We start from the raw sequence: 115,343 nt of genomic DNA on the forward strand, positions 1-115,343 counted from the left end.
ACCTACAGCTATATTGGCTGTAATATCGCCATCTAAATTATCTGTGGCTGTTGCACCTTGTTCTGTATAAACATCACCGACATTTAAATCAATTAATGCATTTCCATTTAAGGTAATGACTGGTGCTGTGGTATCTTGTTCATCAGCTATTAAGTTAATATCATCTATTGCAATATCAGCTTGCCATGTACTTCCAACAAATCTGTTAAATCGTAACTGAATACCTCCTCCTGCATATGTGTCTAAATTCAAGTTAACAGTTAACCAAGAATTACCTTGGTTTCCAGACTGATTCCAAATACTAATCCAAGAAGCACCATCATCGTCACTAATTTCTAAGTCAATTGTTCCCATATCTGTCGCTCCAAACATATGATACTGAAAACTAAAATCTGCACCACTAGCACTTGACAAATCAAAACAAGGTGAAGTAATAATAGCTCTCTTATCTGGGAAACCAGTACCGTTACCTGAAGCCTCTACAAAAATATAATCTGAACCTTGAGCTGCTGCTGAAGGCCCTGTATTATTAGATGGTGTAGTTGCTGAATTAACTGACCAATCTAAATCATCACCAGAAAACTGTGTCCAATCTCCAATTGAGCCTTCAAACCCTTGGGCATAAGGAAATGATGCTATGCCTCCTGCGCATCCAGGTGATGGTTCTGCAACATTAACCGTTCTAGTTACTTCAGTAGCCGCATTTCCAGCTAAATCTGTAACATTGTAGGTTACAACATATACTCCAATAACACCCGTATTTACTACATCTCCACCAATAACAATGTTACTAGATATATCTCCATCTGCATTATCAATAGCGGTAGCACCTTCCTCCGTATAGGTGTCACCAATACTCAAATTAGTTGGAGAAGCACCATTTAACGTTATTACTGGTGGTGTTATGTCTGGACCTGCAGCTTCAATTATTATTGTATAATCTTCAACTTCTCCATATTGAAACGTTTGACAAGAAGTAGGAAGCGCATTATATTGCATAGATATACGCATTCTAGTTGAATTTTCAACAGCTGTGGAAGGAATAGTAAAACTACCATTTACGCTAGTTGAATTTGTTGGAGATTGAGTAAAAACCTGTTCTCCTGAATCGTCAAAATCACCATCTCTATTATAATCTATCCAAACTGAATACGCTTCATTATAAACCTGCCCTGTCCAGGTTGGTGTTATCGTAATTGTATATTGAGATTGTTTTTCTAGAGTTGTTGAAATATTTGTGAAATCTGAATAAAACTGAGCTCCAGAAGTGTTGTCGATAGTATTTAATTGAACTCTACTTATAAATTCATCATTAACATTAGTACTAGCTGAAGCACAATAATTAAGTTGAACATCTAAAGTTGTAAAATTAATCGAAGCAGAATATGCTGAATTATTTGTACCACAATTAGATCGAACTTGGGCTTCATAATCGGTTAAGTTAGCCAACCCATTTAATGTGGTTGCTGGAGTTGTTAGTCCATTAACTTCTGTCCAGTTTTGCTCACCAACAACACGGTATCTTACATCATAAGTTGCTGAAGCAATATTGTTCCATGTAAGAGTTGCATCAGTAGCTGTTACGTTGTTACTTGCTAGTCCTGTTGGAACAGAAACCACACATGGTGTTTGTATACTTATAACTTTAAAGTCATCAAAAAGAAACCCATCAAAAGTAGTTGGATAACCATCTGCTCTATTTGTATTATCTGAATCAAAAACGAAACGGAATTGCGCATTTGTAGCTCCAAATAGAAAACTGTTTTCTGTGGCATCAATTAGTATTTCTTCCATTACCCACTTATCCATGGTATCAGAATCATATAAAGATTCCCCTGTAGGTTGATTGTTTTGGTCTGAAGTAGATTTTCCAGTACTTGTATTAGAGCTATTACCACTACTGTACCTGTTAGTAGAAATACTAGACCCAGGTTTTGTATATTTTCCACAAAGAGGTATCCATGTTGAACCATTGGTAGACCCTTCTATTTGGACATAATCAAAATTTCGTTCTAAATCCCACTTAGCAAAAAACTGAACTACAGATGCTGTTGCAGAAGATAAATTTACTGAAGTATTTAGAGTTAAAGTATTAGATTGATTGTTCCCATAGCCTCCAGAAGGCGATTCTGTAATTGCTAGAGTCCCAGAATATGAATCAGAAGTTGTTCCCCATGAACCACCTGATGTAGTCCAGTTAGATAAGTTATCAGTATCCGGATTATCAACAAATAATACTGCTGGATTATATGTCTTTATAATATTTGCTCGATACATTACATAACCATCATCGTTACTCAATGTTATTTGAAATTCAATTTCATCATTTGCTTGAATTCCAGAGTCTAGAGTATAAGCAGCTGACACAGTTCGTTGCTCTAATTTACTCCAACCTGTTTGAGTGGCAGGGGGTGTGATAGATGTAATATTTGATGAAACAGGTGTTACATTAAGAGTGATATCACCTAAAGTTTGCCCTAAATATTCAATAGCAAAATCTAAATTTCCAGAAGTAGCGCTAATATCATTATTATTTAAATCGTGAAATTGTGCAAACTTTCCACTATGGTAAGCATTAACAAAATTCATTCTTACTGCTCTTTGAGCTATTTCAACAATCTTAGTAGCATTTGGCCAAAAACTACCTTCTCCGTCACTTGAAATCCATGAACCATTTTCTGGCGCTAGAGCTAAAATTCCTTGACCAGAACCTGTAGATCCATTAACATCAGCTACTCCTCCAAGCATCCAATCACTCATGTCACCATTTGCTATTGTTAATATATCTGGAGCTTCACCATAAATGTATCTATTAAAACGCGTCATATCATGACAAAATTTATGGTACTCAGCTTCTCTACCTGAAGCAGGTGCATTAGGATACCCATTATAAGCATGAGGAATCAAATTAGAAGTGGCATGATGATTCATAGCCGTTTTAAAATTTCTTGTTGCAGAAAAATCTCTTACAATTTGCGTTTCAGGTTCTGAAAAAGCAGAAGGCCCACGATAGGTGTTATTACTTTGCGTTCCTGAAGAACCTCCATATATTGCATTTGGGCCCCAGAAATAATCGTAATTTCTGTTCAAATCAACACCTCTAAGGTCATTGTTTCCTGTATTATATGGCCCTAAGTTTTTACGCTGTAACCCTCCTCCACTAGGTGCTATTTCTTCATTCCATCTTAATCCATCAGGATTTGCAACTGGAATAAAATACATTTCATGATTATCAACTAAATTTTTAATCCCAGCATCGGTATCATAGTTTTCTAAAATATACCACATGTAGTACATTAAATTCATTAAACTACTAACCTCTCTTGAATGTGTCATACCAGAGTATAAAGACTCAGGTTCATTAGTTTCATCAGCATCAGGGTTGTCAGAAATTCTAACGTAATAAACCGTACTTCCTGACCATGTATTATATTGCCCTCCATTGGTAAATGAATTACCATGAGTTACTTGGTTTGTTGGTGATGCATTAGCCTTAACTGATATTAAATTTGGATATAAAGCTCTCATTTGGTCTAACTCAGCTAAAACTTCACTGTAGGTTAAACAACCACCCATACTTCCTAAATTGAAGTTTGTTGGTACAGCCCAATTTACTTCTGAGCATCCTTCGTATTGAATAAAGTTATCTATACTTTCACTTTTTGTACTTAAAGATTTACTAGCCAGTGTTTGTGATTTTTTAGCTTGCAATTGAGCTCTAGCAATAGGTAATTCAATTTCAGATTTCTTTCTATAGTGCTCTATTAAATCATCTACAAGAACAGAATAAGGAATATTCTGTTTTTTTAACATCGCTAATTCATGCGTTCCTAATTCTAAAATTAGGTTATTATCAGTGAAAACAGCACCACAAGATAAATCAATCCCAGTTTGTTTAACTTTTAAAAGTTGAGTCTTGGTTGGATTATTGATTTTGATTCGTTTTGAAGTCAAGGTTTGAGAAAACCCAAATAATGAGCTTGCTAAAAAAACAAGCATTAATGTAAAATTTTTCATGAGAGTTGGTTGGTATAAAGATTAATAATTAGCTTGAAAATAGATATTTATTTTCAATAAAACCTCTTTTTTTACTGCTGATTTATAGATAGTTATACAATTTATGGTTTTACCTCATTTGAGATGAAGAAATTACCTACATATAGTATAAATCTTACAAATTTTAGAAATTTCAAACCATCTTCTATTTAGTATATTTGAATTATAAATTTTCCTATTAAGATCATGAATCCTATTTTAGAAATTAAAAACCTTAGTATTGCGTTTAATCAAAATGAAGTTATCCATAATATTTCTTATGCTTTAAACAAAAATGAAATATTAGGTATAGTTGGTGAGTCTGGTTCAGGAAAATCTGTTTCTTCTTTAGCCATATTAGGATTACTTCCAAAAAAAATATCAAAAATAACTAATGGTTCAATTATTTACAGGGATGAAAATTTAACCCAACTCTCAAGTCAACCTTTTCAAAAAATTAGAGGTAATAAAATAGCTATGATTTTTCAGGAACCTATGAGTTCTTTAAATCCATCTATGACTTGTGGAAAACAAGTAGAAGAGGTTTTATTACAACACACAAGTTTATCAAAAAAACAAGTAAAAGAAGAAACATTATCGCTTTTTGAAAAAGTGAAACTTCCAGACCCTGAACGCGTCTTTAAAGTATATCCTCATGAAATTTCTGGAGGCCAAAAGCAGCGCGTTATGATAGCTATGGCTATTGCTTGTAAACCTGATGTTTTAATAGCTGATGAACCTACCACTGCTTTGGATGTTACAGTACAAAATGATATAATAAAGTTATTAAAGGCATTACAGGTTGAAACAAAAATGAGTATTATTTTTATTACTCATGATTTGGCTTTAATCTCAGAAATAGCAGATCGGGTTCTAGTAATGTACAAAGGAAATATTGTTGAAGAAGGTCTAGTTAAAAACATTTTTAAATCTCCAAAGCATAGTTATACAAAAGCTCTAATTAATTCAAGACCTTCTTTAGATACTCGTTTAAAAGTTTTACCAACTATTCAAGATTTTTTAAATGATAGTATTTCTACCGAAATTGTTTCAAAAGAACAACGTAAAAAAAACCATGATAAACTTTATAATAAAGCGCCGTTATTAGAAGTACTTAATGTAGAAAAAGAATATATAACTAAATCTGGTTGGTTTACAAAACCGCAACACTTCAAGGCTGTTAATGATGTAAGCTTTAAACTATATGAAGGTGAAACATTAGGTTTAGTTGGTGAGTCTGGTTGTGGCAAATCAACTTTAGGAAATGCTATACTTCAATTAGATAAAGCTACTTCTGGATCAATTTTATATAACGGTATTGATATAACAAAACTCTCCAAAACTGAAACAAGGCGGTTAAGAAAAGATATTCAAATTATATTTCAAGATCCATACTCATCCTTAAACCCAAGAATACCTGTTGGAGAAGCTATTATGGAACCCATGAAGGTTCATAAACTTTATGCTTCTGATATTGAAAGAAAAGAAAAAGTAATTGATATTTTAAAACGCGTTGGTTTATCTGAAGATTATTTTAATAGATATCCTCATGAATTTTCTGGCGGACAACGTCAACGTATTGGTATAGCTAGAACTATAGCTTTAAAGCCTAAATTAATTGTTTGTGATGAATCCGTTTCGGCTTTAGATATTTCTGTTCAAGCGCAAGTCTTAAACCTATTAAACGAGTTGAAAGCAGATTTTGGGTTTACATACATATTTATATCTCACGATTTGGCTGTGGTAAAATATATGTCTGACCAGTTATTAGTAATGAATCAAGGTAAAATTGAAGAATTGGATGATGCCGATATTATTTACGACTCACCAAAAAAGGAATACACAAAAAAACTAATTCATGCTATACCCAAAGGGTTATAGCATGAATATCTTTTTGGTTAGATAAGCTAAGCTTTTTAAAAACTGCAAATTCTCTTTTAAAGTTTCTTTGAATTTGCTTTCATCATTTGTAGGTTGTTCAGGTAGATTTGTTGCAATATTCATTAGTGTTAAGTTTATGGTAGATTTGGGGAAATCTATAATTATTTGGTTTTTTTGGGGACAGCTAATATAACATACATTTTCAAATACATCGTTAAAAAACATAAAAAATCGATAAAATACATTTATATTTAACATTTTGTCGATTTTTCATTCAATAACAATAACTAAAAGAGCATTCTAAATATCCATTTCTGGTATGTCTCCATCAATTATTAATGTGCCTTCAGTGGCATTTTTAATATCATCTACTGAAACTCCAGGTGCTCGTTCTAATAGTTTAAAACCATTATCTGTAACTTCAATAACCGCTAAATTGGTTACTATTCTTTTAACACATCCAACACCAGTCAACGGAAGAGAACATTTTTTTAAAAGTTTTGATTCACCTCGTTTATTTGTATGCATCATAGCTACAATTATATTTTCAGCACTGGCTACTAAATCCATTGCTCCTCCCATTCCTTTTACCATACGCCCTGGAATTTTCCAATTAGCAATATCTCCATTTTCAGCAACTTCCATAGCTCCAAGAATTGTTAAATCAACATGTTGCCCTCTTATCATAGAAAAACTTAAAGCCGAATCAAAAAAACTGGCACCAGGTAATGTAGTTATCGTTTGTTTACCCGCATTAATTACATCCGCATCTTCTTCTCCTTCAAAAGGGAAAGGGCCCATTCCTAAAACACCGTTTTCACTCTGAAATTCAACTTCTATATCATTACGCACATAGTTTGCTACTAACGTTGGAATTCCAATTCCAAGGTTAACATAATAGCCATCTTGGACTTCTTTTGCTATACGTTTTGCTATACCGTTTTTGTCTAACATATATAATCTCTTTTTGTCATTCCCGTGAAAACGGGAATCTTTTTAATTGAAACTTAATATTTAAAATGGATTCCTGCCTTCGCAGGAATGACAAGCATTTTAACTTTTAGGTCTTACCGTTCTCTGCTCTATTCGCTTTTCATAAACTTCACCTTGAAATATTCGTTGCACAAAGATTCCTGGAATATGAATTTGGTTTGGATCCAAATCTCCAAGCGGAACAAGTTCTTCAACCTCTGCAACTGTTATTTTGGCTGCTCCGCACATATTTGGATTAAAATTTCTTGCTGTTCCTTTAAAAACTAAGTTACCAGCTTCATCACCTTTCCATGCTTTTACAAAAGCAAAATGGGCTTTAAACGCATGTTCTAAAACATACATTTTTCCATCAAACTCTCGCGTTTCTTTACCTTCAGCTACTTCAGTACCAAATCCTGCAGGTGTATATATTGCCGGAAAACCAGCTTGTGCCGCTCTACAACGTTCTGCCAAAGTTCCTTGAGGAATCAATTCAACATCTAATTCTCCTGAAAGCATTTGGCGTTCAAACTCATCATTTTCTCCAACATAAGACGACACCATTTTTTTAATTTGCTTTTCTTGAAGTAATAAACCTAAACCAAAATCATCAACTCCAGCATTATTAGAAATACAGGTTAAACCATTTACTCCAAGTTTTACCAACTCTGCAATAGAATTTTCAGGAATTCCACTAAGTCCAAAACCACCAAGCATGAATGTCATGTTATTTGAAACACCTTTTAAAGCATCTTGAACATTAGCAACTTTTTTATTAATCATTATTATTCGTTTTTACATCATAAAATTACGAATAATTGAATGATATGCCTATATTTTTGACAAATAAAAAACCATTCCTTTCAGAATGGCTTTTTATTGAATTTTTGAAATTTAATTAAATATTATCCAAAGTCTAAATCTTCAGGTGTATCTTCATCTGTATCTTCATCAGTAAGTGTAGATTTATGTTTAGAACAATCAACATTAATAGATAAATTCTCTGGTTCTTGAAATTCTTCTTTTGAAATTTCTAAATCTTCATCAGCATAGCAACTGTTCATATATAAACCCCAAATTGGTAATGCCATAACAGCACCTTGACCATAAGTAATACTTTTAAAATGAGCCGCCCTATCTTCTGCACCTACCCAAACACCTGTAACTAAATTAGGTACCATACCCATAAACCAACCATCACTTTGGTTTTGTGTGGTTCCTGTTTTTCCTGCTATAGGATTTGTTAATTCATATGGATAACCTGTAACAACTTCTTTGTACTCTGTTCTATTTCTTTTATATGTATGACGCAAACTAGCCCCAGAACCAGATTGGGTAACACCTTGCATAAGCTGAACAGCTACATAGGCTGTTTCTTCACTTAAAACATCTCTTGTTTCAGGTTTGAATTGGTACAAAATTGTACCGTTTTTATCCTCTATACTAGTTACCATAACTGGTTTTGTATATACTCCTTGGTTAGCAAAAGCTGAATAAGCGCCAACCATTTCGTAAACACTAATATCAGGTGTCCCTAAAGCTATTGATGGTACAGCTAACATTTCTGATTCTACACCTAATTTTTTAGCTAAATCTACAACCGTTTGGGGTCCTACTTTATCAATTAATTGCGCAGTAACAGTATTAACAGAGTTTGCTAAAGCATTTTTTAATGTTCTAGTTCCTCCATAATTTGGAGTAGAATTTTTTGGACACCATTCTTCTGGATTACCATATTTATTAGCTTCAATACAATACGGAACATCTGGGAATTCATCACAAGGCGAATAGTGTAACTGGTCAATAGCTGCAGTATAAACTAATGGCTTAAAAGTAGAACCTATTTGTCGTTTCCCTTGCTTCACCATATCGTACTGGAAATGCCTGTAATTAATACCACCAACCCATGCTTTTACATGACCTGTTTGTGGATTCATAGACATCATTCCCGTTCTTAAAAAAGACTTATAATAACGCATGGAATCAATAGGTTTCATAAGTGTATCAACCTCTGATGCTTTACCATCTTTCCATGTAAAAACAGACATTTTTACTGGTTTATCAAAAGACTTAATAATCTCATCATTAGATTTTTTTAAATCATATTTCATGTGTCTCCAGCGCTCAGATTGTCGCATGCCTCGTTTCATTAAAGCATCAATCTCTTCCTTTTCAAGCTCTAAAAAAGGTGCTGTAGGATTGCGTTTTGGTGTATTTTGATGAAAAAATTCTGCTTGTAACCTTGGCATGTGTTGTTGTACAGCGTTTTCAGCATAGGTTTGCATTCTAGAATCAATAGTAGTATAAATGGTTAATCCATCATTATACAAGTTCCATTTTGAGCCATCTGGTTTAGGATTCTTTTTAATCCAATCTTTCATAAAACCATCTAGATAGCCTCTAAAATAAGTGGCAATACCATCACGATGTGATTGCGGTGTGTATTTTAAATCTAAATCTGTTTTTTGAAGTGAATCTTTTACAGCTTCAGTAATATAACCGTATTTTTCCATTTGAGCTAAAACTACATTTCGTCTATTTTTAACACCTACGGGATTTCGTCTTGGGTTATATAGAGATGAATTTTTAAACATCCCAACTAACATTGCCGACTCTTTTAAGCTTAAATCTTTAGGCTCTTTATCAAAGTAAATACTCGAAGCGCTTCTGATTCCATCACCATTATTTCCAAAATCATAGATATTGAAATATTGCGCCATGATTTCTTCTTTGGTATACTGACGTTCTAAACGTGTAGCAATAACCCATTCTTTGATTTTCTGAGTAAGTCTACTAAATGTACTTTTTGAAGCAACACCAACAAATAATTGTCTTGATAATTGTTGCGAAATAGTACTCGCTCCACCTCTTCCTCCTAAAAAGAAAAAAGCTCTTAAAGTTCCTCGGGCATCAATCCCAGAATGTTCATGATAACGCACATCTTCAGTGGCAACTAAAGCATCAACAAGGTCTTGTGATAATTCATTGTATCCTACTGGTGTTCTGTTATCCTTGAAATAGAATTTACCTAATGTTTTTCCATCTGAAGAAATAATCTCAGTTGCTAAATTAGTTCTTGGGTTTTCTAACTGTGTGTGATCAGGCATATCACCTAAAGCTCCCCAAGATGCTAATAAAAAAATTAAGATTACAGAAAGTATTCCTCCCAAAAACACCATCCAAAACCAACGAATGTATTTTGAATAATCTTGAATTGCTTTTGTTTCTTTTTTTGCTTTTGCCATAGTTTAAGTGTCTTAAGTTATGAGCCTCTTAAGTATTTAAAGTTATGTTGGTTATTTTATAGTTGGGTTTTCTATTCTAAACCCTATATCTGTGATGCCTTCCAACTCAACAACGCCATTTACTTTTCCATTTTCTCTCATAGCGTGTTGAATATTTACGGTATACTCTCCTGTTTCAGAGAAAATAACGTTTTCCTTATACCACAGTTTGTTTTCTTTTATATCCGTGTATCCTTCGCCTAAAAGTTTTCCACTTGGTTCTGCCATTCTATATTCCAAGGTGTCTTTTATTGTTTTACCATGCGGAAAAATCATTTCGACTATTAAGAAAATATTATTGTATTTATAAGCGTTGGTATTTCTTAAATTAACAAATAAATTATAGGCTATAGTTGAATCTGGCGGATTTACTTTAAAATTTACAACAGTATCTTTATGCCATACATTAGGAACCGATTTATAGCGATCAAAAACACTATTTGAATCGCATGAAACCATCATAAAAAAACAAATACCAAAAAATAATAAGATTCTATTTTGCAGCATTTTTAGTGTTTTGCGGTTTTCTTTTGTTGTTTTTTCTTCGTTTATTTTGATTAGGGTTTTTCTTGTTTTCGGGAGTATTTTTATTTCCTCCGTTATTGGCACCAGCCTCTTTATTATTATGATTCCCCTTCTTTCTTCTATTATTTCTACGTTTATTATTACGTTTTGGACTATCAAAGCGTGTTAAACTATCTTGACCCACAACGTTTTCAAATACTTCTTTAGTATCTTCTTCTACAAGATCTGAAGCATATTCTTCAAGGCTAGCTATTTTTTTCTTTTGCTTATTTATTTCAATAATTTCATTGGCTTGCTCTGTAGTAATCTTGTGCCAATTCATCCACTCACCTTCATAAGCATACCACATATGACCTTTAAAAATATCCGTTTTTTGGCAAACAGCAGTTCCCTTTTCAGTGTATAGTTTTGTATCGTTCTTTGGAAAACTTTTTAATGCATCTAAGTACGTATCCAACTCATAGTTTAAGCAACATTTTAGTTTGCCACATTGACCAGCTAATTTTTGCGGATTTAAGGATAATTGTTGATAACGTGCCGCCGATGTACTTACTGAACGAAAATCTGTTAACCATGTAGAACAACATAACTCACGTCCACAAGAACCAATACCTCCAAGTCTTGCCGCTTCTTGACGAAAACCAACTTGTTTCATTTCAATTCTAGTTCTAAACTCACGAGCAAAAACTTTAATAAGTTCTCTAAAATCAACACGTTCTTCAGCAGTGTAATAAAATGTAGCTTTACTGGCATCACCTTGAAATTCAATATCTGAAATCTTCATTTGAAGCTTCAAATCGATTGCAAACTGGCGCGCTTTCACCTTCATTGGCTCTTCTTTATCACGTGCTGTTTGCCAAATATCAATATCTTTCTGACTTGCTTTACGGTAAATTTTTAAAGCTTCTTCAAGATTTTCTGATATGTTTTTACGCTTCATTTGAACACGTACCAATTCCCCCGTAAGGGTAACCATACCTATATCATGACCCGCTTTTGCTTGAGTTGCAACAATATCACCGATACTTAAAGTTAAATTTTCAGTATTATGATAGTATACTTTTCTACCGTTTTTATAACGAACCTCAACCCAATTAAAGGGCTTTTCTCCGTTAGGAAGAGACATATTTGATAACCAATCAAAAACAGTTAGTTTGTTACAACTGTCTGTACCACAGGTACCATTATTTTTGCAGCCTTTTGGGGAGCCGTCTTTAGTCGTGCAACTAGCGCAAGCCATATTTATATATATTGATTCCGATTAGAATTAAATATCTACCGGAAGATGGTTCGTAATTATATTGAATCTCGCTCTAAAATTTCAACATTCTAAAAGCTTGATAATAAGTTTCTAAGAATCTATTTTTAAAAAGGTTCTTTCAAAAAAAGACTTCTCGGACGTAAATATAAGATTATTATAAGAGACTATAAAGTAAAGGGTTTCTTAATTAAACTCAACGTCGTAATTAAGCTAATTGGGTATGATTTTGAGTCATTTTCTTTTCGGTAAATGTTACAAAACCTTTTCCTAAGAACTAACCCTTGCTCACATTTAATAAATTCTTCGATGTAATAGGTATAACCTTCTAAAACATTAATTATGAAATCTAAAATTACTCTTCAATTTATCTTTTCAATATTAACCTTTAGTATTCTAAACGCACAAGCACCAAATTTTATACCAGATGGAGGCGAATTTGTTTTTAACCCAGACAATGTCCCTTGTATAACAGATGAACAAAGAGACGTTGTTTTAAACGAAATCAAAAACAGTATTCAACAATTAAAAGTTGAAAAGAAATTATCTTATAAAGGAAAGCATAATAAATTAATCCATCCACTATTTATTTGGCCTGTAAAAAAGAAAGATGGTTTAGAATACAATGATGTTTGGGGAATTTCAAACTATGTAGACCAAAACTCAGCATTTCCTAATCAAACCTTAGATTATAATTGTGGAAACAGAACTTATGATACAACAAATGGATATAATCATGCAGGAATTGATATTTTTAATTGGCCATTTCAATGGAAAATGATGGATAATGATGATGTTGAAATAATTGCAGCTGCACCTGGGCAAATTCTTGCTAAAGTGGACTCTCGAACTGATAGAAGCTGCTCATTTAATGGAACTAATTGGAATTTTGTTTACATTCAGCATGATGATGGTAGTGTGGCTGTGTATGGACACCTAAAACAAAACTCAGCTACCACAAAAAATGTTGGAGATATGGTGACTGAAGGAGAATACTTAGGAATTGTTGGGAGTTCTGGAAACTCCACTGGTCCTCATTTACATTTTGAAGTATATTCTGAAATTGAATGGAATGGTGTTGGTCAAGATATTTTAGTAGATCCATACGCTGGTACTTGTAATAACATGAATACTGATACATGGTGGCAAAACCAAAAACCTTATAATAATCCAAATATTAATGCTGTACTAACCCATAGTGCGCCTCCAGTTTTTCCAAATTGTCCTACTCAAGAAATAAGTAATGAAAATGATGATTTTGACACTTCAGAATCTATAACTTTTGGTTTATACATGAGAGATCAAATGAATGGGACGAACATCAACCTAAAAGTTATAAGACCTGACAATTCAGTGGTGTATAATTGGAATTTTCCTTTTAATGCTAATTATAATTCATCCTATTGGTACTGGACTTTTTCAAATATCTATAATATGAATGGTGAATGGAAATGGGAAGCAACCTACCAAGGTCAAACGGTTACACATAGCTTTAATATTACAGGTGTTTTAAGTGTTGAAGACCAGTATTTAAAAGACACTTCAATATACCCCAATCCGGCTAATGATATAATTCATATTTCTACAGTAAAGAAAATTGTGAATGCTGAAATTATAAACGTAACAGGAAAAGCCATTCAATCTTTCAATAACCCTAATCAAGGATTGAAAACTATTAATACATCCAATTTGTCAAACGGATTGTACTTTCTAAGATTAGAAGGTGATACTTATGAAAAGAAAACCATAAAGTTTATAAAGCAATAAAAAAATAGGCTCCAAAACGGAGCCTATTTTTATTTCTTAAAGTTCTCGAATATATTCCTTAAATCTTTTTTATAAGGTAAATGGTCTGCACGCCCCTTCTTAAAAATATCATTGCTATTTCCTTGTCCCTTACGCAATGCTTTTTGCTCTTCGTAAGGCAATGCATGGATTTCTTTACAAGACGATGAACAACAATTATCCATCTCCTCCTTACAAGCATCACACTGTATAAAAAGTAAGTGGCAAGCATCATTAGCGCAATTGGTGTGCACATCAAAAGGCGACCCACATTGGTGGCATTGCGCAATCACATCATCACTAATTTTTTCAGCCCTACGCTCATCAAAAACAAAGTTTTTACCTAAAAATTTATTCTCTAAATCTTGATCTTTAACCTGTCTTGTATACTCAATAATACCGCCTTCTAACTGATATACATTTTTAAAGCCCTTATGCTTAAAATACGCACTAGCCTTTTCACAACGTATACCTCCAGTACAATACATTACCAAGTTTTTATCTTCCTTATGGTCTTTTAAATCATCCTCAATAATATCTAACGATTCTCTAAACGTATCCACATCAGGAGTTACAGCATTTTTAAAATGCCCAATCTCACTTTCGTAATGGTTACGCATATCCACCAAAACGGTTTTATCATCCTCAATAAGTGCATTGAATTTTTCAGCATCAACATGCACGCCTTTATTGGTTACATCAAACGTATCATCATTTAAACCATCAGCCACAATTTTATGTCGCACCTTTACTTTTAATTTTAAAAACGACATATTGTCCTGCTCCACAGCAATATTCAATCGGATGTCTTTCAAAAAATTAATAGTATCCAAATGCGTTTTAAATGCATTAAAACGATCTGCAGGTAATGATAATTGCCCATTAATACCCTCATGAGCCACATAAATACGTCCTAAAACGTCCATACTATTCCAAGCAATAAACAATTGGTCTCTAAACTCTTGAGGATTTTCAATTTTAGCGTACTGATAAAAAGAAAGTGTTAATCTGTCCTTTCCGGCCTTCTCAATTAACTCCGCTCTCTCCTTTGCGCTTAAGGTATTGTACAGTTGCATGCTATACTAATTTAAGGTTATAAGAATATTTTAAGCTGCAAATGTACAACATCTAAGCAATATTAAAAATTTGGGCGCTACCCAAAAGGGTCGGGCTATCCGTTCCAAGTCCTCGCTTATGCACTAAGGTGCAAAAGCTGTGGGCTTTCCACTACTATCCCTAGCGCACACAACCGCCAAAGCCATTTCTCAAACCAAAAAACAATGATATATTCCAATAAAAAAGCACCAAAATTTTCATTAAGGTGCTTTAATTGAGTTTAGAGTTAGTCTATTTCAAAAACTCATTGGCAAATTTGATAGCAAACTTTTTCCACTTATACATGTTAGATGCGTCTTAACTAAAAAGGTTGCGTCTAAATAATAAATTTCTACTTTTCTAATTCAATTTTTTATGTTGAAAACTATTATTGTGATATGACAAAAGATGTAGTACTTTAGCGTACAATTTTTCAGAAAAACACAAAGATAATGAGCAGCGATAAAGAAAAAGAAGCAAAATTAAAAGCACTAAAACTAACATTAGACAAACTAGATAAAGCATACGGAAAAGGTACTGTAATGAAAATGAGCGACGCTGCAGTAATAGATGTAGACGCCATCCCATCAGGTTCTTTAGGTTTAGATATTGCCTTAGGCGTTGGAGGTTACCCAAGAGGTAGGGTTGTAGAAATTTATGGTCCAGAGTCATCAGGTAAAACAACCTTAACGTTACACGCTATAGCTGAAGCGCAAAAAGCTGGTGGTATTGCCGCATTTATTGATGCAGAACATGCTTTTGATCGTTTTTATGCCGAAAAATTAGGTGTAGATATTGATAATTTAATCATCTCGCAACCAGATAATGGCGAGCAAGCATTAGAAATTGCAGATAATTTAATTCGTTCTGGCGCTATCGATATCGTCGTAGTCGATTCAGTTGCAGCTTTAACACCAAAAAGTGAAATTGAAGGTGAAATGGGAGACTCAAAAATGGGGCTTCACGCACGTTTAATGTCTCAAGCTTTAAGAAAACTAACAGCTTCAATTAGTAAAACCAATTGTACCGTAATTTTCATTAACCAATTACGTGAAAAAATAGGCGTAATGTTCGGTAACCCAGAAACAACAACTGGTGGTAATGCATTAAAGTTTTACGCTTCAGTACGTTTAGATATTCGTCGTTCAACACAAATAAAAAGTACAGATGGTGCTGTTATGGGTAATAAAACCCGTGTAAAAGTGGTTAAAAACAAAGTTGCACCACCGTTTAGATTAGCCGAATTTGATATCATGTATGGTGAGGGCGTTTCTAAAGTTGGAGAAATTTTAGATTTAGCAGTAGAGCATGAAATTGTTAAGAAAAGCGGCTCATGGTTTAGTTACGATGATACTAAGCTCGGTCAAGGTAGAGATGCTGTAAAATCCCTAATAAAAGATAATCCAGAACTCATGGACGAGCTTGAAGATAAAGTAAGAGCAATAGTTTCAGAACAATAATATAAAATCCCGTTAATTCGGGATTTTTTTATGACCAATAATTCTTTTAAAATTCTTTATTTTTATACGCAACCTTTTTAGTTTATATGCATCTACTAAGTGCAAACATGTATATAACCCTGAATTTATTTTGCTATGAAAAAGTTATTAGTTCTTTGTTTAACGCTTATACTTTGTGCGTCTTGTAGTATTGAAGACGATGGCACTAGTTTTAGTTTTGAAATTTTACCTGTTGAAAGTGTAGATATACCTGACGAATTTGAGTTAGGAGAAACTTATCCGATAACAGTATCGTATTTAAGACCATCTACTTGCCACGCTTTCAAAGAGTTTTATTATTTAAAAGAAAATAATGAACGAACTGTTGCTCCAATTACTTACATTTTTGACAACAACAACTGTGAGACTCTTGAAGAAAACAACTTAGTAGAGTCAACTTTTAATTTTAGAGTTACAAGTAATGGCTCTTATATTTTTAAGTTTTGGCAAGGAGAAGATACCGACGGAGAAACTCAATACTTAACCATTGAAGTACCTGTTGTTGAGTAAAAATTATTAATTATATACCTGTTTGATTTGAGTTTAAAACAACTCATAGAAAATTGTAAAATTGATGATACTAAAGCACAAAGCGAATTATACAAACTCTTTTCGAGTAAACTATTCGCAACATGCTTAAAGTATTCAAGAAACTATGCTGAAGCAGAAGATAATCTGCAAGATGCATTTTTAACAATTTTTAAAAAAATTGAACAATATAAAAACAAAGGTTCTTTTGAAGGTTGGTTAAAGCGTATTACTGTAAACACCGTATTGCAACGCTACCGAAACGAAAAAGTTTTTGATATAATAAATGAAGATACTATTGAAGATGTTGAATTGGAAGTTGATGAAGACACTGTTTCCATTGACTACCTTTTAAAGATTATTCAAGAATTACCAGATAGATACAGATTAGTTTTTAACTTATATGTTCTTGATGGCTATTCACATAAAAACATAGCAGAAATGTTAGATATTAATATAGGAACTTCAAAATCTAATTTAGCTCGAGCTAGACAAATTTTGAAGAAAACTATAGAACAGTATAAAACCAACCAACGCTCTCAATCATTATAAATGAGTGATAAAAAACATATTGATAGACTTTTCCAAGAGGGATTTAAAGATTTCGAGGCAACACCTAGTGATGCTGTTTGGAAAAACATAGAATCTAAACTCACCGAGAAGAAGAAAAAACGTCGCGTCATCCCTATTTGGTGGCGCTATGCTGGTGTTGCAGCTTTATTATTACTACTGCTAACTATTGGAGGTATTGTTTTCAATAATTCAGATGAAGGCTCAACCAAGCAAGTTGTTGACACAGAAACTAAAACCGATTCTGAAAAAACAGATATAAGAAACAACAATCCTTTTAACGAAAATGCTACAGAAACTACTATAGTAACTTCTGATGATGAATCAAATAAAACTTCAACGTCTCAATCTGAATTATTAAAAGATAATTTAAGCCCATCAAAAGAAACATCAGTGGCAAAGACGAGTTCTTCAACAAATAAAAATAAATCTAAGTTAGTTTCTCCTGATAAATTAAATATCAAGCAAAATAATATTACCTCAAATAACAATAGTGCTATTGCTACTAATTCATCTGAAGAAAAAAATAATGTTAAAAATCTTCGAAATCAATTAGAAAAAACTACCGAAGTTGCAAACACTTCTGAAAATGATAATGTTGAAACTAATAAAAAACCTGAATTTGTAAACAAAGAAAAAGCAAAAACAATTTTAACAGATGCTACTGAAAGCAATACAACTATTGCTGAAGCAAACACAGAGTCGGTTAATAAAACAACCAATGAAAACTCAGTTGAAAAAACACAAGAAGTTAATAAACTTAGTATTGAAGAGGCTATAAACAAAAACAATACTATTGCTGAAAATATAACTAAGAAAAATAACAACCCTAAAAGTAAATGGAGTGTTGCGCCAAATATTGCACCTGTTTATTTTAACACATTAAAAGATGGCTCGTCAATAGATCCGCAGTTTAATAACAACTCTAAATCTGGTGATATTAACATGAGTTATGGTATTTCTACAAGCTATGCTTTGAGTAAAAAAATAAGTGTTCGTTCCGGAATTCATAGTGTTAATTTAGGTTATAACACTAATGATGTTGTTGTTTTTCAAACTGTAGGTACTAGTACAAATAGTAGTGCTTTACAAAATATTGATCCAGCTTCTGGTAATGTATCGCTTCTAAGTTCAGAGTCTTTAGATTCTAATGCAGCACCATCTTTTGCTACATCTAATGCATCAATCAATCAAAATTTGAGGTATGTAGAAATTCCTCTAGAGATTAAATATACACTATCTGACAAAAAGTTTGGAGTTAACCTTATTGGAGGTTTCAGTTCTTTCTTTTTAAACACTAGTAAAGTCTTTTATGAAGAGGATAATGGAAATAGGACGATACTCGGAGAAGCAAAAAATATTAATAAACTAAGTTATAGTGCTAATTTTGGATTAGGTTTAAATTATAAAGTTTCTAAAAAATTCGATTTTAATTTAGAACCCATATTTAAATATCAATTTAACACATTTAACAATACTTCTGGTAATTTCTCACCGTTTTTTATCGGTGTTTATACTGGATTCGCTATTAAGTTCTAGGTTTTTGGTTAGATCTGGATATGGGTTTCCATTTAAGCTCGGAAACTTGTATCAAAAGAAAAACTGCTCGTCCCCTCGAGCAGTTTTTTTATTTTAGATTAGATTGAACACAGTAAAACCTTAACCTTTTAAGTATTTTAATCTTTATTATTAAATACTTCAAGCTGTTTCAAAATAACAGCTTTAGAATCATTATTCAATGTTCTTGTATCTTCAGTAACTAACCCTTCAGTAGATATAAATTTATGTATTTTAACACGCATGCTACCTGGGCTTCCACTAAAAAAAGTATAAGAAAATCGTTTTTTATTATCAGCAAATGTTATAGGCACTATAGATATTTGATGGTTTATTGCAAGTCTGAAAGCACCATCTTTAAATTCATCCAACATAATATGCTCTTCTGGCACACCGCCTTCAGGAAAAATACAAATACTAAGTCCAGATTTTAGTCTGCGTTGTGCTCTTAAAAAAACAGCTTGCCTACTTTTTGGCGAACTTCTATCTACTAAAATACAAGTGCGCTTATAAAAAAATCCAAAAAGAGGAATCTTAGCTAATTCTGCTTTTCCAACAAATACAAAAGGATTTTTAACTGTTACCAACATCAACATAATATCTGCCATGGAAGTATGATTAGCAATAAACATGTAGCTTTTACGCTTCTCTGGAGTTTGTTCACGCTCAATTTTATAAACAAAACCCATACCTATTAAAATAAACTTAGCCCATAATCTGGCTATTCTAAAAAAGAAGGGGTACCAAGATTCTTTTAATATAGAAATTAAAAGTATCGGGAAAAGTATAAGAATAGGTAAAGCAACAAGGATGTAAAACCAAATGCGATATAATATCCAAAAAATGTATTTAAAAACAATCATAAAGTCCAAAAATACACAATTGTATTGAGCTATTTTATTAAAACGTTTACCTTTGCTTTTTATGTTTAACAGATGAAAAAGATTCCTGCCTAAGCGGGAAATATTATGGCAAGAATACTTACAGGGATACAAAGCACAGGAACACCACATTTAGGAAACATTTTGGGCGCTATTATGCCAGCAATAAAAATGGCTGAAAAACCAGAAAACGATTCGTATTTATTTATTGCAAACCTGCATACGCTAACACAAATAAAAGATGCTGAATTGTTACGAAGTAACACCTATTCTACGGCTGCCACTTGGTTAGCTTTTGGCTTAGATATTGAAAAAACGGTGTTTTACAGACAAAGTGATATTCCGCAAGTAACAGAGCTTTCTTGGTATTTAAGCTGTTTCTTTCCATACCAACGTTTGACATTAGCGCATAGTTTTAAAGATAAAGCCGATAGACTGGAAGATGTAAATTCAGGGTTGTTTACCTATCCAATGCTTATGGCCGCAGATATTTTGTTGTATGATGCAGAAATAATTCCTGTTGGAAAAGACCAAGAACAACATATTGAAATGACACGAGATGTAGCGTCTCGTTTTCATGCTAAAGTTGGAGAAACTTTTGTTTTACCTAAAGCTGAAGTACAAAAAGACACCAAACTTATTCCTGGTTCAGATGGCCAAAAAATGAGTAAGAGTAGAAATAACATCATCAATATATTTTTGACTGACAAAAAACTACGTAAGCAAATTATGGGTATTCAAACCGATAGCACACCACTTGAAGAACCAAAAGATTGGAGTACTTGTAACTGTTTTGCTATTTATAGTTTATTGGCAAATGATGCTCAAATTGACAACATGAAAGCTAATTACGAAAAAGGTGGGTATGGTTATGGGCATGCTAAACAAGCTTTATTCGAATTGATTTTAGAAATTTTTGTTGAACCAAGAGAGCGTTATAATTATTACATGAATAACCTTGAAGAAATTGATAAAGCTTTAGCTATTGGCGCAGAAAAAGCGAAGTTGGTTGCTGATGATGTTTTAGGAAGGGTTCGTGAAAAGGTTGGATACTAAACAACCTCAAACAACTTCCCAGGCAACGGTCTAATAACCCCTTTCAACTCCATATTCAACAAAGTACCAGATACTTTAAAAATGGGCATGTCACAATTCAAAGCAATACTATCCAATTGTTGTTTTTCGTTTTCTTTTAAGTAATTATAAATTACTTTTTCAGTAGCATCCAACTCAACAAATAATTGTTTTTGTATGGCTGGTTTTTTTTCGTCTTCAAGCTGCCAATTTAATATATAAGGCACATCCAAAGGCGTTGTCATCATGTGTGCTTTTTGATGCTTTATCAAATTATTGCAACCTATACTTTGGGTATCTCCAACACGTCCTGGAACCGCAAATACGTCTCGATTGTATGACCCAGCAATGTCTGCTGTAACTAAACTTCCACCTTTTTCAGCAGATTCTATAACTATAGTGGCTTCACTTAAACCAGCAATAATTCTATTTCGTTTTAAAAAATTTCGCTTATCAAAAACATCTGTACTCCAAAAATCAGAGAAAAACCCACCATTTTTCTCCATATCTAACATATATTTTTTATGAACTTTAGGGTAAATTTGGTTCAGTCCATGTGCTAAACATGCCACCGTTTGCAAATGGTGTTTCATGGCTGCTTTATGTGCTGTAATATCTGTTCCGTAGGCAAATCCAGAAACAATTATAGGATCATAAGGTGCTAACTTTTCAACTAAATTTTCACAAAAAGCAATCCCATTTGTTGTAATTTTGCGAGCGCCAACAATACTGATAATATGCTGTTTCTTTAAATCTATTGCTCCAGTTTGAAACAATAAAATAGGGCTATCAATACAATGCTTCAACTTTTCAGGATACTTATCCTCTTGAAAATAAGACACATCTATCTCATTCTCTTTAATAAACTGTAACTCCTTTTCGGCTTCTTTTAAATGATGGGTTTTAAACAAATCACTTATTGTTACGGTTCCGATACCATCAATTTTTAACAGATTTTCCTTCTTTTCTTTTAAAATCGCTTCTGCAGAACCACAATTACTAATCAATCGTTTTGCTGTAATATCGCCAATATTTGGCACATGTTGCAATGCTAAAGTGAAAAGCAAATCATTTTCTGTCATTCTATCGTATTGATTTTGAAACCGCAATAAAAGAATTTTTACATTGTTAATAAATAGTTATGCACAAATTTTATTGAAAAGCACATTTTTTTAACTTTGTTTTCATGCAACTAGAAACCTACATAAGCGATTTACTCTATAGATACGAGTGTGTTACCATTCCTGAGTTTGGTGCTTTTTTAACACAACGTGTATCTGCAACCATAGATGATGCATCAAATACATTTCATGCGCCAAAAAAAGTAGTATCTTTTAATGAGCAAATTCAACAAAATGATGGTTTATTAGCGCATTACATTGCCGATATAGAAAAAATCCCTTTTGAAATTGCAAATAAAAAAATAGCAAAACGTGTTAAGCTTTTAAAATCTTACTTAACACAAGGTGAAACACTGACGTTCAATAATATTGGCGAAATTGTATTTAATAATGAAGGTAAAATTCTATTCGAACCTACCTATCATTTAAATTACTTGACTGATTCTTTTGGATTATCTCAATTTATATCGCCATCTGTAACTCGCGAGGAACATAAAGAAGTTGTAGAAAGCATCGAAAAAGTAATTCCAATTACGGTAACATCAGAAAAACGAAAATCTAGACCCTATTTAAAATATGTAGCGGTAGCTTTAATTGCTTTAACATTAGGTGGTTTTGGAGCTTCAAAGTTTTATGTAGATCAAATTGAAGAACACAATCAATTAGCTCAAAAACAAGCTACGCAGGAACTAGACACGAAAATTCAGCAAGCTACTTTTAGTTTAAATCCACTTCCTGCAATTACTTTAAATGTTACAAAGCAAACCGGTAATTACCATATCGTTGCAGGTGCGTTTAGAGTTGAAGAAAACTGCGATAAAAAAGTAAAACAACTAAAAGCTGACGGATTTAGTGCAAGAAAAATTGGCGCTAACAAGTACGGTTTGCACCAAGTAGTTTATGCGAGTTACGAAGGCAGGTTAGATGCTTTAAAAGCTTTACGAAACATCAAAAAAACACATAATAGTGATGCTTGGTTACTTGTTAAAAAGCTAGATTAGTTTAACAAATATTTCACTTACCAATTACTGTATTAATACGTAACTTTGCCACATCAAAATGTAAAGATGAAGGCAAAAACTCCCGAACAATCTAAAACAACTATGACAGATATGGTTTTACCCAGTGAAACCAATCCGTTAAACAATCTATTTGGTGGCGAATTATTAGCACGTATGGATCGTGCGGCAAGTATTGCTGCCCGTCGTCATTCTAGACGTATTGTGGTAACCGCTTCCGTAAATCATGTGGCATTTAATAGAGCGGTTCCTCTAGGAAGTGTTGTAACTGTTGAAGCTAAGGTATCCCGCGCATTCAATACCTCTATGGAAATTTATATTGATGTTTGGATGGAAGACAGAGAATCTGGAGCCAGAACCAAGGCCAACGAAGCTATTTACACTTTTGTTGCCGTAGATGAAACTGGTCGCCCTGTAAAAGTCCCTGAAGTAACACCAGAAACATCTTTAGAAGTAGAACGTTTTGATGCAGCCTTAAGAAGAAAACAATTAAGTCTTTTACTAGCTGGAAAAATCAAACCTAGTGAAGCTACCGAATTAAAAGCACTATTTGATTAATTAAACCTTTTTTAAACATCAAAGTCTTATAGTAAACCCAAAATCATATTGCTATGAGAACTTTATTTATTTTATTATCAGTTATCTGTATGATGACTTTATCATCATGCGCTACAAGAGTCGTTACAAAACCAGCTTCTGTAACGGTTGTAAAAACAGCCCCAAAACACCATAAAACAGTTATTGTAAAAGGTAAACGTTACTATTTCTGGAATGGGAAGCATTACAGAAAAACAAGAAGAGGTTACGTATTTGTAAGAGTTTAATTTTTTGGGCGTTACCACAAGGGTCGGGCTTTCGGCAGTCGCTCCCTCTCCCGATAGCTATCGGGATCGGGGAGCTTCAACAAATGCCTCAATCCCTAACGCAAGTAAAGAACTTCAAACGATAATTTTAGTTTGAAATAATAAGATCCTGAAACAAGTTCAGGATGACACTTCGTATCACATTTTATAAATCCAACTAGCAGGATTCTCAGTAGCAGTCCCTTTAGATAAAGTAAACCTCAAAATAGTCTCACCATTTGAAGGATTAGTAAAAACCTCACCAATAGCTTGTTTTGTTTTTACTTTGTCTCCTTTTTTTACGTACACCTGAGACAAGTTTCTGTATACTGTTAAGTAATTTCCATGACGAATCATTACAATAGGGTTAACGTTTTTCATCTTCAAAATTTCACTTACTTCTCCATCAAAAACAGCTCTAGCTTTAGCCCCTTTTTCGGTAGCAATACGCACACCATTGCTTTGTATCTTTAACGATCTATCAATGGGGTGGGGTTGTGTCCCATAACCTAAACGCACAAAGCCTTTTTCAACAGGCCAAGGTAATTTCCCTTTATTTGATATAAAATTAGATGCTAAAACCGCTTCTTCAGCAGTTAAAGCAAACGATTTAGAACTCGTAGTTTTACCGGCCTTTTTATTAGATTTTACAATAGCAGCTTTTATAATTTTATCTATTTCTTTATCAATTCTATTCGCTTCGCGTTGTTTTTGTCTTATTTGAGATGCATATCTAGATAAATTTTTATTAATTGATGCCATTAAAGTTTGATGCTGCTTACGCTCTGCTTCTAAAGATTTTTGAACCACTCTGTTTTCAGCAATCAATTTCTTTTTATCTTCTTGCTGTTTTAATAAGCGTACATTGGTTTCTTGTAACTCAATGGCTTTAGCCTTTATAATCTCACCTTGTTGCTTCTGGTGGTCTGAATATTGCTTTATGTACTGCAAGCGCTTATACGCTTGTTTAAAATCGTCTGAAGACAGCAAAAACATAATACGACTTTGCTGATTTTTACTCTTATAAGACTTTACTATCATTGCAGCATAATCGTCCTTTAATTGCTTTAATTCATCTCTTAAATCTGAAATTTTATTTTGATTAGAACTAATTTCTCGGGTTAACAAATTAGCTTGTTGATTAGTTACTTTTATTAAATTTGAAAGTACATTAATCTTATAATTAAAGTCTTCAATTAAAGACAGTTCAGATTTTGCTTTGGATTTATTTTCATTCCTAAGCTCATTAATCTTTTGGATTTCTCTTCGCAATTCTTGTCGTCGAGATTCCAATTGTTTTTGTTTATCACTTTGTGAAAAACCCAAACTTGAAACAAGTAAAAACCCAAGAATAAAAAATAATTTATATGTCAGTTGCCTTACTTTCATTAAAGCTCTATTTCTTTAAATCCAGATGGTATTTTAAATGGAAATCTTAGCTCTTCATTCAAAGACACATTCTTCATTTCTAATTCAACAATCATTTCCTCACTAGCTTCAACAGCAATCACTTTTATAAGTTCTGGGATAATTTGTTTTTCAACATCTTGATAGGATAAATAATCAATCTGCAAATGTCTATATTCTTTAGGTTGTGATATTTGTTGGGATTTTACTTTAAAATTAGATGGGTTTAATAAAAAGAATATTTCAAATAAATCACGCTGATTTTTTGGCTGAACTATATACGACTCATCATCAACTGAAGCTTTGTAATCACCAGTATTCATCTTATAAATTGTTTCGCCTAATAATAAATTTTGAACCTTTTCAAAATCTAATTCTGTTCCTAATAAATCGCTCAAATATTTATAATCGCCATCAAAATAGGTTTTATCTAACTTATTATAAAAACTCACTTTTTCGGGAGTTACCAAAGCTCTAATAACAGAAAATGTAGCACTTATCCACAAAGCCTCATCCTTTTTAGCACGAAAGCTAACAGTATGTGTTTGCGACTTTCCTTTTTGAGAGTAGGTTATTTTAAGTCTAGATTGTAGTGTTTTAAAATCGGCTGCTTTTTTAGCATTTTCTTTTATCAATTGTCTAGTTGATAAATTGAAATTAGTTTCGCCATTAGGTATTGTTTTTGCAGATTTGCAATTAAACAATAAAATAGCAAATACGCCTAAAATAATTTTCGAATATATACGCATCAATTTGGGGATTGTATTTGTTTTGCCTTATCACTAAACGTTTTTGCTTTGGTAGTATTGTTTAACAAGGTATAGGCTCTACTTAATTGGTTATAAAAATCAGCTTCCATTTTGGTGTCATCAATAATATAATCAAGACCGGTTTCAAGTGATTCTAAAGCCTCTTTAGGTTCATTTAACTCATTTAAAGCAACTCCGTTTATTAAATATAAAACAGGTTGTGATGGAAATAATTCAAGAGCTTCAAAACTCTTTTCTTTTGCTAAATCATACTTTTTTAAATCTAAATAAAGCAGCATCACATTCCGTAAAACCCCAAAATTATTAGGTTCTAATTTTAAAGCAGCCTCAAAATTTTCCAAAGCCTTTACTTTATCATTTTTAGCCAAATAATATTGTCCCAATTCTTCAACCGATTTACTATCGTTTGAATCACTAACCATAGCTGTAGCTTCTACTAAATCAGTTTCATACTCTGGATGTTCTTTAACAAACTTTACAAAATCTGAAAGTACTTTTACCTTTGCTTCAGGCTTAATTTCGGTACTTTTAACCACAATTTTCATAGATTCAATAGCCTTTTCTGCTTCATTATCATCCAAATAAAACTTATACAATGCCAAATGTACAATTTGTGAATTAGGATTAATTTTTAAAAGCTCTTTTGCGGTTTCAAAAGCCTTATCCTTTTCATTATTTTCACTGTATCTAAAAATAAGCGCCAAATAATTCGATTCTTTTTCAGGATTATTTTCAACGCGACTTTCTAAATTCTTTATTTGGTCATTCTTTCGTCCTGTAGCCTCATAAATACGGTTCCTCAAAATGTCTCTACTTACAGAAACTCCAAACTCAGCATCCAAAGTGTCTAAAATCTCCAAAGCATCATCATACTTTTTGGTTTTTACATAAAGTGCTGCTAAATCTTCTTTGTAGTCTGGATGAAATCTAACCAGTTGCTTAACCGTTTTTATGGCTTTATCCGTTTCATTCTGAGACGCATAAAACCCATAAAGCTCGTCTAAAAACCACTCGTTATCAGGGTCTTTATCAACTGCTTTTTTTAAAGCCTCTTCTGCAGATCCAAAATTTTTAAGCTTATTATAACTTTTACCCAATTCAAAATACAAAACAGGCACAGAATTATCAATGTCAATACACTTCTGCAAAGCCTCCGCAGCTCTATCATAATTCTCAATACCTTTTTGTTTTAAAGCTTCGTAGAATAACTCTTGGAATCGATCTTCATTATCTCCTAAATCGTCATCAGGTGTTTTATTAAAATCTACTTGGGCATGGTTTATCTGTGGAATAGCAATTATTCCAAAGAAAAAAAGTATGTAAATTAATCTTTTCATTACATATTGTTTTGGGCGTTACCCACAAGGGGTCGGGCTTTCACTACTCAATCCCTCCTGCGTCGGGGATTTCAAACATGCCGTTCAATCCCTAACGCAACCATCCTCAAACATTAGGCTTGCATCTGGCTTTATTTTATCAGCTTAGAGATTCCTTTTTTCAAAAGGAATTTTATTCTAATACAGAATAATCACCTATACTTATGCTAGTAAACTCACCGTTGTACTTAACGTTATTACCAATCATAGCATTGTCTAAATTAGCATTTTTAATGCTTGTATTCGTCTGAATTAAGCTATTTTTAACTGTAGAGTTTTCAATAACCGTACCATTTCCAACAGAAACAAACGGACCAATAGTTGTGTTTTTCAACACCACATTTTCACCAATAAAACAAGGTTCAATAATGTTGGCATTATCCAATTTAGCCGAAGATGCTACTAATTGCTCCTCGCCATCAGCTTTTAAAAAACCTAACATACGTTGGTTGGTTTCAATAGTTATGGCTTTATTTCCACAGTCCATCCATTCGTCAACCGTTCCTGTTTTAAACACTTTACCATCAGCCATCATACGCTTAATACCATCATTAATTTGGTATTCGCCACCATTCATAATATTTTCATCCAAGATTCCTTGAAGCTTTCCTTTTAAAACCGCTACATCTTTAAAATAGTAAATACCAATCACCGCTTGGTCTGAAACAAATGCTTCTGGTTTTTCAACTAACTCTATTATTTCATCATTGTCATTTAACTTAACCACACCATAAGCTTCAGGGTTCTCAACTTGTTTTGTCCAAATAACGCTATCTGCCGTTGGGTCTAAATCAAATTCAGCTCTAATCAAGGTGTCTGCATAAGCAATTACTGCTGGTCCTGATAAAGATGGTTTTGCACACATAATAGCATGACCAGTTCCAAGCGGTTTATCTTGCCTATAAATTGATGCTTTTGCACCTAAATCAGTAGCCAATTTTTCTAAACTTGAAACCACCTCGTCTCCAAACCACGCTGGATCACCTAAAACAAAAGCAATTTCATCAATGGGTTGTTTTAAAACTTTGGCGATATCTTTTACCAGTCTGTGAACAATTGGTTGTCCTGCAACAGGAATTAATGGTTTTGGTACTGTTAAACTGTGCGGTCTAAGGCGAGATCCTCTGCCTGCCATTGGGACTATTATTTTCATTTTTTTAATTAATCGTTTGTGTGTTTATTCGTTTTGCCACGAATTCACTAATATTTTATAATTCTGATATCAAAAATCGTTAATCGTAATTCATTACTTAGTTCCTGTACTTCCAAAACCTCCTTCACCTCTTTCTGTTGAAGATAATTCATCAACTTGAACCCATTCCGCACGTTCATGTTTTGCAATAACTAATTGAGCTATACGCTCGCCGTTATTTATAGTAAAATCCTCATTTGAAAGATTTACTAAAATCACTCCTATTTCGCCTCTATAATCAGCATCAATAGTTCCAGGAGCATTTAGCACTGTAATGCCTTTTTTAGCGGCTAATCCACTTCTTGGACGTACTTGGGCTTCAATGCCAACTGGAAGCTCTATAAATAGACCAGTACCTACAATACTGCGTTCTAGAGGCTTTAAAACTCTTGATTCTGATATATTAGCACGTAAATCCATTCCTGCCGAAGCTAATGTCTCATAATGCGGTAAATCATGATTGGATTTATTGATTATTTTAATTTCCATGTTATCTTTTTAATAATTCTTTTATCTGTTTTTTTTCAGATATATACACTAAGCTCAAAAATACAATTAACATCGTTATCCCAACAAAATAATTAGCTCTAAACTGATAAAAATAGATTAACGAAAAGGCTATTGAAATTGTTAAATACAATCCAATCTTCTTCAAATTATAAGGTATGGGATAGTATTTCCTTCCAAAATAATACGAGAGCAATACCATACTACCATAAGCAGCCAAAGTTGCAATTGCTGAACCTCTGTAACTTATAATTGGAATTAACCATATATTTAGAACTAAAGTGATAATGGCTCCAACAACGGAAATATAAGCACCAAACTTGGTACGATCTGTTATTTTATACCAAACAGAAAGGTTGTGATAAATACCCAAACAGAAACTCGCAATAAGAATAATAGGCACAATCCACATAGCTTCCCAAAAGGCTTCATCTCGAATTATAATCACTTTAATAAAATCTGAAAACACAACAACTGTTAATAAAATAACGGAGCCAAATACAACAAAATATTCTAAAATTCTAGCATAGTTTTTCTGCGGATTTTTGCTTTTTGCATGACTAAAAAAATAAGGTTCTATCCCTAAACGAAAAGCGGTAGCAAACAACGTCATAAATAACGCCAACTTATAGCATGCTGAAAACATGCCAACTTCATCTTCAGGGTTTTCAGCAGTCGACAAACTACTATCTAGTAAAATACGATTAAAAGTTTCAATAGTTGTATAAGCTAAACCTGCCACTAATACAGGAAGCGCATAACGCAACATTTGTTTCCATAGTATGGTATTGAATACATATTTGATTTTTCCGTAAAACGACAACATTAAAACAAGTGTAATACCACTTGCAAAGAGATTAGCAATAAGCACATAACTGATTTCAAAATCTGGCTTATAAATTGACGCGAATACATCATTTTGTTTTGCCAAATCAGTTAAGAGCAAAAAGAAAAATAAATTAAGCCCTATATTGATTGCGACATTTGTAATTTTTATAATCGCATATTTCATAGGTTTTGCTTTAGCACGTAACCAAGCAAAAGGGATTATGACCAATGCATCTAAAAGTAAAATCCAAAGCACAAAATTAATATGTTTTACTTCTATATCAGTAACTTCAGCAATTTGATTTTTAAAAACAAACGCTAAAATAAATATGGTAAGTGATGTGAAAATGATTGATAATGTCGATGTTCCAACAACTTTATCTTGGTCATCCTCCTTATTAAAAAAACGAAAAAAAGCCGTCTCCATTCCGTATGCCAAAATCACATTAAATATAGCAAACCACGAAAATATAATAGAGACTTTACCGTAAACGCCAACAGCCATTACCTCTGTATAGAGTGGTGTAAGTAAAAAGGTTAGCATTCTGGGTAGTACAGTAGCTAAGCCATAAATAAAGGTTTGTTTGAAAAGTGATTTAAATGCGCTCAAAAGTGCGTTTTTTGATATGCTAAAAATAGGGCTTTTAAAACAAAAAAACCTAACTCGCTAAAGTTAGGTTTATATATTTTGAATGAGACCCCTGTCTTCACAGGAACTTATTAATTATTCAAAGCTTCTGCACCACCAACAATCTCAAGGATTTCATTGGTAATGGCTGCTTGACGCGCTTTGTTATATGTTAATTTAAGTTGATCTCTTAATTCAGTTGCATTATCAGTTGCTTTATGCATTGCCGTCATACGTGCTCCATGTTCAGACGCAAAAGAATCTCTAATACCTTTATATAATTGTGTTTTTAAAGACTTAGGAATCAATTCTTCAACGATTTCTAATTTCGATGGTTCGAAAATATAATCTGCATTAGCATTAGCTTCTCCTTCAACAGGAACGATAGGTAAAAACTGCTCAGTCATTACAATTTGAGTGGCAGCATTTTTGAATTTGTTATATACAATTTCAATTTTATCAAATTCACCAGCAACAAATTTATCCATTAAAAGTTGAGCGATTTCAGCAACATTATCAAAAGTTAAATCATCATAGACTTCACTTTTATTATCGATAACGTTATTAGTCTTTTTAAACGCATCATTGGCTTTTTTACCAATAGTTAAATAAGATACTTCTTGATTTGCATACGTTTCAGAAACTAATCTGTTAACCTCTTTGATGATGTTTGAATTAAAAGCACCTGCTAAACCTCTGTTTGAAGTTATCGGAACAATCAATACTTTTTTCAACTCGCGTTGTTCAGAATATGCACTTCCAGAATCTGCATCAAGTGTAGCACTTAAACTTTGTAAAAGCTCAGTTAACTTATCCGCATAAGGACGCATTGCTGTAATAGCATCTTGAGCCTTCTTTAACTTTGCAGCAGATACCATTTTCATGGCACTGGTAATCTGCATCGTAGAAGATACTGATGATATTCTGTTACGTATTTCTTTTAAGTTAGCCATATTTTAAAATATGAAATAAAGATTCCCTCTTTTACAAAGGAATATTAATTATGCTTAATACTTACCTGATAAATCTTTAGCTACAGTTGTTAATGTATCTGTAACTTCATCAGTTAATTTTCCTGCTTTTAAAGTATCTAAAATACCTCTGTGTTTAGCGTTTAAGAATTCAATGAAATCTCTTTCAAATTCTTTTACTTTATTTACAGGAACGTCTTTTAATAAGTTTTTAGATCCAGCATAAATAATTGCTACCTGATCTTCAACTGTAAACGGATCATTTTGAGCTTGTTTTAAAATCTCAACGTTACGTTTACCTTTTTCAATTACATTTAAAGTAACCGCATCTAAATCTGAACCAAACTTCGCGAAAGCTTCTAACTCACGGAATTGTGCTTGATCTAATTTTAACGTACCTGATACTTTTTTCATTGATTTAATCTGTGCGTTACCACCAACACGAGATACCGAAATACCTACGTTAATTGCTGGACGTACACCAGAGTTAAATAAATCTCCATCTAAGAAAATTTGCCCATCTGTAATCGAAATTACATTCGTTGGAATATATGCAGAAACGTCACCCGCTTGTGTTTCAATAATTGGTAAAGCTGTTAGAGAACCTCCACCTTTCACTAATGGTTTTAGTGAATCTGGTAAATCGTTCATATCCTTAGCAATATCATCATCATTAATAACTTTCGCAGAACGCTCTAATAAACGAGAGTGTAAGTAGAAAACGTCACCTGGGTACGCCTCACGTCCTGGTGGACGACGTAATAATAAAGATACCTCACGGTAAGCTACCGCTTGTTTAGATAAATCATCATAAATGATTAATGCTGGACGACCAGTATCTCTAAAATACTCACCAATTGCAGCACCCGCCATAGGAGCGTATACTTGCATTGGAGCAGGATCAGATGCATTTGCTGCTACAATAGTTGTATAAGCTAATGCGCCTTTTTCTTCTAATACTTTAGCAATGTTTGCTACTGTAGATGCTTTTTGACCTACAGCAACATATATACAATATACAGGCTCGCCTGCATCGTAAAATTCTTTTTGATTTAAGATGGTATCAATACAAACTGTTGTTTTACCGGTTTGACGGTCACCAATAACCAACTCACGTTGTCCACGACCTACAGGAATCATAGCATCAATAGATTTGATACCTGTTTGTAATGGTTCAGTTACTGGCTCACGGAAGATAACACCAGGTGCTTTACGCTCTAGTGGCATTTCGTAAGTTTTTCCAGAAATTGGTCCTTTACCATCAATAGGGTTACCTAAAGTGTCAACCACACGACCAACAATACCTTCACCTACATTGATAGAAGCAATACGTCCTGTACGTTTTACAGTAGATCCTTCTTTTACACCAGATGAACCTCCTAATAATACAATACCAACATTATCTTCTTCAAGGTTAAGTACAATACCTTCTAATCCGCCTTCGAATTCTACTAACTCACCATATTGTGCGTTAGATAATCCGTAAGCACGAACGATACCATCACCTACAGTTAATACAGTTCCTACTTCATCTAATGAAGCGCTTGCTTCAAAACCTGAAAGTTGTTTTTTTAAGATTGCTGATATTTCAGCTGGTTTTACTTCTGCCATCTTAGTTATTTATTTAGACCTTTTAAAGATCTTAGTTTAATGTAAATTCTTGTTTTAATTTATTTAGTTGATTAGCAACACTTGCGTTGTATTGCACATCTCCTATACGTAAAATGAAACCACCTAAAATGCTTTCATCTATTATGTTTTCTACCTCAACATTTTTACCTGTAAGTGCTTTAGCTTTTGCTAAAACTTTCTTCTTTAAATCTGCTGACAACGCTACAGCTGTTGTAACTGTTGCTATTTGGATACCTTTAGACTCATCAAATAACTGATTATATTTTGAAGCCACATGACCTAAAATATCAATTCGATTATTAGCCATTAAAGTATCTATTAAGCTTAAAGTTGTTTTATTAGATTTTTTAAATACCTCTAATAAAACTGCTTTTTTATCTGAAGAAGGAATTACAGGACTTTGAAGCGCATCACTTAACTCTTTGTTGTCCACAACAGTATCAGCTATTAGCTTCATATCTTCATTTACAGTATCTGCTGCATTTTGATCTGATGCTAAACTTAATAATGCTTTCGCGTAACGTATTGCTGCTCTTGCTCCTGCCATTATATCTTATTTTAAAGATTTTTCAGCTAACATAGTTTCAACCAATTGCAATTGCTTGTCTTTGTTAGATAATTCAGTACGTACTACTTTTTCAGCTATTTCTACTGATAAGTTAGCTACTTGAGATTTTAATTCTGCAATAGCAGCTTTCTTTTCAGATTCGATAGATGCTTGAGCTTGAGCTACTAACTTTGAAGCACTTTCGCTAGCTTCAGCTTTTGCATCCTCAATCATTTTGTTTTTCATCTCACGAGCATCTTTTAACATAGCTTCACGCTCTGCTCTAGCTTCTTTTAATAACTTCTCGTTATCTGCTTGAAGGTTTTGCATTTCTAATTTTGCTTTTTCAGCAGAATCTAATGCATTTTTAATACCTTCTTCTCTGTCATTAACTGAATCTAAAATTGGTTTCCAAGCAAATTTTCTTAATAAGAATACCAATGCCAAAAACAACACTGCTTGCCAAAAAAACAATCCTAATGAAAAGTCTTCGAATAATTTTCCCATAATAATTTAAATTTCTAAAAAACTTATGTTTAACTAAAAGAACAGCTATAACCAACCGTTATAGCTGTATCTTGTTTGTATTATACTGCGAATAATGCAGCAAATCCAATACCTTCAATTAAGGCTGCTGCAATAAGCATAGCCGTTTGAATTTTTCCTGTAGCTTCAGGTTGACGAGCGATAGCCTCCATAGCAGAACCACCGATTCTACCAATTCCTATACCTGCTCCAATTACTACTAAACCTGCACCTACGATAGCTGGAATTTCCATAATATATATATTAAATTAATTAAACATTCAATTTATAAAAATCATCAATAAATTAGTGATGATCATCGTGTTCTTCAACTGCCATACCGAAGTATAGTGCTGAAAGTACTGTAAAAATATATGCTTGTAAAGCTGCAACAAGCAACTCTAAAATAGCCAATACAAACGCTAGTAAGAAAGATAAAGAACTCCCTATCCAATTTTGGAATAAAAATATCATTCCTACTATACTCATTAACACCACGTGTCCAGCTGTGATATTAGCGTACAAACGAATCATTAAAGCAAATGGTTTAATGATAGTTCCCAATAACTCAATTGGTGCCAATATAATTTTCATTGGAACTGGTACACCTGGCATCCAAAATATGTGCTTCCAGTAGTTTTTATTTCCTGAAAATGTTGTAATTAAGTATGTTATAAGCGCTAAACATAACGTTACTGCTATGTTATTAGTTACATTCATACCTATAGGTGTTAGACCAAATAAATTAACAATCCATACAAAGAAAAATACAGTTAACAAATAACTCATATATCTCTTATAATGCTTTTCACCAATATTAGGTCGAGCAATTTCGTCACGAACATAAAGTACAATAGGCTCTAAGAAACGTCCCATCCCTTTTGGCATACCATTGTTCTTTGTATATGATTTTGCCATACGGCTAAACATAAAAAACATGATACCAAAAACTAAAATGATTAGAGAAACATTTTTAGTTATAGAAAAATCTAAAGGTTTTTCGTTTGTAGCGTGATGGTGCTCGTCTTCAATAATCTGCTCATTTGGCCCATCAACTTTATAAATTTTTGAATGGTGTACTTTGTAATAATTACCACCAACCTCAGCCACTTCTTCTCCATGATGAAATTTCGATGATGAAAATACTTTTAAACCATTATCCCAAAGTATTACTGGTAAAGGGAAACCTATATGTTTATGCTCTCCTTCATCTGATGTATATGAATACAAACCAAAGTCATAAGAATCCTTTAAATGGTGTTGTATATACTCTTTTACAAACGCTGCTCTATCATTTTTAGGTTCTCCTTGAGTTCCTTCTTCTTTCGCATAAGAAACGAAGGTTATTAAAAGCAGTAATAATGTAATTGGTTTTAAAGATATTTTTCTTCGCATATCACTCTATATAATAGTGGCTTAAAAATCGGTGCAAAGGTATGTTTTTATATCAAAACCCAAAACTATTTTTATTTTTATTTTTTCTATCTTTTTTAGTAAATAAACGTCTGGTACTAATCTAGTTTATTTAACCATTTGCTAAGGCTTACAGATTCTAATATTAAGCCAATAACATAAGGGACAAAAAAAGCTGTAAACTCTAACTTGGTTATAGAGTTATCAAGCTTATAATATGGATAAAAGAGTATAAAAAAAACAGCAAACTTTAAAAAGCTACCTGCTAAAAATAAAAAGCCTAATTGACTTTTATACTTTTCTTTTAAAAGGTACAGAATTCCGAAAATTACAATTACTAAAATAAGATTTACAATGTAAGATAGTACAATTTTGTTTTCGAATAAGGGAAGATCTAAAGCATTTAAAGAGATTAAATGTATCACAAAAACAAGAGCTAAAAGAGATACAGCTTTTGTTGTAAAACTAAAAAAAGGATTATTCATTAATATTTAATTCTATTAACTTGCTTAAGAACCACGTATAATGATACGGCAACTCCTAAAAGTGTTGCAATAATAATGAACAATTTATTTCCATCATTAAATTTAGAATCTAACCATTTACCTAACATAACAAATACGTATATAGTAACACCCATTTGTATTGCTATACCAGACAATATTGCTACATTTTTAAGCGGTTTTCCCTGGTTCTGGTTTTCTTTGTTGTTGGGGTTGTGCGACATTGCCGTTGTTCATTTCTTTTACCGTTCCTTTCATAACACATGTAACATTAAATGTTGCTCCAGGCTCTACAGCTAATTTACCAGCAACTACCTCACCTTCAATATGCGCTGATGATTTTAAAGTTAATGTGCCAGATAAGGCTAATTTACCAGAAAATTTTCCTTCAAAATAAGCATCGGTTCCATTTAATGTACCTTTTATTAATCCAGATTTACCAACAACTACTTTTCCTGAAGTTTTAATATTTCCTTCAATAATACCATCTATTCTTAAATCGCCTTGACTTGTTACGTCGCCAACCATTTTAGTGCCTTGAGCAATAATATTTTGACTTGATGTGCCTTCTGTCATTTGTTTTTCTTTTTTGTTTTCAGAGAACATAATAATTTGGGGTTAAGTTTAATTGTTATCGATATTCAAATAGGCATCCAAATTTTTATGGATTTGAATGATTTGATAATTTGTAGATGATGCTACAAAATAGGGGGCTTTTATTTTCTTTTGATCTTCTTCTGTTAAAAGCTGATCGAATGTTTTTGCTACTTGCTCATTTTTTAATCCATGAACTAGGATAAACTTGGTATTTGGATTATAAACATCAATAGAAGTATCTAACTTATAATACCGTACATTTTTTAAAACCGTATCTAGAGTTTCTTTAAAACTTGCAATGGCTTCTGATTGAGGCTCTTCAAATTTAAAAATAACTTTATAATTATCATTAATACTATCGGATGCTTTTACAAAATCTTTATTTATTAATCTAGGTAGTATATTTGATTCTATATTTTGAGCTTGTTTTCCTTCAGGAGTATTGGCATAAGTAATTGCTAAATAATTAATTGCTTTCTTATACGCTTCATAACCATGTAAGCGCCCTGTAGCTGTAGCCTTTAATAGTTCGAATTTGGGAACCATTGTTTCGCCATCAAACGTTTTTATATAGTCTTCACTTTTTGAAATAACATCTGAATACTCTTGATTTTCATGCTGAATATATAGGGCTTCATACAAGCTTTCAGGACTGTTTTCATCTCTTTTAGTAACTAACTCAGGATTCTTTAAAATTGTTGCATATCTTGATTCTGGATATTTAGCAATAATCTCATCTTTAGCAATAGAAGCTTCATCATTTTCACCCAATAATTCATATATCTTAAACAAGTTATATTTTGAAGGTAGTACTAATCGCTCTTCAGGATTACTATTCAAAAGGTTTTGAAATTTACCTTTTGCTAGTTCATATTCCTTAAACTTCTCTTTATAAATTAATCCTAATTGGTAATAGGCATAATTACGATCTTTGGATATGCTATCTATTTCTTTTTCCGTTGAAGGAATTTTAGAGATATAAAATTGAGGGTCGAAACGTTCTTCTTCTGATGCAGAGGCAGCAATATCTATGGTAGCGTTATTATTTCCACCACTAGAAATGCCCTTACTAGACCATCTCCAGTTATCTTCTAAAGTTCTATCTCCCCAATTTTTTACAAACTCATTTTTACCAAAAGCTACTGTGGTAGGATTGTAAAAATAAAAAGTGTTAGATTGTGATTGAGGTCCAACTCTGTTAGGTTGAGAGCCAATAGTGTTAACCGTTGCTAAACCACTATTACGCTCAGCAGCTTCTTGTTTTTCTTTTTCAGCTTCAGCTTTTGCCTTTAGGTCTTCTACAAAAGATTCAAAATAAGCTAATTTTTCAGCTTCGGGTAAATTCACTAACCTAAGTATACTATCATTTACCTTAGCTACAGATTCGTAATAAATTACATCTTTTAAATTATCTCGTTTGCGTTTTATTATACGATAAGGTTTTGAGTTTATCACCAAATTACTCATTGTACTGTCGTAATATTCTCCAGCTTCAGCATAAACAGAAGCATCAAAGTTCATATCACCTAAAGTTTCAAAGTTTTTAGCTTTAAGTAATTTATCTCTTGAATCTGTTCTTAAAGATTTATTATAATACGCAACAGCCAATGAATCTGAACCATTTTGCAAATGGTAGGTTCCTATTTGATGATAAATTTTATCTAGAAACGGACGATTTTCTCTGTTTTCTTCAAGTTCGGTTAACAGTTCTGTTACTTCTAGTTTGTTTCCGTTTTCAAAATCGAAATTTTTAACTTTCTCTAAATAGGCTGAAATCATATAGATTCTAGGCGTCTTCCTGTTAAGTTCAATAACTTTATCAAAAGCAATATTTGCGCTGTCTTTGTACCCTAACTTATTATATAACTGTCCTTGAATAAAACGATAACGTCCACGTTCATCATTGTTTTTTGTTGCGTTTGATGCAATTTCAAGTTGCGTTATGGCTGTGTCTATAATTTTTTGATTGAGATACGCTTGTGCTAGTATAGAGGTTGCATCAGCTAAATCTTGACCTTCAATATCTTCTTGTTTTAAAAGACGTTTTAAGTTCTCAATAGCTAACTCGTTATTATCTAATCTAATATTTGCTTTTTCACGCCATACTTTGGCTTGATTTATTTTATCACTTGCAGGATATTTATAAAGGATATAATTAAGCGCTTCTAAGGCTGGTACAAAACGCTGATCAAAGTATCTAGCTTTACCAAGAAGTAAATAAGCTTCATCCATTTGAGGATTTTTCTCTTTACCATCAATATTCATACTATGCTTTTGAATGGCCTTTGCAGCTTTCTCTTCTGCCCTAGTAAAATTTTCGTTTTTAGATTGCCCCGGAAGTACAATATCTTCAAAGATTTGCATCCTTTCTATCGGTAATACTTCCCAATAGTTATCAAAATAAGCATCATTAAGGGTTTGTTTTCCTTGCTCTAGAGCATTATAGCCATTATAAAGCGCATTAAACTCTGCAGTTACGGCATGAAAATTTCTGTTTATAAATTTATCTTTTTTTCTTGAACAACTAAATGCTAGAAAAGTTAAGAAGATAAGTAGCAGTATGGCTTTAAAAGGTGTTTTCAAACGCTGGTATTTTTAGTCTAAATAATAACTAAAATCTCTTGTTATTATTATATAGAATCGTAAAAATAAGCATCTTTTTGTATTTACCTAAAAATGCAATGACTTTTAAATAAAAGGATTAGTTGGCAAAATGCGCTTCTAACTCCTTTAAAGTTGCTGCACTTGTAGCTAAATCTTTAACAACTTCGCCTTTCTCTAAAACAACTATACGCTCGCATACATCAGTAACATGCATTAAATCATGACTTGAAATTAAAACCGTAACACCTTGTTTTTCAGCTAACTCTTTAATAATATTTTTAAGTCTTATCTGAGTTGTTGGATCTAGATTAGCAAAAGGCTCATCCAAAATAATGACCTCTGGATTTCCAATAAGTGCTGCTACAATACCTGCTTTCTTTTGGTTTCCCTTACTCAAGTCTCGTAAGTACTTTTTTTGCCCTAGTATTTCGCCATGAAAAAAATCTTCAAATTGCGATACAAGAGAATCAACATCAGCTTTATTTTGTCCTCTTAATTCTCCAATAAAATAGAAGTACTCTTCTGGAGTTAAATAGCCTATTAAAAAGCTTTCGTCTATAAAAGCTGATGTAAAAGGTTTCCAATCTTCACTTTCATTCACTTGTACTCCATGGCTATTAATGTGACCTGTTGTAGGCTGAATTAGATCTAAAAGCAGACTAAAATATGTCGTTTTTCCAGCGCCATTATTCCCAACTAAACCAAAACTTTGTCCTTTAGGTATCTCTAAAGTTTCAATATTTAAAACTTGGTTTCCGCTGTATTTTTTTGATAAATTAGAAGTTGTTATCATGATGTTGTTTTTTAGTTATCCTGATCGAACGCGTCAATCATTTTATATTTTGAATCTAAATATTTCTGAGTTATTGTTTTCATTAATTTTTGATGGAATACAATGCCTATTACACCAAGAATAATTAAAACTAAACATGCTATTTCAAAGCCTATTAAGAAGTAAAATGCTGCGAATAAACCCATTGGTAAAAGCAATAATGGGATACCAATTAACCATTGTACCGCACCAGTACCTTGATAATTAAAAGCTGCTTTTTGGCTCAAATCAATTTTTTTTCTATTAAAAGAGCCTCCAAGTAAAATAACATGGGTATTAACGCCAATGTTATAAATAGCTGCTGCAAAATGGGCTAATAATATTTTCCATCCGAAGAATACATAAGGAATTCCTAAAACAAATAAAATCAACACACTAACAGCCATTAAAGTAAACTTAGACTTTAAGTACTGTTCGTATTTAATATTCTGGCTCATTAGTAGTTTATAATAACCACTGTCCCATGCAGGAATAAACTGTCCGAAGTTAATTAAGAATATTCCTGTTGAAAATACGCCTATGAATACAAAAAACCATTCTAAATTTTGATATATAGGTTGCGGATAGAAAAACAAGCCGTAAAGCAAACCTATAGCGACCATCCAAACAGAAGATTTAGTCCGTTTATTACGCCAAATCAGTTTTAAATCGAGTTGCATAAATGGCGCTATATCTCCAAAATTCTTTGTCCACTCTAAGTTAGAAGCATTAACTTCTTTAATTTTTGTTTTCAATCCGCTGTCTAAAAACAATTTTTGTCTTAATAATTTAAAATTAAAAATGTAGCATACTACTAGAATTAAAATGGGTACTACTACTAATAAGGGATTATTATAAATGGCATTAAAACCATCGCCTACTATTTCATTAAAAGAAATGATATTGAAATGATTTAAAGCGTACAAACCTCCAGCAACAACTATTATAGGTAAAAAAGACAATTCTTTTTCTGATGAAAAACTTTCAATAATAAAGTTGAAGAAATTTATTATTAAAACAACTACAATTAAAGCTAGCATCCAAACTAAAACATTTGTAACCGGATAGTCTTTAACCATTAAGGTTATTCCAAATGGAATGATAGCAAATAAAGGCAGGAAGTTAAAAAATGAAAATGCTGATTTTCCTAGAACATAATTGACAACTTTACGCCTTTTAACAGGTAATGTTAGTAATGGTTTCACACTCATTACAGGCAGTTTTTGAAAGAAAAAACGGAATACTAAATCGCCTAAAATCCAGAAAAAAAGAAAGCTGTTTACTATTAAAAGTGGGTCTCCATCTGGATAAACTTTTTTTAGTACTGGATACAAGCCTAGTCCCATTCCTAAAAACATAGCAATAAAATACAGGCTTAAAAAACCCATAAATATTTTGATACCTAAACTTTTTCCAAAACTAGCTGACCTAAAAAAAGCCTTCCATTCTAAACTTAAAAATCGTTTTATCATTTTTGGTGGTTTTAGTTTTCTTAAAAGTAAGTGTTGCAAAGTTTTAATTTGTTACACTTTTAAAAATATTTTTATTTTTTATCCTTCTCGGAATTTAGGATTTACTAAAGCGCGCATATTTCTAATATAACTTTCTAACTCTGCAAGCTTAGCTACAGTTTCTTTTGTACCATCCTCAGTTAGCCTATAATATTTACGAACTCTATTTCCAACTTTAGAAATCTCAACATGCAACATGCCTTGTGCTTCTAATTTATGAAGCGCAGGATACAAGGCGCCTTCTGTTAACTGAAGTTCGTTTTTTGTGATTTCTTTTACTTTTTGAGTTATTTCATAGCCATACATTTTATCATTCTCGTTTAAAAGCTTTAAAATGATGGTGACTAAACTCCCTTTGTACAAGTTTGTGCTTTTCATCGAGTATCAAATATATACATAATTTTTTTATGCATAATAATTTTATGTATTACTTTTTATCGAAAATAAGACACTTTTTTTTATCGGCTTCACTATTTTTGTTAAAAATTAATCTAGATGTCATCATTCCATAAACTTTCAGTAAAAAATATAAAAAGAGAAACCGAAAAAGCCATTAGCATTGCTTTTAATCTTCCTGAAAACCTTAAAGATATTTTTGCTTTTCAAGCAGGACAGTATATTACTTTAAAAACTGAAATAAATGGTAATGAAATTCGTCGGGATTATTCCCTTTGTGTATCTCCTAAAAGTGGCGAAGTTAAAGTTGCTGTAAAAGAGGTGAAAGATGGTACTTTCTCTGCTTATGCCAATAACACCTTAAAAGCTGGAGATACTATTGAAGTTGCGCCACCTAAAGGTCGCTTTACTTTTGAACCAAACGATTCTAAAACTAAAAACATTGCACTTTTTGCTGCTGGAAGTGGTATAACGCCAGTTTTAAGCATTATTAAGTGTGCTTTAGAAGAAGAAGTGCATAGCAAGGTGATATTAGTCTATGGAAATAAAACAACCAAAGACACCATGTTTTTAAATGAACTTCTGGAACTGCAACATGCCTATAAAGATCGTTTTTCAATTCAATTCGTTTTTAGCCAACAGGATGAAGATGATTCTATTTTTGGTAGAATTGAAAAAAGCACGGTTAATTATGTAATGAAAAACAAACACAAACATATTGAGGTTGATGCCTTTTACCTTTGCGGACCTGAAGCAATGATTCATACTGTTAAAGATGTTTTAACAGAACATGATATTAACGAAAACCGCATACATTTTGAGCTTTTTAAAGCTGCAAAACCATCTGAAGTAAAAGAAGAAGTTGTTGCATCTGGAAATACTAAAATTTCTGTTACAGTGGATGATGAAACTACAACTTTTGATATGTCTCAAAAACAAACGATTCTTGAAGCTGCCTTAGACGAAGATTTGGATGCGCCATATTCTTGTCAAGGAGGTATATGTAGTAGCTGTTTAGCAAAAGTTACTGAAGGGAGTGCTACTATGAGGCAAAATAATATTTTAACAGAAAGTGAAGTTGCTGAAGGTTTAATTTTAACTTGTCAAGCACACCCTACTAGCCCTACAATTGCAATTGATTTTGATGATGTTTAATTGTCATTCCTGAGAAGGCTTTTAAATTATAGATTTAATTTTTTCAACCACAACTTCTGGAGCAACACTACTCGAAGCTTCTTTATAATTTTCTGGATATTTATTACCATAGATTGAAGTTGGTACTAGCGGAAATTTTTCTCTATCTGCAATTAAACCATAATCTTGCGGTTGATTAAAAGGTGTAAAACCAGCAAATGGATGCGTAACACCCCAAATAGTTATCACTTTTACGCCTAACATGGCTGCAATATGAGCATTTCCTGAATCCATTGACAACATCACGTCTAAATTCGAAATAACATCCATCTCTTCATCAAGCGATAATTTCCCTGCTAAATTGATGGTATTATCAAAGCTGTTTTCAAATTCATTTAAAATTTCAGACTCATATTTACCACCTCCAAATAAAATAACCTGATTGTCTTCTGATAGTTTTTCAACAACCTGTTTCATCAAATTTAAAGGATACATTTTTCCTTCGTGAGCTGCAAATGGTGCAATTCCAATACACTTTTTTGAATGATTATTTACTAATTCTTGAAGTTTAGTGCTTAACGCTACCTTTTTAGGAAAACTAGGTTTTGATAAATCAACAGCATAGCCTAAACCCCTAAACACATCTGCATACCTTTGATGCGTTGTTTTAAGTTGCTTAAATATTTGTCCTGACGTTAGTAACCTTTTTTCCTTTCTGCCTTTATCAATTGAAATAAAACGCTTGCATCGAATAAATTTCTTGAGCATTTTACTTCTAAGTACGTTATGCAAATCTGCAATTACATAAAACTTCTTTTTATTAAGCTGTCTTGCTAATTTATAAAGTCCGAAAATACCTTTATGCTCACCTTTAACATCTGCAGGAAACACCTCAACATGTTCTAAATCTCTAAAAAAAGGACTAAAGAAAGCTCGTGTTAAAACCGTTATTTTAAGTTCTGGATGCTGTTTGGTAAGTGCGCGCAAAACAGGAACCGTCATAGCTACATCTCCCATTGCTGAAAGACGTATAACTAAGATGTTTTTTTGTTTTGGCATCTCAATATTTAGGATGATATTCCTGCCTTCACAGGAATTTTATTTTTGAGAACGAAGAACAGGGTTTAATTCATCGTCATTATACATTTTCATTTGCTTGTATACTTTCATGTATTTATCACCATTTTCAATATCACTTAAAAGGGTATCAATTGCTGTAGATAAATCAACACGTTGCTCTAATAAAATATCTAATTTTTTCTGGCAAGTTGCTTTATGTTCCGCAGAAGCGTCATTACGAGTTGCTTCCTCATTCATATGATAGACTTTTAAAGCCAAAATAGATAATCTATCTACGCCCCAAGCAGGACTTTCGGTATTAATTGTAGCGTTATCTTTTACAGAAACATCATTGTATTTTTCAAGGAAATAACTGTCAATGTACTCCACCATATCCGTTCTATCTTGATTGGAAGCATCAATTTGACGTTTTAAAGTTAAAGCTGCAACAGGATCTATTTGCGGGTCGCGAATAATATCTTCATAATGCCATTGTACGGTATCAATCCAGCATTTTCTGTATAACAAATGTTCTAATAAATCACTTTTTGAATATGGGTTTTCAAAAGGCTGATCTACGGTATTAATTATGTGGTATTTTTCAATAACATCTTGAAAAATCTTGTTGGCTTTTTCTGTGAACATATAAATTGGATTATAAAGTACAAAACTACGTAAAATATACAAGAATCTTTAGCATCAGAAAACTTCAAAAATGATTAAAGACAAATTTGTAAATGGGTTTCATTAACTTTACTATTCATAATTTAGTTTTAGGCGTATGGTTATTCATAATTTATCTCTTCAAAATTCTATATTGAACAATTTCTTATCTGAAATAAGAAGTGTTGATCTTCAAAAAGATAGAATGAGATTTAGAAGAAATATTGAACGTATAGGTGAAATATTAGGCTATGAAATGAGTAAGAATTTGAGTTATAACTCTGAATCGATTAAAACCCCTTTAGGGACTTCAAAAATTAATTTACCTGAAAATGATATTGTTCTCTGCTCTATTTTAAGAGCTGGAGTTCCGTTACATAATGGATTACTAAATTATTTTGATACTGCAGAAAACGCCTTTATTTCTGCTTACAGACACCATAAACACAGCCTTGAGAGTTTTGAAATTATTGTAGAGTATTTAGCTTGTCCGAATCTAGAAGGTAAAACACTTATTTTGGCAGACCCCATGTTAGCAACGGGACAATCTATGTTAGCTACTTTTGAAGCTTTAAAACCTTTTGGAACGCCTAAAGAGATTCATTTAGTTAGTGTTATTGGCGCTCAAGATGGTGTTAATTTTGTAGAACAACATTTTGATGTTAATACAAATTTATGGATTGCTGCTATTGATAAAACCCTAAACGATAAAGGCTATATTGTTCCTGGGCTTGGAGATGCTGGTGATTTAGCTTTTGGAAAAAAACTACAACAATAATAAAATAAACGGTAATACAATTATAACGGCTAAAAAGATTTCTTTAAACCACTTTTCTTGAATAATATCAATATAATTGGCGATGATAATAGCCAATGGTGCAAATAAAAATAAAAATTCACTTCCGTTTTTCTGAGGCGCTTGTATCACTATAAAAAAGGCTATAACTGCAGCTAAAATGATGATTTTAAACGATACTCTGAATGCTTTTTTCTTCTTTTTGATATTCTGTAAATAAAATATTGAAGACCATGCACCAAATGATAACAGCACAGTAATGGCAATTAAATATTGAAAAGAATTATAATTGCTAAAATCGTAACTTATTCCTGGTGAGAGATTAAATACTCCAAAAAAACTATCATAAAAAACGATTGAAGCTGCACAGGAAATTACAAAAACAGTTATAACACTCAAGAAAGGAATTATCCAATGCCTTATGTTATTATCTGTATATAAAACCAGAGACAAAATGATTAAAACAAAAAATAAAATAGACCAGAAATAAAATAATGCTGCAATGGCAATCCAAAAAGCAGCATCAAAAAGCTTTTTCTTTGTGTTTTTTGGAGAGCGTAAACTCACTACTCTTCTTAACCCTAGTAACATAAAAAAATTAGATATTAATACGTTTGAGCTACTTGTGGTTTGTGTTATAAACAACAAAAACAGACTAAATAACAAGATTTCATAGTTATTCTTATTGGTTAAGCTGTTCTTATTTACAATAAAATTTAGAAGTAAAATAGATGCAAAAATTAGAAAAAGTAAAACACTTTGTTTTAATATAAAATCAAACGATAAACCTCCATTTACGGTATTTGCCCTAGCTGTAATAAAAGCTAAAAGCGCAATAAAAAAAACAAGCGCAAAATATAATGGTCTAGATTTATTAAAAAAGCTTGTTATCATTAACTGTTTTTGTATTTTTGCTCTGTAAATATACTAACTATAAAATAGTTGGTGATTAATAAACAATTACAAAATGAAAGATTTCTTTTACGCGATTCAAGATTTATTTGTTGACTATATTTTTGCACCTTTTGATTGGTTAAGAAAATTAGAGCTTGAAAGCTGGTTTGGAGCAAACACTATATCTTGGTTATTTATGCTTATTGGATTTGTAGCTATGATTTACTGGATGCTACAGCTTAGAATATTTGATAATAATAATGAAGAAGATAAAAGTATTTCTTCACACTCATTTTTATAAATCGAATCCAATATCTTTACGATAATACATCTTATCAAAGTATAGTTTATCTATACTTTGGTAAGATTTTTTTATGGCCTCTTGATACGTTTTCCCATAAGACGTTATCGCCATTACACGCCCTCCAGAAGTTACAATTTTACCATCTTTTATTTGTGCTCCAGCATGAAACGGTATAGAATCTTTAATAGCATCTACTCCAGTAATTTCTTTTCCTTTTTCATAAGCTTCAGGATAACCCCCTGAAACTGTCATGATTGTTGTAGCTGCACGTTCATCAATTTCAATATTGATTTTATCTAAAGTAACGTTACCCATGGCTTCCAAAATTTCAACAAAATCGTTTTTCAATCTTGGTAAAACCACCTCAGTTTCTGGGTCCCCCATTCTTACATTATATTCAATCACTTTTGGATCATCACCTACTTTAATAAGCCCGATAAATACAAACCCAACATAAGGTAAGTTATCCTTTTTAAAACCGTTTATTGTAGGCTTTACAATACGTTCTTCAATTTTATTTAGAAATTCATCTGTAGCAAAAGGTACTGGAGAAACAGCTCCCATACCTCCTGTATTTAAACCAGTATCACCTTCGCCAATACGCTTATAATCTTTGGCAGTTGGTAATATTTTATAATTTTCACCATCAGTTAATACAAAACAACTTAGTTCTATTCCATCCAAAAACTCTTCAATAACTACTTTGGTACTCGCTTCACCAAATTTAGCATCAACAAGCATGCTTTTCAGTTCTGCTTTAGCATCATTCAAATCATTTAAAATAACAACACCTTTTCCTGCTGCTAAACCATCTGCTTTTAAAACATAAGGTGGGTTTAAAGTTTCTAAAAAGGCATACCCTTTCTCTACAGTACCTTTTGTAAAACTTTCGTAAGCTGCAGTTGGTATATTATGACGGTATAAAAACTCTTTTGCAAACTCTTTACTGCCTTCCAATTCTGCTGCTACTTTTTGCGGACCAATAACCGATACGTGTTTAATAGCCTCATCATTTAAAAAAAAATCATGAACCCCTTGAACTAAAGGGTCTTCAGGACCAACAACAACCATATCAATATGGTTATTTAACACTAATTCTTTTATCGCAGGGAAATCAGTAACGCCAATATTTACATTAGTAGCTACTTCTGCTGTCCCAGAGTTTCCTGGTGCTACAAATAGGTTTTTACATTTTGAACTTTGAGCAATTTTCCAAGCAAAAGTATGTTCTCTTCCTCCAGAACCAAGTATTAAAATATTCATCTATTTTGTTTTAGTTTCCCGTCTTCACGGGAATGACAAATGACTGTTTTTTAATGCTGAGCATTAAAAGCTAGTTTTAAGTTTCCGCAAAAATAAAATTAATGCTTCTAATACACGAATATTTTTTATTTACTTTACAAATTATATCTATTAAAGTGAATTTATTCGATTTTTCATTGAAACTAAATGGTTTTCCTATCAAGGAAGCTACTTATGTATTGAAAACTATACATAATAAAGATGAAAGGGAATATACTTCATATGTAGAAGATAAAAAAAAAGAAATTGTCGATTATCACTTAAAAAACAATTCATTTTATAAATCATTTGCAAAAGATGTCAATATTAATGATTGGGATTCAATTCCAATCATGACTAAAAAAGATTTACAACAACCATTAAATAAACTCCTTTCAAATGGTTTCAATAAAAAAAATGTATATATTGATAAAACCTCTGGCGCATCTGGTAATCCGTTTATTTTTGCAAAAGACAAATTTTGCCATGCATTAACATGGGCAGTTATTAAAAATAGATTTGGCTGGTTTAATATTGATTTTAATTCTTCTAAACAAGCACGTTTTTATGGTATCCCTCTTGATAAAAAAGGTAATTATATAGAAAAAATAAAAGACTTTTTAAGTACAAGAACTAGGTTTGATGTATTTGATTTAAGTGATGATGCCTTTGAAAATTGGATAAACATTTTTAAAACAAAACAACTTGAGTATATGAATGGATATACTAGCTCTATACTTCAATTTGCTAAATATTTAAAGCGCAAAAATATTATTCTAAAAGATATTTGCCCCTCTTTACAAGTGTGCATTGTTACATCTGAAATGCTTTTTGAAGACGATAAAAAACTAATGGGAATTCAATTTGGAGTCCCAATAATTAATGAATATGGGGCTTCTGAATTGGATTTAATCGCATTTGAAAACCCAAACGGGAATTGGTTAATTAATAGCGAAACTTTATTTGTAGAAATTTTAGATGAAAATAATACTATTTTGCCTTACGGCGAAGAGGGACGTATTGTAATTACATCACTTTATAATAAGGCACATCCATTTATTCGATATGATATTGGTGATATTGGCATCCTTTCAAAAGCCAGTACATTAAAAACGCCTATTCTAGAGAAATTAATTGGTCGTACTAATGATATGGCTGTTCTACCAAGTGGAAAAAAAGCGGCAGGATTAACCTTTTATTATATTACCAAAAGCATTATTGAAGATGACGGAAATGTAAAAGAATTTGTGATTGAACAACTTAAAGCAGATTCATTTAAAATTATCTATGTAAGTTCTGAAGTGCTTTCCGAAGAAAAAAAGAACATAATTACTTCTGAAATGGAGAACTACCTTGAAAAAGGATTACAGATTAGCTTTGCAAAACAAGACCAATTAATTCGTTCAAAAAGTGGTAAATTGAAACAATTTACATCCTACTTAAACCAAAATACATGAATATTACTATAGTTGCCGGTGCAAGACCAAATTTTATGAAAATTGCTCCTATTATTGAGGCTATCCTAGAAAAGAATAAGGAGGGGTTCAATATCAATTATAGATTGGTGCATACAGGACAACACTATGATAAAAACCTGAGTGGTACTTTTTTTGAAGAACTAAACATCCCGCTTCCAGATGCTAATTTGGATGTAAAAAGCGGTACCCAAGCAGAACAAACTGCTGCTATAATGATTGGATTTGAAAACGAATTAAAGCAAAACCCTTCCGATTTAGTAATGGTAGTAGGCGATGTTACCTCAACAATGGCGTGTACGATAGTTGCTAAAAAAGCACATATTAAAGTTGCTCATGTGGAAGCTGGAATTCGCTCTGGGGATATGCGCATGCCCGAAGAAATTAATAGAATTGTTACGGATAGTTTAACTGACTATTTTTTTACAACAACCTCTCTGGCAAATGCCAATTTAATTAAACTAGGTGTATCAAAATCTAAGCTTTTTTTTGTTGGAAACGTGATGATTGACACCTTGCTTAAAAATACAAATAGGTTGCAAAAACCAGCGCTTTGGGATGATTTAAACTTATCTGAAAAACAATATATGGTGATGACGCTTCATAGACCAAGTAATGTAGATGAAGAGCTGCAATTAAAAACGTTGATTACTCAAATTGTTAGTCTAGGAAAAGATTATCCAGTTATTTTTCCAGTTCATCCTAGAACTAAAAAGCTATTAAACAGTTTAAATTTAGAATTTAAAAATCTTCATTATGTAACTCCTTTAGGATATTTAAAGTTTAATTATTTGGTGAAATACGCTAAAGCAGTAATTACAGATTCTGGAGGTATAACAGAAGAAACCACCGTCATGAATGTTCCTTGCATTACTTTAAGAGAGAATACCGAACGCCCTGAAACTTGTGATATAGGAACAAATATTTTAGTAGGTAGTGATTCTGAAAAAATTAAAAACGCTTTTAAAATTTTACTTACGGATAATTGGAAACAAGGAGAAGTTCCTGAATTATGGGATGGAAATGCTGCAAAACGAATTGTTAATCATTTAACATCTATTTAGGTTAAAATGAAAGAGGTTCTAATAATCACTAATTACTTCCCGCCTGAAACTGGTGCTGCCTCAAATCGTATATTTCATTTAGCCGAAGGGCTCCAAAAGCATAATTTTAAGGTTTCTGTTTTAACACCTTTACCTAATTATCCAAAAGGAAAAGTGTTTGAGGAATATAGAGGTGTTTTTAAGCACACTTCTCTAGAAAGTAATATAACTATTAACCGGTTATGGATTTATGCTAGTAATTCTAAGAATAAGCTGCTACGTCTTATTGCCATGTTGTCATACAGTTTCAGTTTGATTTGGTTTTTTACTTGGAATAAGATTCCAAAAACGGTTATTATACAATCGCCACCATTATTAGTTGCTTTTACATCTGTGTTTTTTCTTCGATCGAAAAAAAGAAAAATTATTCTAAACGTTAGCGATTTATGGCCACTTGCAGGATTAGAATTAGGTGCTTTTAAAAAGAATTTTAGTTATAAGCTTCTCCAAAAAATAGAGCTGTTTAATTATAAATATGCTGATTTAGTTTTGGGACAAAGTGAAGAAATATTAGCGCATGTAAAATCTCTTTCCCCTGAAAAAGAAACATTTTTGTATCGTAATTATCCAGATTTTGAAGTTAAATCTACTAGACATGAAATAGATTCATCAAAAAAACTAAAGATGGTTTATGCCGGTTTATTGGGAATTGCCCAAGGTATTCTAAAATTATGTGAAAACTTAGATTATACAAGAATCCAATTTCATATTTACGGTTCTGGAGCAGAACAACATGCTATTGAAAACTTAATTAAAAACAAACCAGAATTAGATATTATTTATTATGGTGAAGTAACAAGACAAGCATTACATCAAGTCTTAACAAAATATGATTTCACAATAATCCCCCTTTTAAATAGAATTTACGGTTCAGTCCCTTCTAAAATATTTGAATATGCCCGTTTAGGAATACCAATGTTATATTTTGGTGGCGGCGAGGGAGAGGATGTTATTGAAAAGTATGAATTAGGTTGGGTTGTACAACCTAGTAATTATGAAGATTTAAATAAAGTAATTTCAAAACTTAAGCTTTCTAAGCTAGAGTCTGAAAATAGAAATAAAATTCAAAAAACTGCTATTTATAATTTTGATTTTGAAAGTCAATTTATTAGGCTTATGGATTATCTCTAATAAGCCTTTTCCTCTCCTCTTAAAGCATTTACAATAGTTTGATATATAATTTTTAAATCAAGTAATAAAGACCAATTCTCAATATAGAAAATATCGTATTTAACTCTGTTAATTATATCTTTATCCGTTTCTACTTCTCCACGACAACCTTTTATTTGTGCTAAACCAGTAATTCCAGGTTTAACACGATGCCTAAAAATAAAATTATATTTATCTATTTTTTTTGAATATTCTTCTGTATAGGATAACATATGAGGCCTAGGACCCACAACAGACATGTCCCCTTTTAGAACATTTATAAATTGAGGGAGTTCATCTATACTTGTGCTTCTTAAAAATTTTCCAATATTAGTAACTCTATTATCATTTTGTTTTACATAAGTACCTTTCACCTCTTTTGTAATGGTTAACGATCTGTATTTATAACAATAAAATTCTTTATAGTTTATACCATTTCTTTTATGCCTATAAAACAATGGTCCTTTAGATTCTAACCTTATAAGAACAAACAAAATAATTGAAAGCCAAGAAAGAATAAAAATTAAAATTAATAGTGAAAACAGAATATCAAATGCTCGCTTTATAAATTTATTAATTTCATTATTTAACGAAACTTCTTGGATTGATAATACTGGGAGGTAGTTATAGAAATCAGTATTGAGGCGTTTAGAAAAAAGCCTTGATGTATTTGGAATAAACTTAATGTTACAATGGTTTATGTTTGCATACTTAACAAATTCATTTACTTGTTTTTCAGTTAATTCATCTATTGCACAATAAATTTCATCAATATTATTATCCTTTTCAAGGAAATCAAAACTATCTTTGATAGTTCCGGAAGTCTTTTCTTCTTTTTTATCGCTAAATACTGCTTTTAAATTATACCCTAATTCTTTTTTATTTAAAAATATACTCTTGAGCTCCTCAACACAAGAACCTCCACCTATTATTATAACGTTTCTTAAATTTCCTTTTAAATAAGATCTAACTGTTTTTAAAATATAAAAACTTAAAATTTTAAGCGTTGCTATAGCTAAAAATGAATAAATCAGATATTTTAAAACAATAAAAGCTTGTACATTGATACTCCTAAAAATACCAATAAATGCAAAGACTATAACTCCATAAGCTATGAATTGTTTTGCTAGAAGAGAAACTATATTAATTAATGAAGTATATCTATAAACTTTATAAAATTTTAATAAAAAAGAAGAAGATAGCCAAAGAATAATTGAATATACAGAGTAAAGTAAGTACTTATCATTGAAGAATTTTGTTGAAAAAAAATACAGGTTTTCTTCATTAAAGCTTAATAAATAAACGGCGAATACATTTATAACTAAAAGATCGTAAATTATTAACGCTGGTCTTAAAAGCCATGAATATCTACCACGTATATACCCCATAAGCTGTTTATTTGTTTATATAACTTGAAAAATCTTTATGTTCACTCTTATATAACTCTTCTTCTGTTAAACTTTTAAAATATTCAAAGGTTATTTTCATGCCTTCGAATCTTTCTACTTTAGGTTCCCATCCTAGTAACTTTTTAGCTAGAGTTATATCTGGTTGTCTTTGCATTGGGTCATTTACAGGTAAATCTTTATAAATTAGCTTTTGTTTTGTTCCTGTCAATTTAATAATCTCTTCTGCAAAATCCTTAATCGTTATTTCATTAGGATTCCCAATATTTACAGGTTCTGAATAATCACTAAGTAACAGTCTATATATCCCTTCAATTTGATCATCTACATAACAAAATGAGCGTGTTTGAGAGCCGTCACCAAAAATAGTTAAATCTTCTCCTCTAAGCGCTTGACCCAAAAATGCTGGTATAACCCGACCATCATTTAATCTCATTCTAGGTCCATAAGTATTAAATATACGTACAATACGAGTTTCTATACCATGAAATCGATGATAAGCCATTGTAATAGATTCTTGGAAACGTTTAGCCTCATCATAAACTCCACGAGGGCCTATGGTATTTACATTTCCATAATAGTCTTCTGTTTGTGGATGGACTAAAGGATTACCATAAACTTCAGAAGTAGAAGCAATAAGCATTCGCGCTTTTTTTGCTTTGGCTAAACCTAACAGGTTATGAGTACCTAATGCTCCAACTTTTAAGGTTTGAATTGGTATTTTTAAATAGTCGATAGGGCTTGCTGGTGAAGCAAAATGAAGGATATAATCTAAACCCCCTCTTAGCTCAATAAAGTTTGTTACATCATGTGCTACAAATTCGAAATTCTCTAAGCCTAATAAATGCTCAATGTTTTTTTTATCTCCAGTTATAAAATTATCCATTCCAACAACATAATATCCTTCAGATATAAATCTATCACATAAATGAGAACCTAAAAAGCCGGCTGCACCTGTTATTAAAATCTTTTTCCTTTGCATTAATTTTTACTTAACTAGATAATGAAAATGTTTAGTCTTGTTCAGTTGAACTAGATGGGGGTTTCTTTTTAATTTTTTGTTCAATTTTATTTATTTTTCTTTTAAAACGAATCCTTCTTTTAATATTACTAAAACTATAATTATATCTGTAAAAAAAATAACCTAATAATATAACTGTTATTACTAATACTGTAGCTAACCAAAAATTATATGATGTGCTGCCTAATATGATAAAAAGGTAAACAAATAATAAATTGAATGTTCCAATAATTAAACTCGCCTTTTTATGAGATAATTTAAAATAATCTATTAATATATGGTGCGTGTGATTTCTATCAGCTGAAAAAGGACTCCTTTTGTTTGCTAATCTAATTGTAAAAACTCTAGCTGTATCAAACAAAGGCACTATTAATATACTTATAGCAATTAAAGGAATGTTTTCAATAAGAAAAGGTAAATTATCATAGTCTTCTGGTGATAAGGCTAAAAATTTAAGGGTTAAAATACTTATTATATATCCGACTATAAGAGAACCTGTATCTCCCATAAAAATCTTCTGATCGGTTGTTGAAAAATTAAATTTCAAAAAAGCTATTAAACAACCATTCAGGGTTAAACTTATTAATAAAAAGAAATACTCTTTTGTCATATAGAATATAGTTGCATAAATTATGAGTATAATAATACCAACAATTGCAGCTAATCCGTCAATACCATCAATCAAATTGTATGCATTAATAATTGTGACCATAATAAAGCCTCCAACAATATAATATACATAAAATGGAATTTCATATATACCCATAAACCCGTTAAGAGAATGAATCATGAAACTTTCATTACTGAGTATAAAAAAAACAGAAATTAACTGAGCTGCTAATTTAGTGTAGGGTGATAACACTACTAAATCATCTTTCAGTCCAATTATAAATAGAACTGTTAGCCCAGGCATAATATAAATTGACTCTTCATAACTAGACCAATTTCTTAAAAAAAAAAGAGCTAAAATCAGTGTGTAAAAAAAAGACACTCCACCAAGGGTTGGTGTTTTTTTTACATGAGAACTTCTATTGTTGGGGCTATCCATTAAATTCTTATACTCAACTAAACCAATAATTTTAGGTATTGTTAGAAAAGTTAGAATATATGATCCTGTAAAAAATAAAATAGGATAATAAAGGGACATTATAAATTATTTAGCCGTAAAAGTACAAAGATTGTTCTAGTTTATCACATTAATGGTATACAAAACATTAATTATCTAATGATATAATCTAACATTTTTTTTGCTAAATTTTCTCTATTAAAATCTTTCTTTAAATTTTCAAAATTTGTAGAATTAAAAGATTTAGTTTGTATTTCTTTAAGCTTTTTAATATAGTTTTCTTCATTCTCGGGAATAAAAGCAACACCTACGTTATAGCTTTCAATTAATTTTTTAGCCTCTCCTTCAACTCCTAATAAAATTGGTTTTTCCATGGCGCATAATTCAAAAATTTTTGATGGCAATACGTGTTTAAAAGTCTCAGACTTTTTTAAATTAACCAAAGCAACATCTAAAATTGATATATAGTTGGCTACCTTCTCTTTTTTAACAGATGGCAACATCGTTATATTATTTAATTGCAATCTTTCTTTTAACTTTAACAATTCTTCTTTTTTTGCCCCATCTCCTAAAAACAAAAAATGAATATCATTATTGGTTATCTTTTTAGCACTTCTAAAAATAAAATCTAAACCATGAGCCATTCCGTGAGTTCCAATATAACCAATAATAAATTTATCTTTAAGATTTAAACTATTCAACAAACTATGGTCTTTTGGTGAGGAAAAGAACAAATCACTATTAACACCATTTTTTATAACAGTAATTTCATTTTCTGATAGATTATGCTTTTTAATAAGTGTCTCTTTAAAAGAATCAGTAACAACCACAATTTTATGTGCACTCTTATACATTCTCTTTTCTAAGTATTCAAAAAAACGAATTGCTAATCCAGTTTTCATAGCTCCAACTGCTTTTATAGATTCGGGCCATAGGTCCCTAACTTCCATAATCCAGTGTTTTCGTTTCCAAAAAGACAACCACCTTCCTGAAATTGCAGTAAAAAATTGAGGAGATGTAGCAATAATAATATCCGTTTTTATAAAAAGCCCTGCTATAAATGAAGCAAACATAAAACTTAAATAGTCTAAAATCCTTTTAACAAATCCTTTATTTGCAGAAATATATGTCCATACTCGAATTACTTTTATACCGTCAACAATTTCTTTTTGAATTAATTTATTTTTGTACCCTTTAAATAACTTTCCTTTTGGGAAATTTGGAGCACAAGTAACAACTGTTACATCAACACCCAATTTTACCCAGTGTTTACAGTGCTCATAAGTTCTTGTTGCAGGCGCATTTACTTCTGGTGGAAAATTATCAGTAAGGAAAAGTATTTTCATAAAAAAATTTGAGTTTTCAACATTTTAATAAATTCTATTTCAATCATTTGAGCTTTAGCAGTTTTATTAAATCCTAGAGCATAATCATATTCTAAAATATTGATTTTATTTACATCTTCAGAAAAAGTTATTGAAACTTTATTACCTGAAAGTATTACTGAATTCTTTTTTTTTGATATACTTATGCTTGGATGGAAATGAAGAAAAGCTTTAACTTTATTATTTGTGTTTTTTGAAAGTTTATCTTCAATAATTATTTCTTTGTCTTTAGAAATAAATTTACGGGTGTGTAATATATTTAACTTTTTATAACCATCATGAGTTGCCTCTATTTTCTTACTACTTTCTTTTAAATATACAATTTTTGCTCTTTCAGCTACTCTAAAACCGCTCCAAACTTGTGATTGATTAATATTACCTATTTTAACTGTATTATGTGACTCTGTACTTCGCTGTAACTGTCTTAATTCGTTTTTTTCATAAGTTGATGTTCCAGTATCCACAATCACTGGGGTTCCATTTACGTAAAGCTCAAAATTAAATGTATCCGAATGTACGTGAGCTGGTTGATATGAAACACCTATATGACCGACATCTACAAAAAGTTCGTAATTATCATTACTTATTTTACGATATCCAGAATCTGAAAGTTTTGTTTTAGACCAAGATAACTTTAATAATTTAGCGTAATTAAATAATTCCTTAGATGTTGGTGCTATACCATATGTACTGTCATTTACCATTGGAATATTACCATTTTTGAAGGTTACTTTTTCCAACCAAGATAACATGTTTATAGCTTTTTGCTCTAAAAATAGCTCTAGTTCGTTTGATTTCCAATGATTATGCTTAACTAAATTATAACAATCTAAAACCCTATGAAGTATGGTTTGATGATACATAGGTGATAATTCAAAATGTCCCCCGTCTTTTAATATTTCCTCTTCAAGTTCTTCTTTTAATATTTTTTTTGCGCTTTTATATAATTTTTCATCCTGAAAATAATATGCCCCAAATAAAAGTGAAAAACCATTTTCTAAGTAGTGGTTACCTAAAAAGTGTAATTCTTGATTAAAAAGGAGCCTTTGATAATGATTATATAATGTTTGATTTATTGATTGATTCCGAATATTGTTTTTGGATAAAAATTTAACCCAATTTATACCTCGAAGAGAAATAGTATAAGATTCTTTTCCATCTTTAAGTAAATCTTTATTTGAAATATAATCTTTAATTAAAGAAACACCTTTTTTAATAGTAATACTTTCTTGGTTGAGAAAATCAAAATAGTTTAAGTTAAAAGTCCATAATTTACCGTATTCTGAAAAATTCCAGTCTATTTCATTTTCAAAAGTATGCTCTATATTTAAAAAAAGAAACGTTTTTTTATCAAAAAAAGAATTTTGATAAAGAAACAAATCTTCCCACTTCAATAGTTTAAAATGATTTGGTAAATTCTTGTGATATTTTTTATTAAAAATCTTATCTTTAATTAAGTAATATAACCGATAATAAACCTGTTTAAGCTTAAGATATTTTACAGTATGGATTAATAATATTACTTTATCTCTATCCATTTACCTAACTTTAGAGATTCAATTGCAGCAAAAGAAGCCCTTGTTGTATTAACAATATCATCAAATGGAATTATAGCATTTCCACCTTTTTTCTGTTGCTTTATAAGCTCATCAAACTGATTAAAATGACCTTTATCTTGTTTCGAACCTGCCTTAGAAAACCCTTTAAAACCATAACCTTTTAACTTTCTCCAGTTATCCATAACTAGTGTGCGTTCCTGTGAATAAACCTCTAAACGTTCTTTAGAATAAGCCTTACTTCCGTTTGCAAAATAATTTATTACTGCATTTGTGCCGTTTTCATACTGCAACAAAATACTAGCATTATCCGTATTTTCTTCAGGATTAGTTCCCATAGCATTCATACATACTGCTTTTACTTTACTGCCCGAAAAATAGCTACATAAATCTATATAATGACAAGCTTCTCCAATTATTCTTCCACCTCCAACTTCCATATCATGTACCCAAAACTCGGGTGGAATAAAACCTGCATTCATTGTAGCTACAATATTAATTGGGGAATTTTCATTTCCTAAAAGTTGTTTCATTTTTTTTGCAAGAGGAGCAAAACGTCTATTGAATCCTACAGATATATTTACGCTTCTGGTAGTGTATTCTGAAACTATTTCATCTAATTCAACAGTGTTTAGAGCCAAAGGTTTTTCAACAAAAACACTTTTATCAGCTTTAATAGACTCTAAGACCATGGAAGCGTGCATGTTGTGCTGTGTAGTAATTAAGACCAAATCAACATCTTTATCTTTAAGAATTTCTTTATAATTTGAAGTTGAGTTAGCAATGTTATGACGTTTAGCCATAATTGTAGAGGACAAACCTCCAGAACTAGCTATATATTTCATATCCGCACCTACTTTTTTAAGATTTGGAAGAATAGTTGAACTTGTAAAATTACCAGAACCAATAATGCCAACAATACCTTTTTTTCCTTCAAATGATTTTTCTTCAATTGTTACAGTGGACTTTGGAACTTCAGTTGAATTATATTCAATAATAGAGGCAATAGATTTAGAGGAATTCATATCTCCATAAATCTTTTTGTAATCAACTAAAGAAATCCGTTCAGTAATTAAAGGCTTAACATTTAAAGTTCCTTTTGAAAGTGCAGCTAAGACCGCTTCAAAATTTCTTTTTTCTGTCCATCTCACATATCCAATCGGATAATCGTGACCTTTAGTTTCATACTCCTCATCATATCTTCCAGCACCATAGGAACATGATACTTGAAAGGACAGCTCTTTTTTGAAAAAATCAGCTCTACTTATATTCAGTCCGATAACACCTACCAAAATAATTCTCCCTTTTTTTCTACACATATTAGCAGATTGAGAAATAATTTCGTCACTTTTATTAGAGGCTGTAATAATTACACCATCTACTCCAATGCCATTAGTGTAAGATTCTACAAATTTTACTTGGTCATTGCCTTCTGCTGGGTTTATGGCAATTACTCCTTTTTCTTTTGCTAGTTTTATTTTTTCAGGATCAAAATCAAAACCTATAACATTACAACCATTTGCTAATAATAATTCTGCAGTAACCAAACCTATAAGTCCTAGGCCAACTACAACAATGGTCTCCCCAAAAGTAGGGTTTAATAGTCTTATGCCTTGTAAACCTATGGAACCTATTACTGTAAATGCTGCTTCTTCATCTGTTACATTATCAGGAATTTTAGCGGTTAAGTTTTTAGGTACATTTACATATTCGGCATGATTCCCATTTGATGCAACTCTATCTCCTACATTAAAACCTTCAACACCTTTTCCAACAGCAATAACTTCACCTACATTACAATAACCTAAAGGTAATGGTTGGTTTAGTTTATTAAAAACAGCATTCATTGTTGGTTTTAAACCATCAGTTTTTACCTTATCCAAAACCATTTTTACTTTATCGGGTTGCTGGCGAGCTTTTTGAATAAAGTTTGCTTTACCAAACTCAACCAACATTTTTTCTGTGCCTAATGATACTAGTGATCTAGTGGTTTTGATAAGTACATGTCCTGATTTTACTATAGGGGTTGGTACTTCTTCTAATATGGTTTCTCCGTTCTTTAGGTCTTGTATTATTTGTTTCATTTACCTATTGCAATTTTATAAATAGATTTAAGTTATTTTGTCACACACCCATATTAGATTTTAATCATTAATTATTCTCTCTAATATTTGCCATCGGTTTTCTTTGTAATGGTTTTTAAGAAATTTCTCAATGTCTATTTGTATATCATAAAAATTATCAAAAAAGAATTTTAGTGACTCTTCATATTCTTTAAAGTTTTTATTTGTTCTTATAACTGAATTGGGCGCTTGTATTATGTGTTTTAAATCAGCATACACTAAAGGTATTCCAAAAGACAGCAAATTAAAAGCTCTATTACTTATTGTACAAGCCTGAACACTTTTTAATTCTGAATTATATGGTAAAATTGAACAAAAAACATCACTTAAATCCAGATTTCCCCATGTAACATAAGAAACATACTCAAAATTACTGTATCTTTTTTGTAATAAAGTAATTTTATCTGAATCCTTTTCCCTAATACTTGGACCTATAAATCTAAAATTATAATTTGTTTTTTCAACCAACAATTCTACTGTATCCCAATCCAACCTACCAATAAAGCCAAAATACAAAACAGTATTTCTTTTTGAAATACTGTTTTCAGGAAATATGTATCGCTTTTGACTCCATGGAAATAATATAGCTACATTGTCCATATATCTTTTAATTTTATCAAAAAGAGGATAAGAAACAGTCAAAACATAGTCCGAATTTGTACAAGTTGCTTGAGTTTGATTTCTAATTTGTTTACGCATGCCAAATTTTGATTGCTCCTCAAAATCGTCATTAATAAATGTAATTATCTTTTTGTTTGGAAATAACTCCCTTAAAAAAGTATAGTCATAATTAAAATTCACTATAAAATCTATGTGAAGATTTTTTGATATTTTTTTTAAATATTTTTTAACAACAAAGTTATTGAGTCTTTGGATTATTGGAAAGTATCTTAATTGGTGATGAATAAGTTCTGCATGAGAAAAAAAATTAATCCCTTCTTCAATTCTTCCTTTAATTAAAAAACTTTTGTAATTGTTTTTTTCAATAAAAAAAACATTATATCCATTTTCTTTCAATAAATATGTTATTTGGTGTCTTATTCTTGGAGCCTCATCCCAATTGGTTTTAGTAAGTATAAACGCGTTTTTCATTCACCAAATTTTTGGGTAACTAATTCTTTAAAAGTAATATATAAAAACATCATACATCCTACGCTTAAAAAAAGACTTCCCGAGAAAAAACTACAGATTAAAATTATAGTTAATAAATAATTTTTATTCCTATTGCCTCTTTCAAAGAAATAATTAATTAAAAATAAAAAGTATATAACAACACCTATAAGGCCAAAGAAAAGAAAAATGTCAACAAATTCAAATTCTACTTTATAAATATTATATTCAATACCTCCTATAAGGTAATTAATAAAATTCCACTCATTACTGATATATTGAATTGCTTTCTCAAGTAATATTGACCTAGTAGATGTTACTGCTCCCATCAATCCATATTCATTATAAGCATTACCCCAAAAACTTGAATATTTGATAATATTATTTATGATATTATTTTTTAAAAAAACAGCTATAATAAACGTAAAAAATATTATTGGTCTAAGTATCTTTTTTTGCTTACTGATTATTAACAAATGAAACAAAGCTAAAAGAGCCAAATAAAGAAACATTACTTTCTTACCTAACAATAAAGAAGTAAGTAATATAAAAAATAACTTAATTAAGTTTACCTGCCTTTTTCCTAAGAAATTATAATACAAACTTGATATTAAAAACATATAATAGTAAGAAACTTCTCCGTTTTTAGCAAATATCCCATTGTATCCAAACCTGACAGTAGATGGGTAGGTTTTAAAGATATTTAGATCGAATAAAAAACCTAATAATATGAGAAATCCATTAATAATAAGTACTTTTTCTAAAATATTTACAATTTTAGGAAATGTCTGTGTTTTTAATTCTACAAATTGAAAAACAGCTATAAAAAGAAAAATATATAGGAACCTATTCAAGAAATAAATATTACCTGATGACCATCCTTTAAAAAAGATAGAAAAAGAATTTTCAATCGAAAACTGGTTAATAACAAAAAGGAATAAAAAAGAAATAGGATATAGTAAAATCTTTTGTTTTCTAAAATTAACTACAAAATAGTAAAATAATACTATTTCAAATCCAAGTTTTAAAAAACCATTTACTCTATAAAAGCTACCATCTAAATAAATGTTAGATATTTTAGATAAGAAATCACCTATAAAAAAAAGGGTCATCCAAATAATAACTATTTTGTCTATGTACTTACTCAAATGCCTTTTTTCTGTAGATTTCTTAAATTCCAAATCACATCTATATTTATATGTCTTTTAATATATTACCAAATCTCTTTTAGAGAAGTATGTTTTTAAAAACTTAAGATACGAACCGCAAAGATACTTTATATAATTATAATCAAATTAACATATTCAAATAATTACAGTAATTTAAAACTTTCTATTTTCTGTTTACTAACATAAAAAATACATGTAAAAAACACAAAAAATAATATGCCACCTTGTCTAACAAATAAATCTTCTATTAAGCCTGTTATTGCAATTGAAAGAATAAATAATAAAAAAATTATTGAACTTCTATAACCAACATAACAGATATAAAAAATCATTATGAGAAGAATAAATAAACCTATAAAACCATTAATTATTAATTCATTAAAATAAATATTATGAGTAATTAATCGTTCTCCTTTTATTAGATTATTATCTAATGGTATATTATTTAGTTTGTCTTTTCCTATACCGAAAGGAAGAGCCTCCAATGCAACTTCAATACATCTTTTATAAATATCAATCCTCAACCCTAAGCTTTGTTTAACACTTACAGTTAACCATTCATAAATACCATTAACTCCAACCAATACAGTTAAAATAAGTCCCAAAATATAGTATTTAAATCCTTTTATTTTAACACCTTTAAAAACCGATTTTAAAAGAATAATCACTAAAAAAATAATTAACAATATTGTTGTGCTTTTTCCTCCTATATAAAAACTATTAATCAAAAAGAAAAGTGTCAAAAATAACCCAATTAGTGTGTTTATTTTCTTATATAAAATAGTATTTGTAAATATTAATATAGTAATCAGCAATATATACAATCCAATATAAGTATGATGTATACTATTAGGGGTTTCTCTTGCTAACACATATATTACATAATGATCAGTAAAATCAAAAATAAACGATGGATGCTTTATAGTATAAAAATAATATAAATACCCCCAAACAAATACAATGTATGTTAAAACACCATAAAAAAAAGATTTCAATATATTAGCAAATTGCTTAATAACGAGTTTTTTTTGAATAAGTATTACAATTGGAAGAATGAAGAATGATATTTTTACTTCTCTAAATATTTTTCCCTCAAGATTTAATCTAGTTAAAGCACTAATAAAATCTGTTAAAAAGAATAATAAAAATATTATTATCAAAGGATTTATAACTATTGATTTTAAATTTAAAAAAAAATCTTTTTTAAGTAACAATATTAGATTAATTATAAAAATAATTAATGCCATTACTGAGTATTTCATTGGCAACGGAAGTGGTAATACAAAAGGGAATATAAACAATCCTAAATGTTTACCTTTTTTTATCAAGCACATCATAATCTAAAAATATTAAGATCCCATAAACTCCTGACATAAACCTCATACCATCCAATCCACCAGATTTTAGTGAATGCATAATAAAATAAACACACATTAATTTAATAACCAAAGATTTTTTAGTATAAATTAAAATTGGAAATAAGAAAAGTATTATTGTTAATAGAAACCCAATCAATCCAAGTTCAAACCATGCTTCTAAAAATATATTGTGAGGAAATTCCCTTTGGTCAATTCCGTTATACATAATACCAAAACTGCCAATACCATGTCCAAAAAAGAAACCTTGTGTAGAATTAAATATATTCTCAATTGCAAAATCTAGATAATCAAACCTTGACAAAACAGAAGCATCTTGCTCATAATTTAAAAAAGAAGTGATTCTAGTTAACCCTACTTTAAAAGCATTGCTTAAATATCCTCTAAAAGCATATATAAAAAAAGGGAGGAATAAAGAAACACATCCTATTCTTCTGATGATTTTGACATTAACTTTTATATTTATCATTGAACGGAATTTCCAATAAATAACAAGCAAAATGAGAAAAAGAATCGGTCCCCTGCCACCTAAGGCAATAATCAAAAGAAACAAAGCCAAAGAAAACAAATATTTTTTTTCATAAATGTAATATAATATGCAAAAAGCAAGACCATTGCACAAAAGCAAGTAATTACCAGTAAACTGTTTATAAAATATTCTTGTTTCTGGGTTTAGGGCATACCATGATAAATACCTTTTTGTCAAAAACCAAAATGAGGCTAACACTAGTGGAATTATCATAAATTTAAAAAAAACTTTGGGTTCAAAGTTTTTTATAAAAAAAGGATAACAAAATGATATTAGATTTAAAATAAAGAAAAAAGTTTTTCCATATCCATAATTAATAGACTTAGTATAAAATAAGCTCAAAATCATTAGTATATAAAACCCAAAGTAAGATAAAAGAAATAATGTTTGATTTCCCGAAAATTTTTTAATTAGAGTAGACTTTTTAAACATATTGTAAAAAATATCTATACTAATTAAACTTGACAATAAAAGTGTAATATCTACTGGGAAATCAATATCACTAAACACAAACTTTACTGCTCCACTAATCAAGAGAAATGCAAAAATTATATTCTGATAAATTAAATATGTCCGATTTTTTTCAAGCATTAATAGTTATTATATTGAATTCTTTAAGAAGAACCTTATTATATTAGGCTTATTGATAATACAAAATATGTTACACATTAGTTATTTTGTTTTAAACTTTTAAATTGTAAATAATAATAAAAAGAATATAAAATTGCTTCATGCAGTATATATACTTTAAGTAGTATATATAAATTTGTCTTAAAATATAGAATAGCTAATAGCAATGTTGTAAAAGTAGTTACAAAATAAATGGTTTGCCATAAAGATACTGTTTTCACATTATTCGTAGCATTAAGGATAGATGATGTGGGGCTCACTCCTAATTTGAAAATTAAACTTATCGATAAAATACTTGCCAGTTCTCCAGATATTGACCACTTATCACCGAATACCAGAGAGAAAATAAGCTCACCAAAAAAAAATAGAACACCACCTATAATAACCCCAATAAAAACTAGCATCAATGTTGATTTCAAAAAAAAGCTTTTAGCTTCATTTATTTGCTTTTCATTTATCAAATAAGTAATTCGTTGATAAAAAACATCCCTAAAAGAAATTCCCACCAATCCTAATGGAGCCATTAGGCACATATTAGTAAGACCATAAAACCCTAATTCTGTTTGGGTAAAATAATATCCTATTAAAAAAATCAATGATTGGGTAGACAGTGTGCCAAGAAAATTAGGTAAAATACTATACTTAGGATAGTCACTATATTTTATTGCAACTTCTTTTAAATTTTTTATACTATATGTATCTTTTTTTAATTTAAGCCTTGTCTTTAAATGATAAAGTGAAAAAACGATACCAGAAATTTTACCGATAATCAATCCAACTGGAGTTAAAACTAAGCCTAACAAACCACTAACGGTAGCATAAGTTGTAGCTTGAATAACCTTAGAGGATGCGGTCAACTTAAATCTTTTACCTCTAATAGAGAGGTTAAAAAAAGATTGCCACAACCCAAAAAAACCTACATATAATGGAATCAAAAAAATTATACCATGTGTATTAAGTGTGTTTGGAAAACCATAAAAAATAATTAAACAAACAACAAAAAGCAAAAAGGTGTATAATATTGTTAAAGCAATACTTAAACAAAAAACTTTAAGAGCATCTTTCTCTTTTTTCGGTAAAATAATAGCAACATAATACCTGCCTCCTGTTGCAACAATCAACACTGCCGAATATGCTAAAAAAGTGGAATATAAGGCAAACTCTTTCTCTGAGTAGAGTCTTGACAGCAATGGCATAATCAATAGAGGCAGTATCTGGGCTAAACCAGTGCCAAGCATTTGAGTACTTAGATTACTTAAAAACTCTGATTTAAATAGTTTTAACTTCATTAAATCATTTTCCAAAAGGATGTACTGCTATTGGCTTTTTCGAAAAAGGGTGGTATTCTCCTTTTAAACCAATAGGAGATGCGTTCCTAATATTATGAACAATTTCAATTGATTGCCTAGCATCATCTAGTCCATACCCTTTTCCCGCAAGTATATCTTCATATACTTTTGTGTGCAAATCGGTAAAGCCTCCACTAAACTCTAACTCTTCCCCTTCAATGGTTATTGAACGATATGTTCTTTGTCCTTTATTTTTTATTTCTGAAGGCAAAACATCATAATTTATGGATAAAAACCATCGTACCCTAGCTCTTTCAAATTCTAAATACCCAGATGCACGATCATGGGTATTAACATGAACAATATTTTCTTTAACACCGCCAAAAATCCATGATAACATATCATAAAAATGCACGCCTATATTTGTAGCTATCCCACCAGATTTAGATTTATCACCCTTCCATGAAGTATAATACCAATTCCCTCTTGAGGTTAAATATGTTAAATCAACTTCAAAAACTTTATTTTTTGGCGCATCACTTACTTTCTTTTTTAAATCAATAATACTTTGATGAACCCTTAGTTGTAAAATATTCCAAACTCTTTGTCCTGATTCCTCTTCCATTTTTTGAAGAGCATCAATATTCCATGGGTTTAATACTAAAGGTTTTTCACAAATAGCATCTGCCTCTCTCCTTAATGCCATTCTTATATGAGAATCGTGCAAATAATTAGGTGTACATATACTAACATAGTCTAATTTTTGTTTTTTTTCATATTTTAGTTTTTCTATATGCCTATCAAATCGCTCAGGTTCTACAAAAAAATCAGCATTAGGAAAATAACTATCAATAATACCTACACTATCAAATTTGTCTAGTGCTGCAATAAGATTATTATTTGTGTCTTTAATTGCTTTAAGGTGTCTTGGAGCTATGTATCCTGAAGCTCCAATTAAGGCGAAATTCTTCATGTTATCGTTAAAAATTATTTATTAAAATCGAGTGAAACATCCTTTAATATTACAGGTAAACCTACAAAACGCTTTTGAGTTTCATCATATATATATGCTTCTATTTTATTAAAATCTAGTATTTCAGTTGGAATATAAGCCCATAGAAATTGAGAATTTTCATATTCTTTGATCTTAATATCATAATACCAAGAATCAAAAGAACTATTATTTTTTTTGGAATCTTCCCTCAGGAAATCTTGATAACTATCTGTAGGGAATATATTAATCATCAGTCTTTTTTTTGCAAATCTTTCTTCAGGGACAACATCAGTTAACTGATAGGCTACATAAAACCCCTTTGAACCTTCTTTCATATAAGCTTTAAAATTACTTACAGAAAATTCCCTTCCTAATATTCCATCTGTCTTATGAACATTTACTTTTTTGGAAGAATTTAAATAATTTTCAAATTCATAATCAATACTAACCTTATTCCCAATAAACTTTTTTAATTGTTTATCATAAAGAAATAGTTCTATGTTTTTAAATTCACTAATGTCGGTTCTAAGAGAAAATACAATATATTTTGTATTACTATTGCTATTTTTAATTTTAAAATCTGAAAACCAGGAATCATAGTTTAAATTAGATTTTTTAGAATCCTCTCTCAATAAATTGTTCTGGTTACTAAAAGGAGTAATCCTTAAATTTATTCTATATTTATCTAAATCTATGTCTGAATTAATAGTTTCTATTTGGAAGATGAAAGAAGAAACACCAAGAGAATCTCTAAAATGATTAAATTTATTTATTTGAATATTATCGCCAAAACTAAAGTCTTTAATAATTGAATTAGGTTTATTCACTAAATTTAAAAAAGATTTAATGTCTTTTACCTCTTCAACTTCTTTTATATTATTCTCTATAGTCTCTATTTTTTTTTGCCCCTCATTTTTTTCTTTACAACTTGATATTACCAATAAAAATAGGATGCAAATTAGTATTTTATATTTGTTTAATTTTTTCATTTTATTATAATTTAGATAAATAACTATATCAATGATTTTATTTCATTAACTATATAGTTAATTTCTTCATTTGTTATATATGGATTCATAGGCAAACTCATAATTTCATTAGAAATTTTTTCCGATACTGGGAAAGCTCCTTTTTTATATCCTAAATAACCAAAACATTCTTGTAAGTGAAGTGGTTTAGGGTAATGTACAGCAGTAGGTATTCCTTTCTCTTTAAGCTTTACTTGCAATGTATCACGTTTTTTAATGCGAATAGAATATTGAGCCCATACTGATGTATTTTCTTTTTTTATAAATGGTCTAATTATACTATTTCCAAACTTTTGGTTATAATACATTGCAACATTATGTCTTCTTTTTATATCATTATCATAATACTTTAATTTTTCTAACAGAACCGCTGCTTGCAATGTATCTAAACGCCCTCCTATTCCAACATATTTATGTATATATCTCTCTGTTTGCCCATGAATTCTCATACTCTTTATTTTATCTGCTAAATTTTCATCATCAGTAAATAGTGCCCCTCCGTCCCCAAAGCACCCTAATGGTTTTGCTGGAAAAAAAGAAGTGCAACCTATAGTGGAGAGATTACAACTTTTATTTCCTTTATAAGTAGCTCCAAAACTTTGTGCAGCATCTTCAATAACGGCTAATTTATATTTTTCTGCTAATTCATTAATTTCATCCATATCTGCAATTTGCCCAAAAAGAGAAACTGGCATAATTGCTTTGGTTTTTTTACTAATTTTTTCTTCAATAAGATTAGTGTCTATATTATAAGTTTCTTCATTAATGTCGACAAATACTGGGATAGCCCCTAAAAAAGCAATTGTTTCAGCTGTAGCAATGAAAGTAAAAGGGCTGGTTATAATTTCATCTCCAGGTTTAATATCAATTGCCATCATAGCTAATAACAATGCATCAGTACCTGAAGAACAAGTAATTGCATATTTAGATCCTGTATATTCTTGTAATGCTGCTTCCAATTCATTTATTTCTTGCCCCATAATGAAACGAGAAGAAGATATAACACTATTTATGGAATAATCAATACCTTCTTTATGTTCTAAATAAGCCTTGGTTAAATTAGCAAAATCTATGTTCATTTATTTTATTCTTTCTACGTTATTTAGTTTCAAAATATACTGTTGCTTACTTTCAGGGCAAACAGCTATGTTATCTTTATTAAATTTCAAACGATGGCCAAATTCTCCAACCCATCCTATTTGTTTTGCTGGATTACCAACAACCAACGCATAAGGTTTAATAGGTTTAGTTACTACAGCACCTGCTCCTATCAAAGCATATTCTCCTATATCATTCCCACAAATAATAGTTGCATTTGCGCCTATTGAAGCTCCTTTTTTTACAATAGTCTTTGTGTATTGTCCTCTGCGGTTTACACCACTCCGAGGATTAATAACATTTGTAAAAACCATGGAAGGCCCTAAAAAAACGTCATCTCCACAAATCACACCTGAATATATTGATACATTATTTTGGACTTTTACATTTCTTCCAATTCTCACATCTGGGGAAACAACTACATTCTGACCGATATTACAAGATTCACCAATAATACAATCCGACATAATATGAGAAAAATGCCAGATTTTAGTATTTTTTCCTATCTCACAATCTTTGTCAATTATCGCTGTTTCATGGGCAAAATAATCTTTCTTATTCATTTTGGTCTTCTATTGAAAATATACTTATTTACTAATACCACAAAAATCTAAAACAATTTTTTTGTTTGATATATTCAACTTTTTAAACTCATCATGAGCTACTAAAAACACAATTAAATCTGCTTTCTGAACGGCTTCTTCATAGTTAGTTAGTTTGAATACTTTGTGGGTTTCTATATTAGGTTCAACTATAAAATACTCTTCATTATTAGCATTTTGTAACACTTTTTGGGCTATATATTTTGCTGGTGACTCTCTCAAGTCATCAATATTTGGTTTAAAAGCTAATCCCATTATAGCAATACTTGGTTTTCTTCCATGCTTTAATTCAAATTCTAATTTAGTTGTTTGTACTTTTTCAGCGCACCAAAAAGACTTATAATTATTAATTTCTCTTGCTTTCCCAATTATTTTAGATTCCATAGGATAATCTGCAACTATAAAATATGGGTCAACTGCTATACAATGCCCTCCAACACCACAACCAGGTTGCAATATATTTACTCGAGGGTGTTTGTTTGCTAAATCTATCAAATTCCAAACGTTAATATTTGCTTTATCACATATCAAAGACAATTCATTTGCAAATGCAATTTGAACATCTCTTGAAGAATTTTCAACTAGTTTACACATTTCTGCTGTTCTAGCATTTGTTTTGTGTAAATTACCTTTTATAAACTGACTATAAAAAGCTAATGCTTTTTCGGTTGATTTTTCATCAACACCACCTATAACTCTATCATTATGTACTAATTCATACATAACATTTCCTGGAAGTACTCTTTCTGGGCAATAAGCAATATTTAATTTATCTTTTAATTCTGGCCTTTCAGAATATATAAAGTCCATCATTTTCTCAGTAGTACCTATAGGTGAAGTTGATTCTATTATATATAAATCGTCTTCTTTTAAAAGAGGAAGAATCGCTTTTGTTGCTGCTTCAACAAATGAAATATCAGGTTCATTTCTAGCTTTAAAAGGAGTAGGAACCACAATTAAATAAGTGTCAGCTTCTACAGGATTAATATCTGCTTTCAAGTATCCGTCTTTAACTGCATTTGCAACAGCTACATCCAGCTCTGGTTCTATTATATGTATATTTCCCGCATTTATAGTTTCAACCACTTTAGGGTTAATATCTACTCCGTGAACGTAAGTTTTATTTTGTGCAATTAAAGCTGCTGTTGGTAGGCCAATATAGCCCAGCCCAATCATAACGACACTTGGTTTTTTATCCATATTCTATAAATTTGATATAAATGAAACTATTTTATGACATGCCGTTCCATCACCATAAGGATTATGCAACATACTCATAGATTTATAACTGCTTTCGTTATTTAATAGATTATTTGTTTGCTTCACTATTTTATCAGTATCAGTACCAACCAATAAAACGGTTCCTACATCTACCGCTTCAGGACGCTCTGTAGTATCTCTCATAACTAAAACAGGTTTCCCTAAACTAGGAGCTTCTTCTTGGACTCCACCACTATCTGTTATAATTAAGTGTGATTTATTCATTAACCAAACAAAAGATGGGTATGACAAAGGATGGATTAAATTTATATTACTAATATTCTCTAAAAGTTCATATACTGGTTTTTGAACGTTTGGGTTTAGATGCACAGGGTAAATAATTTGACAATCCTGATTTTCTTGCGCTATTTGTTTTAAAGCTTTACAAATATTTATAAATCCTTGTCCATGATTTTCTCTCCTATGGCCTGTAACTAATATCAACCGTTTTGATAAATCTAGAGAAGTTTTTAGGTTTTCAATTTCTGAGTCTTTAAAAAGAGGGGACTCAACTTTATATGTGCTAAACTTTAAAGCGTCAATTACAGTGTTTCCAGTAATTAATATGTTTTTATCAGACACATTCTCTCTCAATAAATTTTCTTTTGAAGTTGGTGTGGGAGAAAAATGGTAGTCAGATATACTTCCTGTAACACTTCTATTTATCTCTTCTGGAAAAGGAGACCATTTATTAAATGTTCTAAGACCAGCTTCAATATGACACACTTTTGCGCCTGAATAAAATGCAGCTATACTAGTTGCCATTGTAGTTGTTGTATCTCCATGAACATAAACATAGTCTGGATTAAACTCTTCTAAAATAGGTTTTAAATTTGTTATTATATCCGCAGTTAAAGAATATAGGTTTTGATTTGGTTTCATTAAATCCAAATCAAAATCAGGTTTAATTTCAAAAAATTCTAGAACCTGGTCTAACATCTCTCGATGCTGAGCTGTGATGCATACTTTAGTTTCAAATTTATCATGGTTTTTTAAAAACTCTTTAACAAGAGGTGCCATTTTAATGGCTTCAGGTCTTGTTCCGAAAACAATTAAGTTTTTCTTTTTCATTTATTTAGTATTTTCTAAAACACTGAATTTTGGTCGTCTTGCAAAAGTACAATAATTGTTTACTTTAACAAGGTTTATCTTATTAGACAAATTATTGTCTAACAGTATTTGCTTTGTAAAATCATACCAGGTCATTGGTTTTTTACCACAAAAATGATAGATACCAAATGACGGTGTGCTTTTAAGTATTGTATTAATAATATAGTTTGATAAACTAACTGTGTCTGTTGGGCATCCAGTTTGCTCAGTTGTAATAGAAAGTTCTGTTGCTATTTCTGCCTTCTTTAAAACGGTTTTATAAAAATTGTTTCCATATTTTTTACTATATAACCATGATGTTCTAATTATAAAATATTTTTTTAAAATATCCATAATATATTTTTCTCCGAGTAACTTAGATTTTCCATACTCATTTATAGGGTTTGTCGCATCTGTTGTTGTGTAAGGTTTATCTTTTTCACCATCAAATACATAATCAGTAGATATGTGAATTAAAATAATATTATTCTCTCTACAAAGTTTAGCCAAATATTTAACACTATAAGCATTAATATTGAATGCTATTTTTGGTGTTCTTTCAGCTTGTTCTACATTAGTATAAGCCGCGCAATTTATACAGTAATCAAAATTATTGTTATTAAAATAATTTTTAACTTCATTATAATTAGTAATATCTAATTCTGCTTTGGTAACAAAAACAAAATCTAAGTTTAAATTATTTTTAAAGAATAATTCCTCAATTGTTTTACCTAATTGACCCGCTGCTCCAGTAACTAAAATTCTTTTATTCATCAAGTTTAAATAACTTTTTAAATGGTGGTAGCTTTTTATCTTTATCAGAGAGTTTAAGTAAGTTTTCAGGAACGCCCCATTCAATGTCTAATTCATCATCATTAAATATAATACCAGATTCAGATTCTTTATTGTAAAAATTATCACATTTATAGGACAAAATTGTATTATCCTCCAATGCAATAAATCCATGGGCAAAACCTTTTGGAATGTATAGCTGTTTATGTTCAATGTCCTCTAATATAATGGAAAAATATTTTCCAAAAGTAGGTGAGTCTGGTCTTACATCCACGCAAACATCCAATATTTTTCCCTTTACAACCTTTATTAATTTTGATTGAGAAAATTGTCCTTTTTGAAAATGCAAACCCCTTAAAACATGTTTTGAAGATTTTGATTGATTATCTTGAACAAAATTCACTTTAACACCTGTTTCTCTTTCAAACTTTTTTTTATTAAAGCTTTCAAAAAAAAAACCTCTTTCATCTTTAAATAAAGTTGGTGTAATTACAAAGCACCCTTTTAAATATGTTTCTTCAAACTTCATATTCTAAATTAATTTCTGAAGATATTCTCCATATCCACTTTTAAGAAGTGGTTTGGCCAATTTAATTAATTGCTTTTTATTAATAAAACCCATTTTGAAAGCCATTTCTTCTATACATCCTATTTTTGTTCCTTGCCTATCTTCAATTACTTGAACAAACTGAGAAGCTTGCATCAATGATGCAAAAGTACCAGTATCTAACCATGCAGTACCTTTATCTAAAATTTGAACATTAAGAGCCCCTTGATGGAGATATACTTTATTAACATCAGTAATTTCTAACTCTCCTCTAGCACTAGGCTTAATGCTTTTTGCTATATTTATAACAGAATTATCATAAAAATAAATACCTGGTACCGCAAAATTTGATTTAGGCTTAACCGGTTTTTCTTCAATAGATATGGCTTTATTATCCTTGTCAAAATCAACAACACCATAACGCTGAGGATCTTGAACATGATATGCAAAAATAACGCCTCCCTTGGGATTAATATTAGCTTGCAAAGTCTTTTCTAATCCTGAACCATAAAAAATATTATCTCCTAAAATAAGCGCAACACTATCATTTCCTATAAACGTTTCTCCTATAATAAATGCCTCGGCTAATCCATTGGGTTTTTCTTGAACCGCATATTCAAACTTACAACCATAATCACTTCCACTTCCTAAAAGCGCTTTGAATTCTGGTAAATCTTTAGATGTAGAAATAATAAGAACCTCTCTAATTCCAGATGACATTAAAGTTGTTAAAGGGTAAAAAATCATTGGTTTATCATATACAGGCATGAGCTGTTTACTCACTACTTTTGTAAGTGGATATAAACGTGTCCCTGAACCGCCTGCTAGTATAATTCCTTTCATTATTCTTGATATTTTTTAATATACCAATCAATTGTTTTTCTTATTCCTGATTCAAAATTCTCTTTTGAAACCCACTCTAAATCATTTTCTATTTTAGAAGCATCTATGGCATATCTATAATCGTGACCTGGTCTGTCTTTGACAAAAGATATTTGGTCTTTATAAGGTTTCTTTTTAGGTAAAACCTCATCTAATATGCTGCAAATTGTATTTGCAATATATAAATTATTTCTTTCGTTCTTTCCACCAATATTATAGGTTTCCCCTGTTATACCTTTATTAAAAGCTAAATTAATACCTTCGCAATGGTCTTCTACATACAACCAATCTCTAATATTTTCACCATCTCCGTAAATAGGAATAGGTTCGTTACTTAGTGCTTTTCTAATAATAGTAGGAATCAATTTCTCATCATGCTGTTTTGGTCCATAATTATTTGAACAATTAGTGGTTACAACATTTAATCCATAAGTATGAAAATAACTTCTAACAATAAAATCAGATGATGCTTTTGAAGCACTATAAGGGCTGTTAGGCGCATAAGGTGTTTCCTCTGTGAATAAGCCTTCATCACCTAAGGTTCCGTATACCTCATCCGTTGATATATGTAGAAACCTCGAAGCTTTATGCTTAGGTTTGATTTGGTGAGGTAACAACATCCAATGATTTTTAGCAACATCCAATAAATTAAATGTACCTAAAACATTAGTGTTTATAAACTCATTAGGGTTTTTAATGGAATTGTCTACATGTGATTCAGCAGCAAAATGAATCACACCATTAAAATCATATTTAGCAAACAAATTTTCAATTAAATTTCTATCACAAATATCTCCCTTAACAAATACATAATTAGGATTATTATTAATTTCATGTAAATTAGAAAGCTCACCTGCGTAAGTGAGCTTATCTATATTTATAATTTTGATATTCTTATGACGGTTTAAAAAATATGTTATAAAATTAGATCCAATAAAACCATATCCACCTGTTACTAAGATAATCATTGTTTATATTTCATTTTTATACTTATCCAGAAATCTAATAAATTCCCTAATAGATAGAAATGCTACAGCTAGAAAGGCAAACAATATAGAATAAACAACTTTTTTTGTTGTTTTTCTTCCAAAGAACGACACAGATATGTCTAAAATCCCTTCTGATTGTTCTATTGAAATTATATCAATAATATTTGCTTTGTCAGATTTTTGACGACCAATTAAAGCCAATTCTTTTCTTAAGACCAAATTACTATTAAATAATTCAAACTCTTTAGTTTCATTATTATCTTTAGTATTATCAATAGTAACACTGGTTTGAGAACCACTTAATGGCTGTTGATTTAATTTACTTTCTAAAACTCTTTGATATGTCTTTCGTAAAGAATCTGACTCCTTTAAAGATTCTAGTACTGCTCTTTCTCTTATAATAATTTCTAAAGAGTCTTTTTGTTTTTCTAATTTAAAATATGGAATCGACTCTACGTTTTTAATTATCCTTCGTAATACACCGCTAAAGTCTCTATTTGAATTAGCTAAAATTGTGATTTTTTGTTCTTCAAAATCATAATTATTAGAGTTTTCTAAAAATGTTTCAAAATCTGTTTCTAATATAAATACAGAATCTACTTCTTTAATGTAATCATAATAAAGTTTCCTTTGCTGATTTTCACTTAAAACGGTCTCCATGTTAAACCCAGAAATCCCATTAACATCTTTAGAATCAATTCCTAATTTTTTATTTAATGCTAATGAATCTGATGCTAAAATTAAATTATTGTAATAATCAATTGTATTATTAAGTGCTTTTCCAGTATCATAGTTTTGTTTAATAATAATACTTGATTTGAAAATTGGTTTAGAAAGTTTTTCTTTAGTAAACCCTATACAAAAACCAATAATTGCAGCAACTATAATTGTTATAATGTGTGTTTTTGCAAAAAACACACACCAAACAAAAGCCAAAAATAACTTGTACAGAATTTTACCGCAAAACTTAAAGAAGTTATCAAACATTCTGCCAATTAACTTAAACAATTGACCTAAGTCTACCTCTTCAGATTGCTGTGACTGTTGCGAATCTTTACTCATAATTTTTTATTAATTAAATATTTGTTCTAAAATTGTTCTTGTTATTAAATACGTTGGTTTGACTCCTGATGTCCCCAACCCACCCGATGCCAAAGTTGCACCAGTTTTTAATGGATTATCACTAGCATAATAAGCGTATCTTACTTTTACATTAGGCTTAATACTTCCGCGCACCTTTGACGCAGCTTGAATGGCTTTTTGATAATGTGCCCCTTCCATTTCTAAGCCGATGACCTGCCATGTTGAATTGTAAAAGAACTTCAAAATGTCTTTATTTTGTAAAGAAGTACCTAAAACCGTAACCATAGATCCTTCACATATACTAATCCCTTGACCTTCTAAATCTTTTCTTTTCAATTCGTTTTCAAATGGATAATTATCTGCTGTACCTTCAAAAATATGGGCAGAAGGAATCATAATATCTCCTTTACCTCCTTCTAAAATACCTGCTTTACCCATAATGGAAATAGACTCTACATTAAGGTGGTATTCGGTCTTATTTTGCTTGAATGGTTTTAATAACTCATCAATGGTTTCATAAGCCTGTTCACCAAACGCATAATCCATGACCAATATAACAGGTTTTTTTTGTTTTAAACTTGTTTCAGACACTTTAATATCCATTTTGTCAACATCAAGTTTAGATGTGTCAAATATTTGAACGTCAATATTTGTTCCTGATGTATCCTCAATATAAATCATCCCATTTTGCAACGCTTGTTTTGTAACTTTATTGCGTAAGCTTTGGTTTTCTTTTTTACTCAAAGATTGATATACTTCAAATATGTCTCCTTCTTGTTTATTAGGTTTTATTACTTCAAAAGCAAATAGTGTATTCATAACACTATGCATGTTAGCACTTATAATATGAATTGGTCTATCTAACAGGTTGTTTTTATGAAGTTGGTCTTTAATTTCATCTGCCCAAATTTCACCATGAATATGATGTCCAATACGCTCTCTTAAAACAGGGCTAAAAGTCACTGTCCTTTTATTATTATTCACTAATTCTTCAATGGCTAGCTTCCCTAACCAATATATAATATGAAGAAATCTCTCTGGTTGAGAAGGTGTAGCAAACTCTTTATAGATTGAACTTAATTCATTAAATGTCCTTCCTAAAATATTAGCAGCATGGGTAATTGCTACTTCCCGTTCTTTTTGCGTAAGCTCTTTTTTAGATAAAACTGTTTTTTCTATCTTTTTCCAATCTCTTGTTGTTGAACCTTGTTCATTAATTAAAACTCGGTTACTAATTTTATGAGATTCAATAAACAAAAAAGTAAGATGCGTTAGAATATCATAAATTTCAGATCGTCCACGTGTAATCTCAATATTCATTTGTTCATCATCAATTCTGTAACAGTTACGACGACGCTTTTCAGGAATTATAGGTGTAAAATGTGATGTGGAATATCCTTCGTCACTGGTTAAATTAATAAATGTACACTCTTCGATACCTTGCGGTAATCTGTCTATAACATAAATTAATCCTTCTAGTTCTGCTTTTTCGTCACCTACAGACCCATAAATTTCTGGTCTTAACAATAATAGAGATTTTCTTAAAGTTTCACCAGAAACTCCCATTGGTTTATAAAACCCTCTATTAAATAAATGACGCATAGTAATGTACATCCGCTCAATAGCATTCGAGCTTTCTTGAGCACGTGTTCTCTCATGATGTTTTTTACTGCGCATAGTTTTAATTTGGTTGTGCCAAATATACTACTATTTGTATTAATTTTTAAATGGAAAATTATTAATAACTATAGAGTTCAATCCAGTTATTATTTACTGCGATACCAATCATAAAGTTTCTCTATTCCTTCTTCGATCTCAATTTTGTGTTGCCAACCTTTACTATTAATTTTTGACACATTAGTAAGCTTTCTTTGGGTACCATCTGGCATGTCAGAGTTGTAAACTAAATCACCTTCAAAACCAATTATAGTTTTTATTGCTTCTCCAAGCTCTTTTATTGAAATATCCTTACCTGATCCAATATTAATATGTGTGTTTTTAATTTCTTTTTGATCTATTGGATAAGTGTCTTTAAAATCAATATTTTCAAGGATAAAAACACATGCTTCTGCCATATCTTCACTCCATAAAAACTCTCTTCTAGGTGTTCCAGTTCCCCAAATTTCAACACTTGATGCTGTAACACCTATTTGCGATAGATATTGTTTAGCTTTATCTATTTTGTTTAAATTTAAATCTGCTAAAACCTCAACATATTTGTTTTCTGAAAGCAATTTTGCTAAATGAATTTTTCTAATTAAAGCTGGTAATACATGAGATTTTTCCAAATCAAAATTATCATTTGGCCCATATAAATTGGTAGGCATTACAGAAATAAAATTAGTATTATACTGTATATTATAACTCTCACACATTTTTATTCCAGCTATTTTAGCTAAAGCATAAGGCTCGTTAGTGTACTCTAAAGAATCAGTTAATAAATATTCTTCTTTAATAGGTTGAGGCGCGTTTTTGGGGTAAATACACGTGCTTCCTAAAAACAACAACTTTTTTACTTGGTTTAAATATGAATGATGAATGACATTATTTTGAATCATTAAATTTTCATAAATAAAATTTGCACGATATGTATTATTTGCCAAAATTCCCCCAACTTTTGCTGCTGCTAACACAACATATTCGGGGTTTTCTAAATCAAAAAACTGAGAAACTTCTACTTGATTTGTTAAGTCCAGTTCATTATGTGTTCTAGTTACTATGTTAGAGTACCCTTTTTGTTTAAGTGTTTTAAGAATTGCTGAACCAACTAAACCTTTATGGCCAGCTACGTATATTTTAGAAGTTTTATTCAAAATAATTTTTAATGGTATATCCTCCTGCTTTTAAATATTCTTCTTTCTTCATCAACTTTAAATCACTACTCATCATATCATCAACCAAATTTTTTAAATCGTATTTTGGTTCCCATCCTAACTTTTCTTTAGCTTTTGTTGCATCTCCAATCAGCAAATCTACTTCGGTTGGGCGATAATATTTTTCATCAACACAAACTACCTCTTTACCTATCTCCAAGTTATAATTGTTATTATCACATGCTTTGACATAACCCTTTTCACTTACTCCGTTGCCTTTAAATTCTAAAGAAATTCCTATATGAGAAAAACACATTTTAACAAAGTCCCTGACAGATGTTGTTTTACCTGTTGCTATTACCCAATCTTCAGCTTCATCCGCCTGAAGAATCATCCACATCACACGTACATAATCTTTGGCATGCCCCCAATCTCTTTTTGCGTCTAAGTTACCAAGGTAAATTTTTTCTTGAAGCCCTAAAGCAATTTTTGATGTAGCTCTGGTTATTTTTCTAGTTACAAATGTTTCACCTCTTATTGGTGATTCATGATTAAATAGTATTCCATTACATGCAAATAAGTTATATGCTTCTCTGTAATTAACCGTTATCCAATAGGCGTACATTTTTGCTACAGCGTAGGGACTTCGTGGATAAAAAGGTGTCGTTTCAGTTTGAGGAACTTCTTGAACCTTTCCATAAAGTTCTGAAGTTGATGCTTGATAAACTCTTGTTTTATTTGTAAGCCCTAAAAGCCTAACAGCTTCCAGTATCCTTAATGCTCCCATGCCATCAGTATCTGCAGTATACTCAGCCATTTCAAAAGATACATGAACATGACTCATAGCAGCTAAATTATAAATCTCATCAGGTTGTACTTGTTTTATAATTCTAGTTAAATTTGTACTATCAGTTAAGTCGCCATAATGCAAAATAAAATTAACATCTTCTTCATGAGGATCTTGATATAAATGGTCAATTCTATCGGTGTTAAATTGTGAAGCTCTTCTTTTAATGCCATGAACTTCGTATCCTTTATTAAGCAGAAATTCACTTAAATAAGCACCGTCTTGTCCAGTAACTCCAGTAATTAATGCAACTTTTTTAGGCATAATTTTTTAATTTAGTATATAATCATCAATTTAAACAAAAATAGTATAACTGTATTCATCTTCAGTTTTGAAATTCAAACTTATCAACTATCTTCCTATCATTCGATAACCTAGGAATCTTATTTTGGCCGCCTAATTTTCCAACAGATTTCATGTACTCTTGAAACCCACCTTGTTTTACTTTTGTTATTTTAAGTGATTGTAAAACTTTACCTTGAATTAAATCAAAATAATAGGTGTTTTGTTTTTGAAGTGATTCATCAATTTTTTTAGCTAAAACGGAAAGGTCTTCCGGTTCATTCTCAAACTCAATAAACCATTCATGAAAAGGCAATCCAGATTTAGGTGTTATTTGAGGTGCTACAGTAAACTCAGAAACTCTAATATCGGAATCTAAAGTTGCTTCTTGCATAGCTTGCTCTACTTCTTTTCCAATTACATGTTCTCCAAAGGCTGAAATAAAATGTTTTATTCTTCCAGAAACAATTACTCTATAAGGTTTTGTTGAAGTAAACTCGACAGTATCACCAATATTATATGCCCAAAGTCCCGCATTTGTTGAAATTAGCATTACATAATTCACTCCAACTTTTACATCTTTAATAGTAATTCGTTTCGGGTTTTCATTAAAAAATTCATCAGCTTTAATAAACTCATAAAAAATACCAGAATTAAGCTGTAGCAACATTCCTTTTTCACCTTGCTTATCTTGAAAAGCAAAAAAACCTTCGCTTGCTGGATACAATTCAATACTATCTATTTTTCTACCAACAAGATTTTCAAATTTGGCTCTATAAGGTTCATAATTAACTCCCCCAAAAATGAATAAATTGAAGTTTTTAAACACATCTCCAACTTTCTTTCCTGTTTTTTCTTGAAGTTTTTCAAAATACATTTGAACCCAAGAGGGTATTCCAGAAATTATAGTCATATCTTCAGGTAAGGTCTCTTCAACTATAGCATCAACCTTAGTTTCCCAATCTTCAATACAATTGGTTTCCCAAGAAGGCAATCTATTTTTTTGTAAATATTTTGGAACGTAATGTGCTACAATACCTGATAATCTACCTAGTTGCACACCATTCTGTTCTTTTAAAATAGGACTGCCTTGTAAAAAAATCATTTTACCATCTACAAATTTGCTATTCCCAGTTTCATGTATGTACATTAAAATAGCATTTCTTGCAGCTTCAACATGACTCGGCATACTTTCTTTGGTAATTGGAATATATTTAGATCCAGAGGTTGTACCAGAGGTTTTAGCAAAATAAATAGGTTTCCCTTTCCAAAGAATATCTGATTCGCCCGCAACTACTTTTTCAACATAGTTTTTTAGAGCTTCATAATCTCTTACTGGTACACGTTTTACAAAATCTTCGTGGTTATTTATACTTACAAAATCATGATCAATTCCAAATTCCGTTCCAGCAGCAGCAGCAATTAGCTCTTGAAAAACTTTATTTTGAGTCTCAATAGGTTTATTAGCCCATTTTTGAATTTTTTTATAGACTCGTTTTGCAAAAGGTTTTGCTAAAGCAGACTTTAATGATATCATATCTATTTAAAATCTATAAAATTTGTTGGGTTAATTGGGTAGCCATCGTTCCAAAGTTCAAAATGTAAATGCGGTCCTGTAGATAACTCTCCTGTATTTCCGGCTGTAGCAATAACTTCTCCTGCTTTAACCAAATCACCTTGTTCTTTTGTTAGAGCTGCATTATGCTTATATACAGAAATTAAGCCATAGCTGTGTTCAATAATAATAACATAACCCGTGCTTGCTGTCCATTCAGCAAAAATAACAATCCCATCTGCTGTAGCTTTTACAGGCGTATCTTTTACAACAACAATATCTACTGCATAATGTTTTTCTTTAGCATTGTAAGGCTCACTGATTGAACCACTAACTGGCGGAAATAACACAAAATTAGTTGCTGTTGTAGCCGATTCAAACAAATTGTATTTGTCCTCTTTATCTACTTTCTCACGAAGTATTGAGTCTTCAGCAATCGGAGCTAAATCAACTTCACTTGCTTCTAGTTTAACGGCTTGAATGATAGAGTCTTTATTAAAATCTACAGCGTTTAAGTCGCCAGTAAGTACTTTTTTAATCGATTCGTAATACCGATCATTCATTCCAATAACACGTTGCAAGGAATCTGTTTTAAAACTTAATTCTGTAGCTTTCTTTTTTAATGCTGTTGAAGAATAACCAGGAATATACTCTTTTAATGGTGTAAACGCAATAAGTAGATATGTTAATGCTATGAAAAAAATAGCCATCAAAGAACTCATTACAAAAACATTTAACCGTGTAAGTTTAAATGATAAACGCTCTTCAAAAGTATTTTCATTTAGTATCATTAATCGATACTTATCGAGTAATTTTCGTTTTATCTTTTTTGGTTTCTTTTTTTCGTCTGCCATATTGAAACAAAAATAATTAAATTTATTACAAGACTTGATGGTCTATATGCTAAAGTTGAACTTAAAACGACTTTATTAAACTTTAATTATTAACTTTGTGTTTTAAAATCATAATTATGAGCTTATACATGTTACCCTTAGCAATAGGACCTTGGCAAATAGCATTAATTGTTTTAGCTGTTTTATTACTATTTGGAGGTAAAAAAATACCAGAATTAATGCGTGGATTAGGTAGTGGAATTAAAGAGTTTAAAGACGCTAGTAAAGAAGATGAATCTACAGAAGATAAAAAAGGCTAAATTTTAATTTGCCTTGATAAAAAACCAGCTCAATGAGCTGGTTTTTTTTATTTTTAAATCTTTTTTACTTATTCAATTTTAACTGATCTTATAATTGCCTCAAGTTCTAGCATATAGTTTCGTTTATCAACCGAAGGCGCAAAAGCAAAACCTTCAACAATTACCCAACGCTTATTTATCTTATCTTCAATAGCATAATTAATAAATGGACCTCCCATAAATGCATTTTTAACATCCCAAATACCTTTAGTTTCTAAAGTAGTCTTATTATCAATAATGGTTTCCCCATGAAAAGGTGTATATGCATTTTCAGTTACCAAATAAGAACCTTCAACAGGGCCCTCAATATGTGCTTTTCCTATAGAATCTCTTATTTTTATAATTTGATTTACTACACTATCATTCTTTTTAATAGCGTCAAAAGGCAATTCATAAATCATTAAGTTACTTGTTCCTGTTGTAATGTCTTTTCTTATCCAAAAGAAGTTTTCTGTTTCTTTTGCTATTCTGTAAATGGAAGCAAACTGAATTGTTAATCCCAATTTTTCTTTAATTGAAGTAAAACCGTGAGGCGATTTTGACATTTGACGCATTCTTTCAGTCAATTCTTCATTCCTAAATATTTCAATAATTTTTGAATCATTTGCTTTTAGTACTGAAATAATATCTTCTTTAGTTTTTCCTGAAATAACAATTACTTTTTGAGGTTTTGCATATACATCATCAGATATGGTAATACCTGCTTCTTTACCTGTTTCAATTTTTAAAACCGTTCTGTTTTTGGTTACAAATCCAGAAAAAACGGCTGGAGGAATTTGACTAATTGTAAATGTAGGTTCGTCTTGAGGCAGTCCATAAATAGGTTTTGCAAGAACATTTCTTATAGCTTCACCTACACGACCATCCCACAAATCATTTTCTGCTACAACCGAAACATTATTTATAGCTCCTGATGCATCAGGTAGGAACTTTTGATTCGAATTTTTTTTGTCTCCACAAGACATTAAAAGTGTTAACACTAGTACTGAAAAAAGAAGATTTCTCATCATTTGCTTTATTTATTAAGAATTAACCTTTAGAAATTTTAAGCGTCATTCCTGGTTTTAGTTTACTACCACTAATACCGTTCCAATCTTTAATATTTTGAATAGAAACTCCAGGAAATTTTTGAGAAATACTCCAAAGAGAGTCTCCGCTTTTAACTACATATGTAATTACTTCTCCAGAAATAGGTTTTGGTTTTATTTTCGCTTTAGCGGAAGAAGTAGCATTTACATTAGGCTTCCTAGGGTATATCGTTAATCGTTGTCCTATCTTTAAATCATTACTTCTTAAACCATTCCATTTTTTGATTTGACTAACTCTAACGCCATATTTTCTAGATATTTTACCTAAATAATCGCCTGATTTTACTCTATACCTAACTTTAGCATCAGCTTCAAAAAACTGAGGCATTGGTTTTTCGCGCTTATCAAATTCCGCTTTAGCATAAGTATATATTTTATCTTCATTATTTACAAATTCTCCAACCACATCAATAGGTAATCTTAAAACATAGTTTTCATCTTTTATATAAGGAATAATATCTAATTTATATGAAGGGTTTAAAAATTGAAGCTTCTCAATTGGTGTTCCTGTAACTTCTGAAACCTGATCGAGTGTTATCATCTGTTTTACTCTAATGGTGTCTGTTTCAAAATACGCTAACTCAGGTTTATATTTTTTAAAACCGTGTGCTGCAGCATATTCAAAAATGTACATATTTGCTAAAAATGCTGGCAAATATCCTGCGGTTTCTCTTGGCAAATTATGACGAATATTCCAGTAATTTTGATAACCTCCAGAACGCCTAATAGCTTTACTAACATTTCCAGGTCCAGAATTATAAGCCGCTAAAGCCAAATCCCAATCGCCAAATATTTTATAAAGTCTTGCCAAATATTTTGCTGCTGCTTCTGTAGATTTTATAGGGTCGCTTCGTTCATCAACATAACTGCTTACGTCTAACCCATACTCTTTACCGGTACCAAACATAAATTGCCATAATCCCGTGGCTCCTACTCTAGATTTTGCTCTTGGCTTTAAAGCAGATTCTACTATGGCTAGATATTTTATTTCTAACGGAAGGTTGTGTTTATCTAATTCACCTTCAAACATTGGAAAATAAAAAGCACTTAAGGTTATTAGCTTTTGTATAGACTTACGCCTATGTTTTAAATAAGACTTTATTACATTTTCTAATGAAGGGTTATACTCAACATTAAATGGCGTTCTTGCATCAAGTTCTTTTAATCTTGCTTTAAGAGTATCTGTTGATAATTCAGGATAATCAACTGGTTTATAATCAAGTTCTGTAACCGATTTGTATATCGTGTCAAATAAATGATTGTTGTATAACTCCTCAAACCAAGCTTCATCTAATTTAGCTGCAAATTCAAGGTCTTCTAATTTTTTAATTGAGGTGCTATCTTTTTCTGCCTCAATAACTTTTACAACTTGGGTATTATCAGGAATTATTGAATCTCTAGCTTGGGTGTTTTGAACAACTGTGTCTTTTATTACATTATTTGATGCAGAAATTGTGTCTTGTGTTTGAGAAAAACAAGTACTCATTTTAAGAAGACATACTATTATAAAAAACCGAAAAGCCATAAAATCTATTCATTAATGAACGATACTATGGCTAAAATCGTATTTTTTAATCTAATTTGAAAGCTTAATTACAACTATTCTAAAATAGCAGCAATTCCTGGAAGTGTTTTTCCTTCTAAGCTTTCTAGCATTGCACCTCCACCTGTACTTACGTAGCTTACTTTATCTTCAAAACCAAATTGCTTAACCGCTGCAACAGAATCTCCTCCGCCAACTAGTGAAAAAGCACCATTTTTAGTAGCTTCAGCAATTGAGTTTCCTAATTGTATAGTACCGTTTGCAAAACTTTCCATTTCAAAAACACCTAATGGTCCGTTCCAAAGAATGGTTTTTGATTGCATAACCACATCATGGAATTGTGCTCTAGATTTTGGTCCAGCATCAACACCTTCCCATCCATCAGGAATTTCATTTATATCAACTATTTGTGTATTTGCATCGTTATTAAAATCGTCTGCAGCAATAGTATCTACAGGAATATGAATCTGTACACTTTTGGCTTTAGCTTGTTCTAATATTTCAAGAGCTAAAGGCATTTTATCATCTTCACAAATAGAGTTTCCAATTTTTCCACCTTGAGCTTTTACAAAGGTAAACGCCATTCCACCACCAATAATTAAATGATCTACTTTATCAAGAATATTTTCAATAATGGTGATTTTTGAAGATACTTTTGCTCCACCAAGAATAGCTAATACTGGTTTTTCTCCAGTTTCCATAACTTTTTTGATGCTATCAATCTCTTGAGCCAATAAACTACCGAAGCATTTTTTACCTTCAAAAAATTGTGCTACAATAGTTGTTGATGCATGCGCTCTATGTGCAGTACCAAAGGCATCGTTTACATATATGTCTCCTAATTTTGATAATTCCTCTGCAAAGTCTTTATCTCCAGCGGTTTCTTCTTTATAGAAACGTAAGTTTTCTAGTAATAGAATTTGTCCTGGCTCTAAACTTGCAGCCGCAGCTTCAACATCATCACCAATACAATCTGCTACTGTTTTAACTTCTACTCCTAAAACATCTTCAACTTTAGCAGCAATATGTTTTAATGAAAACTCGTCTTGGAATCCTTTTGGGCGTCCTAAATGCGACATTAAAATACAGCTTCCTCCGTCTTCTAAAATTTTTATAATTGTTGGTTTTGCTGAAATAATTCTTGTTGCATCAGTAACTTCGAAATTCTCATTTAAAGGCACATTAAAATCTACTCTTATTAGTGCTTTTTTGTTTTCGAAATTAAAATCGTTTAAAGTCTTCATCTATATTTAATTTTATCGTTTTAACTGTTTGATTCACAAATGTAACTAATTAAAAGCCTATAAAAAATGTGTTTTTTTACGAAAACGATTTAGCTGAAAAGTTTTTTACTAATTATAGATTTTGATGAGTTAAAAACAATCTTTAGTGAATTTAGATGAGCAAAATTTGACATTTTTATTTTGTCAGAAAAAAATGATAATTTCGTTTAGCGAATGATAAAAAAAATTGAAGCGATTTTTTATCAGACACATTTTAGCCATTTTAAATTAGCTTATAAATATTATAACAGCTCATCCATAATATTAAACAATTCAAGATTAAAAAATTTTTGGCCTATAAATATAAATGGAGTTTTGCAAGTGATATAAATCTCTAAATCGTTCTACTAAAAAACAAATTTCGTTATGAAAAAAAATATATTTAGAATAGTATTACTTACAGGAACTATAATATCATTGTTTTTTGTACCATGGGTTTTAGTTAAAGCTTGGATAATGCCATTGCCAAATACAGTTCAAGAGCAAGTTGATGATGCTATTGGTTATGGATTTGATGGTATGGTAGTTTATATAGATGAGGCAGGTAAGCCCCCAGCATTTTACACAGGTGGCTGGAAAGACCGAGAAAACAAAATACCTGCCGACCCGAAATCATTGTTCAAAATTGCAAGTATCAGTAAGTTATATACAGCAGTTGCCATCACCAAAATGGTTAAAGAAAAGCGTTTATCGTTAGATGAAACACTGGTTACTTACTTTCCAGAACTTATGGGGAGAATAGAGTATGCTGACAAAATTACCTTGAGAATGATGGTTCAACACCGAAGTGGTATTCCAAATTTTACAAATAACCCAACCTATTGGGAAAACGAACAGGAAAATGGCAACAATGCACTTGAATTTGCTCTTGATTTACCAGCTAGTTTTAAACCTGATAAAGGATACGAATATTCAAATACTAACTATTTATTGCTTCGCAAAATTATGGATACTGTATTAGGATATAACCACAATGAGTACATCAAAGAGAAAATTTTGAAACCCCTAGAACTGAAAAATACATTTTTCTCGATTACTGAAGTCGATTTAGATGATGTTATGAGTGGATACTATGTTGGTTATGAAAAAGATTTCAAAGCTAATGAATACGGAATGTTAGCTACGGCTGAAGACGTTGGTGTCTTTTTACGAGCTATAAATGACGGTTCTATATTTGAAGAAGGAGAAAAGGAAATCTATCCTTACGTATATGATCATGGAGGCTTGGTTGTTGGTTATCAAAGTCTTGCAGAATACCATCAAGATATCGACACAATTGTTGTGCAATTTATAAACACTACTGATTTTAATGGTTATGAATGGAATTTATCAGAGATTTTTATTAATCGTATTATCAAGGTAATTAAAAAAAATAGGTGAATAGTATATAAAATTTTAGTAGTGGGTTCAAGTAGAGCAACAGGGAGACCCTTGTGGTAACGCCCAAATTTAAAAGTTAGTTTTGTTTGTGTAACGAAAAGCCAGAATCTATTAAAAGCACAAGATCTTTAATGCTTTCTGAAATATTCTGTTTTAGTTTAGATTTTAAGAGGGGTTTCATAATGATGCCAAATGGCTTAAAATCTGCAAACGCTTCGATGTTTAATTTGGTGCTTTGGTTGTCTATTTCCTCTAGTACAAAGTAACTATTAAACCGCTTAGTAAATGGGACATTTATTGTGGACTCTCCATAAACTAATTGATTTTTTTTAACTTCCTTGGTAATAGTGGTTTGTGTGATATCATCATTTTTATTAAACAGGCATTTGTGTTTTTCTCCAACACGATTTACTTTGTTTTTTTCGTATTCCACTTTAACCACATCTTTTACCCACAAGAGCCTGTAATCAAAATTGCTAATAACTTCATACAGATCATTAATAGGTAATTTGATGATTTCAGTTTCATCAAATAGTTTGTGTTTTGGTACATCTTTTGGAATAGGGTCTACTTCTGGAAGTCTTATTTTTAGTGGCTTTAATTCGTTATAACTAAATGAAATATCTCCAAAATCGTAAGAAGCAGTAATGGTGTCTTTTGATGTTTTATCAATAGTTTTAACCGTTTCAGTAAATAGCGCATATTCATCAATAGGAATCTCGTTTTTTAACAAACGATGTACCTGAATAACATGACTGCCATAAGGTTTTTTTGAGTCTTTAACTTTTATAAATTCTATCTCTCCAAAATGAACAACAAACTTCAACTTTAAATTATAAGCTGAAGAACATGCTCCACAACTGCAAATTCTTTGATACTCATAACGTTTTAAGTGCGTGTGAAACGCTAAATACATCTTCTCTATTTGTTGCTCAAGAATTTCAATATTAACCGCATCAACTAATTTGTAAAGAAAAAGAGCATCACCTTCAATTTCTGCCAATTCTAAATTCATAGTATTACTATCTAAAAGCAATTCTAACAATTCTGAAATGATATGGCGGCTATGATTGATATCTGTATGATGAACAAATTCTGTGAAACCAGAAATATCTGGAATAAAAAGAATTGCATTTTGAGCCATTAGGTTAGATAGGTTTCGGTTATTATCTATAAAATTAGTCGATTTATCTTTATTCCATTACAAGAAAATGTTAAAAACAAAAAGTATATTTGCCTCATGCTTTTTGAAGATATTTTAGGTCAAGAACACATAAAAAAACACCTTTCGCAGAGTGTTGATAATGGCAGAATACCGCATGCTCAGTTGTTTGTGGGGAATGAGGGATCTGGCACCTTGCCTATGGCGTTGGCTTATGCGCAATATATTTTATGTTCAAATTCTGATGGTGAAAATAACACCGGAAATGAAGCTTGTAATTTAAAATTCAAGAATTTTTCGCATCCTGATCTCCATTTTGCTTTTCCGGTAACTACAAGTAGTAAAGTAAAAAGTAAGCCCGTTTCTAGTTTTTATCTTGAAGAGTGGCGACAATTATTAAATGAGCAACCTTATGGTAATCTTTTTGATTGGTATAAACTTCTTGGGGTTGACAATAAACAAGGTCAAATTGGAGTTGATGAAGCGCATGAAATTGTAAAATCGCTTACGCTGAAATCTTACGAAGGCGGTTATAAAGTGATGTTAATTTGGATGGCTGAAAAGATGAACACTGCTTGTGCAAACAAACTTTTAAAGCTGATTGAAGAGCCACCAAATAAGACTATTTTTTTGTTGATTGCTGAAGATGAAGAGCAAATTATTAATACCATTAGATCGCGTTGTCAGGTTTTACATTTTCCGCCATTGGCTGAAGAGGATATTAAAAATGCCTTAGTAAAACAGTATAATATTGATGTTAGGGTTGCAGCAAAAATAGCAAGTCAATCTAACGGAAATTATAATAAGGCTTGCGATTTAGTTTATCAGGATTCTGAAGATATTCAGTTTGAAACTTGGTTTATTTTATGGATTAGGAGTGCTTTTAAAGCTAAAGGAAACAAAGCAGCAATCCACGATTTAATTTCTTGGAGTGAAGATATTGCCAAAACAGGTCGCGAAACGCAAAAGCAATTTTTAAATTTTTGTTTAGACTTTTTCCGTCAAGCTTTATTACTGAATTATAATGCTACAGATTTAGTGTATTTAGAACCTAAAACCGAAAAGTTTAAGCTTGAGAATTTTGCGCCTTTTGTACATGGAAACAATATTATGGATATCAGCAACGAACTTCAAGATGCTATTTACCATATTGAGCGTAACGGAAATTCAAAAATTATTTTAACAGATTTATCTATTAAATTAACGCGCTTACTTCATAAAAAAGCGGAGTAATGGATACAGAAACCAAAACTTGGTTTGTAATAGTTAACCCAACATCGGGTAATGGTTCTAGCAAAAAATATTGGCCAGAAATTAAAGGCCTTTTAGAAAAGAATCTCTTTGTATTTGAATTTGCTTTTACTGCACATTCCAAACACAGCATTCAACTTGTTCATGATGCTATACAAAAAAAGGTTAGAAACTTTATTTGTATTGGAGGAGATGGCACTTTACATAATATAGTCAACGGAATTATGACTCAAAATAAGGTACCTACTTGTGAGATAAATGTAGGTGTAATCCCTATTGGTACAGGTAATGATTGGGTAAAAACGCATCATATTCCTAAAGATTTTGAAGCAGCTATTCAAATTATAAAAAAAGGAAATTTAGCTAGTCAAGATATTGGTAGAATATCAGTTAATGGCTTTGAAACACCTGTTTTCTTTAACAATTTAGCTGGTATAGGCTTTGATGGATTTGTAGTTAGTAAGGTTGAAAAATACAAACATATTGGTGCTTTGGCTTATTTATATGGCACTATAGTGAGTTTATTTTCTTTTAAAAATTTCAAATCTACGGTTACTGTAAATTCAGAAATTATTTCTGGAAAAACACTTATGATTTTGATTGGGCTTTGTAAATATTCTGGTGGCGGGATGCAACTTACCGAACGTCCAGATCCGTTTGATGGTTTATTAGATGTAACTATCGCTCAAGATTTAAACAAGTTTGAAATTATTAAAAACTTACCTAAGCTTTTTAATGGAACTATTACTAAATATAAAAAAGTGAGGACTTTTAAAGCATCATCTGTTACAATTCAAATTAATGAAAAGAATTGGCCTTATATTCAAGCAGATGGTGAATTGATTGGAAAAGGTAATATTGAAGTTTCTATTATAAAGAAAGCGTTTTCGTTTTATTGCTAAAAAAATCGTTATTAACTTAAGTTAATAACGATTTAATCACCTGTAAATCAATTACTTGTATACTATTCTTTTTTGTAGTCCGCATTTAGCGCATCCAAAATAGTTTTAGTTAAATCACTTTGTTCTCCACCATACATAACGGTTGCTGCAGCGTCGCTAGTTCCTAATATATAATTGTAACCGTTTGTTTTTCCGTAATCTTTTACAAAATCTTTAACGTTAACTATAACAGAATCTATTTCAGCCTGAAATTCTTGAGTTAGATTTTGTTGCTCCGCTTGCATTTGTTGTTGCAATATTTGCTGTTTTTGCTGTAAACCACCCATTAATTCTTCAGCTCTCTTTCTATTACTTCTTGCAATTCTTTGAGCTTCTGCTTGTCCTTTTTGAGCTTCTGCTTGAAAAGCAAGACTTATACTATCTGCTCTTTTTCTAAAAGCTTCTTCTTTAACTTGAAACCTTGCTTCTACATCTTTCTTTTTTTGATAATCGTTAATTAAAGTTCCATTATCAACAAAACCAATTTTATTTGGTTTTTCACAAGAAGCAAAAATCACCATTACTAATACTACATAAATTATATTTTTCATCAGTTTGTGTATTTGATTGATTTATTTTTTAATCCGAACAAAAATAACAAAGTAAGTTAAAATTGAAAGCAGAATTGGTTTGAATTTAACTTATAAGAAATATTTATTAAAAAAATGATTTGGAATAATAAATTTCTATTAAAAGTAAGTCTATATAAAGCGTTTTAAGACACTTTAAAAAAACTAACTAGTGTTTATGCATTTGTTAGAGTGAAGAGGGCCTCAGGTAAATTGAAATAGTTTTTAGATGTTTTTTATGACGTAAATTAAAGATGAAGCTTCATTAGTTGATATAGCTTTTAAATTTGAAAGCAATCCAATACAAATACCTTTAATAGAATTCATTTTTCCAGATTTATATTTTTCTGAAAGCATGCTAACATAAAATGAATCAAACCACATCGGTTTTACCTTTTCAACTTTAAATAATTGTTTTGAAACTAATTTTGAAATAGACTCTTGATTAAAATGCCAAAGATGCCTTGGAACATCATACGCTGCCCAAAACTGTTTATAATGTTTTGCATCATAACTTTTATAATTTGGTACAGCAATAATTAAAATGCCATTTGGCTTTAATAACTTTTTAAATACTGAAATGTGATCTTCTAAATTTGGTAAATGTTCTAACACATGCCAAAGGGTGATCACATCAAAACTGTTGGGTTTAAACTTTAATAATTGGTTTATTTCAAAAACTGCATTGTTTGTTTTTTTATTGGCAATATCTCTTGCTTTTTCGTTTGGTTCAATCCCTGAAACTTGCCAATTATTTTGTTGCGCCGTTTCTAAAAAATCTCCTGTCCCGCATCCAACATCTAAAAGGTTCTTTTCTTTTAAGGAATATGAATTTATTAAATTTAATTTCTTTTTTAATGAAATGTTTCTAACAAGATGATATGCTTTTTCGAATAGATTTCTTTTGGAGTCTGTATGAGAAATGTAGTCTTCGCTTTGATAATAACCAGGTAATTTATCTGAAGGTGGTTGAGGTGTGGTTTCTAGAAAACCGTATTCTGAATTTTGAATTAATTCAAATTCCTCTCCTGAAACGGAGTGGTCTTTTACGGTTAAAAAAACAGATGTATTTTTCATTTAAAATAGATTCTGAATCAATTTCAGAATGACAAAAAAGAGAGATTAATTTAAAGTGTTCCACGTGGAACGTTTATAAAAAATTCACATTACAAACATTAATGCTTACTTGTTTTAAATCATGAGATTCCTGTTTTCACAGAAATTTATCGCCCCATATAAACCAACAAAACAGAAATATCATTTGGTGACACCCCGCTAATTCTTGATGCTTGAGATACGGTTGTAGGTTGAATTTTTTTCAATTTTTCTCGCGCCTCAAAACTCATAGATTTGATTTGCGAATAGTCAAAATTCTCGGGTATTTTTACATATTCCAATCGTGTTAGCTTATCAGCATTATTTTTTTCCTTGGCAATATACCCAGCGTATTTAACTTGAATTTCGGTTTGCTCTATCACCTCCCTATCCAAATTATTATCTTGAATATAAGCTTCAACACTTTCTACTTTTCTAACATCTTCCATCTCAATATTCGGTCTAGCAAAAACCTTAAACAGCTTTCCAGATTGTTTCACAGGAGATGATTTTTTATCTTCTAAAATAGGATTTATCTCTTCGGGTTTTACACTTTGTGTTTCAAAAAAGTTTACAAATTTTTCTGCAGCTTCATGCTTTTCTTCCATGCGCTTTAATCGTTTTTGAGAAGCCAAACCTAATTCAAATCCTTTAGGTGTTAATCTTAAATCCGCATTATCTTGACGCAATAGCGTTCTGTATTCTGCTCTTGATGTAAACATTCTATAAGGTTCTTCTGTGCCTTTAGTAATTAAATCATCAACCAAAACACCTATATAAGCCTCATCCCTTTTTAAAGTAAAAGGGTCTTTTTCTTGCACTTTTAAACTTGCATTTATACCCGCCATTAATCCTTGAGAAGCGGCTTCTTCATAACCAGTTGTTCCATTAATTTGTCCAGCAAAATATAAACCTTCAACTAGCTTAGTTTCTAAAGTATGTTTTAGTTGCGTTGGTGGAAAATAATCATATTCTATAGCATAACCCGGTCTGAAGAATTTAACATTTTCAAAACCAACTACAGAGCGTAATGCTTTAAATTGAATATCTTCAGGTAAAGACGTAGAGAATCCATTAACGTAAACTTCGCAGGTATTCCAACCTTCTGGCTCGATGAATAATTGGTGTCTGTCTTTATCAGCAAAACGATTAATTTTATCTTCAATAGATGGACAATATCTTGGACCTAAACTTTTAATTCTACCGTTAAACATAGGCGATCTATCAAAGCCTTCACGAAGTAAATCATGCACTTCAAGACTTGTGTAAGTCATATGACAAGAGCGTTGATTTTCTAATGGTTTAGTAATGTCTAAATACGAGAATTTTTCAGGATTACCATCCCCAGGTTGTTCAATCATTTTAGAATAATCTAAACTCCTTCCATCAACTCTTGGTGGTGTTCCAGTTTTCATTCTACCAGAATCGAAACCTAAATTAACAAGTTGTTCTGTTATTCCAGTTGCTGCTCTTTCTCCTGCTCTTCCTCCTCCAAAATTCTTATCGCCGATATGAATTAAGCCATTTAAAAAAGTTCCGTTTGTTAAGACAACCGATTTTGCTTTTATTTCAATTCCTAGAGATGTTTTTACACCAACTACTTTATGGTTTTCAACAACTAATCCAGAAACCATTTCTTGATAAAAATCAAGATTAGGTGTGCCTTCCAAAAGCATTCTCCAATCTTCAGCAAAACGCATTCTATCACTCTGCACTCTTGGACTCCACATCGCAGGTCCTTTTGATTTATTAAGCATTTTAAATTGAATAGCCGAAGTATCCGAAACAATGCCGCTATAACCTCCAAGCGCATCGATCTCTCGCACAATTTGTCCTTTAGCAATACCTCCCATAGCAGGATTACAAGACATTTGTGCAATGTTTTGTAAATTCATGGTAACCAATAAGGTTTTACTTCCCATATTGGCAGCAGCAGCGGCAGCTTCACTTCCTGCGTGACCTGCTCCTACAACTATGACATCATAAATTTCGTTAAACATAAGTTCTAATTCAATTTAATATTTAGCATGTAATTACACTTCGACTGTGCCCAGTGTGACAAACTAAATAGTTTTTCAAAAACATGTTCCACGTGGAACACATCATGATTTTGAGTTTGCAAATATACGATGAAAACTTTAATACTAATCCAATTGAGACAAGTAGTGATTCTCCTTTTCGCGCATCAATTTAACGTCATCATCTGTTTTATCTTTATAACCACAATAATGTAACACACCATGAATGATTACACGCTTAAGTTCTTCTTCAAAAGACACATTAAAATCCTTTGCATTATCTCCCACTCTTTCAATTGAAATAAAAATATCGCCTTGTATAATTTTTCCTACCGAATAATCAAAGCTTATAATGTCTGTTAATGTATCATGATTTAAGAATTCAACATTTAATTTATGAAGGTATTCGTCATCACAAAACACATAATTTATCTCTTCTAATTTATATGCTTCAGAAGAAACTGTATCTGTAATCCAAGTTGAAATTTGTTCTTCAGAATCTAATTTGAAATCTGTTTCGTAGTTGAAATTAATCATTCGCTTTTTTGAAATAATCTTGCACTTTCTTTTTGTAAACTTGCTGCAAAGGTAAAGCTTGTCGGTTTAATATTTCTGTAGTTTGAAAATATTGTTTTGCCGTTGGGATTTGATTATTTGAGTTATTGTCAAATCTATTTTTATTGGTTTCAGATTCACGCTTATTATCTTCTCCTTGTTGAAACGTTGCATTTTCCATTTTCAATAACTGATGTTTTAATGCCATCATCTTTTGAAGTGTTTGATTTGTAAATCCTTTATTTAATAGATCCAATTCAATGTCTTCCATTTTTCTAACTAATGCATCGCCGTTGCCACTTTTCCCTTCTTTTGCTAGCTTATTTTGAAGTGCTTGACGTAATTGTTGCTGTTGCTGGTATATTTGATACAGGAGCTCGCTATCACCCTCGCTAGTACCTTCTCCTTCGCCTCCAGTTTTCTGTCCATCTTTCCCTTTTTGGTCGCCTTTACCCTTTTTTCCAGATTTGCCTTTTTTACCATCTTTACCTTCTTCCCCTTCTTTTTCGCTTTCTCCAGGTTTTTGACCTTCTCCTTCTTTGGGTTTTCCTTGTTCACCTTTTTTCATGCCATCTTCCATCATTTTATTAAGCTCTTCTTGACTCATGATAATGTCTGGTAATTGCATATCGCCTTCCCCACCTTTCCCAGCAGACATACTCATGCTTTCTTGCATGTTATCTAAAACATTACTTAAAAAATCTGCAAGATTATTGGCGGCAGTAACTGTGAATTGTTGGTTTGAAACCCCTTGATACAATTGATTTTCGGCAAATAATCCAAGGGCTTTATCAATATTATAATACACCTCTGTGATTTCTTTATTGACTTGCTCAGAAAGTTTTGGTTGTCTTAACGATAAGGCAAATAAACTATCATCAACATGCTCAAAATGTTCACGTAAATTTCTTTGCTTTTTTAGATAGGTGGCATATTTATTATGGTTAATCTCAATAGATTTAAATTGATTCATGAGCGCTTCTTGGTCAAACGAAAACAAAACTAGGTTATCTAAAATTTGACGAAGCATATCCATATCCTCTTGCATTTGCTCGCCACCACTAGATTGCATCGCGCTTTGCATTTGCTGACTCATTTGTTTCATTTTTTGAGCCGCTTTCTTCTGACTTTTTTGTGCGTTCTTTTGATTTTGTTTTTTCTGATCACTATTTTCTTTTTGCTCTTGCTCAGAACCTTGTTGTTTAGCTTCCTCTTGCTCTTTTTGCTCTAACTCCTCAGACGCTTTTTGCTGTTCTTTATCAACTTCTTGTTCATCTAATTTATCTCTAGGAATATCTATTGGTTTTTTTAAAGCTTTACTTTCCTTTTCTAATTCTTCAATTTGTTTTTTGTAATCGTCAAATTGCTTATTTAAATCGTCTTGCTTTTCTTTAGTGTTTTCTTTTTCAGAAGCATTAGATAATTTTTCTTGCTCATCAGCTAATTTTTCCAAATCATCTTTTAGCTTTTCTAATTTTTTTTCAACATAAAAACGTTTGGTTAATTCTAAAAGCTGCTCTAAACTGCGCTTCTTATTTTTATTTTGTTTTGCAAGCTCATCTAATTTTTGAATTAACTCTTCTTTGTTGATTTTCTCTTGAAGTTTTTCAATTTCCTTAAGTAACTTTTCGTCTCGTTTAAGCTTCTCTTCATTTTCCTTTAAGCGTTCTTTTAAATCTTCTTTAAATTCATCTTCTTTTGGATTTTCTTTTTGAAACTCCTCTAAATTATCTTTCAGCTTTTTATTGAAATTTTTCATCATTTCATCTTGCTGTTTCTGACGCTTGAAAAACGATTCTAATTTCTTCTTATCATTAAAATTTAAACTCGATTTTTCCTTTTGAGTTTTCGTTAACTCTTCTAATTTCTTTTCTTGTTCATCAAACTTTTCTAACGACTTATTTAAATCTTTAATGGTTTCGTTTTGTTCTTCAAGATTCTTTTTAGCCTCTTCATCTTTAGTGCGTTTTCTGTAATTGAACACGCTACTCTTTACACTTTTAAATCGGTTAACCCTATCATTATCAAATACTTGAAAGTATAATTCGTAAGGTACACCTGCTTCAATATTTAAATTATTAGGAAATGCACTGATGAATTCTGCAATGTTTGAATTTGAAATAGGAATCGTTTCAACTTGCTTATTCTTTTCATTTTCAGAAGGATAATACACCAATTGCAACTTACTAAATCCATAATCATCACTTACTTGCCCATAGAAATAAAGGGTCTGTAAATCGATGCTATCTTTTTCAACTTTCAAATTTATTTCTGGGTATTCATCTTTAACAACATCAATATTAAAGGCTAAATTTTCGTAATTTTTTAAGTTTTTATTACTGGTGCTTAAAGTGTAATCGTAATTATTGTACACCCGTTTAGACGCTTCAAAAACACCTGATTTATCTGAGTTAAACCCAACGGTATCTTTAGCATATAAAAATACCTCATCGGTAGATTTTGTTTTAAGCTGCCATGTAATTTGTGTGCCTTCAGGAACTAGAGCATTTCCTGTGCTTTTTAAAGTTTCATCTCTTTTTTTGGTATAACTCGGGTAATCCAAAACCATTTCAAAACTTAATAACAATGGCGTTTCAACTACATTGATGATATAAGGTTTCGAGACAACATCATTAGCAGATAACTGAAAGGTAATTGCCTCTTTGGGTTGTGTAAACACATACTCAAACTCGCCTAAGGCCTTTTGCTGTAAAAAGTAAGTTTCATCATTATAGGTGATTTGTGCACTTTCTGGAGTTACCTCACCTGCGGTTTTTACAATCAGTTTGTAATCTTTATTTTCAATGGCGCTCAAATCTTCATTAACCACAAAAAACTGAAAAGGTGCGGGCGGTTCATAAGCCGTTTTGTAATGTACCACACGCTCGTAACTATCGCTAAACCAATTAAAATTTCCTGTTATAAACGCGAAAAGCAAAATAGCCACAGGAATAGCAGCATATTTTAAATACCCAAGATTTTTCTTGAAATTAACCGCCAATTTAAATGGTACGGGCTTTAATTCTGAAGATTTCTGCTCTATGCTTGCTAGCAATAATTCAGAATCAGAATCTTCATCATGTAATTGAAGGACATTCAATAATTTATCATCAACTTCAGGAAAATGTTTCCCAATAATTCTTGAAGCTGCTTCATAATTTATGCCTTTTTGAAGCTTAAATAATTTAGCTAAAGGAATAAAAATAAACTTGATGAGCAAACCTAATTCCACAGCAATAAACAGCCAAAATAATACTGTTCTAGAAGTTGTATTCAACCATAAAATATGCTCTAAAAAAAGAGTAAATAAAAAATACAGCAACCCAATGGCGAAGAACAAAATAACACCCTTTAAGAGTTCATTGGTATAATAGCGTCTAATAAACGCTTCTAATTTGTTTTGTATGACTTTAAAATTGCTCATGATTTGGGTAAAACATTCTCAATATTAGTGTTTCAACTTACTAAACTACAATTTTATTTTTTACAAGGTTCTTAATTAGCTGTTAATTGTATCTTTGCTGCAAATTTACAAAGCATGACCAAAAATGTTCGTGTGCGTTTTGCACCAAGCCCAACAGGACCTTTACATATTGGTGGCGTTCGTACAGCGCTATTCAATTATTTGTTTGCTAAAAAACATAATGGAACCTTTATTTTAAGGGTTGAAGATACCGATCAAAACCGTTATGTTGAAGGCGCAGAACAATACATTATTGATGCCTTAAATTGGTGTGGTATACCTGCTGATGAAAGCCCTGTAAATCCTGGTAAATATGGCCCGTACAGACAAAGTGAACGCAAAACGTTATACAAAGCATACGCAGATGAATTAATTGCTTCTGGTAATGCCTATTATGCTTTTGATACTTCTGAAACTTTAGATTTTCATAGAAAAGACCATGAAGCTAAAGGCAAAACTTTTATTTACAATTGGCATAACCGATTAAAATTAAGTAATTCTTTATCGCTTTCTGCAGAAGAAGTAAAAGCTAAAATTGATGCCGGTGAGGATTATGTGATTCGTTTTAAATCGCCTCAAGATGAAACGCTTCATTTAACAGATATTATTCGTGGTGATATTAAAATTGACACTAATATTTTAGACGATAAAGTACTGTTTAAAAGTGATGGTATGCCCACTTACCATTTAGCTAATATTGTTGATGACCATTTAATGGAAATCTCGCATGTTATTCGTGGTGAAGAGTGGTTACCCTCTTTAGCATTACACTATCAATTATACAAGGCTTTTGGGTGGGAAGCTCCTGAATTTGCACATTTACCTCTCATTTTAAAACCAACAGGAAAAGGAAAATTAAGCAAGCGTGATGGGGATAAATTAGGCTTTCCTGTATTTCCTTTAGAATGGACAGATCCAAAAACTGGGGACGTTTCAAGAGGTTATAAAGAAGATGGGTATTTCCCAGAAGCTATGATTAATTTCTTAGCGTTTTTAGGTTGGAACCCTGGAACGGAACAAGAAATTTTTAATCTAGATGAATTAATTGCTGCCTTCGATTTAAACAAAGTAAACAAATCTGGTGCCCGTTTTGATCCTGATAAAACCAAATGGTTTAACCACCATTATATGCAAGAGCAAAATGACTCTGAATTAGCTGAAGTTTTTAAAGGTAAACACTCTGAATTAGCCGATATAGATGTAAACTACATTTCTATGGTTATTGGTTTAATTAAAGAACGTGCCACATTTGTTTCAGATTTTTGGGACTTAAGTCATTTCTTTTTTACTGCGCCTACATCATATGATGAAAAGGCTTCAAAAAAAGCTTTTAAAGAGGGTACAAAGGAAATTTTATCTGAAGTCATTTCTATTGTAAATAACATTGAAGATTTCTCAGTAGAAAGCCTTCAAACCGAAATTAAAAGTTGGATTACAAGTAACGAGATTGGTTTTGGGAAAGTGATGATGCCACTGCGTTTAGCTTTAGTTGGTGCTTTACAAGGGCCTGATGTGTTTGATATTATGTATATGATTGGGAAGAGTGAGACGGTTAGGCGGGTTGAGAATGTAATTGAAATATTAAAATAAAACGATTCTACTCATTTTTTTTTCAGGATAATTAACTTTCTAATTGTTTTATATCAAAAACGACTATGAAAAAATTAACTTTTTGCCTTTCTATAATCCTTTTAGCCTCATGTCATACAGCTTCCTATTTAAACGACCTTGACTCCACGCCTTACGGCATAGATTTTCGAGAAGGAAATTGGTTGTTAAATGAAGTGACTTCACCAAATGACATCAAAGAACAGTTAACTAAAATTGCATATGATGGTTTTCAAAAAAAACTTGGTAATAATCTAAAAAAAGCACAAGATATAAAGAACATTAGCTTGCCTTATATTTCAATAAAACCTAATAAATTGCTTTTAGAACAAATTAAAAAAACAACAAAATTTGACTATTTAATAAATATAGTGTGCAAAAACTCAAAAGATGATATTGGGGGTTTAAAAATTGGACAAACTTATAATGAAAGAAAAAATATTGCTCAAGCCGTTTTAGAGATTTACGACTTAAATAACTCAGAATTAATTTACTACAGAAAAACTAGTGGTCAAGTAAGAATTGATGAAAATGATAATGAAAATTTTGCTTTCGTTACAAGTACAAATAAAATAATGGTTAAAAGTTTAAAAAAGATTATGAAAAAAATTAATACAAAATCTTAAAACGAAATCATAGCCCCAAATAACAACATAGACATATTGCCTTTAAAACGAGAATCACCACCTGAAGTATCAATATCTTCACTTTCTAGCTTTTTCAATATGTTAGTGGCTCCATAAATATAATGCGCTCTAAGCTTTATAAATTTAAAACCTGCTGTAACACCTACAGCTCCGTTTAAATTAAACTGAGAAATGTTGCTAATATCTGTTGCCAGTAAATTATCGTAATTATTAATAAAATAGCCTTCTTGAGCTTTATCTTCAAACTCTAATCGGCTGTTGTATTGCAACATTGGGCCAACATCTAAGGTCACATAACTTCCTGCAAGTTTAACGTGCATCATTAAAGCTAATTGAGCAGCAAAAAGTTTATAATCTACAAACTCGTCTGTAGTACTAGAAGCTGTTGGTCTACCTAAGATACTAATGGTGCTTTCAGATAAATGTAATCCGTAACTCATATTGTACCACCTATGATTAATCTCGACAGTAGCGCTCATTCCGCCTACAAAACCATCGCCTTGGGTGGTTACAAAATTATCAGTGATTAAGTCAACTTTGGTAAGGCCACCAAAAATTCCAATACCATTTACGATATCGTATTTCCCATTTTGAGAAAAAGTTTTTGTAACAAAACATACAGATAATGCTACTAATAGGTAAAGTTGTATTTTTTTCATGCTATTTTTAGGGTTAAATGTTCAAATATAACTTAATTTAGTAATTCACGATTTTCTAACCATTTAATATAAGTATTATGAGTTTCATTTTCATCCCAATTATTTTCATTGCGTTATTTATTTTAATTTCGTCATTCTTCGTTGTTAAACAACAAACGGCTGCTATTATAGAACGCTTTGGAAAGTTTCAAAGTATTCGTCATTCTGGTTTACAGATAAAAATTCCTTTAGTAGATAGAATTGCAGGTAAATTAAGCCTAAAAATTCAACAATTAGATGTTATTATAGAAACTAAAACTTTAGATGATGTGTTTGTGCGTTTAAAAGTTTCTGTACAATACAAAGTTATAAGAGAAAAAGTATATGATGCATTTTATAAACTCGACTATCCTCACGATCAGATTACAAGTTATGTATTTGATGTTGTTCGTGCTGAAGTGCCTAAAATGAAACTGGATGACGTATTTGTTAAAAAAGATGATATTGCTATTGCTGTAAAAGCTGAATTAAACGATGCAATGCAAAATTATGGTTATGATATTATAAAAACCTTAGTAACCGATATAGACCCAGATGCTCAAGTAAAAGAAGCTATGAACCGTATTAATGCTTCAGAGCGTGAAAAAATTGCTGCTCAGTTTGAAGGAGATGCTGCTCGTATTTTAATCGTTGAAAAAGCAAAAGCTGAAGCCGAAAGCAAGCGCTTACAAGGTCAAGGTATTGCAGACCAGCGTCGTGAAATTGCACGTGGTTTAGAAGAGTCTGTAGAAGTGCTTAATAAAGTTGGGATTAACTCTCAAGAAGCCTCTGCGCTTATTGTTGTAACGCAACATTATGATACATTGCAGTCTATAGGTCAAGAAACCAATAGTAACTTAATTTTGTTACCTAATTCGCCACAAGCAGGAAGCCAAATGCTAAACGATATGGTGGCTAGTTTTACAGCAAGTAATCAAATTGGTGAGGCCATGAAAAATGCTAAAAAGAAAGAGGATAAATAATTGAAAAATCCAAATTTTCAAAAAAAACTCTCAGAGAGAAAAGCCTACATCAACGAAAAAAGAAAAGGGAAAAAGTATCAAAATGAAAAACAATTTCTCTTTTCTAAACATTTAATAAATGTTGAAAAGAGACTTTTAAAAAAAAGACGCTCACCTATTTATGATTATTTAGAAAAAACTAACGTTTTTGAGGGGCTTGAAGCTGAAAACAAAATTATATTTCCAAAAATATTCTCCCTAACAGAGAACTTTGAAGAAAGTTTTAATAAAATTATTCAAACCATATATTCTTACGAACAGAGCTACAATCAGAACATAGTTTTATCGTTTAAAAAATGTAAAAAAGTAGAGATAACATGTCTTTTTATTCTAGATAATATATTCAATGTTATATTTAAACACAAAAAAAAGCTCCAACCATCATTCAAAATTGATTTAAATAACACTGTCGAAGTCCAAAAATCCAAAAATTCTACAGTTAATAAAAGATTGTGTGTATTTAGTAATAAACTTTTATTCGAATTAGATTTTCCAGACTCAGAATTACTTCCTGTAAGTCGAAAATCCTATTCTGGTTCAAAGAACTCAAAATCATATGTAGAAAGTTCTAAAAAGAAAGCAACAACTAAAATCAGAGACTTTATAAAAGAAACTTTATGGAAAAACACTTCTTTTGAGCTTACCGAAACTGGAATAAATTTATTTGAAGGTCTAATAAGTGAAACAATAGATAATTCTGAGCAACATTCGTTTTATGGTGGTGAGTGGTATGCTACAACATATTTATTTGAAGACTCTACTGAATTTATAGAAGAAAAAGTGGTTGAAGTACAAATACATTTTTTAAATTTTGGTGTTTCTATTTATGATAGCCTAAACAATACAAAAGATATGAATCAAGAAATGTTTTCAATGCTTGATAAATTATCTTCTGACATAATTTCTAAAGACAATTCTTTTAAACAAAGTAATCTTATATCATTATTAGCTCTAAATGAAGGTGTTAGTAGTTTACATTATAAAGACGAGAGTAGAGGAACTGGAACCATTAAATTACTTGAATCCTTTTTTCAAATAGGTGATTATGAAAATACTGACCGAAAAATCCATCCATTAATGATAATACTATCAGGAGATACTCTTATAAAAATTGACAATAACTATAAATGTTACAAAAGAGACGACTCTGGAAAAATTAATGTATCTTTAAACGACACAAATAATATTTCTGATCCACCCTCAAAATCTCACCTAATTAATTTAAATAAAAAGTTTCCTGGTACGTTAATTAGTATAAGAGTATTTTTAAATGAGCACAACTTACAAACGAAAAACAGTCAAAAAAATAATGCCCAATAATAACTTAAATAATCAAAATAGTATAGTTATTGACCTTTCAAAATATAGAGGTAACAATAGCTCTGCTTTTATTGGCAGATTACAAGGTGAAAATGTTAGAAAAGAAGTTAAGCTAGACAATTTAGATACTCAAAACCAAAAGATTAATGTTTTTATTCCTTTGGGAACGACATCTTTTAACCCATCCTTTTTTTTAGGTTTGTTTTATAAAAGTTTTAAAAAACTTAAAGGGAGAGAAGGTTTTAATGAAATATTCACATTTACATTTGACGAGAAAGAAATTGATATAATCAAAGAAATTATTAAAGAAAATATTTCGGAAGCACTCAGATATGCCCAAAATGCTTTAGATGATTTTAACAACGGATTCCGATTTTAGAAATGGCTACAGAAACTATCGCTCTTATTGTAACAGTAATAATTTTCTTAATTACAACAATTCTCAATAATTTAAACATAATAGATGACAGAAAGAAAAGATGGTACGTTGAGATTATAATTAACTCTAACCTTGAAAAAATTGATTGTTTTTTCAAACTAGCTCTTGAAAAATTCAAAACTCACAAAAAGAATTTAACATCAAATCATGAAAATGTAGATAATGAATATTTAATCGATAAAGCTAAATCCACAAAAGAAATCAATGATTTACAAAATAAGTTTCAATTTGAGATAATTCCTATTTTTAAATCATATGATAATCATATAGCCAAAGATTTATCAAACATACTTGAAAGATTTAGAGATTATTACACTGACAACATTGGTATAGAAACCATAAAAACTGCAGCTGATATAACCGATGAATTGGAAGAAATTAAAAGTTCCTTTTATAAAAGATTATATAAACCCGTAACAAATTCTCTTTATAATAATCTAAATTTAGAAAAATTATTGCTTTGGGTTTTATTAGTTATTTTTATCGTTCTTTTTCTGATAAAATAATTTTTAAAACTTTTTAAACTTAGGCTTTTCTTCAATTTCCTTTTCTTTTTTATCTGAAATATTCCCTGGAAACGTTAAAGAAGTACTCGCAAAAGTAGTTCCAAAATTAATATTTGCATAATACACTTGACTTACGGCATCCTTGACCTGATCTTCTGAAAGTTCTCTTAAAGGATGAATAAAAACCGACCATAAAACACCATCTGAAACTGCGTATTTTACATCTAATGCGGTATGAAAGTTAGCCACTAAACAGGCTTTAATTAATTCTTCATTCAACGTGTTTGAATCTGCTATAGGAGAAATAATTCGCATTCTATTATGATTTTCATCTGTTATACTGATGAGTGGTGTTTGCTTTATATAAAACTGCCAACCACCAATATTGCCTTGAATAGAATCACTTACCGTTTTGTAAATAGTATCTAATTTTTGGTTATCCATATTTTGTGAAAAACTGAACAACGGCAGTAATAAAAAAATAGCAAACTTTTTCATAAGAATATATTTGTTATCTATACGTCGCAAAACAATCAGACACCAAACAAAAACAAACAACTATTTCCGAAAAGGATGACGCTCTTCCCATTTTTGAATAGGATTCATATACTTAACAATACACTTTAAAACCGTATTTGCTATAAAATTATTGGTGTGATTTAAATAGATATGCATGGTGTGAGGCTTCGCTCCTATCGAGCTTTTAATTTCCATGGCAGTTCTTGCATACACAATACTTTTAAATTCATTTTCAATGCCATAGCATGCCATGTTAAAAATCATATTCAAATACATTTGATGCTGATGTTGCAAATCTTTATTGTAGCCTAAAAAATAAGTTTCTAAAGTCTTACCGTTCAAAATAAGTGTGTAAAAACCTACCAATTCTTCATTTAAAAACACACCAAACACTTTAAATTGATCTTTTAAATGAACTTTTAATTGATGAAAATGGTCTTTCTGAAGCTTAAATGAGTTAACACTAGCGTTGTCTGAAACTGTTTCATAAAGATTAAATATAGTATCAGCATGTGCTTTTAAATACTCAGTATCCAATTCGCGGTAATGAAGTGTGCTAGATTTTTTTCTTGCAGTTTTATAGCGCTTACGATATTTTTTATTGAATGCTGAAATGTAATCTTCAGATGTTTCCCAAGTATCAGGAATTGCAAGAATCATATTAGGCTGTACTTGGATTTTGTACAAATTATTCCTCTTGAAAAAGGCAATATCCATGTGAATATTATCATTTTCAAAGTAGTCTTTAAAAACAATAACACGTATCTTTTTATTAAACTTCGCTCTAACTTCAAGAGTTAAATTATCTAATGCCTTTTCAAGTTCTTTTAAATAATCCGTTTGATTTATCTGATTATCGTTAAAATAAATCCCATGCTGCCCCGTGTGCATCAAATTCCCAACAACCAAAGCATTTCCTTTAACAATTTTAGAAACCAATTGTTTAGCAAGTTGCTTTAATGAGTCGCTTCCATTTTTTCTAAAAATATCATCGGTATACATTTGAACGCGTTGTACAATAGCGATACCGACCAAAATTTCATCTTTAAAAACTCCAACATAATACCCAGAAATATTTATTGGATATGACAGTTCTAGCCCTTTTAAAAAGTTGGTTTTTAAAAAAATATCGTTCGTTAAAAGTGCATCCCATGCTTCAGGAAGCTCATCAACAGTTCTGTATATTTTATGATGTATCAATAGAAAAAAGAAAAGACTGAAAATTACAATTCTCAGTCTTTAAATATGTTAAAACTTTACAAAAAGATTATCTCCAAGCGCAAATAATTCCGCCCATAACCGCTAAAGTTACAATCCAATATCCTGCATTAATGAAAATATATTTTGCGCTTTTACGCTCAAATAATGCATTGGTTCCAAGTATTGGAAGCGCAATAAAAATTCCAGTTAAAACACCATGAAAAGCGCCATGTTTAAAGGTTCTAAAAGCATCGCCATAATCGGCCATTAATGCTGCATAAGAGGGTTCAGCTATAGAAGGATCTCCACCTATTAAACTAAAAACACCCATTTGATGAATAACTATGCCCGGGAGTGCGGTTGACAATAAAAAAGCAAAAATCAGTGCTAAAACTAAAATTTTAACCATGTTTCCTCCTTTAACATCTTCATCTGTCATGCCTGCCGCTTTCATCCAAGCGTTTCCAAATACATTTGGGTTATACCAAATAAAGCCAATAACTAATGCTGAAATTGCTGCAACTAGCATTGCAACAGGATTAAGTAATTCCATAATTTTGTGGTTTGTTGTTAGTACTTAAATGTACAAAAAAATAAATACTGGCTTGAAAACAGCAAAGTAGACTTACATTTTACTTAAATCTTTAAATAAAACCCTTCGGGCTTTAGAAACCTAAAGAGTCATAAATTATTTAAGAAATAGCCTTAGCTTCTTCAACCAGTAACGCATTTTTATCTTCTAATGCTTTAGCGATAAAATCATTAATAGCCTCATTTTTTTCTAGTCCATTTTCTAGTAAAACACCCAAGGTAATCATTGTAATAATACGTGTTCCTGATTTTTTAACAGAAGTATTAAACAACGGTTCTACCTCATCATAGCTTACTTTTTTAGCTAATTCTTGAATTTCAGCTTTCGCTTTGGCTTGCTTGTCTTCTGGCATTCTATCATACTTTTTACCAAAAGATTTGATTTGATCTATAGCAGATCTGTTATTTTGTTGTGGTTGTTTTTGTTGGTTCTGATTTGTGTTTTGTTTCGGCTTTACTTTAGCCCAAGTATCACGTAAACCAACTGTTTTATTGAACACCAGATTATCTGAGGTAGCATCATCATCTACATTAAAATATCCTAAACGCTGGAACTGGAATCGATCTCCTACTTTTGCTTCTTTTAAACTGGGCTCAACAAAAGCTTCAATAGTTTTTAAAGAGTTTGGGTTGATAAAATCCATGAAATCTTTGTCTTGATGACTATCTGGAGCTTCATCATTAAACAATCTATCATATTCTCTTACTTCGGCTTTTACAGCATGCTGAATAGAGACCCAATGGAGTGTGCCCTTAATTCTACGTTCTGTATCTTCAGAATAAGTACAATGAATTTCTGTAATGTTCCCATCTGTATCTTTTACAACGCTTTCAGCTTTTATGATATAGGCGTTTTTAAGACGCACCTCACCCCCTATTTTCAATCTAAAAAACTTACTACCAGCTTCTTCTTTAAAATCTTCTTTCTCAATATATAATTCCTTAGAAAAAGGTACTTTTCTAAATCCAGCACTTTCGTCTTCCTGATTATTTTCAGCATTCATCCATTCCACTTTACCTTCAGGATAGTTGGTAATAACGACTTTTACAGGGTTTAAAACCGCCATAACACGAGGTGCTGTTTTATTTAAATCTTCTCGAATACAGAATTCTAGTAATGAAACATCAATAATGTTTTCTCGTTTTGCAACACCAACAGTTTCAACAAATTTTCTTAAAGCTACTGGTGTATAGCCTCTTCTTCGTAAACCAGAAATGGTTGGCATTCTTGGGTCGTCCCATCCATTAACAACACCGTCTTCAACTAACTTGAGCAACTTACGCTTACTCATAATGGTATAGCTAAGGTTTAAACGTGCAAACTCGCGTTGTTTAGGCCTTAGTTTGCTTGGGTCTATTATTTGGTCTAAAAACCAATCATAAAGTTCTCTGTGAGGTTTAAATTCAAGCGAACATAACGAGTGTGATATTTGTTCAATATAATCACTCTCGCCATGTGTCCAATCATACATCGGATAAATACACCAATCATTTGCTGTTCTATGGTGGTGTTTCTTTAAAACGCGATACATAATAGGGTCACGCATCAACATATTAACATGTTGCATGTCTATTTTTGCTCGTAAAATATGCTCGCCTTCATCAAATTCGCCAGCTTTCATACGCTCAAACAAATCTAAGTTTTCAGCAACAGTCCTGTTTCTATAAGGACCATCAACACCGGGTAGAGTAGGAGTGCCCTTTTGTTCTGCCATAGCTTCACTAGATTGTGAATCTACATAGGCTTTACCTTCTTTAATCAAATAAACTGCCCAATCATATAGTTGTTGAAAATAATCTGAAGAAAACAATTCCTTATCCCATTTATAGCCCAACCACGCCACATCTTTCTTTATGGCATCTACATACTCTTGCTCTTCTTTGGCTGGATTAGTATCATCAAATCTTAAATTAACAGGTGCGTTATAATACTCACCTAAACCAAAACTAATACCAATGGCTTTTGTATGGCCAATATGCAAATAGCCATTTGGCTCTGGTGGAAAACGAAAACGGAGATTGTTTTTTGATAACCCGTTTGCTAAATCTTCTTCTATAATTTGCTCAATAAAATTGAGTGATTTTCTTTCTTCAGACATAAAATATCTAACTGTTTGGGATTAGCTACCCATTAAACAAAAATATTGAGCAAAATTAGGTAATTTTGATGACTTAAATTGTGTGACAATGGGAATTATAAAAGTTGAAAATATTCGCGTATTTGCGCATCATGGTTGTTTAAAAGAGGAAACCAAAATTGGTAGCGATTATCGTGTGGATTTAGAGGTTAAAGCAGATTTAAAAACCTCAGCAAAAACCGATAAACTTAGTGATACTGTTGATTATGTGTTTTTAAACAGAGTGATTAAGGAAGAAATGGATATTCCTTCTGCTTTATTAGAAACGGTTGCAAAACGTATTTTAAATAGGATTTTTGATGAAGACACTCTTGTTAAGAAAGCTACAGTTTCGGTAAGTAAATTAAATCCCCCAATTGGTGGTGATGTAGAACAAGTAACGATAAAAATGACCGAAAAGCGTAAAAAGTGATTTTAACTATTGAAAAGTCACATTTTTTTATACATTTGCAGCAGATTTTTGCAGTAATGTGAGAATGATTATATCAGGAGGGTTTTAAATTCCTTTTGAGTTTTTTTAAAAGTATGGCGTCGTGGCCGAGTGGCTAGGCAGAGGTCTGCAAAACCTTGTACAGCGGTTCGAATCCGCTCGACGCCTCAAAGAACCTTCAAGTTTTTCTTTGAGGGTTTTTTTATGCGTAATTTTTAGAAAAATTATTAAAATTTAGTTTAATTTGAATAGACTTAGCGCTTTAAAACTTTACGTTTATTCTTGAAGCGTTTCTTTAATTGGACTAATCTTCTCTAATTTTTCTTTATTCTTTTCATAAGCTTCAGGGAATAAGCCTTGAACAAATAATAGAACACCAAAACCCAAAATTACTATAGCTATTACCTTTTTTGTTTTAAAGATAAGTCGTGGCGTTAGTTTTGCTTTAAGTCTTTTTGCTATTACTATTTTTACTAAATCTGCAGCAAAATAAGATGTTAACATTGAAGTAATAAAAATAATATCTCCATGTTTAGAAGTTGTTAATGAATCACCTAAAACAATAAAGCCTAACCATCCTAAAAGTACACCAATATTTATAAAATTAAGAAGAAACCCTTTAATAAAAAGCTTACCGTAATCTTTTTGAATTTCAACCTTATGGTATTCTTTAACAATATCTCTAAATGATTTTGACGTTTTTATGAATGAAATAACACCATAAACTATTAACAAGGCTCCACCAAATATTAAAAAACTAGGGTCATTACCTATTTTGTCTCTTAGGTTATTGGTACTATAAAAAGCAATGACAATGAAAATGATATCTGCTAGAATAACGCCCAAATCGAATATTAAGGCACTTCTAAACCCTTTTGTGGCACTCGTTTCTAGAAGCACAAAAAACACCGGACCTATGGTAAAGGCAAGTATAATACCAAAGGGAATGGCTGTTAAAATATCATCAAACATAGAAACATGTAGCTTTTACACAAAGAAAAGAAATATTTTAACTTGAGTAAACAAAAAGAGCGCGATTATACAATCACACTCTTTTAAAATAAACTTAAGAAATCAACAACACTATTTTCTAACCAATTTTATGGTCTTAATACCTAATTGTGTTTTTATCTGAGCAAAATACAGTCCAGATTTTAAATTAGAACCATCAATTTTGGTTTTAGTTTCATTTGGAAATAGTAACAATACATTTTTGCCTAATATATCAAATACACGTATCGTTTCCATTTGTATGTTCTCCGTTTTAATGGTCCAACTATCTTGAGTTGGATTCGGAAATATCATAAAAGAAGTTTTTTCAAAATCATTAACTCCTAAAGTACAATTGTCACCAACAACATAAGAAAGATATTTAGTAACTGCTAAACCGCCTGCAAAAGCAAATTTGCAAGCATAGTTAATTGTAGTACCTTGTGTTTGATTAGTTAAAGTATGAGTAAATGTTAAACCAGAAGTATTCGTCATTGGAGTTTCTCCAAAAGGGCTTTGCTTCCATAAATAAGCTATAACTCCAGACTTGTTATCAAGCATCTCAAAAGTTAAAGTAACATTGGTTCCTGTTGTTTCAAAACTATAAATATACCCAATATCAAAACTTCCTTGTTGAGCCTCTGAGTCAGATCCAGAACACGCTGTACTTGTATCTTCTAAAGTTGTAGCCTGAAGTATAATTGGATTATTACTAGCAGTATTTCCAATTAAATCACTTGCTGCAACATTAAAAGTGTAAAGTGTATCTGGGTTTAATCCTGTAATTACTAAAGATTCTTGAGTTCCAGAAGCTCCAGTTGAACTAGTACTGCCTGAATTATAGTTTACGTTATAAACTACAGTTCCTGAATTGTCATTAGCGTTAAGTAATAACTCGACTGAAGAAGCTGTAACTTCTCCAATTGTAGCCGTAAAATTTGTTGGTGGCACAGAATCACTTGCTATAGTACAATCAGAACCAACCACGTAACTAATATAGCTTGTTACCGCTAAGCCTCCAGCAAAAGCAAATTTACAAGCATAATTTATTGTTGCTCCGTTTGATAAACCACTTAAGGTTCTCGAAAAAGTATTACCGCCAACATGATCCATTTGGACTTCTGAAAAAGGTGACTGATTCCAGAGATAAGCTATTACACCAGACTTATCTGTATCTAATAATTCGAAGGTAACAATAACGTCTGTTCCTATGGTTTCAAAAGTGCTTTTATAACCTGTTGAAAAAGATCCTTGTTGTGCAATTGATCCCGTTTCTGAGCAAATTTTAACTTCATCAATGGATATATTAACTACTTCAGATGTACCCTCCGCATTTGAATTATCTATAGCTTTTGCTGATATTTGGTGTGCACCTAAACTAGCACTATTCCAAACATAATTATAGGGTTCTATAGTATCCTCTCCTAATTTGGTTGAACCATCATAAAACTCAACCTTAGTAATTGTTCCATCTAAATCTGTAGCAGAAACTGTAATAGTAATATCTTCACCCTCTTTAAATGTTTCGTTGTTTGCTGGTGAAACAATTGAAACTGTTGGGTTTGTATTACCTGTTTGAGATACAATAACTAAAACATCGTCAGTCGAAGTGTACCTGCCATCACTAACCGTTAATTTTATTTTATAAATACCTTCTTCTAAATTTGAAATATTTGGAGATTCAGCTGTATCATCTGAAAAAGAAATTGTTGAAGGTCCATAAATTTGTTCCCAACTATATTTTAAATCAGCTGTATCAGCATCTGTGCTTTGAGAAGCATCTAATGTAGCTGTGGTATTTGGTAGAATTACTGTAACATTTTCACCTGCATCTGCAACAGGAGGGGAGTATGACAACGGACTATTATAGCTAAAAGTCATTCGTCCCAAATTAAACTCGCCGTTTGTAATTACTAATCTTAAAACGTGTACACCTTCGTTTAATTCAATATTACTTACTTCCTTATTTGTCCAAGTTAATGGATCCCATACACCAGAATCATTAACTGTAATATCTGAACTAATTTTATTCCCATCTATTTCAAAATAGAAAGGTCCTCCTCCATTATCATTTCCTGAAGAATATCTTAATGAAAGATTATAATTTCCAGCAGTTTGAACATCAATTGTATATTCCATCCATTCTCCAGGAGATATATAACCTACTGTAGCCCCTTCTGAATTATCAGAAAATGTATCTACATATTCATTTGTTCTAAAATCGCCTTCATTATTTATAGAAGTATCTACATAGGAAATGTTTTGACCAACACCTCCTTCAAATTTATCATAATGCCCTCCTTCAATAATTCCAGGAATACTAATTGGAGTTCCAGAATAGGGGAGTTGCTCACCCACTTGAATATTTACAATATTAGTAACGTTAAAATTTGAGCCTACATATACTTTAGCATACATACCATGTACACCTAATGATAAATTTGTTGCTTTATGTTCATACGGAGCGTTAGTGTCTTCTGCTAATAATGTCGTTCCATCATAAAACTCAACTTTTGTAATACCACTTCCTGAAGTTGTTGTTGTTAAGTTTATACTACCATTTGGAAATGCTTGATTAAAATCTGAAGTTAAAGTAGCTGATATATTTATATCCTTACTCGTAGCCATTTGGTTTGCAGGAACATCTAGCATATAACCATCTGAAAATGTAACTATGATTGGTGAATCCGAATAATTATGAGCTACATACGTTTTATCTCCACCATTACTAAAAACAGCTGCAATTGGGTAATCTGATGTAAGAGAAGCATCTAAATTACCCATAGCATTCATGGCGTGAAGCCAGTGATATGTTTGCACATCTGTTATACCAAATTTTAAATTACGGTCTGGATAGGCATCGTATAATTCGATTGCTTTTGCTGGATCTAAAAACGATAAATATTTCCAAAACGTATCATGCCATAAATTTGGATTGGTATCACTATTGCTTAAAATACCTGTATGTGTTTTTAATTCGTCCCATATTTTTTGAACATAAGCTAAATTTTGACCTAAATATAACGACCCACCATGCATAGGATATAACTCTATACCGTACGACGCTGTAATATCTGAAGTCCAAAAAGTTCCGTTATCATAAGAATTTCCCCAAACTCTAGATACTAAGCTATATTGCTGTGAAGGTTGAAAGTTTCGTTCGTTCATATCAAACCAATACTCTTCAACCGCT

At 31.2% G+C, this 115,343-nt stretch carries 103 protein-coding genes and 1 tRNA gene (1 of these 104 running past the window's edge); 28 read left to right on the top strand and 76 right to left on the bottom strand.

The genetic code is table 11. From position 1 onward, the window contains the following. On the bottom strand, positions 1-4,017 hold a 4,017-nt coding region (locus tag DIS18_RS04545), incomplete at its 3' end, for a M14 family zinc carboxypeptidase (protein ID WP_219930752.1). 225 nt (positions 4,018-4,242) lie between these two features. On the opposite strand from DIS18_RS04545, the gene DIS18_RS04550 reads away from it, so the two are divergent. Beyond that, on the top strand, positions 4,243-5,916 hold the full coding sequence (locus DIS18_RS04550) for an ABC transporter ATP-binding protein (RefSeq protein ID WP_109351832.1): 1,674 nt from the start codon (positions 4,243-4,245) through the stop codon (positions 5,914-5,916). Here DIS18_RS04550 and DIS18_RS15085 read toward each other — a convergent pair. The 6 genes from DIS18_RS15085 to DIS18_RS04580 form a co-directional block, all read right to left on the bottom strand. Next, a complete protein-coding gene (locus DIS18_RS15085) occupies positions 5,911-6,039 on the bottom strand; it encodes a hypothetical protein (RefSeq protein ID WP_281261083.1) in 129 nt (42 codons plus the stop codon). The two genes, DIS18_RS04550 and DIS18_RS15085, sit on opposite strands and share 6 nt — an antisense overlap. 177 nt (positions 6,040-6,216) lie before the next feature. Further along, a complete protein-coding gene (locus tag DIS18_RS04560) occupies positions 6,217-6,870 on the bottom strand; it encodes a CoA transferase subunit B (RefSeq protein ID WP_109351834.1) in 654 nt (217 codons plus the stop codon). Positions 6,871-6,969: 99 nt separating this feature from the next. Next, a complete protein-coding gene (locus DIS18_RS04565) occupies positions 6,970-7,671 on the bottom strand; it encodes a CoA transferase subunit A (protein ID WP_109351835.1) in 702 nt (233 codons plus the stop codon). Between the two features lie 122 nt (positions 7,672-7,793). Next, the gene (locus DIS18_RS04570; RefSeq protein WP_109351836.1) at positions 7,794-10,133 is read right to left on the bottom strand and encodes a transglycosylase domain-containing protein; all 2,340 of its coding nucleotides are present in this window, start codon (positions 10,131-10,133) and stop codon (positions 7,794-7,796) included. A gap of 51 nt (positions 10,134-10,184) precedes the next feature. Further along, on the bottom strand, positions 10,185-10,679 hold the full coding sequence (locus tag DIS18_RS04575) for a gliding motility lipoprotein GldH (RefSeq protein ID WP_109351837.1): 495 nt from the start codon (positions 10,677-10,679) through the stop codon (positions 10,185-10,187). Beyond that, entirely contained in the window at positions 10,666-11,937 is a 1,272-nt protein-coding gene (locus tag DIS18_RS04580; RefSeq protein WP_109351838.1) for a PSP1 domain-containing protein, read from the bottom strand. The genes DIS18_RS04575 and DIS18_RS04580 overlap by 14 nt, the downstream gene beginning before the upstream one ends. A gap of 360 nt (positions 11,938-12,297) precedes the next feature. On the opposite strand from DIS18_RS04580, the gene DIS18_RS04585 reads away from it, so the two are divergent. Beyond that, positions 12,298-13,722, top strand: coding sequence for a peptidoglycan DD-metalloendopeptidase family protein (locus DIS18_RS04585; protein WP_109351839.1), 1,425 nt, complete (start codon positions 12,298-12,300; stop codon positions 13,720-13,722). A gap of 29 nt (positions 13,723-13,751) precedes the next feature. On the opposite strand, the gene trhO is transcribed toward DIS18_RS04585, so the two are convergent. Further along, on the bottom strand, positions 13,752-14,816 hold the full coding sequence (gene trhO, locus DIS18_RS04590) for an oxygen-dependent tRNA uridine(34) hydroxylase TrhO (protein WP_109351840.1): 1,065 nt from the start codon (positions 14,814-14,816) through the stop codon (positions 13,752-13,754). A gap of 471 nt (positions 14,817-15,287) precedes the next feature. Between trhO and recA the strand changes: the two genes are divergently transcribed. The 4 genes from recA to DIS18_RS04610 all read left to right on the top strand — a co-directional run bounded on the left by recA (position 15,288) and on the right by DIS18_RS04610 (position 18,971). Further along, complete coding sequence (recA, locus tag DIS18_RS04595) at positions 15,288-16,295, top strand: recombinase RecA (protein WP_109351841.1); 1,008 nt, start codon at positions 15,288-15,290, stop codon at positions 16,293-16,295. 135 nt (positions 16,296-16,430) lie between these two features. Then, positions 16,431-16,844, top strand: coding sequence for a hypothetical protein (locus tag DIS18_RS04600; protein ID WP_109351842.1), 414 nt, complete (start codon positions 16,431-16,433; stop codon positions 16,842-16,844). A gap of 27 nt (positions 16,845-16,871) precedes the next feature. Continuing rightward, positions 16,872-17,414 (top strand): RNA polymerase sigma factor, encoded by a 543-nt coding sequence (locus DIS18_RS04605; protein ID WP_109351843.1) that lies wholly within the window; start codon positions 16,872-16,874, stop codon positions 17,412-17,414. After that, positions 17,415-18,971, top strand: a complete 1,557-nt coding sequence (locus DIS18_RS04610) for an outer membrane beta-barrel protein (protein WP_109351844.1) — start codon at positions 17,415-17,417, stop codon at positions 18,969-18,971. 137 nt (positions 18,972-19,108) lie between these two features. On the opposite strand, the gene DIS18_RS04615 is transcribed toward DIS18_RS04610, so the two are convergent. Beyond that, the gene (locus DIS18_RS04615) at positions 19,109-19,852 is read right to left on the bottom strand and encodes a lysophospholipid acyltransferase family protein (RefSeq protein ID WP_109351845.1); all 744 of its coding nucleotides are present in this window, start codon (positions 19,850-19,852) and stop codon (positions 19,109-19,111) included. A gap of 105 nt (positions 19,853-19,957) precedes the next feature. Between DIS18_RS04615 and trpS the strand changes: the two genes are divergently transcribed. Next, a complete protein-coding gene (gene trpS / locus DIS18_RS04620; protein ID WP_109351846.1) occupies positions 19,958-20,926 on the top strand; it encodes a tryptophan--tRNA ligase in 969 nt (322 codons plus the stop codon). Here trpS and dprA read toward each other — a convergent pair. Continuing rightward, the gene (gene dprA / locus DIS18_RS04625; RefSeq protein ID WP_109351847.1) at positions 20,923-22,026 is read right to left on the bottom strand and encodes a DNA-processing protein DprA; all 1,104 of its coding nucleotides are present in this window, start codon (positions 22,024-22,026) and stop codon (positions 20,923-20,925) included. The two genes, trpS and dprA, sit on opposite strands and share 4 nt — an antisense overlap. 104 nt (positions 22,027-22,130) lie before the next feature. Between dprA and DIS18_RS04630 the strand changes: the two genes are divergently transcribed. The 3 genes from DIS18_RS04630 to DIS18_RS14890 all read left to right on the top strand — a co-directional run bounded on the left by DIS18_RS04630 (position 22,131) and on the right by DIS18_RS14890 (position 23,908). After that, positions 22,131-23,066 carry an HU domain-containing protein gene (locus DIS18_RS04630; RefSeq protein WP_109351848.1) on the top strand — a complete coding sequence of 312 codons (936 nt, stop codon included), beginning with the start codon at positions 22,131-22,133 and terminating at the stop codon, positions 23,064-23,066. A gap of 66 nt (positions 23,067-23,132) precedes the next feature. Then, entirely contained in the window at positions 23,133-23,642 is a 510-nt protein-coding gene (locus DIS18_RS04635) for an acyl-CoA thioesterase (RefSeq protein WP_109351849.1), read from the top strand. 53 nt (positions 23,643-23,695) lie between these two features. After that, positions 23,696-23,908 carry a DUF6515 family protein gene (locus DIS18_RS14890; RefSeq protein ID WP_146191793.1) on the top strand — a complete coding sequence of 71 codons (213 nt, stop codon included), beginning with the start codon at positions 23,696-23,698 and terminating at the stop codon, positions 23,906-23,908. Between the two features lie 177 nt (positions 23,909-24,085). Here the strand turns inward: DIS18_RS14890 and DIS18_RS04640 are convergent, their stop codons facing one another. From DIS18_RS04640 to DIS18_RS04730, 19 genes are all read right to left on the bottom strand, one after another. Then, on the bottom strand, positions 24,086-25,315 hold the full coding sequence (locus DIS18_RS04640) for a murein hydrolase activator EnvC family protein (RefSeq protein ID WP_109351850.1): 1,230 nt from the start codon (positions 25,313-25,315) through the stop codon (positions 24,086-24,088). Then, a complete protein-coding gene (lolB1, locus tag DIS18_RS04645; protein WP_109351851.1) occupies positions 25,315-26,082 on the bottom strand; it encodes a lipoprotein insertase outer membrane protein LolB1 in 768 nt (255 codons plus the stop codon). The genes DIS18_RS04640 and lolB1 overlap by 1 nt, the downstream gene beginning before the upstream one ends. Next, entirely contained in the window at positions 26,082-27,440 is a 1,359-nt protein-coding gene (locus DIS18_RS04650; protein WP_109351852.1) for a tetratricopeptide repeat protein, read from the bottom strand. Before DIS18_RS04650 ends, lolB1 begins: the two co-directional genes overlap by 1 nt. 172 nt (positions 27,441-27,612) lie before the next feature. Beyond that, a complete protein-coding gene (locus DIS18_RS04655; RefSeq protein WP_109351853.1) occupies positions 27,613-28,632 on the bottom strand; it encodes a sugar phosphate nucleotidyltransferase in 1,020 nt (339 codons plus the stop codon). A gap of 93 nt (positions 28,633-28,725) precedes the next feature. Next, positions 28,726-29,160, bottom strand: coding sequence for a dUTP diphosphatase (gene dut, locus DIS18_RS04660; protein WP_109351854.1), 435 nt, complete (start codon positions 29,158-29,160; stop codon positions 28,726-28,728). A 1-nt stretch (position 29,161) separates the two neighbouring features. Continuing rightward, positions 29,162-30,616, bottom strand: a complete 1,455-nt coding sequence (locus DIS18_RS04665; protein ID WP_109351855.1) for a lipopolysaccharide biosynthesis protein — start codon at positions 30,614-30,616, stop codon at positions 29,162-29,164. Positions 30,617-30,726: 110 nt separating this feature from the next. Next, complete coding sequence (atpG, locus tag DIS18_RS04670) at positions 30,727-31,587, bottom strand: ATP synthase F1 subunit gamma (RefSeq protein ID WP_109351856.1); 861 nt, start codon at positions 31,585-31,587, stop codon at positions 30,727-30,729. A 54-nt stretch (positions 31,588-31,641) separates the two neighbouring features. After that, positions 31,642-33,216 (bottom strand): F0F1 ATP synthase subunit alpha, encoded by a 1,575-nt coding sequence (gene atpA / locus DIS18_RS04675; protein WP_109351857.1) that lies wholly within the window; start codon positions 33,214-33,216, stop codon positions 31,642-31,644. Between the two features lie 31 nt (positions 33,217-33,247). Beyond that, positions 33,248-33,784 (bottom strand): ATP synthase F1 subunit delta, encoded by a 537-nt coding sequence (atpH, locus tag DIS18_RS04680; RefSeq protein WP_109351858.1) that lies wholly within the window; start codon positions 33,782-33,784, stop codon positions 33,248-33,250. Between the two features lie 6 nt (positions 33,785-33,790). Then, positions 33,791-34,291: a F0F1 ATP synthase subunit B gene (locus DIS18_RS04685; RefSeq protein ID WP_109351859.1), complete on the bottom strand. Its 501-nt coding sequence runs from the start codon at positions 34,289-34,291 to the stop codon at positions 33,791-33,793. Between the two features lie 80 nt (positions 34,292-34,371). Beyond that, on the bottom strand, positions 34,372-34,563 hold the full coding sequence (gene atpE / locus DIS18_RS04690; RefSeq protein WP_102756010.1) for an ATP synthase F0 subunit C: 192 nt from the start codon (positions 34,561-34,563) through the stop codon (positions 34,372-34,374). A 52-nt stretch (positions 34,564-34,615) separates the two neighbouring features. Continuing rightward, on the bottom strand, positions 34,616-35,704 hold the full coding sequence (gene atpB / locus DIS18_RS04695; protein ID WP_109351860.1) for a F0F1 ATP synthase subunit A: 1,089 nt from the start codon (positions 35,702-35,704) through the stop codon (positions 34,616-34,618). Between the two features lie 116 nt (positions 35,705-35,820). After that, complete coding sequence (locus tag DIS18_RS04700; RefSeq protein ID WP_109351861.1) at positions 35,821-36,207, bottom strand: DUF6168 family protein; 387 nt, start codon at positions 36,205-36,207, stop codon at positions 35,821-35,823. Further along, a complete protein-coding gene (locus tag DIS18_RS04705; protein WP_245925571.1) occupies positions 36,207-36,383 on the bottom strand; it encodes an AtpZ/AtpI family protein in 177 nt (58 codons plus the stop codon). Before DIS18_RS04705 ends, DIS18_RS04700 begins: the two co-directional genes overlap by 1 nt. 13 nt (positions 36,384-36,396) lie before the next feature. Beyond that, the gene (locus DIS18_RS04710) at positions 36,397-36,831 is read right to left on the bottom strand and encodes a bactofilin family protein (protein ID WP_109351863.1); all 435 of its coding nucleotides are present in this window, start codon (positions 36,829-36,831) and stop codon (positions 36,397-36,399) included. Positions 36,832-36,849: 18 nt separating this feature from the next. Beyond that, a complete protein-coding gene (gene porW, locus DIS18_RS04715) occupies positions 36,850-39,405 on the bottom strand; it encodes a type IX secretion system periplasmic lipoprotein PorW/SprE (protein ID WP_109351864.1) in 2,556 nt (851 codons plus the stop codon). 118 nt (positions 39,406-39,523) lie between these two features. Further along, a complete protein-coding gene (locus DIS18_RS04720; protein ID WP_109351865.1) occupies positions 39,524-40,219 on the bottom strand; it encodes an ABC transporter ATP-binding protein in 696 nt (231 codons plus the stop codon). Positions 40,220-40,230: 11 nt separating this feature from the next. After that, on the bottom strand, positions 40,231-41,709 hold the full coding sequence (locus tag DIS18_RS04725; protein ID WP_109351866.1) for a DUF5687 family protein: 1,479 nt from the start codon (positions 41,707-41,709) through the stop codon (positions 40,231-40,233). 78 nt (positions 41,710-41,787) lie between these two features. Then, complete coding sequence (locus DIS18_RS04730) at positions 41,788-42,126, bottom strand: PadR family transcriptional regulator (RefSeq protein WP_109351867.1); 339 nt, start codon at positions 42,124-42,126, stop codon at positions 41,788-41,790. A 117-nt stretch (positions 42,127-42,243) separates the two neighbouring features. Here DIS18_RS04730 and DIS18_RS04735 point away from each other — a divergent pair, with 117 nt between their 5' ends. Continuing rightward, a complete protein-coding gene (locus DIS18_RS04735; RefSeq protein WP_109351868.1) occupies positions 42,244-43,299 on the top strand; it encodes a ferredoxin--NADP reductase in 1,056 nt (351 codons plus the stop codon). A gap of 21 nt (positions 43,300-43,320) precedes the next feature. On the opposite strand, the gene DIS18_RS04740 is transcribed toward DIS18_RS04735, so the two are convergent. Both DIS18_RS04740 and DIS18_RS04745 read right to left on the bottom strand, forming a co-directional pair. Next, the gene (locus DIS18_RS04740; RefSeq protein WP_245925572.1) at positions 43,321-44,337 is read right to left on the bottom strand and encodes a glycosyltransferase family 9 protein; all 1,017 of its coding nucleotides are present in this window, start codon (positions 44,335-44,337) and stop codon (positions 43,321-43,323) included. Between the two features lie 39 nt (positions 44,338-44,376). Beyond that, a complete protein-coding gene (locus DIS18_RS04745; protein WP_109351869.1) occupies positions 44,377-44,982 on the bottom strand; it encodes a DUF4254 domain-containing protein in 606 nt (201 codons plus the stop codon). A gap of 136 nt (positions 44,983-45,118) precedes the next feature. Here DIS18_RS04745 and upp point away from each other — a divergent pair, with 136 nt between their 5' ends. Beyond that, positions 45,119-45,778: a uracil phosphoribosyltransferase gene (gene upp, locus DIS18_RS04750; RefSeq protein WP_109351870.1), complete on the top strand. Its 660-nt coding sequence runs from the start codon at positions 45,119-45,121 to the stop codon at positions 45,776-45,778. Here upp and DIS18_RS04755 read toward each other — a convergent pair. After that, entirely contained in the window at positions 45,767-46,690 is a 924-nt protein-coding gene (locus DIS18_RS04755) for a DUF6427 family protein (protein WP_109351871.1), read from the bottom strand. The genes upp and DIS18_RS04755 overlap by 12 nt on opposite strands. Positions 46,691-46,763: 73 nt before the next feature. Here DIS18_RS04755 and DIS18_RS04760 point away from each other — a divergent pair, with 73 nt between their 5' ends. After that, positions 46,764-46,991 carry a DUF6341 family protein gene (locus DIS18_RS04760; protein WP_109351872.1) on the top strand — a complete coding sequence of 76 codons (228 nt, stop codon included), beginning with the start codon at positions 46,764-46,766 and terminating at the stop codon, positions 46,989-46,991. Here DIS18_RS04760 and purD read toward each other — a convergent pair. Next, positions 46,986-48,257 (bottom strand): phosphoribosylamine--glycine ligase, encoded by a 1,272-nt coding sequence (gene purD / locus DIS18_RS04765; RefSeq protein ID WP_109351873.1) that lies wholly within the window; start codon positions 48,255-48,257, stop codon positions 46,986-46,988. The two genes, DIS18_RS04760 and purD, sit on opposite strands and share 6 nt — an antisense overlap. 101 nt (positions 48,258-48,358) lie before the next feature. Between purD and DIS18_RS04770 the strand changes: the two genes are divergently transcribed. The 3 genes from DIS18_RS04770 to DIS18_RS04780 are packed head-to-tail and all read left to right on the top strand — an operon-like array spanning position 48,359 to position 51,984. After that, positions 48,359-49,732: a phenylacetate--CoA ligase family protein gene (locus tag DIS18_RS04770; RefSeq protein ID WP_245925573.1), complete on the top strand. Its 1,374-nt coding sequence runs from the start codon at positions 48,359-48,361 to the stop codon at positions 49,730-49,732. Continuing rightward, positions 49,729-50,814: a non-hydrolyzing UDP-N-acetylglucosamine 2-epimerase gene (wecB, locus tag DIS18_RS04775; RefSeq protein WP_109351874.1), complete on the top strand. Its 1,086-nt coding sequence runs from the start codon at positions 49,729-49,731 to the stop codon at positions 50,812-50,814. The genes DIS18_RS04770 and wecB (DIS18_RS04775) overlap by 4 nt, the downstream gene beginning before the upstream one ends. Positions 50,815-50,820: 6 nt before the next feature. Further along, complete coding sequence (locus tag DIS18_RS04780) at positions 50,821-51,984, top strand: glycosyltransferase family 4 protein (RefSeq protein ID WP_109351875.1); 1,164 nt, start codon at positions 50,821-50,823, stop codon at positions 51,982-51,984. On the opposite strand, the gene DIS18_RS04785 is transcribed toward DIS18_RS04780, so the two are convergent. The 27 genes from DIS18_RS04785 to DIS18_RS04915 all read right to left on the bottom strand — a co-directional run bounded on the left by DIS18_RS04785 (position 51,981) and on the right by DIS18_RS04915 (position 83,377). Continuing rightward, positions 51,981-53,390 (bottom strand): exopolysaccharide biosynthesis polyprenyl glycosylphosphotransferase, encoded by a 1,410-nt coding sequence (locus DIS18_RS04785; RefSeq protein ID WP_109351876.1) that lies wholly within the window; start codon positions 53,388-53,390, stop codon positions 51,981-51,983. The two genes, DIS18_RS04780 and DIS18_RS04785, sit on opposite strands and share 4 nt — an antisense overlap. A 7-nt stretch (positions 53,391-53,397) precedes the next feature. Then, positions 53,398-54,390 (bottom strand): UDP-glucuronic acid decarboxylase family protein, encoded by a 993-nt coding sequence (locus DIS18_RS04790; RefSeq protein ID WP_109351877.1) that lies wholly within the window; start codon positions 54,388-54,390, stop codon positions 53,398-53,400. Between the two features lie 31 nt (positions 54,391-54,421). After that, on the bottom strand, positions 54,422-55,576 hold the full coding sequence (locus DIS18_RS04795) for an MraY family glycosyltransferase (protein WP_109351878.1): 1,155 nt from the start codon (positions 55,574-55,576) through the stop codon (positions 54,422-54,424). Between the two features lie 71 nt (positions 55,577-55,647). Next, positions 55,648-56,841 (bottom strand): glycosyltransferase family 4 protein, encoded by a 1,194-nt coding sequence (locus DIS18_RS04800; RefSeq protein WP_109351879.1) that lies wholly within the window; start codon positions 56,839-56,841, stop codon positions 55,648-55,650. Continuing rightward, on the bottom strand, positions 56,838-58,418 hold the full coding sequence (locus DIS18_RS04805) for a heparinase II/III family protein (RefSeq protein WP_109351880.1): 1,581 nt from the start codon (positions 58,416-58,418) through the stop codon (positions 56,838-56,840). The genes DIS18_RS04800 and DIS18_RS04805 overlap by 4 nt, the downstream gene beginning before the upstream one ends. Then, positions 58,400-60,520 (bottom strand): bi-domain-containing oxidoreductase, encoded by a 2,121-nt coding sequence (locus DIS18_RS04810; RefSeq protein WP_109351881.1) that lies wholly within the window; start codon positions 60,518-60,520, stop codon positions 58,400-58,402. Before DIS18_RS04810 ends, DIS18_RS04805 begins: the two co-directional genes overlap by 19 nt. Positions 60,521-60,580: 60 nt before the next feature. Further along, entirely contained in the window at positions 60,581-61,651 is a 1,071-nt protein-coding gene (locus DIS18_RS04815) for a glycosyltransferase family protein (RefSeq protein ID WP_109351882.1), read from the bottom strand. Then, the gene (locus DIS18_RS04820) at positions 61,648-62,850 is read right to left on the bottom strand and encodes a hypothetical protein (protein ID WP_146191794.1); all 1,203 of its coding nucleotides are present in this window, start codon (positions 62,848-62,850) and stop codon (positions 61,648-61,650) included. The genes DIS18_RS04815 and DIS18_RS04820 overlap by 4 nt, the downstream gene beginning before the upstream one ends. A gap of 131 nt (positions 62,851-62,981) precedes the next feature. Next, positions 62,982-63,998 (bottom strand): O-antigen ligase family protein, encoded by a 1,017-nt coding sequence (locus DIS18_RS04825; protein ID WP_146191795.1) that lies wholly within the window; start codon positions 63,996-63,998, stop codon positions 62,982-62,984. Positions 63,999-64,149: 151 nt separating this feature from the next. Then, positions 64,150-65,334: an O-antigen ligase family protein gene (locus DIS18_RS04830; RefSeq protein WP_146191796.1), complete on the bottom strand. Its 1,185-nt coding sequence runs from the start codon at positions 65,332-65,334 to the stop codon at positions 64,150-64,152. Positions 65,335-65,411: 77 nt separating this feature from the next. Beyond that, the gene (locus tag DIS18_RS04835) at positions 65,412-66,662 is read right to left on the bottom strand and encodes a lipopolysaccharide biosynthesis protein (RefSeq protein ID WP_146191797.1); all 1,251 of its coding nucleotides are present in this window, start codon (positions 66,660-66,662) and stop codon (positions 65,412-65,414) included. A 4-nt stretch (positions 66,663-66,666) separates the two neighbouring features. Next, positions 66,667-67,635: a Gfo/Idh/MocA family protein gene (locus DIS18_RS04840; RefSeq protein ID WP_109351887.1), complete on the bottom strand. Its 969-nt coding sequence runs from the start codon at positions 67,633-67,635 to the stop codon at positions 66,667-66,669. Positions 67,636-67,649: 14 nt separating this feature from the next. Further along, positions 67,650-68,645, bottom strand: coding sequence for a hypothetical protein (locus DIS18_RS04845; protein WP_109351888.1), 996 nt, complete (start codon positions 68,643-68,645; stop codon positions 67,650-67,652). A gap of 23 nt (positions 68,646-68,668) precedes the next feature. After that, the gene (locus tag DIS18_RS04850) at positions 68,669-69,763 is read right to left on the bottom strand and encodes a DegT/DnrJ/EryC1/StrS family aminotransferase (protein WP_109351889.1); all 1,095 of its coding nucleotides are present in this window, start codon (positions 69,761-69,763) and stop codon (positions 68,669-68,671) included. After that, positions 69,764-70,345 carry an acyltransferase gene (locus DIS18_RS04855; protein ID WP_109351890.1) on the bottom strand — a complete coding sequence of 194 codons (582 nt, stop codon included), beginning with the start codon at positions 70,343-70,345 and terminating at the stop codon, positions 69,764-69,766. A gap of 24 nt (positions 70,346-70,369) precedes the next feature. Continuing rightward, positions 70,370-71,584: a UDP-N-acetyl-D-mannosamine dehydrogenase gene (wecC, locus tag DIS18_RS04860; RefSeq protein WP_109351891.1), complete on the bottom strand. Its 1,215-nt coding sequence runs from the start codon at positions 71,582-71,584 to the stop codon at positions 70,370-70,372. 3 nt (positions 71,585-71,587) lie between these two features. After that, entirely contained in the window at positions 71,588-72,715 is a 1,128-nt protein-coding gene (gene wecB, locus DIS18_RS04865; RefSeq protein ID WP_109351892.1) for a non-hydrolyzing UDP-N-acetylglucosamine 2-epimerase, read from the bottom strand. After that, positions 72,716-73,507 carry a dTDP-4-dehydrorhamnose reductase gene (gene rfbD, locus DIS18_RS04870; protein ID WP_109351893.1) on the bottom strand — a complete coding sequence of 264 codons (792 nt, stop codon included), beginning with the start codon at positions 73,505-73,507 and terminating at the stop codon, positions 72,716-72,718. Then, positions 73,500-74,054: a dTDP-4-dehydrorhamnose 3,5-epimerase gene (rfbC, locus tag DIS18_RS04875; protein ID WP_109351894.1), complete on the bottom strand. Its 555-nt coding sequence runs from the start codon at positions 74,052-74,054 to the stop codon at positions 73,500-73,502. Before rfbC ends, rfbD begins: the two co-directional genes overlap by 8 nt. Before the next feature lie 3 nt (positions 74,055-74,057). Then, positions 74,058-74,915, bottom strand: coding sequence for a glucose-1-phosphate thymidylyltransferase RfbA (gene rfbA / locus DIS18_RS04880; protein WP_109351895.1), 858 nt, complete (start codon positions 74,913-74,915; stop codon positions 74,058-74,060). Further along, the gene (gene rfbB / locus DIS18_RS04885; protein WP_109351896.1) at positions 74,915-75,922 is read right to left on the bottom strand and encodes a dTDP-glucose 4,6-dehydratase; all 1,008 of its coding nucleotides are present in this window, start codon (positions 75,920-75,922) and stop codon (positions 74,915-74,917) included. The genes rfbA and rfbB overlap by 1 nt, the downstream gene beginning before the upstream one ends. 3 nt (positions 75,923-75,925) lie before the next feature. Beyond that, positions 75,926-77,005: a hypothetical protein gene (locus DIS18_RS04890; protein WP_109351897.1), complete on the bottom strand. Its 1,080-nt coding sequence runs from the start codon at positions 77,003-77,005 to the stop codon at positions 75,926-75,928. 9 nt (positions 77,006-77,014) lie between these two features. After that, positions 77,015-78,703 carry a DUF6909 family protein gene (locus tag DIS18_RS04895; protein ID WP_109351898.1) on the bottom strand — a complete coding sequence of 563 codons (1,689 nt, stop codon included), beginning with the start codon at positions 78,701-78,703 and terminating at the stop codon, positions 77,015-77,017. A gap of 89 nt (positions 78,704-78,792) precedes the next feature. Beyond that, positions 78,793-79,839 carry a GDP-L-fucose synthase family protein gene (locus tag DIS18_RS04900; protein ID WP_109351899.1) on the bottom strand — a complete coding sequence of 349 codons (1,047 nt, stop codon included), beginning with the start codon at positions 79,837-79,839 and terminating at the stop codon, positions 78,793-78,795. Further along, positions 79,832-80,950, bottom strand: a complete 1,119-nt coding sequence (gene gmd, locus DIS18_RS04905) for a GDP-mannose 4,6-dehydratase (protein ID WP_109351900.1) — start codon at positions 80,948-80,950, stop codon at positions 79,832-79,834. The genes DIS18_RS04900 and gmd overlap by 8 nt, the downstream gene beginning before the upstream one ends. 61 nt (positions 80,951-81,011) lie before the next feature. Continuing rightward, positions 81,012-82,505 (bottom strand): GH3 auxin-responsive promoter family protein, encoded by a 1,494-nt coding sequence (locus DIS18_RS04910; protein ID WP_109351901.1) that lies wholly within the window; start codon positions 82,503-82,505, stop codon positions 81,012-81,014. Between the two features lie 2 nt (positions 82,506-82,507). Then, positions 82,508-83,377 (bottom strand): M23 family metallopeptidase, encoded by an 870-nt coding sequence (locus tag DIS18_RS04915; protein WP_109351902.1) that lies wholly within the window; start codon positions 83,375-83,377, stop codon positions 82,508-82,510. 116 nt (positions 83,378-83,493) lie between these two features. Here DIS18_RS04915 and tatA point away from each other — a divergent pair, with 116 nt between their 5' ends. Next, positions 83,494-83,676, top strand: a complete 183-nt coding sequence (tatA, locus tag DIS18_RS04920; RefSeq protein WP_109351903.1) for a twin-arginine translocase TatA/TatE family subunit — start codon at positions 83,494-83,496, stop codon at positions 83,674-83,676. A gap of 68 nt (positions 83,677-83,744) precedes the next feature. Here tatA and DIS18_RS04925 read toward each other — a convergent pair whose 3' ends face one another. The 3 genes from DIS18_RS04925 to DIS18_RS04935 form a co-directional block, all read right to left on the bottom strand. Continuing rightward, on the bottom strand, positions 83,745-84,722 hold the full coding sequence (locus DIS18_RS04925; RefSeq protein WP_109351904.1) for a DUF4837 family protein: 978 nt from the start codon (positions 84,720-84,722) through the stop codon (positions 83,745-83,747). A 22-nt stretch (positions 84,723-84,744) separates the two neighbouring features. Further along, a complete protein-coding gene (locus DIS18_RS04930; protein ID WP_245925574.1) occupies positions 84,745-86,289 on the bottom strand; it encodes a LysM peptidoglycan-binding domain-containing protein in 1,545 nt (514 codons plus the stop codon). A gap of 113 nt (positions 86,290-86,402) precedes the next feature. Then, positions 86,403-87,590, bottom strand: a complete 1,188-nt coding sequence (locus tag DIS18_RS04935) for a phosphoglycerate kinase (RefSeq protein WP_109351906.1) — start codon at positions 87,588-87,590, stop codon at positions 86,403-86,405. Positions 87,591-87,995: 405 nt separating this feature from the next. Between DIS18_RS04935 and DIS18_RS04940 the strand changes: the two genes are divergently transcribed. After that, positions 87,996-89,009 (top strand): serine hydrolase domain-containing protein, encoded by a 1,014-nt coding sequence (locus DIS18_RS04940; protein ID WP_109351907.1) that lies wholly within the window; start codon positions 87,996-87,998, stop codon positions 89,007-89,009. A gap of 76 nt (positions 89,010-89,085) precedes the next feature. Here the strand turns inward: DIS18_RS04940 and DIS18_RS04945 are convergent, their stop codons facing one another. Next, positions 89,086-90,153, bottom strand: a complete 1,068-nt coding sequence (locus tag DIS18_RS04945) for a DUF2652 domain-containing protein (RefSeq protein ID WP_109351908.1) — start codon at positions 90,151-90,153, stop codon at positions 89,086-89,088. Between the two features lie 96 nt (positions 90,154-90,249). On the opposite strand from DIS18_RS04945, the gene DIS18_RS04950 reads away from it, so the two are divergent. Continuing rightward, positions 90,250-91,404 carry a DNA polymerase III subunit gene (locus DIS18_RS04950; RefSeq protein WP_109351909.1) on the top strand — a complete coding sequence of 385 codons (1,155 nt, stop codon included), beginning with the start codon at positions 90,250-90,252 and terminating at the stop codon, positions 91,402-91,404. After that, entirely contained in the window at positions 91,404-92,324 is a 921-nt protein-coding gene (locus DIS18_RS04955) for a diacylglycerol/lipid kinase family protein (RefSeq protein ID WP_109351910.1), read from the top strand. The genes DIS18_RS04950 and DIS18_RS04955 overlap by 1 nt, the downstream gene beginning before the upstream one ends. Positions 92,325-92,386: 62 nt before the next feature. On the opposite strand, the gene DIS18_RS04960 is transcribed toward DIS18_RS04955, so the two are convergent. The 5 genes from DIS18_RS04960 to DIS18_RS04980 all read right to left on the bottom strand — a co-directional run bounded on the left by DIS18_RS04960 (position 92,387) and on the right by DIS18_RS04980 (position 100,024). Continuing rightward, positions 92,387-92,914, bottom strand: coding sequence for an OmpH/Skp family outer membrane protein (locus tag DIS18_RS04960; RefSeq protein WP_109351911.1), 528 nt, complete (start codon positions 92,912-92,914; stop codon positions 92,387-92,389). 243 nt (positions 92,915-93,157) lie between these two features. Next, positions 93,158-94,009 (bottom strand): class I SAM-dependent methyltransferase, encoded by an 852-nt coding sequence (locus DIS18_RS04965; RefSeq protein WP_109351912.1) that lies wholly within the window; start codon positions 94,007-94,009, stop codon positions 93,158-93,160. Between the two features lie 146 nt (positions 94,010-94,155). After that, positions 94,156-96,027 carry a tRNA uridine-5-carboxymethylaminomethyl(34) synthesis enzyme MnmG gene (gene mnmG, locus DIS18_RS04970; RefSeq protein WP_109351913.1) on the bottom strand — a complete coding sequence of 624 codons (1,872 nt, stop codon included), beginning with the start codon at positions 96,025-96,027 and terminating at the stop codon, positions 94,156-94,158. A gap of 144 nt (positions 96,028-96,171) precedes the next feature. Beyond that, a complete protein-coding gene (gene ybeY, locus DIS18_RS04975) occupies positions 96,172-96,582 on the bottom strand; it encodes an rRNA maturation RNase YbeY (protein ID WP_109351914.1) in 411 nt (136 codons plus the stop codon). After that, positions 96,575-100,024, bottom strand: coding sequence for a DUF4175 family protein (locus DIS18_RS04980; protein ID WP_109351915.1), 3,450 nt, complete (start codon positions 100,022-100,024; stop codon positions 96,575-96,577). The genes ybeY and DIS18_RS04980 overlap by 8 nt, the downstream gene beginning before the upstream one ends. A gap of 114 nt (positions 100,025-100,138) precedes the next feature. Here DIS18_RS04980 and gltX point away from each other — a divergent pair, with 114 nt between their 5' ends. Both gltX and DIS18_RS04990 read left to right on the top strand, forming a co-directional pair. Continuing rightward, complete coding sequence (gltX, locus tag DIS18_RS04985; RefSeq protein ID WP_109351916.1) at positions 100,139-101,653, top strand: glutamate--tRNA ligase; 1,515 nt, start codon at positions 100,139-100,141, stop codon at positions 101,651-101,653. 65 nt (positions 101,654-101,718) lie between these two features. Further along, positions 101,719-102,297, top strand: coding sequence for a hypothetical protein (locus DIS18_RS04990; protein ID WP_109351917.1), 579 nt, complete (start codon positions 101,719-101,721; stop codon positions 102,295-102,297). Here the strand turns inward: DIS18_RS04990 and DIS18_RS04995 are convergent. Further along, positions 102,294-102,977, bottom strand: a complete 684-nt coding sequence (locus tag DIS18_RS04995; protein ID WP_109351918.1) for a hypothetical protein — start codon at positions 102,975-102,977, stop codon at positions 102,294-102,296. The genes DIS18_RS04990 and DIS18_RS04995 overlap by 4 nt on opposite strands. A 77-nt stretch (positions 102,978-103,054) precedes the next feature. On the opposite strand from DIS18_RS04995, the gene DIS18_RS05000 reads away from it, so the two are divergent. Genes DIS18_RS05000 through DIS18_RS05015 form a run of 4 tightly spaced genes read left to right on the top strand, consistent with a single transcriptional unit; the run spans position 103,055 to position 106,282 of the window. After that, a complete protein-coding gene (locus DIS18_RS05000) occupies positions 103,055-103,978 on the top strand; it encodes an SPFH domain-containing protein (protein ID WP_109351919.1) in 924 nt (307 codons plus the stop codon). Next, positions 103,979-105,337 carry a hypothetical protein gene (locus DIS18_RS05005; protein ID WP_109351920.1) on the top strand — a complete coding sequence of 453 codons (1,359 nt, stop codon included), beginning with the start codon at positions 103,979-103,981 and terminating at the stop codon, positions 105,335-105,337. Further along, entirely contained in the window at positions 105,327-105,716 is a 390-nt protein-coding gene (locus DIS18_RS05010) for a hypothetical protein (protein WP_146191798.1), read from the top strand. The genes DIS18_RS05005 and DIS18_RS05010 overlap by 11 nt, the downstream gene beginning before the upstream one ends. Positions 105,717-105,718: 2 nt before the next feature. Further along, positions 105,719-106,282, top strand: coding sequence for a hypothetical protein (locus DIS18_RS05015; protein WP_109351922.1), 564 nt, complete (start codon positions 105,719-105,721; stop codon positions 106,280-106,282). A 3-nt stretch (positions 106,283-106,285) separates the two neighbouring features. Here the strand turns inward: DIS18_RS05015 and DIS18_RS05020 are convergent, their stop codons facing one another. The 4 genes from DIS18_RS05020 to DIS18_RS05035 form a co-directional block, all read right to left on the bottom strand. Continuing rightward, the gene (locus DIS18_RS05020; RefSeq protein ID WP_109352588.1) at positions 106,286-106,726 is read right to left on the bottom strand and encodes a hypothetical protein; all 441 of its coding nucleotides are present in this window, start codon (positions 106,724-106,726) and stop codon (positions 106,286-106,288) included. 114 nt (positions 106,727-106,840) lie between these two features. Then, entirely contained in the window at positions 106,841-108,001 is a 1,161-nt protein-coding gene (locus tag DIS18_RS05025) for a GNAT family N-acetyltransferase (RefSeq protein ID WP_109351923.1), read from the bottom strand. 67 nt (positions 108,002-108,068) lie between these two features. Then, the gene (locus tag DIS18_RS05030; RefSeq protein WP_109351924.1) at positions 108,069-108,554 is read right to left on the bottom strand and encodes a DUF1761 domain-containing protein; all 486 of its coding nucleotides are present in this window, start codon (positions 108,552-108,554) and stop codon (positions 108,069-108,071) included. Positions 108,555-108,693: 139 nt separating this feature from the next. Beyond that, positions 108,694-110,691, bottom strand: a complete 1,998-nt coding sequence (locus tag DIS18_RS05035) for a glutamine--tRNA ligase/YqeY domain fusion protein (protein WP_109351925.1) — start codon at positions 110,689-110,691, stop codon at positions 108,694-108,696. An 88-nt stretch (positions 110,692-110,779) separates the two neighbouring features. On the opposite strand from DIS18_RS05035, the gene folB reads away from it, so the two are divergent. Together folB and DIS18_RS05045 are read left to right on the top strand one after the other, a co-directional pair. Further along, positions 110,780-111,142 (top strand): dihydroneopterin aldolase, encoded by a 363-nt coding sequence (gene folB, locus DIS18_RS05040; RefSeq protein WP_109351926.1) that lies wholly within the window; start codon positions 110,780-110,782, stop codon positions 111,140-111,142. 115 nt (positions 111,143-111,257) lie between these two features. Next, positions 111,258-111,328: transfer RNA gene (locus tag DIS18_RS05045), tRNA-Cys, on the top strand. A 108-nt stretch (positions 111,329-111,436) separates the two neighbouring features. Here the strand turns inward: DIS18_RS05045 and DIS18_RS05050 are convergent. Together DIS18_RS05050 and DIS18_RS05055 are read right to left on the bottom strand one after the other, a co-directional pair. Then, positions 111,437-112,132 carry a LysE family translocator gene (locus DIS18_RS05050; RefSeq protein WP_109351927.1) on the bottom strand — a complete coding sequence of 232 codons (696 nt, stop codon included), beginning with the start codon at positions 112,130-112,132 and terminating at the stop codon, positions 111,437-111,439. Between the two features lie 111 nt (positions 112,133-112,243). After that, positions 112,244-115,343, bottom strand: the 3' portion of a protein-coding gene (locus DIS18_RS05055; protein WP_109351928.1) for a glycosyl hydrolase. 1,658 nt of this gene lie beyond the right edge of the window; the window shows 3,100 of its 4,758 coding nt (coding positions 1,659-4,758); the start codon falls outside the window, past its right edge; it ends in the stop codon at positions 112,244-112,246.

The sequence above is a fragment of the Algibacter marinivivus genome, assembly GCF_003143755.1.
Lineage (GTDB): Bacteria > Bacteroidota > Bacteroidia > Flavobacteriales > Flavobacteriaceae > Algibacter_B > Algibacter_B marinivivus.

What these genes read in the sequence shown, in the direction of transcription:
- DIS18_RS04550 (WP_109351832.1), top strand. Translation starts at nt 4,243, where the DNA reads ATGAATCCTATTTTAGAAATTAAAAACCTTAGTATTGCGTTTAATCAA.
- DIS18_RS15085 (WP_281261083.1), bottom strand. Translation starts at nt 6,039, where the DNA reads ATGAATATTGCAACAAATCTACCTGAACAACCTACAAATGATGAAAGC.
- DIS18_RS04560 (WP_109351834.1), bottom strand. Translation starts at nt 6,870, where the DNA reads ATGTTAGACAAAAACGGTATAGCAAAACGTATAGCAAAAGAAGTCCAA.
- DIS18_RS04565 (WP_109351835.1), bottom strand. Translation starts at nt 7,671, where the DNA reads ATGATTAATAAAAAAGTTGCTAATGTTCAAGATGCTTTAAAAGGTGTT.
- DIS18_RS04570 (WP_109351836.1), bottom strand. Translation starts at nt 10,133, where the DNA reads ATGGCAAAAGCAAAAAAAGAAACAAAAGCAATTCAAGATTATTCAAAA.
- DIS18_RS04575 (WP_109351837.1), bottom strand. Translation starts at nt 10,679, where the DNA reads ATGCTGCAAAATAGAATCTTATTATTTTTTGGTATTTGTTTTTTTATG.
- DIS18_RS04580 (WP_109351838.1), bottom strand. Translation starts at nt 11,937, where the DNA reads ATGGCTTGCGCTAGTTGCACGACTAAAGACGGCTCCCCAAAAGGCTGC.
- DIS18_RS04585 (WP_109351839.1), top strand. Translation starts at nt 12,298, where the DNA reads ATGAAATCTAAAATTACTCTTCAATTTATCTTTTCAATATTAACCTTT.
- trhO (WP_109351840.1), bottom strand. Translation starts at nt 14,816, where the DNA reads ATGCAACTGTACAATACCTTAAGCGCAAAGGAGAGAGCGGAGTTAATT.
- recA (WP_109351841.1), top strand. Translation starts at nt 15,288, where the DNA reads ATGAGCAGCGATAAAGAAAAAGAAGCAAAATTAAAAGCACTAAAACTA.
- DIS18_RS04600 (WP_109351842.1), top strand. Translation starts at nt 16,431, where the DNA reads ATGAAAAAGTTATTAGTTCTTTGTTTAACGCTTATACTTTGTGCGTCT.
- DIS18_RS04610 (WP_109351844.1), top strand. Translation starts at nt 17,415, where the DNA reads ATGAGTGATAAAAAACATATTGATAGACTTTTCCAAGAGGGATTTAAA.
- DIS18_RS04615 (WP_109351845.1), bottom strand. Translation starts at nt 19,852, where the DNA reads ATGATTGTTTTTAAATACATTTTTTGGATATTATATCGCATTTGGTTT.
- trpS (WP_109351846.1), top strand. Translation starts at nt 19,958, where the DNA reads ATGGCAAGAATACTTACAGGGATACAAAGCACAGGAACACCACATTTA.
- dprA (WP_109351847.1), bottom strand. Translation starts at nt 22,026, where the DNA reads ATGACAGAAAATGATTTGCTTTTCACTTTAGCATTGCAACATGTGCCA.
- DIS18_RS04630 (WP_109351848.1), top strand. Translation starts at nt 22,131, where the DNA reads ATGCAACTAGAAACCTACATAAGCGATTTACTCTATAGATACGAGTGT.
- DIS18_RS04635 (WP_109351849.1), top strand. Translation starts at nt 23,133, where the DNA reads ATGAAGGCAAAAACTCCCGAACAATCTAAAACAACTATGACAGATATG.
- DIS18_RS14890 (WP_146191793.1), top strand. Translation starts at nt 23,696, where the DNA reads ATGAGAACTTTATTTATTTTATTATCAGTTATCTGTATGATGACTTTA.
- DIS18_RS04640 (WP_109351850.1), bottom strand. Translation starts at nt 25,315, where the DNA reads ATGAAAGTAAGGCAACTGACATATAAATTATTTTTTATTCTTGGGTTT.
- lolB1 (WP_109351851.1), bottom strand. Translation starts at nt 26,082, where the DNA reads ATGCGTATATATTCGAAAATTATTTTAGGCGTATTTGCTATTTTATTG.
- DIS18_RS04650 (WP_109351852.1), bottom strand. Translation starts at nt 27,440, where the DNA reads ATGAAAAGATTAATTTACATACTTTTTTTCTTTGGAATAATTGCTATT.
- DIS18_RS04655 (WP_109351853.1), bottom strand. Translation starts at nt 28,632, where the DNA reads ATGAAAATAATAGTCCCAATGGCAGGCAGAGGATCTCGCCTTAGACCG.
- dut (WP_109351854.1), bottom strand. Translation starts at nt 29,160, where the DNA reads ATGGAAATTAAAATAATCAATAAATCCAATCATGATTTACCGCATTAT.
- atpG (WP_109351856.1), bottom strand. Translation starts at nt 31,587, where the DNA reads ATGGCTAACTTAAAAGAAATACGTAACAGAATATCATCAGTATCTTCT.
- atpA (WP_109351857.1), bottom strand. Translation starts at nt 33,216, where the DNA reads ATGGCAGAAGTAAAACCAGCTGAAATATCAGCAATCTTAAAAAAACAA.
- atpH (WP_109351858.1), bottom strand. Translation starts at nt 33,784, where the DNA reads ATGGCAGGAGCAAGAGCAGCAATACGTTACGCGAAAGCATTATTAAGT.
- DIS18_RS04685 (WP_109351859.1), bottom strand. Translation starts at nt 34,291, where the DNA reads ATGGGAAAATTATTCGAAGACTTTTCATTAGGATTGTTTTTTTGGCAA.
- atpE (WP_102756010.1), bottom strand. Translation starts at nt 34,563, where the DNA reads ATGGAAATTCCAGCTATCGTAGGTGCAGGTTTAGTAGTAATTGGAGCA.
- atpB (WP_109351860.1), bottom strand. Translation starts at nt 35,704, where the DNA reads ATGCGAAGAAAAATATCTTTAAAACCAATTACATTATTACTGCTTTTA.
- DIS18_RS04700 (WP_109351861.1), bottom strand. Translation starts at nt 36,207, where the DNA reads ATGAATAATCCTTTTTTTAGTTTTACAACAAAAGCTGTATCTCTTTTA.
- DIS18_RS04710 (WP_109351863.1), bottom strand. Translation starts at nt 36,831, where the DNA reads ATGTTCTCTGAAAACAAAAAAGAAAAACAAATGACAGAAGGCACATCA.
- DIS18_RS04720 (WP_109351865.1), bottom strand. Translation starts at nt 40,219, where the DNA reads ATGATAACAACTTCTAATTTATCAAAAAAATACAGCGGAAACCAAGTT.
- DIS18_RS04725 (WP_109351866.1), bottom strand. Translation starts at nt 41,709, where the DNA reads ATGATAAAACGATTTTTAAGTTTAGAATGGAAGGCTTTTTTTAGGTCA.
- DIS18_RS04730 (WP_109351867.1), bottom strand. Translation starts at nt 42,126, where the DNA reads ATGAAAAGCACAAACTTGTACAAAGGGAGTTTAGTCACCATCATTTTA.
- DIS18_RS04735 (WP_109351868.1), top strand. Translation starts at nt 42,244, where the DNA reads ATGTCATCATTCCATAAACTTTCAGTAAAAAATATAAAAAGAGAAACC.
- DIS18_RS04740 (WP_245925572.1), bottom strand. Translation starts at nt 44,337, where the DNA reads ATGCCAAAACAAAAAAACATCTTAGTTATACGTCTTTCAGCAATGGGA.
- DIS18_RS04745 (WP_109351869.1), bottom strand. Translation starts at nt 44,982, where the DNA reads ATGTTCACAGAAAAAGCCAACAAGATTTTTCAAGATGTTATTGAAAAA.
- upp (WP_109351870.1), top strand. Translation starts at nt 45,119, where the DNA reads ATGGTTATTCATAATTTATCTCTTCAAAATTCTATATTGAACAATTTC.
- DIS18_RS04755 (WP_109351871.1), bottom strand. Translation starts at nt 46,690, where the DNA reads ATGATAACAAGCTTTTTTAATAAATCTAGACCATTATATTTTGCGCTT.
- DIS18_RS04760 (WP_109351872.1), top strand. Translation starts at nt 46,764, where the DNA reads ATGAAAGATTTCTTTTACGCGATTCAAGATTTATTTGTTGACTATATT.
- purD (WP_109351873.1), bottom strand. Translation starts at nt 48,257, where the DNA reads ATGAATATTTTAATACTTGGTTCTGGAGGAAGAGAACATACTTTTGCT.
- DIS18_RS04770 (WP_245925573.1), top strand. Translation starts at nt 48,359, where the DNA reads ATGCTTCTAATACACGAATATTTTTTATTTACTTTACAAATTATATCT.
- wecB (WP_109351874.1), top strand. Translation starts at nt 49,729, where the DNA reads ATGAATATTACTATAGTTGCCGGTGCAAGACCAAATTTTATGAAAATT.
- DIS18_RS04780 (WP_109351875.1), top strand. Translation starts at nt 50,821, where the DNA reads ATGAAAGAGGTTCTAATAATCACTAATTACTTCCCGCCTGAAACTGGT.
- DIS18_RS04785 (WP_109351876.1), bottom strand. Translation starts at nt 53,390, where the DNA reads ATGGGGTATATACGTGGTAGATATTCATGGCTTTTAAGACCAGCGTTA.
- DIS18_RS04790 (WP_109351877.1), bottom strand. Translation starts at nt 54,390, where the DNA reads ATGCAAAGGAAAAAGATTTTAATAACAGGTGCAGCCGGCTTTTTAGGT.
- DIS18_RS04795 (WP_109351878.1), bottom strand. Translation starts at nt 55,576, where the DNA reads ATGTCCCTTTATTATCCTATTTTATTTTTTACAGGATCATATATTCTA.
- DIS18_RS04800 (WP_109351879.1), bottom strand. Translation starts at nt 56,841, where the DNA reads ATGAAAATACTTTTCCTTACTGATAATTTTCCACCAGAAGTAAATGCG.
- DIS18_RS04805 (WP_109351880.1), bottom strand. Translation starts at nt 58,418, where the DNA reads ATGGATAGAGATAAAGTAATATTATTAATCCATACTGTAAAATATCTT.
- DIS18_RS04810 (WP_109351881.1), bottom strand. Translation starts at nt 60,520, where the DNA reads ATGAAACAAATAATACAAGACCTAAAGAACGGAGAAACCATATTAGAA.
- DIS18_RS04815 (WP_109351882.1), bottom strand. Translation starts at nt 61,651, where the DNA reads ATGAAAAACGCGTTTATACTTACTAAAACCAATTGGGATGAGGCTCCA.
- DIS18_RS04830 (WP_146191796.1), bottom strand. Translation starts at nt 65,334, where the DNA reads ATGCTTGAAAAAAATCGGACATATTTAATTTATCAGAATATAATTTTT.
- DIS18_RS04835 (WP_146191797.1), bottom strand. Translation starts at nt 66,662, where the DNA reads ATGAAGTTAAAACTATTTAAATCAGAGTTTTTAAGTAATCTAAGTACT.
- DIS18_RS04840 (WP_109351887.1), bottom strand. Translation starts at nt 67,635, where the DNA reads ATGAAGAATTTCGCCTTAATTGGAGCTTCAGGATACATAGCTCCAAGA.
- DIS18_RS04845 (WP_109351888.1), bottom strand. Translation starts at nt 68,645, where the DNA reads ATGAAAAAATTAAACAAATATAAAATACTAATTTGCATCCTATTTTTA.
- DIS18_RS04850 (WP_109351889.1), bottom strand. Translation starts at nt 69,763, where the DNA reads ATGAACATAGATTTTGCTAATTTAACCAAGGCTTATTTAGAACATAAA.
- DIS18_RS04855 (WP_109351890.1), bottom strand. Translation starts at nt 70,345, where the DNA reads ATGAATAAGAAAGATTATTTTGCCCATGAAACAGCGATAATTGACAAA.
- wecC (WP_109351891.1), bottom strand. Translation starts at nt 71,584, where the DNA reads ATGGATAAAAAACCAAGTGTCGTTATGATTGGGCTGGGCTATATTGGC.
- wecB (WP_109351892.1), bottom strand. Translation starts at nt 72,715, where the DNA reads ATGAAAAAGAAAAACTTAATTGTTTTCGGAACAAGACCTGAAGCCATT.
- rfbD (WP_109351893.1), bottom strand. Translation starts at nt 73,507, where the DNA reads ATGAATAAAAGAATTTTAGTTACTGGAGCAGCGGGTCAATTAGGTAAA.
- rfbC (WP_109351894.1), bottom strand. Translation starts at nt 74,054, where the DNA reads ATGAAGTTTGAAGAAACATATTTAAAAGGGTGCTTTGTAATTACACCA.
- rfbA (WP_109351895.1), bottom strand. Translation starts at nt 74,915, where the DNA reads ATGAAAGGAATTATACTAGCAGGCGGTTCAGGGACACGTTTATATCCA.
- rfbB (WP_109351896.1), bottom strand. Translation starts at nt 75,922, where the DNA reads ATGATTATCTTAGTAACAGGTGGATATGGTTTTATTGGATCTAATTTT.
- DIS18_RS04890 (WP_109351897.1), bottom strand. Translation starts at nt 77,005, where the DNA reads ATGAGTAAAGATTCGCAACAGTCACAGCAATCTGAAGAGGTAGACTTA.
- DIS18_RS04895 (WP_109351898.1), bottom strand. Translation starts at nt 78,703, where the DNA reads ATGCGCAGTAAAAAACATCATGAGAGAACACGTGCTCAAGAAAGCTCG.
- gmd (WP_109351900.1), bottom strand. Translation starts at nt 80,950, where the DNA reads ATGCCTAAAAAAGTTGCATTAATTACTGGAGTTACTGGACAAGACGGT.
- DIS18_RS04910 (WP_109351901.1), bottom strand. Translation starts at nt 82,505, where the DNA reads ATGATATCATTAAAGTCTGCTTTAGCAAAACCTTTTGCAAAACGAGTC.
- DIS18_RS04915 (WP_109351902.1), bottom strand. Translation starts at nt 83,377, where the DNA reads ATGGCAGACGAAAAAAAGAAACCAAAAAAGATAAAACGAAAATTACTC.
- tatA (WP_109351903.1), top strand. Translation starts at nt 83,494, where the DNA reads ATGAGCTTATACATGTTACCCTTAGCAATAGGACCTTGGCAAATAGCA.
- DIS18_RS04925 (WP_109351904.1), bottom strand. Translation starts at nt 84,722, where the DNA reads ATGAGAAATCTTCTTTTTTCAGTACTAGTGTTAACACTTTTAATGTCT.
- DIS18_RS04930 (WP_245925574.1), bottom strand. Translation starts at nt 86,289, where the DNA reads ATGAGTACTTGTTTTTCTCAAACACAAGACACAATTTCTGCATCAAAT.
- DIS18_RS04935 (WP_109351906.1), bottom strand. Translation starts at nt 87,590, where the DNA reads ATGAAGACTTTAAACGATTTTAATTTCGAAAACAAAAAAGCACTAATA.
- DIS18_RS04940 (WP_109351907.1), top strand. Translation starts at nt 87,996, where the DNA reads ATGAAAAAAAATATATTTAGAATAGTATTACTTACAGGAACTATAATA.
- DIS18_RS04945 (WP_109351908.1), bottom strand. Translation starts at nt 90,153, where the DNA reads ATGGCTCAAAATGCAATTCTTTTTATTCCAGATATTTCTGGTTTCACA.
- DIS18_RS04950 (WP_109351909.1), top strand. Translation starts at nt 90,250, where the DNA reads ATGCTTTTTGAAGATATTTTAGGTCAAGAACACATAAAAAAACACCTT.
- DIS18_RS04955 (WP_109351910.1), top strand. Translation starts at nt 91,404, where the DNA reads ATGGATACAGAAACCAAAACTTGGTTTGTAATAGTTAACCCAACATCG.
- DIS18_RS04960 (WP_109351911.1), bottom strand. Translation starts at nt 92,914, where the DNA reads ATGAAAAATATAATTTATGTAGTATTAGTAATGGTGATTTTTGCTTCT.
- DIS18_RS04965 (WP_109351912.1), bottom strand. Translation starts at nt 94,009, where the DNA reads ATGAAAAATACATCTGTTTTTTTAACCGTAAAAGACCACTCCGTTTCA.
- mnmG (WP_109351913.1), bottom strand. Translation starts at nt 96,027, where the DNA reads ATGTTTAACGAAATTTATGATGTCATAGTTGTAGGAGCAGGTCACGCA.
- ybeY (WP_109351914.1), bottom strand. Translation starts at nt 96,582, where the DNA reads ATGATTAATTTCAACTACGAAACAGATTTCAAATTAGATTCTGAAGAA.
- DIS18_RS04980 (WP_109351915.1), bottom strand. Translation starts at nt 100,024, where the DNA reads ATGAGCAATTTTAAAGTCATACAAAACAAATTAGAAGCGTTTATTAGA.
- gltX (WP_109351916.1), top strand. Translation starts at nt 100,139, where the DNA reads ATGACCAAAAATGTTCGTGTGCGTTTTGCACCAAGCCCAACAGGACCT.
- DIS18_RS04990 (WP_109351917.1), top strand. Translation starts at nt 101,719, where the DNA reads ATGAAAAAATTAACTTTTTGCCTTTCTATAATCCTTTTAGCCTCATGT.
- DIS18_RS04995 (WP_109351918.1), bottom strand. Translation starts at nt 102,977, where the DNA reads ATGAAAAAAATACAACTTTACCTATTAGTAGCATTATCTGTATGTTTT.
- DIS18_RS05000 (WP_109351919.1), top strand. Translation starts at nt 103,055, where the DNA reads ATGAGTTTCATTTTCATCCCAATTATTTTCATTGCGTTATTTATTTTA.
- DIS18_RS05010 (WP_146191798.1), top strand. Translation starts at nt 105,327, where the DNA reads ATGCCCAATAATAACTTAAATAATCAAAATAGTATAGTTATTGACCTT.
- DIS18_RS05015 (WP_109351922.1), top strand. Translation starts at nt 105,719, where the DNA reads ATGGCTACAGAAACTATCGCTCTTATTGTAACAGTAATAATTTTCTTA.
- DIS18_RS05020 (WP_109352588.1), bottom strand. Translation starts at nt 106,726, where the DNA reads ATGGATAACCAAAAATTAGATACTATTTACAAAACGGTAAGTGATTCT.
- DIS18_RS05030 (WP_109351924.1), bottom strand. Translation starts at nt 108,554, where the DNA reads ATGGAATTACTTAATCCTGTTGCAATGCTAGTTGCAGCAATTTCAGCA.
- DIS18_RS05035 (WP_109351925.1), bottom strand. Translation starts at nt 110,691, where the DNA reads ATGTCTGAAGAAAGAAAATCACTCAATTTTATTGAGCAAATTATAGAA.
- folB (WP_109351926.1), top strand. Translation starts at nt 110,780, where the DNA reads ATGGGAATTATAAAAGTTGAAAATATTCGCGTATTTGCGCATCATGGT.
- DIS18_RS05050 (WP_109351927.1), bottom strand. Translation starts at nt 112,132, where the DNA reads ATGTTTGATGATATTTTAACAGCCATTCCCTTTGGTATTATACTTGCC.